General features: G+C 70.6%; 99 protein-coding genes, 2 pseudogenes and 1 riboswitch (2 of these 102 cut by a window edge). Of the genes and pseudogenes, 31 read left to right on the top strand and 70 right to left on the bottom strand.

Annotation, left to right across the window (positions count from 1 at the left end; translation table 11 throughout):
- The 4 genes from AB0N02_RS22865 to AB0N02_RS22880 form a co-directional block, all read right to left on the bottom strand.
- Positions 1-329, bottom strand: partial view of a cytochrome c oxidase assembly protein gene (locus AB0N02_RS22865; protein WP_363950207.1) — the 5' end (the start) only. The gene continues 1,648 nt to the left of window position 1, outside the view; only the first 329 of its 1,977 coding nucleotides appear in the window; the start codon lies at positions 327-329; its stop codon lies off the left edge, out of view.
- A 71-nt stretch (positions 330-400) separates the two neighbouring features.
- A complete protein-coding gene (locus tag AB0N02_RS22870; protein WP_363949867.1) occupies positions 401-1,006 on the bottom strand; it encodes a copper resistance CopC family protein in 606 nt (201 codons plus the stop codon).
- A gap of 336 nt (positions 1,007-1,342) precedes the next feature.
- Entirely contained in the window at positions 1,343-2,635 is a 1,293-nt protein-coding gene (locus tag AB0N02_RS22875; protein ID WP_363949870.1) for a helix-turn-helix transcriptional regulator, read from the bottom strand.
- Positions 2,636-2,873: 238 nt separating this feature from the next.
- Entirely contained in the window at positions 2,874-3,176 is a 303-nt protein-coding gene (locus tag AB0N02_RS22880; RefSeq protein ID WP_363949873.1) for a helix-turn-helix domain-containing protein, read from the bottom strand.
- A 450-nt stretch (positions 3,177-3,626) separates the two neighbouring features.
- Between AB0N02_RS22880 and AB0N02_RS22885 the strand changes: the two genes are divergently transcribed.
- Complete coding sequence (locus tag AB0N02_RS22885) at positions 3,627-5,852, top strand: molybdopterin cofactor-binding domain-containing protein (protein ID WP_363949876.1); 2,226 nt, start codon at positions 3,627-3,629, stop codon at positions 5,850-5,852.
- Between the two features lie 214 nt (positions 5,853-6,066).
- Positions 6,067-7,443 (top strand): NCS2 family permease, encoded by a 1,377-nt coding sequence (locus AB0N02_RS22890; RefSeq protein ID WP_363949879.1) that lies wholly within the window; start codon positions 6,067-6,069, stop codon positions 7,441-7,443.
- An 18-nt stretch (positions 7,444-7,461) separates the two neighbouring features.
- Here AB0N02_RS22890 and AB0N02_RS22895 read toward each other — a convergent pair whose 3' ends face one another.
- Entirely contained in the window at positions 7,462-8,595 is a 1,134-nt protein-coding gene (locus AB0N02_RS22895; RefSeq protein WP_363949882.1) for an excalibur calcium-binding domain-containing protein, read from the bottom strand.
- 214 nt (positions 8,596-8,809) lie between these two features.
- Here AB0N02_RS22895 and ald point away from each other — a divergent pair, with 214 nt between their 5' ends.
- Positions 8,810-9,925, top strand: coding sequence for an alanine dehydrogenase (gene ald / locus AB0N02_RS22900; protein WP_363949885.1), 1,116 nt, complete (start codon positions 8,810-8,812; stop codon positions 9,923-9,925).
- A 147-nt stretch (positions 9,926-10,072) separates the two neighbouring features.
- On the opposite strand, the gene AB0N02_RS22905 is transcribed toward ald, so the two are convergent.
- Positions 10,073-10,771 (bottom strand): DUF3105 domain-containing protein, encoded by a 699-nt coding sequence (locus AB0N02_RS22905; protein WP_363949888.1) that lies wholly within the window; start codon positions 10,769-10,771, stop codon positions 10,073-10,075.
- A 122-nt stretch (positions 10,772-10,893) separates the two neighbouring features.
- Here AB0N02_RS22905 and AB0N02_RS22910 point away from each other — a divergent pair, with 122 nt between their 5' ends.
- On the top strand, positions 10,894-11,541 hold the full coding sequence (locus AB0N02_RS22910) for a DUF305 domain-containing protein (protein ID WP_363949891.1): 648 nt from the start codon (positions 10,894-10,896) through the stop codon (positions 11,539-11,541).
- 152 nt (positions 11,542-11,693) lie between these two features.
- The gene (locus AB0N02_RS22915; RefSeq protein WP_363949894.1) at positions 11,694-11,993 is read left to right on the top strand and encodes a DUF3467 domain-containing protein; all 300 of its coding nucleotides are present in this window, start codon (positions 11,694-11,696) and stop codon (positions 11,991-11,993) included.
- Positions 11,994-12,028: 35 nt separating this feature from the next.
- Here AB0N02_RS22915 and trpS read toward each other — a convergent pair whose 3' ends face one another.
- The 8 genes from trpS to AB0N02_RS22955 all read right to left on the bottom strand — a co-directional run bounded on the left by trpS (position 12,029) and on the right by AB0N02_RS22955 (position 20,436).
- A complete protein-coding gene (trpS, locus tag AB0N02_RS22920; protein WP_363949897.1) occupies positions 12,029-12,994 on the bottom strand; it encodes a tryptophan--tRNA ligase in 966 nt (321 codons plus the stop codon).
- Positions 12,995-13,143: 149 nt separating this feature from the next.
- A complete protein-coding gene (locus tag AB0N02_RS22925; protein WP_363949900.1) occupies positions 13,144-14,208 on the bottom strand; it encodes a low specificity L-threonine aldolase in 1,065 nt (354 codons plus the stop codon).
- A 105-nt stretch (positions 14,209-14,313) separates the two neighbouring features.
- On the bottom strand, positions 14,314-14,955 hold the full coding sequence (locus AB0N02_RS22930; RefSeq protein ID WP_363949903.1) for an SDR family NAD(P)-dependent oxidoreductase: 642 nt from the start codon (positions 14,953-14,955) through the stop codon (positions 14,314-14,316).
- Positions 14,952-17,021 carry a DUF6421 family protein gene (locus tag AB0N02_RS22935; protein WP_363949905.1) on the bottom strand — a complete coding sequence of 690 codons (2,070 nt, stop codon included), beginning with the start codon at positions 17,019-17,021 and terminating at the stop codon, positions 14,952-14,954. The genes AB0N02_RS22930 and AB0N02_RS22935 overlap by 4 nt, the downstream gene beginning before the upstream one ends.
- A gap of 193 nt (positions 17,022-17,214) precedes the next feature.
- The gene (locus AB0N02_RS22940; RefSeq protein ID WP_363949908.1) at positions 17,215-17,982 is read right to left on the bottom strand and encodes a sulfite exporter TauE/SafE family protein; all 768 of its coding nucleotides are present in this window, start codon (positions 17,980-17,982) and stop codon (positions 17,215-17,217) included.
- On the bottom strand, positions 17,979-18,542 hold the full coding sequence (locus AB0N02_RS22945; RefSeq protein ID WP_363949911.1) for a rhodanese-like domain-containing protein: 564 nt from the start codon (positions 18,540-18,542) through the stop codon (positions 17,979-17,981). Before AB0N02_RS22945 ends, AB0N02_RS22940 begins: the two co-directional genes overlap by 4 nt.
- A 134-nt stretch (positions 18,543-18,676) precedes the next feature.
- Complete coding sequence (locus AB0N02_RS22950) at positions 18,677-20,002, bottom strand: MBL fold metallo-hydrolase (RefSeq protein WP_363949914.1); 1,326 nt, start codon at positions 20,000-20,002, stop codon at positions 18,677-18,679.
- 164 nt (positions 20,003-20,166) lie between these two features.
- Complete coding sequence (locus AB0N02_RS22955) at positions 20,167-20,436, bottom strand: metal-sensitive transcriptional regulator (RefSeq protein WP_363949916.1); 270 nt, start codon at positions 20,434-20,436, stop codon at positions 20,167-20,169.
- Between the two features lie 368 nt (positions 20,437-20,804).
- On the opposite strand from AB0N02_RS22955, the gene AB0N02_RS22960 reads away from it, so the two are divergent.
- Positions 20,805-21,491 (top strand): TIR domain-containing protein, encoded by a 687-nt coding sequence (locus tag AB0N02_RS22960; protein ID WP_363949918.1) that lies wholly within the window; start codon positions 20,805-20,807, stop codon positions 21,489-21,491.
- 2 nt (positions 21,492-21,493) lie between these two features.
- Here the strand turns inward: AB0N02_RS22960 and AB0N02_RS22965 are convergent, their stop codons facing one another.
- The 4 genes and pseudogenes from AB0N02_RS22965 to AB0N02_RS22980 all read right to left on the bottom strand — a co-directional run bounded on the left by AB0N02_RS22965 (position 21,494) and on the right by AB0N02_RS22980 (position 25,856).
- Positions 21,494-22,453: a LysR family transcriptional regulator gene (locus AB0N02_RS22965; RefSeq protein ID WP_363949921.1), complete on the bottom strand. Its 960-nt coding sequence runs from the start codon at positions 22,451-22,453 to the stop codon at positions 21,494-21,496.
- A gap of 664 nt (positions 22,454-23,117) precedes the next feature.
- Positions 23,118-23,533 (bottom strand): annotated as a pseudogene (locus AB0N02_RS22970) (YciI family protein).
- Positions 23,534-23,943: 410 nt separating this feature from the next.
- Entirely contained in the window at positions 23,944-24,627 is a 684-nt protein-coding gene (locus tag AB0N02_RS22975) for a response regulator transcription factor (protein WP_363949923.1), read from the bottom strand.
- Positions 24,624-25,856: a sensor histidine kinase gene (locus tag AB0N02_RS22980; protein WP_363949926.1), complete on the bottom strand. Its 1,233-nt coding sequence runs from the start codon at positions 25,854-25,856 to the stop codon at positions 24,624-24,626. Before AB0N02_RS22980 ends, AB0N02_RS22975 begins: the two co-directional genes overlap by 4 nt.
- A 167-nt stretch (positions 25,857-26,023) precedes the next feature.
- Here AB0N02_RS22980 and AB0N02_RS22985 point away from each other — a divergent pair, with 167 nt between their 5' ends.
- The gene (locus tag AB0N02_RS22985; protein ID WP_363949929.1) at positions 26,024-27,505 is read left to right on the top strand and encodes a S41 family peptidase; all 1,482 of its coding nucleotides are present in this window, start codon (positions 26,024-26,026) and stop codon (positions 27,503-27,505) included.
- Positions 27,506-27,661: 156 nt separating this feature from the next.
- Here the strand turns inward: AB0N02_RS22985 and AB0N02_RS22990 are convergent, their stop codons facing one another.
- The 4 genes from AB0N02_RS22990 to AB0N02_RS23005 form a co-directional block, all read right to left on the bottom strand.
- Positions 27,662-27,964, bottom strand: coding sequence for a hypothetical protein (locus tag AB0N02_RS22990; RefSeq protein ID WP_363949931.1), 303 nt, complete (start codon positions 27,962-27,964; stop codon positions 27,662-27,664).
- 390 nt (positions 27,965-28,354) lie between these two features.
- A complete protein-coding gene (locus tag AB0N02_RS22995) occupies positions 28,355-28,558 on the bottom strand; it encodes a DUF397 domain-containing protein (protein WP_363949933.1) in 204 nt (67 codons plus the stop codon).
- Positions 28,559-28,637: 79 nt separating this feature from the next.
- Positions 28,638-28,841, bottom strand: a complete 204-nt coding sequence (locus tag AB0N02_RS23000) for a DUF397 domain-containing protein (RefSeq protein WP_363949936.1) — start codon at positions 28,839-28,841, stop codon at positions 28,638-28,640.
- The gene (locus tag AB0N02_RS23005; protein ID WP_363949939.1) at positions 28,826-29,659 is read right to left on the bottom strand and encodes a helix-turn-helix transcriptional regulator; all 834 of its coding nucleotides are present in this window, start codon (positions 29,657-29,659) and stop codon (positions 28,826-28,828) included. Before AB0N02_RS23005 ends, AB0N02_RS23000 begins: the two co-directional genes overlap by 16 nt.
- Positions 29,660-29,806: 147 nt before the next feature.
- Between AB0N02_RS23005 and AB0N02_RS23010 the strand changes: the two genes are divergently transcribed.
- The 4 genes from AB0N02_RS23010 (at position 29,807) to AB0N02_RS23025 (ending at position 34,036) form a co-directional block, all read left to right on the top strand.
- Complete coding sequence (locus AB0N02_RS23010) at positions 29,807-30,262, top strand: ATP-binding protein (RefSeq protein ID WP_363949942.1); 456 nt, start codon at positions 29,807-29,809, stop codon at positions 30,260-30,262.
- Positions 30,263-30,848: 586 nt separating this feature from the next.
- Positions 30,849-31,814, top strand: a complete 966-nt coding sequence (locus AB0N02_RS23015; protein ID WP_363949945.1) for a class I SAM-dependent methyltransferase — start codon at positions 30,849-30,851, stop codon at positions 31,812-31,814.
- Between the two features lie 53 nt (positions 31,815-31,867).
- Positions 31,868-32,515 (top strand): helix-turn-helix domain-containing protein, encoded by a 648-nt coding sequence (locus tag AB0N02_RS23020; protein ID WP_363949948.1) that lies wholly within the window; start codon positions 31,868-31,870, stop codon positions 32,513-32,515.
- Positions 32,516-32,911: 396 nt separating this feature from the next.
- Positions 32,912-34,036, top strand: coding sequence for a right-handed parallel beta-helix repeat-containing protein (locus tag AB0N02_RS23025; RefSeq protein ID WP_363949951.1), 1,125 nt, complete (start codon positions 32,912-32,914; stop codon positions 34,034-34,036).
- A 227-nt stretch (positions 34,037-34,263) separates the two neighbouring features.
- On the opposite strand, the gene AB0N02_RS23030 is transcribed toward AB0N02_RS23025, so the two are convergent.
- The 7 genes from AB0N02_RS23030 to AB0N02_RS23060 form a co-directional block, all read right to left on the bottom strand.
- A complete protein-coding gene (locus tag AB0N02_RS23030) occupies positions 34,264-34,596 on the bottom strand; it encodes a hypothetical protein (RefSeq protein WP_363949954.1) in 333 nt (110 codons plus the stop codon).
- A 303-nt stretch (positions 34,597-34,899) separates the two neighbouring features.
- On the bottom strand, positions 34,900-35,259 hold the full coding sequence (locus AB0N02_RS23035) for a DUF6086 family protein (protein ID WP_363949957.1): 360 nt from the start codon (positions 35,257-35,259) through the stop codon (positions 34,900-34,902).
- Between the two features lie 832 nt (positions 35,260-36,091).
- A complete protein-coding gene (locus AB0N02_RS23040) occupies positions 36,092-36,535 on the bottom strand; it encodes a CPCC family cysteine-rich protein (protein ID WP_363949960.1) in 444 nt (147 codons plus the stop codon).
- On the bottom strand, positions 36,489-46,445 hold the full coding sequence (locus AB0N02_RS23045) for a DNRLRE domain-containing protein (RefSeq protein WP_363949963.1): 9,957 nt from the start codon (positions 46,443-46,445) through the stop codon (positions 36,489-36,491). The genes AB0N02_RS23040 and AB0N02_RS23045 overlap by 47 nt, the downstream gene beginning before the upstream one ends.
- 885 nt (positions 46,446-47,330) lie before the next feature.
- The gene (locus tag AB0N02_RS23050) at positions 47,331-48,110 is read right to left on the bottom strand and encodes a hypothetical protein (protein ID WP_363949966.1); all 780 of its coding nucleotides are present in this window, start codon (positions 48,108-48,110) and stop codon (positions 47,331-47,333) included.
- Positions 48,097-49,725 carry a VWA domain-containing protein gene (locus AB0N02_RS23055; RefSeq protein ID WP_363949969.1) on the bottom strand — a complete coding sequence of 543 codons (1,629 nt, stop codon included), beginning with the start codon at positions 49,723-49,725 and terminating at the stop codon, positions 48,097-48,099. Before AB0N02_RS23055 ends, AB0N02_RS23050 begins: the two co-directional genes overlap by 14 nt.
- Positions 49,713-50,924, bottom strand: a complete 1,212-nt coding sequence (locus AB0N02_RS23060; RefSeq protein ID WP_363949972.1) for a hypothetical protein — start codon at positions 50,922-50,924, stop codon at positions 49,713-49,715. The genes AB0N02_RS23055 and AB0N02_RS23060 overlap by 13 nt, the downstream gene beginning before the upstream one ends.
- A gap of 487 nt (positions 50,925-51,411) precedes the next feature.
- Here AB0N02_RS23060 and AB0N02_RS23065 point away from each other — a divergent pair, with 487 nt between their 5' ends.
- The gene (locus AB0N02_RS23065; protein WP_363949975.1) at positions 51,412-52,113 is read left to right on the top strand and encodes a hypothetical protein; all 702 of its coding nucleotides are present in this window, start codon (positions 51,412-51,414) and stop codon (positions 52,111-52,113) included.
- Positions 52,114-52,255: 142 nt separating this feature from the next.
- Here AB0N02_RS23065 and AB0N02_RS23070 read toward each other — a convergent pair whose 3' ends face one another.
- From AB0N02_RS23070 to AB0N02_RS23115, 10 genes are all read right to left on the bottom strand, one after another.
- Positions 52,256-52,918 carry a response regulator transcription factor gene (locus AB0N02_RS23070; protein WP_363949977.1) on the bottom strand — a complete coding sequence of 221 codons (663 nt, stop codon included), beginning with the start codon at positions 52,916-52,918 and terminating at the stop codon, positions 52,256-52,258.
- Positions 52,919-52,972: 54 nt separating this feature from the next.
- Positions 52,973-54,232 carry a sensor histidine kinase gene (locus tag AB0N02_RS23075; RefSeq protein WP_363949980.1) on the bottom strand — a complete coding sequence of 420 codons (1,260 nt, stop codon included), beginning with the start codon at positions 54,230-54,232 and terminating at the stop codon, positions 52,973-52,975.
- A 79-nt stretch (positions 54,233-54,311) separates the two neighbouring features.
- The gene (locus AB0N02_RS23080) at positions 54,312-55,904 is read right to left on the bottom strand and encodes a serine/threonine-protein kinase (RefSeq protein ID WP_363949983.1); all 1,593 of its coding nucleotides are present in this window, start codon (positions 55,902-55,904) and stop codon (positions 54,312-54,314) included.
- Positions 55,904-57,616 (bottom strand): zinc ribbon domain-containing protein, encoded by a 1,713-nt coding sequence (locus tag AB0N02_RS23085; protein WP_363949985.1) that lies wholly within the window; start codon positions 57,614-57,616, stop codon positions 55,904-55,906. Before AB0N02_RS23085 ends, AB0N02_RS23080 begins: the two co-directional genes overlap by 1 nt.
- A 309-nt stretch (positions 57,617-57,925) precedes the next feature.
- The gene (locus AB0N02_RS23090; RefSeq protein ID WP_363949988.1) at positions 57,926-58,522 is read right to left on the bottom strand and encodes a Uma2 family endonuclease; all 597 of its coding nucleotides are present in this window, start codon (positions 58,520-58,522) and stop codon (positions 57,926-57,928) included.
- A gap of 62 nt (positions 58,523-58,584) precedes the next feature.
- Positions 58,585-59,238 (bottom strand): adenosylcobinamide amidohydrolase, encoded by a 654-nt coding sequence (locus AB0N02_RS23095; RefSeq protein WP_363950210.1) that lies wholly within the window; start codon positions 59,236-59,238, stop codon positions 58,585-58,587.
- 50 nt (positions 59,239-59,288) lie between these two features.
- Positions 59,289-60,068: an ABC transporter ATP-binding protein gene (locus AB0N02_RS23100; RefSeq protein ID WP_363949991.1), complete on the bottom strand. Its 780-nt coding sequence runs from the start codon at positions 60,066-60,068 to the stop codon at positions 59,289-59,291.
- Complete coding sequence (locus tag AB0N02_RS23105) at positions 60,065-61,030, bottom strand: iron ABC transporter permease (RefSeq protein ID WP_363950213.1); 966 nt, start codon at positions 61,028-61,030, stop codon at positions 60,065-60,067. The genes AB0N02_RS23100 and AB0N02_RS23105 overlap by 4 nt, the downstream gene beginning before the upstream one ends.
- A 183-nt stretch (positions 61,031-61,213) precedes the next feature.
- Complete coding sequence (locus AB0N02_RS23110) at positions 61,214-62,194, bottom strand: ABC transporter substrate-binding protein (RefSeq protein WP_363949994.1); 981 nt, start codon at positions 62,192-62,194, stop codon at positions 61,214-61,216.
- A gap of 45 nt (positions 62,195-62,239) precedes the next feature.
- A riboswitch (adenosylcobalamin (AdoCbl) riboswitch) is annotated at positions 62,240-62,380 on the bottom strand.
- A gap of 143 nt (positions 62,381-62,523) precedes the next feature.
- Positions 62,524-63,375, bottom strand: coding sequence for a Gfo/Idh/MocA family oxidoreductase (locus AB0N02_RS23115; protein ID WP_363949996.1), 852 nt, complete (start codon positions 63,373-63,375; stop codon positions 62,524-62,526).
- Between the two features lie 173 nt (positions 63,376-63,548).
- Between AB0N02_RS23115 and AB0N02_RS23120 the strand changes: the two genes are divergently transcribed.
- Positions 63,549-64,130 carry a histidine phosphatase family protein gene (locus tag AB0N02_RS23120; protein WP_363949999.1) on the top strand — a complete coding sequence of 194 codons (582 nt, stop codon included), beginning with the start codon at positions 63,549-63,551 and terminating at the stop codon, positions 64,128-64,130.
- A 108-nt stretch (positions 64,131-64,238) separates the two neighbouring features.
- Here the strand turns inward: AB0N02_RS23120 and AB0N02_RS23125 are convergent, their stop codons facing one another.
- The 3 genes from AB0N02_RS23125 to AB0N02_RS23135 form a co-directional block, all read right to left on the bottom strand.
- Positions 64,239-64,508 (bottom strand): hypothetical protein, encoded by a 270-nt coding sequence (locus tag AB0N02_RS23125; RefSeq protein WP_363950002.1) that lies wholly within the window; start codon positions 64,506-64,508, stop codon positions 64,239-64,241.
- Between the two features lie 112 nt (positions 64,509-64,620).
- Positions 64,621-64,857 (bottom strand): DUF397 domain-containing protein, encoded by a 237-nt coding sequence (locus AB0N02_RS23130; protein ID WP_271218725.1) that lies wholly within the window; start codon positions 64,855-64,857, stop codon positions 64,621-64,623.
- On the bottom strand, positions 64,858-65,679 hold the full coding sequence (locus tag AB0N02_RS23135) for a helix-turn-helix transcriptional regulator (RefSeq protein ID WP_363950005.1): 822 nt from the start codon (positions 65,677-65,679) through the stop codon (positions 64,858-64,860). It lies immediately after the preceding gene.
- 225 nt (positions 65,680-65,904) lie between these two features.
- On the opposite strand from AB0N02_RS23135, the gene AB0N02_RS23140 reads away from it, so the two are divergent.
- Together AB0N02_RS23140 and AB0N02_RS23145 are read left to right on the top strand one after the other, a co-directional pair.
- Positions 65,905-66,420, top strand: a complete 516-nt coding sequence (locus AB0N02_RS23140) for an ATP-binding protein (protein ID WP_363950216.1) — start codon at positions 65,905-65,907, stop codon at positions 66,418-66,420.
- 420 nt (positions 66,421-66,840) lie between these two features.
- Positions 66,841-69,231 (top strand): helicase-associated domain-containing protein, encoded by a 2,391-nt coding sequence (locus tag AB0N02_RS23145; protein ID WP_363950008.1) that lies wholly within the window; start codon positions 66,841-66,843, stop codon positions 69,229-69,231.
- Positions 69,232-69,539: 308 nt separating this feature from the next.
- Here the strand turns inward: AB0N02_RS23145 and AB0N02_RS23150 are convergent, their stop codons facing one another.
- The 3 genes from AB0N02_RS23150 to AB0N02_RS23160 form a co-directional block, all read right to left on the bottom strand.
- The gene (locus tag AB0N02_RS23150) at positions 69,540-72,071 is read right to left on the bottom strand and encodes a penicillin acylase family protein (RefSeq protein ID WP_363950011.1); all 2,532 of its coding nucleotides are present in this window, start codon (positions 72,069-72,071) and stop codon (positions 69,540-69,542) included.
- Positions 72,072-72,311: 240 nt separating this feature from the next.
- Positions 72,312-73,619: an ArgE/DapE family deacylase gene (locus tag AB0N02_RS23155; protein ID WP_363950014.1), complete on the bottom strand. Its 1,308-nt coding sequence runs from the start codon at positions 73,617-73,619 to the stop codon at positions 72,312-72,314.
- A 4-nt stretch (positions 73,620-73,623) separates the two neighbouring features.
- Positions 73,624-75,279, bottom strand: coding sequence for a DUF885 domain-containing protein (locus AB0N02_RS23160; protein ID WP_363950016.1), 1,656 nt, complete (start codon positions 75,277-75,279; stop codon positions 73,624-73,626).
- Between the two features lie 209 nt (positions 75,280-75,488).
- Here AB0N02_RS23160 and AB0N02_RS23165 point away from each other — a divergent pair, with 209 nt between their 5' ends.
- Positions 75,489-75,809 carry a co-chaperone GroES gene (locus AB0N02_RS23165; RefSeq protein ID WP_363950018.1) on the top strand — a complete coding sequence of 107 codons (321 nt, stop codon included), beginning with the start codon at positions 75,489-75,491 and terminating at the stop codon, positions 75,807-75,809.
- 220 nt (positions 75,810-76,029) lie between these two features.
- Here AB0N02_RS23165 and AB0N02_RS23170 read toward each other — a convergent pair whose 3' ends face one another.
- The 4 genes from AB0N02_RS23170 to AB0N02_RS23185 form a co-directional block, all read right to left on the bottom strand.
- Complete coding sequence (locus tag AB0N02_RS23170) at positions 76,030-76,983, bottom strand: hypothetical protein (protein WP_363950020.1); 954 nt, start codon at positions 76,981-76,983, stop codon at positions 76,030-76,032.
- A 287-nt stretch (positions 76,984-77,270) separates the two neighbouring features.
- Positions 77,271-77,642 (bottom strand): hypothetical protein, encoded by a 372-nt coding sequence (locus AB0N02_RS23175; protein ID WP_363950022.1) that lies wholly within the window; start codon positions 77,640-77,642, stop codon positions 77,271-77,273.
- 116 nt (positions 77,643-77,758) lie between these two features.
- Positions 77,759-78,238, bottom strand: coding sequence for a TIGR02611 family protein (locus tag AB0N02_RS23180; RefSeq protein WP_363950024.1), 480 nt, complete (start codon positions 78,236-78,238; stop codon positions 77,759-77,761).
- Between the two features lie 254 nt (positions 78,239-78,492).
- Positions 78,493-78,933 carry a transposase gene (locus tag AB0N02_RS23185; protein ID WP_363950026.1) on the bottom strand — a complete coding sequence of 147 codons (441 nt, stop codon included), beginning with the start codon at positions 78,931-78,933 and terminating at the stop codon, positions 78,493-78,495.
- Between the two features lie 275 nt (positions 78,934-79,208).
- Between AB0N02_RS23185 and AB0N02_RS23190 the strand changes: the two genes are divergently transcribed.
- Positions 79,209-80,129, top strand: a complete 921-nt coding sequence (locus tag AB0N02_RS23190; RefSeq protein ID WP_363950028.1) for an aryldialkylphosphatase — start codon at positions 79,209-79,211, stop codon at positions 80,127-80,129.
- Positions 80,130-80,132: 3 nt separating this feature from the next.
- Complete coding sequence (locus AB0N02_RS23195) at positions 80,133-81,011, top strand: sugar phosphate isomerase/epimerase (protein WP_363950030.1); 879 nt, start codon at positions 80,133-80,135, stop codon at positions 81,009-81,011.
- Positions 81,012-81,149: 138 nt separating this feature from the next.
- Here AB0N02_RS23195 and soxR read toward each other — a convergent pair whose 3' ends face one another.
- Positions 81,150-81,644 (bottom strand): redox-sensitive transcriptional activator SoxR, encoded by a 495-nt coding sequence (soxR, locus tag AB0N02_RS23200; protein ID WP_363950218.1) that lies wholly within the window; start codon positions 81,642-81,644, stop codon positions 81,150-81,152.
- 63 nt (positions 81,645-81,707) lie between these two features.
- On the opposite strand from soxR, the gene AB0N02_RS23205 reads away from it, so the two are divergent.
- Both AB0N02_RS23205 and AB0N02_RS23210 read left to right on the top strand, forming a co-directional pair.
- On the top strand, positions 81,708-82,106 hold the full coding sequence (locus tag AB0N02_RS23205; protein ID WP_363950032.1) for a PPOX class F420-dependent oxidoreductase: 399 nt from the start codon (positions 81,708-81,710) through the stop codon (positions 82,104-82,106).
- A gap of 245 nt (positions 82,107-82,351) precedes the next feature.
- Entirely contained in the window at positions 82,352-83,056 is a 705-nt protein-coding gene (locus AB0N02_RS23210) for an ATP-binding protein (RefSeq protein ID WP_363950034.1), read from the top strand.
- A 109-nt stretch (positions 83,057-83,165) separates the two neighbouring features.
- Here AB0N02_RS23210 and AB0N02_RS23215 read toward each other — a convergent pair whose 3' ends face one another.
- Positions 83,166-83,393, bottom strand: a complete 228-nt coding sequence (locus tag AB0N02_RS23215; RefSeq protein ID WP_363950037.1) for a DUF6158 family protein — start codon at positions 83,391-83,393, stop codon at positions 83,166-83,168.
- A 144-nt stretch (positions 83,394-83,537) separates the two neighbouring features.
- Here AB0N02_RS23215 and AB0N02_RS23220 point away from each other — a divergent pair, with 144 nt between their 5' ends.
- The 3 genes from AB0N02_RS23220 (at position 83,538) to AB0N02_RS23230 (ending at position 86,885) form a co-directional block, all read left to right on the top strand.
- Positions 83,538-84,497 carry a LysR family transcriptional regulator gene (locus AB0N02_RS23220; RefSeq protein WP_363950040.1) on the top strand — a complete coding sequence of 320 codons (960 nt, stop codon included), beginning with the start codon at positions 83,538-83,540 and terminating at the stop codon, positions 84,495-84,497.
- A 340-nt stretch (positions 84,498-84,837) separates the two neighbouring features.
- On the top strand, positions 84,838-86,295 hold the full coding sequence (locus AB0N02_RS23225) for a hypothetical protein (protein WP_363950042.1): 1,458 nt from the start codon (positions 84,838-84,840) through the stop codon (positions 86,293-86,295).
- A gap of 89 nt (positions 86,296-86,384) precedes the next feature.
- On the top strand, positions 86,385-86,885 hold the full coding sequence (locus tag AB0N02_RS23230) for a GNAT family N-acetyltransferase (RefSeq protein ID WP_363950044.1): 501 nt from the start codon (positions 86,385-86,387) through the stop codon (positions 86,883-86,885).
- Between the two features lie 23 nt (positions 86,886-86,908).
- On the opposite strand, the pseudogene AB0N02_RS23235 reads toward AB0N02_RS23230, so the two are convergent.
- The 3 genes and pseudogenes from AB0N02_RS23235 to AB0N02_RS23245 all read right to left on the bottom strand — a co-directional run.
- Positions 86,909-87,028 (bottom strand): annotated as a pseudogene (locus tag AB0N02_RS23235) (beta-ketoacyl synthase N-terminal-like domain-containing protein); the annotation flags it as partial.
- Between the two features lie 210 nt (positions 87,029-87,238).
- Positions 87,239-88,606, bottom strand: coding sequence for a PfkB family carbohydrate kinase (locus AB0N02_RS23240; protein WP_363950047.1), 1,368 nt, complete (start codon positions 88,604-88,606; stop codon positions 87,239-87,241).
- A gap of 462 nt (positions 88,607-89,068) precedes the next feature.
- Positions 89,069-89,737: an AIM24 family protein gene (locus tag AB0N02_RS23245; RefSeq protein ID WP_363950049.1), complete on the bottom strand. Its 669-nt coding sequence runs from the start codon at positions 89,735-89,737 to the stop codon at positions 89,069-89,071.
- Positions 89,738-89,956: 219 nt separating this feature from the next.
- Here AB0N02_RS23245 and AB0N02_RS23250 point away from each other — a divergent pair, with 219 nt between their 5' ends.
- Both AB0N02_RS23250 and AB0N02_RS23255 read left to right on the top strand, forming a co-directional pair.
- A complete protein-coding gene (locus tag AB0N02_RS23250) occupies positions 89,957-90,904 on the top strand; it encodes an endonuclease/exonuclease/phosphatase family protein (protein WP_363950051.1) in 948 nt (315 codons plus the stop codon).
- Between the two features lie 187 nt (positions 90,905-91,091).
- On the top strand, positions 91,092-91,469 hold the full coding sequence (locus tag AB0N02_RS23255; RefSeq protein WP_363950053.1) for a hypothetical protein: 378 nt from the start codon (positions 91,092-91,094) through the stop codon (positions 91,467-91,469).
- Between the two features lie 200 nt (positions 91,470-91,669).
- On the opposite strand, the gene AB0N02_RS23260 is transcribed toward AB0N02_RS23255, so the two are convergent.
- On the bottom strand, positions 91,670-92,044 hold the full coding sequence (locus AB0N02_RS23260; protein ID WP_363950056.1) for a hypothetical protein: 375 nt from the start codon (positions 92,042-92,044) through the stop codon (positions 91,670-91,672).
- A 673-nt stretch (positions 92,045-92,717) separates the two neighbouring features.
- Here AB0N02_RS23260 and AB0N02_RS23265 point away from each other — a divergent pair.
- Together AB0N02_RS23265 and AB0N02_RS23270 are read left to right on the top strand one after the other, a co-directional pair.
- Positions 92,718-93,410: a dihydrofolate reductase family protein gene (locus AB0N02_RS23265; RefSeq protein ID WP_363950058.1), complete on the top strand. Its 693-nt coding sequence runs from the start codon at positions 92,718-92,720 to the stop codon at positions 93,408-93,410.
- A gap of 98 nt (positions 93,411-93,508) precedes the next feature.
- Complete coding sequence (locus AB0N02_RS23270; protein ID WP_363950061.1) at positions 93,509-93,985, top strand: deaminase; 477 nt, start codon at positions 93,509-93,511, stop codon at positions 93,983-93,985.
- A 115-nt stretch (positions 93,986-94,100) separates the two neighbouring features.
- Here the strand turns inward: AB0N02_RS23270 and AB0N02_RS23275 are convergent, their stop codons facing one another.
- Positions 94,101-94,880 (bottom strand): TetR family transcriptional regulator C-terminal domain-containing protein, encoded by a 780-nt coding sequence (locus AB0N02_RS23275; RefSeq protein ID WP_363950063.1) that lies wholly within the window; start codon positions 94,878-94,880, stop codon positions 94,101-94,103.
- A gap of 105 nt (positions 94,881-94,985) precedes the next feature.
- On the opposite strand from AB0N02_RS23275, the gene speB reads away from it, so the two are divergent.
- Positions 94,986-96,002: an agmatinase gene (gene speB, locus AB0N02_RS23280; protein WP_363950066.1), complete on the top strand. Its 1,017-nt coding sequence runs from the start codon at positions 94,986-94,988 to the stop codon at positions 96,000-96,002.
- A gap of 11 nt (positions 96,003-96,013) precedes the next feature.
- Here speB and nhaA read toward each other — a convergent pair whose 3' ends face one another.
- The gene (gene nhaA, locus AB0N02_RS23285) at positions 96,014-97,903 is read right to left on the bottom strand and encodes a Na+/H+ antiporter NhaA (RefSeq protein WP_363950069.1); all 1,890 of its coding nucleotides are present in this window, start codon (positions 97,901-97,903) and stop codon (positions 96,014-96,016) included.
- Between the two features lie 135 nt (positions 97,904-98,038).
- Between nhaA and AB0N02_RS23290 the strand changes: the two genes are divergently transcribed.
- Positions 98,039-99,223: a thiolase family protein gene (locus AB0N02_RS23290; RefSeq protein ID WP_363950072.1), complete on the top strand. Its 1,185-nt coding sequence runs from the start codon at positions 98,039-98,041 to the stop codon at positions 99,221-99,223.
- Between the two features lie 28 nt (positions 99,224-99,251).
- Here AB0N02_RS23290 and AB0N02_RS23295 read toward each other — a convergent pair whose 3' ends face one another.
- From AB0N02_RS23295 to AB0N02_RS23305, 3 genes are all read right to left on the bottom strand, one after another.
- The gene (locus tag AB0N02_RS23295; RefSeq protein ID WP_363950074.1) at positions 99,252-99,968 is read right to left on the bottom strand and encodes a maleylpyruvate isomerase family mycothiol-dependent enzyme; all 717 of its coding nucleotides are present in this window, start codon (positions 99,966-99,968) and stop codon (positions 99,252-99,254) included.
- Positions 99,969-100,205: 237 nt separating this feature from the next.
- A complete protein-coding gene (locus tag AB0N02_RS23300; RefSeq protein ID WP_363950076.1) occupies positions 100,206-100,904 on the bottom strand; it encodes a TetR/AcrR family transcriptional regulator in 699 nt (232 codons plus the stop codon).
- Positions 100,905-100,952: 48 nt separating this feature from the next.
- Positions 100,953-101,579: an NAD(P)H-dependent oxidoreductase gene (locus AB0N02_RS23305; protein WP_363950079.1), complete on the bottom strand. Its 627-nt coding sequence runs from the start codon at positions 101,577-101,579 to the stop codon at positions 100,953-100,955.
- 446 nt (positions 101,580-102,025) lie between these two features.
- On the opposite strand from AB0N02_RS23305, the gene AB0N02_RS23310 reads away from it, so the two are divergent.
- On the top strand, positions 102,026-103,255 hold the full coding sequence (locus tag AB0N02_RS23310; protein WP_363950081.1) for an acyl-CoA dehydrogenase family protein: 1,230 nt from the start codon (positions 102,026-102,028) through the stop codon (positions 103,253-103,255).
- A 100-nt stretch (positions 103,256-103,355) separates the two neighbouring features.
- Positions 103,356-103,982: a cupin domain-containing protein gene (locus tag AB0N02_RS23315; RefSeq protein ID WP_363950083.1), complete on the top strand. Its 627-nt coding sequence runs from the start codon at positions 103,356-103,358 to the stop codon at positions 103,980-103,982.
- Between the two features lie 116 nt (positions 103,983-104,098).
- Here the strand turns inward: AB0N02_RS23315 and AB0N02_RS23320 are convergent, their stop codons facing one another.
- The 10 genes from AB0N02_RS23320 to AB0N02_RS23365 all read right to left on the bottom strand — a co-directional run.
- Positions 104,099-104,953, bottom strand: coding sequence for a tryptophan 2,3-dioxygenase family protein (locus AB0N02_RS23320; protein ID WP_363950084.1), 855 nt, complete (start codon positions 104,951-104,953; stop codon positions 104,099-104,101).
- Positions 104,954-105,188: 235 nt separating this feature from the next.
- Entirely contained in the window at positions 105,189-106,211 is a 1,023-nt protein-coding gene (locus AB0N02_RS23325) for an LLM class flavin-dependent oxidoreductase (protein WP_363950086.1), read from the bottom strand.
- Between the two features lie 10 nt (positions 106,212-106,221).
- The gene (locus AB0N02_RS23330; RefSeq protein ID WP_363950089.1) at positions 106,222-106,605 is read right to left on the bottom strand and encodes a TIGR04076 family protein; all 384 of its coding nucleotides are present in this window, start codon (positions 106,603-106,605) and stop codon (positions 106,222-106,224) included.
- A 14-nt stretch (positions 106,606-106,619) separates the two neighbouring features.
- Positions 106,620-107,033, bottom strand: coding sequence for a DUF4440 domain-containing protein (locus AB0N02_RS23335; RefSeq protein ID WP_363950091.1), 414 nt, complete (start codon positions 107,031-107,033; stop codon positions 106,620-106,622).
- Positions 107,026-108,264 (bottom strand): amidohydrolase family protein, encoded by a 1,239-nt coding sequence (locus AB0N02_RS23340; protein ID WP_363950094.1) that lies wholly within the window; start codon positions 108,262-108,264, stop codon positions 107,026-107,028. The genes AB0N02_RS23335 and AB0N02_RS23340 overlap by 8 nt, the downstream gene beginning before the upstream one ends.
- Complete coding sequence (locus AB0N02_RS23345; RefSeq protein ID WP_363950097.1) at positions 108,261-109,964, bottom strand: hydantoinase B/oxoprolinase family protein; 1,704 nt, start codon at positions 109,962-109,964, stop codon at positions 108,261-108,263. The genes AB0N02_RS23340 and AB0N02_RS23345 overlap by 4 nt, the downstream gene beginning before the upstream one ends.
- Positions 109,961-112,015 carry a hydantoinase/oxoprolinase family protein gene (locus tag AB0N02_RS23350; protein WP_363950100.1) on the bottom strand — a complete coding sequence of 685 codons (2,055 nt, stop codon included), beginning with the start codon at positions 112,013-112,015 and terminating at the stop codon, positions 109,961-109,963. Before AB0N02_RS23350 ends, AB0N02_RS23345 begins: the two co-directional genes overlap by 4 nt.
- An 8-nt stretch (positions 112,016-112,023) precedes the next feature.
- Complete coding sequence (locus AB0N02_RS23355; protein ID WP_363950102.1) at positions 112,024-114,159, bottom strand: ABC transporter ATP-binding protein; 2,136 nt, start codon at positions 114,157-114,159, stop codon at positions 112,024-112,026.
- 6 nt (positions 114,160-114,165) lie between these two features.
- The gene (locus tag AB0N02_RS23360; RefSeq protein WP_363950105.1) at positions 114,166-115,017 is read right to left on the bottom strand and encodes an ABC transporter permease; all 852 of its coding nucleotides are present in this window, start codon (positions 115,015-115,017) and stop codon (positions 114,166-114,168) included.
- Positions 115,017-115,343 carry the 3' portion of an ABC transporter permease gene (locus AB0N02_RS23365; protein WP_363950108.1) on the bottom strand. 684 nt of this gene lie beyond the right edge of the window, so only the last 327 of its 1,011 coding nucleotides appear in the window; its start codon lies off the right edge, out of view; the stop codon is at positions 115,017-115,019. Before AB0N02_RS23365 ends, AB0N02_RS23360 begins: the two co-directional genes overlap by 1 nt.

A 115,343-nucleotide genomic window follows, 5' to 3' on the forward strand; every position in this document is an offset into this window, starting at 1 on the left:
AGGGCGTCGGAGAGGCTGAAGACCATCGTCGCGGCCGCGGCGACGGCCCAGGCGAGCGCGAGCCACGAGGCGGCCTTGACGTAGGCGAGCGCGGGCCTGCCCAGCAGGCCCTTGTCACTGGGCAGGAAGACGGTGGCGGCCAGCAGCGCGCCCACGGTGAGCACACCCGTCGCGTTCATCGCCAGCTTCGCCAGGGGCAGGCCCCAGCGGGTGAAGTCGCCCTCGTCCGGCAGTCCCGGGATGACGCGCGCGCTCGTGGCGCCTCCGGCGATCATGGCGATCACCAGGGCCACGACCGCCGCGGCGGCGGCCGCGAGCACGACCCGCACCGCCCCGCCGGTCCCCTCGGGCCCGATCCGCCTGGCCTCCTGCCCGGCCCGCGCCGGGCGTCCCTGCGCGCTCACGGCCGCTTCTTGTTTCGCAGGCTGAAGAACAGCCCGATGCCGACACCGGTCAGGCCACCGATGACGAGCCACGCCCAGCCGGGAACACCGCCGGACGACTCCGGCTCACCGGAGGTCCGGGCTGCGGGAGACGGGCTGAGCGAGGCGGCCGCCGTCGCGGGAGGCGTCGGCTCCGCCGCGGGGGCCGCGCTCTGCGACGGGGACGCCGAGGCGGTCTCCGAGGGCGTGGGCTTGGCCGCTCCGGTCAGGGTGAAGGGGATCTCCCCCTCGATCGGGTGGCCGTCGGAGGAGGCCACCCGGTAGGCGATGACGTATTCGCCCGGCGGAAGATCGCCCTTGAGCCTCTGGGTCACCACCGGGCCGTCGACGACCGGCTTACCGTCCTGGTAGGCGGTGCCGTCCGAGGTGTGCACGACGACGGCCGGGAAACTGACCGTGGCGGTGAAGGTCAGCTTCACCTTGTCGAGGCTCTCGACCTTGGCCCCCTTGGCGGGGTCGCTGCTTTTCAGCGAGTCATGGGCCAGCGCGGGCGCGGCGAAGGCCGTGCCGAGGACGAGAGCGGCGAGAAGCGCGAGAACTGCCGCGACAGGGGAAGTCTTCATGGCACCGTCCAGGCTACCCAGGCCGTCACGCGGTCCCTACCTCCCTGTCCCCGTCACGCCCGCGAACACGCCCGGCGCGCTTGGACCAATGTGCCCGATGTTGAGATATCGTGCCCGATCCCGCGGGGGATCTCATCTCCCTACGTGCTCACTCCCCGATCTCTCCGTGTTCACTCGCGGCTCACCCGCGGGACGCCCGTCCCGGCTCCGTTCCCGTCCCCGGTCCCCGCCCCCGTCCGCGGGGCACCCGTGCCCGCCGCCCCACGCGCGGGGGCCACGCGGTCCGTTCCGGATCCCGCGTGGCCCCCGCGTGCGCCGATGTCCTCGCGCGGCGTCCTACAACCCCACGCAGGCCAGTGCGCGCTTGTAGGCGTCCACGCTGCGGCCGGGCTCATCGATACGTTCCAGAACCCGCGCGGCCGTGAGCCACGCGTGGGCGGTGTAGCGGGTCGCCGGCAGCTGCTCCAGCGCCTCGGCCGCCGCCTCCAGCTCGTGCAGGGCCCGCTCCTGGCCGTGCAGCTCGGCGGCGGTCTGGCCGTGCAGCAGACGCGCCTCCATCTGCAGCGGCCTGGGCATCCCGTCGAGCATGTCGCAGACGGCCTTGACGTGCTCCCCGGCCCGCTGGGGGTTGGCGAGCAGCAGCTCGGCGCGGGCGAGGTTCATCGCGCAGCGCATCTTGTCCATCGGGTTGGAGGAGCTCTCCGACAGCTCCTTCTCGACCTTCGTCAGCAGCTCGCGCCAGACGCCCGCCTGCATGGGCCGGACGTTCAGCATGACCTGGGCGTAGTCGTTGCGGAGGCGGGCCAGTCTGCGGGGGTCGCCGTACTCGGACTGGATGGCCAGGGCCCGCTCGACGTGCCCGACCGCCTCGTCTCCGCGGCCGCTCTCGACCGCGACGATGGCCGCGCCCCAGTGCGCCAGCGTGAGGGCCTGCGGGGTGCCCAGAACCTCTGCCGCCGCGAGCACCTCGGCGGAGAACTGGCGGGCCCGCAGCAGGTCGCCGCGCTCGACGTAGGCGGCCAGCAGCTGGCCGCCCAGCCTCATCAGGCCGTCGGTCCAGGCCGGGCGCACCGCTCCGCCGAGGATCTGCTCGACGACGTTCACCGCCTGGGCCAGGTCTCCCTGCTCGCGGTAGCAGCGCGACAGCGCGACGGCGACGGCGACGTGGCGTTCGGGGGCGACGGTGACGGGGTCGTTCTGGCGCAGGCCGTTCAGCAGGGCGATCGCGCCCTCCAGGTCGCCGCAGGCCTCGGTCGCCAGGGCCAGGCCGTACTCGGCGTCCTGCTTGAGCTGGGGCAGGCCGGCCAGTCCGCTGTCGGCGAGAAGCTCGGCGTAGCGGGTGCGCGCCTCGCTGACCTCGCCGTTCTCCATGGCGAGCCAGGCGTAGCCGAGGCCGAGCTCGATCTCCTGCATCTGCTCGGCGGTCACACCGTTGATCAGATAGGTGAGGGAGCAGTCGAGCTTCTCGGCCAGTAGCTCAAGGACGGCGGGCGTGGGAGTACGCTTGCCACTCTCGATGAGAGACACATAACTGTCGGATAGTTCCGGATGGGCGAGTTGCGCCTGGGAAAGACCACGCTGACGACGGACGGTCTTGATGCGTTGCCCCACCAAGTCTTGACCAGCCACGTTACCCCTTGAAAGATATCGTTCGAGCAGCAGAACCCACGACAGGAGCCTCCCCCGTGCGCCGACGCCTCGCTTTGTCTGCCCTCGCCGTCCTATTTACGGCCACATTTGCAGCCACGAGCAATGCTACGACCGCCAGTGCTGATTCGTCTGCCCCCTCACAGAGCACCAGTCAGTATTCTTTGCAGCTGAACATCCAGAACAGGACCGGTTGGGGCTACCCCGACTAGTGGACCGGTCAGTCCGCCTGTAAAGCGAGAAACAGGTCGACACGGTCCGCCGTCGTGGAGAGATCCCGCCCGGTTGGTTCCTCCACCCGGCGGATACGGTAGCGGACCGTGTTGACGTGCACATGCAGGCGTTCCAAGCCCACGCGGTCGAGGAACACCCCGAGTGTCCGCACCGGCTCCGACCGGTGCCACCGGTCGTAGGCGAGCGGCGGATCGAGGATCCGCGCCGCGGACGACCGCCGCACGTCGTCCGGGAAGGCCGCCGGCAGACGCCGGGCATGACCGGCCTCCTCCGGACCGCCCCGGATCACCGCGGATCATCGCGGAGCCGCTCAGCGCGGCCCTCACCCCGATCGAGACCCGAATTCCGGGCAGGCCCGCCGCCGGCGCCCGCGCACCCGCTCACAGCGTCTCTGCAAGCTCACCCGCCGCCCCGTCCAGGGGCACCGGCGCCACCGCCCCGCCCTCGGCGACCGCTCCCCCGCCCGTCTCCGCCGCCGATCCCGGGCCGGATCCGGCCCTCGTCCCCGTGGCCGCACCCGCCAAACCTGTCCCTTCCGCGCCCATCTCGGCGATCACCGCAATGGTCCGGGGGCGCGGCGACTCCTCCGGGATCCGGCCGCCGAACGCCGCCGGATCCGGCCCCCGGCCCCCGCCCGGCCGCCGGACGGTCACACTCACCGCGGAGTGCCGCCAAAGGCCCGATCCCGACTTTCGCCGCGTTCCCCATTTCCTGCTCCGACCTGGGCTGATGTACTGCTGTGGTGAGCGGTGTCGAGATCCGTCGGGAGCAGCGGGCGCCGGGGACGGGCGTCGGCGGGAGCGCGCCGCGTCCCGACGGGACGCTGAAGGTGACGGGCGAGTTCGCCTACTCCTCCGACCTGTACCTTTCGGACATGATCTGGGGGGTGACGCTGCGCAGCCCGCATCCGTCGGCCTGGATCCGCTCGGTCGACATCGGGCCCGCGCTGGCGATGCCGGGCGTGCTGGCGGTGCTCACCCACGAGGACGTGCCGGGTGAGAGGTTCTACGGTCTCGAGCGCAGGGACCAGCCGGTACTGGCCGTCGACCAGGTCCGCTACCAGGGGGAGCCGGTGGCGCTGGTCGCCGCCGACCATCCCGAGTCCGCCAGGCGGGCCGCCGCGGCGATCGTGGTGGACTACGAGGTGCGCGAGGCGGTCGTCGACCCGCGCAGGGCGGCCTTCGACCCCTCGTGCCCGGCCGTCCACCCCGGCGGCAACGTGGTCCGGCACCAGCCGGTCCGGGTCGGCTCCGACTTCGAGGCCCCCGTGGTCGTCACGGGCGAGTACGAGGTCGGCATGCAGGACCAGGCCTTCCTCGGTCCCGAGTCCGGCCTGGCCGTACCCGCCGAGGACGGCGGGGTCGACCTGTTCGTCGCCACCCAGTGGCTGCACGTCGACCGCGACCAGATCGCGCCGTGCCTGGGCCTGGCGCCCGAGCGGGTACGGCTGACGCTGGCCGGGGTCGGCGGCGCCTTCGGCGCGCGGGAGGACCTGTCCATGCAGATCCACGCCTGCATGCTGGCGCTGCGCACCGGCCGTCCCGTGAAGATCGTCTACAACCGCGAGGAGTCGTTCTTCGGCCACGTGCACCGGCATCCGGCCCGGATGCGTTACGAGCACGGCGCCACCGCCGACGGCAGGCTGCTCTACGTCAGGGCGGAGATCCTGCTCGACGGCGGCGCCTACTGCTCCTCCTCCCCCGCGGTGGTCGGCAACGCCGCCTCGCTCGGGGTCGGGCCGTACGAGGTGGCCAACGTCCATCTCGACGCCTACGGCGTCTACACCAACAACCCGCCCTGCGGCGCCATGCGCGGTTTCGGGGCGGTACAGGCCTGTTACGCCTACGAGTCGCAGATGGACCGGCTCGCCGAGGCGTGCGGCATCTCCCCGGTCGAGGTCCGCGTCCGCAACGCGGTCTCCCAGGGCTCCAGGCTGGCCACCGGGCAGGTCGTCGACTCCCCCGCGCCGCTGGCCGGCATGCTCCGCGAGCTGGCCGCGTGGCCGCTGCCCGGCGCCCCGGAGGCGGGGCCGCCGAACATGCCGGGCGGCGTCTCCCAGGCCACCAGGGGCGAGGGCGTACGGCGCGGCGTCGGCTACGGCGTCGGGATCAAGAACATCTGTTTCTCCGAGGGCTTCGACGACCACTCGACCGCCAGGGTGCGGGTCGAGCTGCTCGGCGGCGAGCCGCACGTCCTGGTGCACACGGCGGCGGCCGAGGTGGGCCAGGGGCTGGTGACGATCCAGGAGCAGATCGCCAGGACCGAGCTGGGCATCGACCGGGTGACGGTCGCGCAGGCGGACACTGCGGTCGGCTCGGCGGGGTCCTCGTCGGCCTCCCGTCAGTCCTACGTCACCGGCGGCGCGGTCAAGGCGGCCTGCGAGGCCGTGCGGGAACGGCTGGAGACGCTCAGGAGCGGCGGGCTCTCCCTGGTGGAAGCGCTGGAGTCGGCGGGAGCGGTCGAGGAGACCAGGAGGTACCGGCACCGGCCGACCTTCCCGATGGACCCGGTCACCGGGCAGGGCGACTCGCACACGCAGCTCGCGTTGTGCGTGCACCGCGCCGTGGTCGACGTGGACGTGGAGCTGGGCCTGGTCAAGGTGGTCGAGCTGGCCGCCGTACAGGACGTGGGCAGGGCGCTGAACCCGGTGGCCCTGGAGGGGCAGATCCACGGCGGCTCCGCGCAGGGGCTGGGGCTGGCGCTGATGGAGGAGATCCAGGTCTCCGGCGGGCGGGTGCTCAACCCGTCCTTCACCGACTACCTGATCCCCACCATCCTCGACATGCCGCCCGTGCGCGTGTCGATCCTGGAGAACCCCGATCCGCACGCCCCCTACGGGCTGCGCGGCGCGGGCGAGCCCCCCACGCTGTCCTCGACCCCGGCGGTGGCGGCGGCCGTACGGGCCGCCACCGGCCTGCCGCTGTGCCGCGTGCCCATCCGGCCCCACGACATCGCCCTGCCCTGACCTTGTCCTCTACCTCTGCCCCTACCCCGTTCCGGCCCTGGCCCTGGCCCTGCCCCGCTTCGGCCCTGGCCCGGCCCTGGTCCGGCCCTCGATACCGCCCGCGACACCGCCCGTAACACCGGCGGTGGCGGCGATGCCGGCGGCGTCGGCCCCGCCCATGAGATCGCACTGAGGGGGTAGGAACCGATCATCCCAGGCGGGCGAGGGGAGTGTCATGGACCGGTTCTTCCAGCTGTCGGAGCGGGGGTCGACGGTCGGCCGCGAGGTCAGAGGCGGGATCACCACCTTCATGGCCATGGCCTACATCATCCTGCTCAACCCGATCATCCTGGGCGGGGCCACCGACGTCACCGGCGCGAAGCTGTCGATCCCGCAGCTGACCACGGCGACCGTTCTCGCGGCCGCGGTGAGCACGCTGCTGATGGGGGTGGTCGGCAACGCGCCGTTCGGCCTCGCGGCGGGGCTGGGGCTCAACGCGGTGGTCGCCTACCAGGCCGCGCCGCACATGACCTGGGCGCAGGCGATGGGACTGGTCGTGCTGGAGGGCCTGGTGATCGTGGTGCTGGCGGTCTCCGGGCTGCGCCGGCTCATCATGAACTCCATCCCGCTCGCCCTGAAACACGCGATCAGCGTGGGCATCGGGATGTTCATCGCGCTGATCGGGCTGGTCGACGCCGGGTTCGTCGCCAAGGGGACGGGGACTCCGGTGCAGCTGGGCCAGACCGGGCACCTGACGGGCTGGCCGGTCGCGCTGTTCTGCTTCGGCCTGCTGCTGGTGATCGTGCTCTACGTGCGCAGGACCCTGGGCGCGATCCTGATCGGCATCGTGGTGACCGCCGCCCTGGCGATCCTGGTCAACTCGATCGCCGTGATCGACCCGGCGAGCTGGGGCGTGGTGGTGCCCCGGGTGCCCGAGGGGGTGATCGCGGCGCCGGACTTCGGACTGGTCGGCCAGGTGGACCTGTTCGGCGGTTTCTCCCGCGCCGGGGTGGTGACCGCCACGGTCGTGCTGTTCACGCTGGTGCTGTCGGGGTTCTTCGACGCGATGGGCACGATCATCGGGGTGAGCGACGAGGCCGGCCTGGTGGACGCCGAGGGCCGGGTGCCCCGGCTGGGGGCCATCCTGACCGTCGACGGCGTGGCCGGGGCGGTCGGCGGCCTCTCCAGCGCCTCGGCCAACACGGTGTTCGTCGAGTCGGCCGCCGGGGTCGGCGAGGGCGCGAGAACCGGCCTGGCGGCCCTGGTGACCGGCGCCCTGTTCGTGCTGAGCCTGTTCTTCACCCCGCTCGCCTCGGTCGTCCCCGCCGCCGCCGCGGCCCCCGCGCTGATCCTGGTGGGCGCGCTGATGATGACCCAGGCCAGGAACATCCCCTGGGAGGACGTGACGCTGGCCATCCCGGCGTTCCTCACGATCGCCCTGATGCCCTTCACCTACAGCATCACCAACGGCGTCGGCGCGGGCGTGATCTCCTACACGGTCGTCCAGGCGGCGGTCGGCCGGGTCCGGCGGATCCCGTGGCTGCTGTGGATCGTCACCGCGGTCTTCACGGCCTACTTCGCGATCGAGGCCGTCCAGAGCCTGTTCCGCTGAGCCCCGGCCGCCGGGGCACTACAGGTCGTCGGAGTCGCAGGCCACGCCGTCCTTGTCCTTGTCGACGTACCACCTGTACTCCTCGTGGCTCTCCCTGAAGTACGGCCCGCCGTACCCCGCCTTGATCGCCGCCTCGCAGCTCGGGTAGCGGGGGTCGGTCCGGTGTTCGGCGGCCCCGGTGGGGGCGGAGGACGAGGTGATCGCGGCCTGGGCGCCGGTGGGAACCGGGTTGGGGGACGGGTTGGTCGCCGGGGCGAACGTGGGCGTGGTCTGCTGGAACTGGGGGGTCGTCGGAGTCACGGTGCCCGCCGGGTTCCCGGGGGTGCCGACGACTCCCGGCGTCCCGGTGTCCCCGGGGAGCGCGCTGCCTCCCGGGGTCGCGACGCCGCCCGGGGTTCCGACCCCCGTGGGGGCGCCGGTGCCCGGTGTGGCTCCCGTGCCCAGCAACCGGGCGACCATGGCGTCCGCCTGTTCCTTGGTGAAGGAGCCCGCGATGCTCAGGCTGTCCTCGGTGATCACCTGGGCGACCCGCGGGGCCGCGACCACCTTGTCCTCCACGACGATGGCGATCTGCTGGGTGACCGTCTCCTGGGTCAGGTCGTTGATCTGGTCGCGGAACGCGGGCGCGAACGCGATCCGCACCGAGTAGGCGCCGCCCCGCTCCTGGATCGCCTCGATCCTCCGCACGGCGTCCACGCTGACCCCGGCGGCGAGCGTGTAGCAGACCTGCCCCAGGTCGTCGGGCCTTGAGTCCGGATCGGCGCACGGCGCGGGCTGCGTGCTCGTCACCGGCGCGAAGTGGATGGGGACGGAGAGGCGCCGGGGAGGGGTGGCGCCGAGCGGCATGTCGGGGTTGCGGGTCATGAGCACCGCGAGGGTGCCGAGCACCCCGGCGGTCAGCACGACGACGACCAGGGCCGCGATCAGGGTGATCGTGGTGCCCCTGCTCGCCCGGAGGGGCTCCGGCGCGGGGCCCCGCTGCCCGGGAGGACCGTCGTGACGTCCGGCGCCGCCCGGCCCCCGGGGGGCGCCGTGGGGTCCCGTCCGGGGATCCGGCGGCCGCGGACGACCGCTGTCACGGCCTGGTGGAGGTCCCTGCGGCACCGGTGGGTCACCCGGTCCGCCCGGACCCGCGCCCATCCCCATCGTCATGTCCCCGTATCCTCGCGTCGGCTCGCGACGAGCCTACCGATCACTCAAAGGACCCGGTAACCGGACAGTCAAGTCAGCTCGCTGAAAGATGACAACCGGCATCAACTGACAGCCTGTTATCAAGCGCAACCGACTCCTTTCATCTTGCGCGTAGTGCCCTCTTTCCGGGGAACGCAAAGTGAAGATGACACAGGTGCACATATCTGGAGGAGCCGTGAAGATCGCAGTTCCCCGCGAGGTCAAGAACCACGAGTACCGCGTGGCCCTCACCCCAGCCGGAGCCCAGGAGTTCGTCCGGCACGGTCATCAGGTGTTCATCGAGAAGGACGCGGGAGTGGGATCCTCGATCCCCGATTCCGACTTCGAGGGCGTGGGCGCCACCATCCTCGATTCCGCCGACGACGTGTGGGCCGAGGGCGACCTGGTCCTGAAGGTCAAGGAACCGGTCTCCGAGGAGTACCACCGGATGCGCAAGGGGCAGGTGCTCTTCACCTATCTGCACCTGGCCGCGTCCGAGGCGTGTACCCGCGCCATGCTCGAGTCCGGCGTCACGGGCATCGCCTACGAGACCGTACAGAACGCGAACGGCTCCCTGCCGCTGCTCGCCCCGATGTCCGAGGTCGCCGGACGACTCGCCCCGCAGGTGGGGGCCTACCACCTGATGCGGCCGGAGGGCGGGCGCGGGGTGCTCATGGGCGGGGTCTCGGGCGTGCACGCGGCCAACGTGGTCGTGATCGGCGCCGGGGTCTCGGGCATGAACGCCGCGGTCATCGCGCTGGGCATGCAGGCCGAGGTCATCCTGCTGGACAAGAACATCGACAGGCTCCGCCAGGCCGACATGATCTACCAGGGGCACTGCCAGACGGTCGCGTCGAACAGCTACGAGGTCGAGCGCGCGGTCCTCAGCGCCGACCTGGTCATCGGCGCCGTCCTGGTGCCGGGGGCGAAGGCCCCCACGCTGGTCAGCAACGAACTGGTCTCGCGGATGAGGCCGGGCTCGGTCCTGGTGGACATCTCCATCGACCAGGGCGGCTGCTTCGAGGACTCCCGGCCGACCACGCACGCCGACCCGACCTACCGGGTGCACGACTCGATCTTCTACTGCGTGGCCAACATGCCGGGCGCCGTCCCGCACACCTCGACCTACGCGCTGACCAACGTCACCCTGCCCTACGCCCTGTCGATCGCCGACCTGGGCTGGCGCGAGGCGCTGCGCGCCGACCCCGTGCTGGCCCCCGGCCTGAACACGCACGAGGGGCACCTGACCAACCGGCCCGTCGCCGAGGCTCACGGACTCGAGGCGATCTCCCTGGGACAGGCGCTGTCCTGACCCGCGGTCTCCGGAGCCCTCAAGGCTCCGGGGCCCCTGACGGGGGTACGGCTCCCGCGACGCGGAAGCCGTACCGTGGACCGCCGAGACGCCTCCGTATCAGTCGAGACGCCTCCGTATCAGGAGCACGGCAGCAGGAGGACCGCGTCAGGAGGACGGCTTCGCGCTCGGCGACCCGGTCATCCCGGCGGGCTGGGACGCGCCCGGGCTCGGGGAGGCCGTCGGGATCGGGGCCTCGGCGGTCGTGCTGTTCACGCCGCCGCTGCAGGACGCGCCGAACTCGGGGGTCTCGGTGCTGTTGTTCCTGTACTTGGCGACGTACTTGGGCAGCCGCGGATCGTTGGCGCTGTCCAGCTTGAGCTGCTTGTTCCAGGAACTGGCCACGACCTTGGCGGGCAGCCCGGGGTAGGGGCTCAGGAGCATGTACTCCTTGGCGGCCAGTTCCTTGAGCGTGGCCACCTGGTCCTTGGGCAGGTCAGGCTGGTAGGTGATCCACACGGCGCCGTGCTCCATCGAGTGGACGGCGTTCTCGTTGTTGATCGGCTGGTCGTAGATGCCGCAGTTCTGCCAGGCCGGGTTGTGCTCCCCGCCCACCGGCGGGTTCTCCTTGTAGCTCACCTTGGTCTGGACGTGCTGGCTGCCGGGGTACTTGGCGCTCACGACACCGTCCAGCGAGGTCGCCGCCCGCTGGTTGACGAGGTAGAAGCCGACCAACCCGACGAGCAGAACCACGACGACACCGCCGCCGCCCCACATCAGGAACGCCGCCCGGCGTTCCTTGCGCTTCTGCTCCGCACGCACCCGGGCGAGATTCTCTCGCCTCGCCTGCGTCTTTTCCTTCGACATCGACCCTCCAGCCGGCAACCAACTCCGGGTCAGACTATGCCCTAACGGGGTGTGTGGAGAATAAAGGAATCACAATGCGTGATACAGCGACGATTCGCCACAGTGGGTACTCTGGGCAAGCGATGGAAACCCCCGCTGAAAACACCCAGGCCCCCGGGCGCCGTACGGCGCTCACCGTACTGCTGGCCTGCCTGGCCGCGGCGGCCGTGCTGCTGCTGACCCTCGGAAGGACGTCGGCGCCGACCGACGCCTCGGCGGAGGCCGGGTTCGCCCGCGACATGTCGGTTCACCACGCCCAGGCCGTCGAGATGTCCTTCGTCATCAGGGACGGCAGCAAGGACGAGGCGGTCCGGCGGCTCGCCTACGACATCATCGTCACCCAGACCGCCCAGCGCGGGATGTTCAGCGGATGGTTGCAGCAGTGGGGGCTCGAACAGTCGACCGAGCGTCCGGCGATGGCGTGGATGGCCGGTCACGGCCACGGCGTAACGGCGGCCGCGTCCGGCACGATGCCCGGTATGGCCAGCGACGAAGAGCTCAAGAGGCTCGGCGAGGCCACGGGCAGGGACCAAGAGATCCTCTTCCTCCAGCTCATGATCCGCCACCACGAGGGCGGCGTCCAGATGAGCCAGGGGCTGCTGAAACTGTCGGACCGCGATGAGGTGACCACCATGGCGCGGCACATCGTCGATGGTCAGACAGGAGAGATCAAGCTGATGACCGACATGCTGGCGCAGCGCGGTGCCAAGCCGCTGCCCTCCATCCTGTAACAGCTTTTAGACTTTCATAACTCGACTTTGACGACCTTTTGATGATTCACCCTTTAACGGCGTCCGCCGCGACGGCGTCGGCGCGTCCCCGCGCCGCCGGTCCCAGGGCTGGGGCGGCATGGAGCCGATCTGGCTGGAGGAGATAAAACAGAATGGTGAACGACGAACCGGAGAACCGCCTGGAGGTGAGCATCTCCGCCGAGGTCGAAGCCGGGCAGTACGCCAACTTCGCGTCGGTGTGGCACACCCAGGATGGCTTCGTCCTGGACTTCGCAGTGATCACCAGACCGCCCCAGCTCGCCAACGACCCCTCGTCGGGCCAGCACTTCGTCAGCGTGCCGACGAGAATCGTCAGCCGGATCCGCATCCCGCCGAGCCAGGTGTTCGAGCTCATGAAGGCCCTCGAACAGCAGCTCACCGCCTACGAGAACGAGACGGGCCAGAAATCCTGACCCGCCCCGTTCCCCCCTGACGGCCCGTCAGGCGTTCAGAGCACGCCGATGGCCCTGCGTGCCGAATCCATCAGTTCCACCGTGCGCCCCGAGGCCCGGACCGCCCCGGCCTCAAGGACCCTCTCCAGCTCGGCGGGGTCGGCCGACAACTCGGCGTGGCGTTCCTGGATGGGACGCAGCGTCTCCACCACGGCCTCGGCGGTCTCGCGCTTGAGCGCGCCGTAGGTCTGGTGGCCGAGCGACCCGATCGGCCGCCCCGAGCAGACCGCGAGCAGGGTGAGCAGGTTGGAGACGCCGGGCTTGTCCTCGGGGTCGTAGCGGACCTCGGTGCCGGAGTCGGTGACCGCGCGCATGACCTTCCGGCGAACCTCGGCGGGCGGGTCGAGCAGATAGATCGTTCCAGCGGCCGAGCCGTCGGACTTGCCCATCTTGGATTCGGGCGTGGTCAGGTCCATGATCTTGGCTGCGTTCTGCGGATGGACGGCCTCCGGCACGACGAAGACCTCGCCGTAGAGGCGGTTGAACCTCTGCGCCAGGTCCCTGGTCAGCTCGACGTGCTGGCGCTGGTCGTCCCCGACGGGCACGAGGTCCGCCCGGTGCAGCAGGATGTCGGCGGCCATCAGGGCCGGGTAGGTGAGCAGCGACAGGCGCACCTCCTCCTGGTTCGCCGACTTCTCCTTGAACTGGATCATCCGCCGCATCTCGCCGAAGTAGGCGGTGCTCTCCAGCAGGTAGGCCAGCTCGGTGTGCGCGGGCACCCGGGACTGGACGTAGAGCAGCGACCGGTCCAGGCCGCAGGCGAGCAACAGGGTCGCCGCCTCCCGGGTGCGGGCGCGCAGCCGTTCGGGATCGTGTTTGACGGTCAGGGCGTGCAGGTCGGCGACCGCGTAGACGCAGTCGGCCTCGTCCTGGAGCCGTACGGCGGGCATGATCGCGCCGAGCAGGTTGCCGAGTGTCAGATGCCCGGTCGGCTTGAACCCCGAAAAGACACGCTTGGTCATGGCCGCTCCTCGCTGGAAGGGACCGCCGCGCACCGGGGGTGTACACAACGAGAAACGGCCGCCGGGTCGGGCGGCCGTCCGGTCAAGCGGTCAGGGTCGGCCGACGGGGCCGCCGAGGGCGGCCCACCACAGACCCGGACTGCACATGTTCACATATGTGAGCGTATCTCCTCCGCCACCGCGGCGGCAAAGACATCCACATCGGCCTCCGTCGTGTCGAAGGCGGTCATCCACCGCACCTCGCCGACGGCCTCGTTCCAGGTGTAGAAGCGGAACCGCTTCTGCAGGCGCTCGGTCACCTCCGCGGGCAGCCGCGCGAAGACCGCGTTCGCCTCCACCGGCCGCGGCACCTCGACCCCGGGGATCTCCCGTACGGCGTCGGCCAGCCTGCGGGCCATGGCGTTGGCGTTGCGGGCGTTGCGCAACCACAGGTCACCGGCGAGCAGCGCCTCGAACTGCACCGAGACGAACCTCATCTTGGAGGCGAGCTGCATGGAGGTCTTGCGCAGGTAGCGCAGGCCGCGGACGGCGTCGGGGTTGAGCACCACGACCGCCTCGCCGAACATCAGCCCGGCCTTGGTGCCGCCGAAGGACAGCACGTCGACCCCCGCGTCCGTGGTGAACGCGCGCAGCGGCACGTCCAGCGCGGCGGCGGCGTTGGTGGCGCGGGCGCCGTCGAGGTGGACGAGCATGCCCAGCCGGTGGGCGTGGTCGCAGATCGCCCCGATCTCCTCCGGCGTGTAGAGCGTGCCCAGCTCGGTGCTCTGCGTGATCGAGACGACCCTGGGCTGGGCGCGGTGCTCGTCGCCGAAGCCCCACGCCTGCGTGTCGACCAGCTCGGGGGTGAGCTTGCCGTCCGGGGTGGCGACGGTGAGCAGCTTGATCCCTGCGGACCGTTCGGGGGCGCCGCCCTCGTCGGTGTGGATGTGCGCCGACTCCGCGCAGACGACCGCCTCCCAGGGCGCGGTCATCGCGCGGAGCGCGACCACGTTGGCGCCGGTGCCGTTGAACATCGGCCAGGCCTCGGCCGCCGGGCCGAAGTGCCTTCTGAAGACCTCCTGCAGCGCCTCGGTGTAGACGTCGTCGCCGTAGGCGGTCTGGTGTCCCTCGTTGGCCAGGGCGATCGCCTGGAGGATCTCCGGGTGGACCCCGGCGTAGTTGTCGCTGGCGAAACCCTTGACCAGCGGGTCGTGCCTGCGAATCGCGTCCGTCACTTCTTCCCCTCAGCGGGACGGCCGGCGCTCGGTGCCGGGCCGTCTCCGTCGTACTCGTTCACCGCGCCCGCGGGCGGGATCGTCCCACCCGCGGGCGCGGTCGTCTCAGTCGCGGACCAGGACGATCCTGTCGCCGTTCACGTCGGTCTCCCACAGGGCGTCGATCGCCTCGGCGAGGTCGTCGACGTCGGTGAACCCCGGGAAGCTCCGCTCCGGGTTCGCATCCCGCATGGCCTGGTTCACCAGGGCCTTGACGACCAGGATGTTCGCCGTGGAGCCGGTGCCCTCCAGCGCGTCGGCGAAGGCCAGGGTCCAGGCCTCCGCGGCGGCCTTGGCGGTGCCGTAGGCCGCGTTGCCCTGGGTCGGGCGCTCTGCGGCCGTGGCGGAGACGATGGCGAAGCGGCCGCGCTCGCTCGCCTTGAGCAGCGGCTCGAAGGCGAGCGTGACGTGCTGCAGGGTGCGGATCAGCAGGTCGTGCAGCAGATCCCAGTCCTCGAGCCTGGTCTCGGCGAAGGTCTTCGACCCGCGCCAGCCGCCCACCAGGTGCGCGATGCCGTCCACCCTGCCGTGCTCGGCCTCGATGTCGGCCGCGAGCCGTTTGACGGCGTCGAAGTCGAGCAGGTCGACCGGGAGGGTCCCGTCCGCGCCGGACCTGTCGACGCCGATGACGGTGTGCCCCTTGTCTGCGAAGCGGCGTACGACGGCCTGGCCTGCGGGACCGGCCGCGCCGGCAACAAGGATGATCATGCTCGGATCCCCTTCGTGGACTCGACGACATCGCCGAGCTTACGGCGCAGGGCCTCGTAGAACATGCTCAGGGGGAACTCGTCGGACAGCACCGCGTCCACCACCGCCTTGGGGAACCCCTCGACCGGCAGCGCCTCGACGCCGCGGTTCCAGACGGAGGCGGGGTGCGGCTCCACGTAGGCGGCGACGAGCTCGTGGGCGGCCAGCCAGTGGGCGAGCTTGGAACGGTCGATCCCGTCGCGGTAGAGCTTCTCCACCTCGCCGCGCAGGTCGGCGACGCCGTCGGCGAGCCTGGCCCAGTCGACGCTCAGCCGGTTGTCCGTCCAGCGGACGATGTCGTTGCGGTGCAGGTAGGCGAAGAGCAGCTGCCCGCCGAGGCCGTCGTAGTTGCGGACCCGGTCACCGGTGATCGGGAAGCGGAACAGGCGGTCGAACAGGATCGCGATCTGGACGTAGCGGGCGTGCGGGACGCCCTCCCGCTCCAGCTTCACGGCCTCGCCGAACGCGGTCAGGTCGCAGCGGAGCTCCTCCAGGGAGTACAGCCAGTACGGCATGCGCTGCTTGATCATGAACGGGTCGAACGGCAGGTCGCCGTGGCTGTGGGTGCGGTCGTGGATCAGATCCCAGAGCACGAAGGTGTCCTGGGCCAGCTCCTGCGACTCGATCAGCCGGGCCGCGTCCGGCGGCAGCGCCAGCTTGAGCGTGGCCGCGGCGGCCCCGCTGACCGCCCTGAAGCGCGCGGCCTCGCGGTCGCAGAAGATGCCGCCCCAGGTGAAGCTCGCCGGGGTCTCGCGCACCGCGACGGTCTCGGGGAACAGCACCGCGGAGTTGGTGTCGTAACCGGAGGTGAAGTCCTCGAAGGCGATCGGCACGAAGAGCGGGTTGTCGTAGCGCTCCCGCTCCAGTTCCGCCAGCCACTCGGGCCAGACCGTGCGGATCCACACGGCCTCGATGTAGCGGAAGGTGGTGCCGTTCTGGGTGTACATCGGGAAGACGACCAGGTGCTCGAGGCCGTCGACCCGCTGGGTGTCGGGGTGGAAGGCGTTGAGGGAGTCGAGGAAGTCGGGGACGCCCAGGCCCTGCTCGACCCACTTGCGGAAGTCTGCGACCACCGCGGCGAGGTAGGCCTCGTCGTGGGGGAAGCGGGGGGCGAGCCGTACGACGTGGTCGACGATCTCGGCGATCAGCTCGACCGCCCGGTCACGGTCGCCCTCGACGGAGCCGTCCTTGGCCTGCAGCGGCCTGAGCGCCTCCACGGCGTCCTTGAGGCCCCGGAAGGCCTCGCGGGCCCCGGACTCCCCGGCGGCCGCGGCCTGGACGGGGACGCGTGCGGCCCAGGTGACCAGGTTGCCCCAGAGCGCGGCGTGGTCGTAGTCGCCGATCGAGTCGTCGCCGAACAGGTCGGAGTCGGCGACGACCACGACCCTGCCCTCGCCGTGCCGTACGGCCAGCGCCAGCGGCGCGCCCGCCGGATCGGCGGTCGGGGACGTCCGGAACAGCACGGTCGCGTGCTCGGGACCGGTGAGGACGCCCGCCCGGTAGAAGCACGCCCGGCGGGCCCCGGCCAGCGGGTCCTCCCCCGCGCTCTCGCCGGGGACGCCCAGGATCCAGGAGGCCACGCCGTTGTGGGAGTTCCTGGGGTCCTGCACGGTGGTGTGCCCGACGCCGACGCCGAAGCGGTCGAGCAGCTCGGCCAGGTTGCTGCCGTACTTCTCCTGCTCGCACTCGGCGAGCACGACCAGCCCGCCGCCTGCGGCGACGTACTCCTCGATCGCGTCGAGCTCCTCGACGGGCAGGACGGGGCTGCCCAGGCCCGTGGTCCGCTCCCAGCGGTCGGCGGAGGGGTGCGCGATGACGAAGACGTCCTGCGCGGCGAGGAGGGCCGGGGTGATCGGCCCCTCGGTGTGCGCGGCCACGGTGTGCCCGAGGCGGCGCAGCAGGTCCGCGGCGCGGACGTAGCCGTTGTCGTCGGGATGGCCCGGATTCATCGTTTCGGCCACGTCCCTGCGGATGGTCCATGACTCACTGTGTGCCTCGTCGAAGAGCACCCGTGGGAACGCTCGCACGATAAATCCTCCCTCAGATGTGACCTAATGACGGAAAATATACACAAACCACCGGAATATTGACACATCCCTTACGTCAGGACTCATCTGGAGCAACCCGGACCGGACTCCCCACACAGGGCCATGTCGATCACGCTGTGCGATCACGCCGCGCGGACCGGTGTCCGAAACAAGGCGTGGATCGGCCCTCGGGTCAGACGAAGGCTCCGGCCGCGACCACCGGGACCAGGGCCAGGACGGTCCAGGCGAAGGAGCGGCGCACGCGGTCCGCGGGCAGCCTCCCGGCGAACCTGCCCGCGACGAGGGAGGTGAGCAGCGCGCCGGCGGCGAAGGTCAGCGTGATCCCGTAGTCCAGGTCGGCGCCCCCCGCGTGCCCGGCGAACCCGGCGATCGAGTTGATCAGGATGACGACCAGCGAGGTCGCCACGGCCTCCGTCGCGGGCAGGCCGAGCAGCAGCGTGAGCGCCGGAACGACGGCGAAGCCACCGCCGACGCCGAACACACCGGTCAGCAGCCCGACACCGGCCCCGGCCGCCAGGGCACGCGGCAGGCAGTGGCGGTGGTCGATCCGCCCCGTCGTGGTCCGGCACGCTCCACCGCCGGTCTCCCCGCCCCGGATCATGCGTACCGCCACGACGGCCATGACGACCGCGAAACCGGGCAGTAGCAGCCGGTCGGGAAGCCCGCGGCCGAGCGCCGCCCCGGCGAGGGCCGCGGGCACGCCGCCCGCGGCGAACACGGCGGCGACCGGCCAGCGCACCTGCCCGCCGCCGACGCGGGGAACCAGCGCCCCCGCGCTGGAGATCGCGACCACCACCAGCGAGGTCGGGATGGCCACGGCCATCGGCTGGCCGGCGCCGTACACCAGGACCGGAACGGCCAGCACCGAACCGCCCGCGCCGAGAAGCCCGAGGGTGAGGCCGACGACCACCCCGCCGAGAAGTGTCAGTGCCAGGCTCATCGCGGACAGGCCCGGCCCGGTGCGCCCGCCCCGCCGGAGCCGCGGTTGTACGGCAGGCGGGCCAGGAGCATGCCCATCATGCAGTTGTCGCTGAGCCCGGCGTAGGTCAGTCCCGCGCCGACGAACCCGGTCAGCAGCAGCGCCCAGGGCAGCCAGAGGCTCGCCACGACGGAGACCAGGACCAGCAGCCCGGCCGCCAGCCGGACCTGCCGCTCCAGGCTCCAGCGCCGCCTGCCCCGGACGACCGGGGCGGCCGAGGCGATCCAGGAGTTCATCCCGCCGTCCAGGACGGCCGCCCGCCGCAGTCCCGCGGAGGTCAGCTTCGCCTGGGCGGTACGGGCCCGGCCGCCCGACTGGCAGACGATCACGATCGCGACGGACGCGTCCTCGGCGAGCAGGGACATGCGTTCGTCGAGCCGGTCCAGCGGGAGGTTGACCGCGCCGTCGATGTGCGCGGTCTCGAACTCGGCGGGGGTGCGCACGTCCAGCAGCAGCACGCCGGGGTCGGTGGCGGCCAGGGCGCGGGCGGAGGTGACGTCGATGGTGGACGAGAGGATCAAGGAAGTTCTCCGTTTCGATGGTGTGCGCGGAACCGGCTTCGGCGGTGCGCGCGGAGCCGACCGGCACCGGTCAGCCGGTCGGCTACTCGGTCGGCCGGTTGCCCGGTCGGCCGGTTGCTCGGTCGGCCGGTTGGTCAGGGGACCGGGAGGGCGGCGGCCACGTCGTGTGCTCCGGCGCCGGTCAGCACCACGGGCAGATAACCCTCGCGGGCCAGGATCGTCGCGGCGATCGAGGCGCGACGGCCCGAGCCGCAGACGACCAGCACCGGGCGGTCGCGGTCGAGCTCGGCGGGGATCCCCTCGGTGACCAGGTCGGGCAGGAAACGCTCGACCGCGCCGGGCAACGGCCGGGCGCGCCGCTCGGCGGGCATCCGGACGTCGAGCACCTGGGCGCCGGGCAGCCGGGCCAGGAAACCGTCCAGGTCGAGCACCTCGAACCGGGCGGTCCCGGCGTCCCCGAGGTCGCGGACGACGCCCCGGACGTCGTCCAGGCCGATTCTGGCGAGCTGCGTGACCGCCTCGGCCACGTCCTGTCCCGGCTGGGCGACCAGCGCGATCGGCTCGCCGTACGGCAGCAGCCAGCCCGCCCAGCTGCCGAAGTCGTCCCCGAGCTCGATGCCGGTCGAACCGGGCAGGAACCCGGCGGCCTGCTCCCGCCCGGGCCTGATGTCGACCACGTGGACGCCGTCGCCCGGCTCCTCCGGACCGATCTCGGGCAGGTCGTTCTCCGGCTGCGCGGGAACGCCGAGGAGGTTGGCCGGGCCCATGTGGGCGTAGAAGGCGGGGATCGGCATCGGGTCGGCCAGCAGTTCGTCGGCGAACGCCTCGACGCCCGGAAGGGCGAGCAGCGGGTTGGACACCAGCTCGTCGCCGATCGTCGAGGTGTAGCGGCCCGCGCCGCTGACCCCGCAGAACGAGCCCTCGCCGTGGGTCGGGTAGAGGCCGACGTCGCGGGGCAGGCCCGCCAGGCGGTGCAGCGAGCCGTACTGGAGTCTGGCCAGCGTCCGGGCGCGCTTGGGGCCGAGCAGGTCGGGACGGCCTGCGGAGGTGACGAGCAGGCTGCCGCCGGAGAAGACGGCGAGCGGCTCTCCGTCGACCAGGACCAGGTAGCTGGTGTGCTCGGGGGTGTGGCCCGGGGTGTGGATCGGGCGGATGGTCAGGCCGTCCGTGCCGGGGATGTCCTCCAGGTGGAAGGCGGGCGTGTGCGGGTAGGCGGCGGCGGAGGCGGCGGGCAGCACCAGTTCGGCACCGGTGCGCAGCGCGGCCTGCTCTGCGCCGGACACGTAGTCGTTGTGCAGGTGGGTCTCCAGCACGAACCGCAGCTCGACGTCCCGCTCCGCGGCGGCGTCCAGGAAACGGCCGACGTCGCGCTGAGGGTCGACGAGCACGCCCTTGCCCTCGTGGGTGAGCAGGTAGGTCTGGTCTCCCAGGCCGGGGGTCCGGAAGGGGATGATCTCCACGACTTCACTCCTCTCTCAAGTACCCCGGGGGGTATACAGCGAATACAAAATACCCCGGGGGGTATATTCGGGACACGGATGACCCGTTCCGGAGAACGGGCACCGCTCAGATCAGTTTCAGATCGGGGACGGTTCAGATCGGGGACGGTTAGGTCGGGGGCGGCTCAGGCCAGGGCGAGGAAGAGCTTCTCCAGCTCGTCGAGCTCCATCGGGGGCTCCTCACCCCGCTGCTGGGCGGCCTGGCAGTGACGCAGCCCGGTGGCCACCAGCTTGAACCCCGCCCGGTCGAGCGCCTTGGAGACCGCCGCCAGCTGGGTGAGCACCTTGACACAGTCCTCTCCCGCCTCGATCATCGCGATCACCCCGGCGAGCTGGCCGTTGGCCCTGCGGAGCCTGGCGAGGGCGTCGCCCGCCAGTGTCTGGTCCATCTGCATGCGCCTGTCTCCCTTCAGATGTCCTCACCATACCCTCGGGGGTACTCCGAAGACGCCTTCACCATACCCCAGGGGGTACCTGAACTGGCAAGTCGCTCTTGCCGGCCACTTCTGAGCCGTCCTGTCCGGTCGAGTTCCTCCCCGGCACACGCGATCCGGGCGCGTACGGCGAGGACGCCGCGGATCCAGGCGCGTACGGCGAGGACGTCGCGGATCCGCCCGCCCTCCCCCACGGGATCTCCACGATCCCGGAACCGGCGTGTTCCCACCCGGCCCCACCCATTCCCACCTGTTCCCACCCGCGGGGACAGCCGACCGTTTGGTGAGGTTCGCGAGCATGGAAACGGCTCGCGTCATAGCCTGATCGCATGGACGTCGCGAACCTGGCGGTCGCCGTGATCAGCGCCGTCGCGGGCGTCGCCGGTGCCTATTTCGCCTGGATCCCCGTGCGCAGGCTGCTTTCGGACAGGCGCGCCCCCCGCCCGCAGGTCTCCCCCACGCCACCCCTCCCCGCACCGGCCTCCCCTACGCCCGTCTCCCCTACGCCCACCTCCCCCACCTCCGTCTCCCGCCCACCGGCCTCCGGCACGCCGTCTCCCGGAGACGGGGCCTCCGGAGACGACCCGGCGGCGACGGCCTACGACGTGTTCGTCTCCTACTCCCACGACGACGCCGATCTGGTCACGGAGCTGGCGGGACGGCTGGAACGCCGGGGCGTCCGGGTCGCCTACGACAGGGTGCTCGTCCGTCCCGGCTCGATCGTTCTCCACGAGATCGAGCGGGCGATCCGCGACTCGGCGCACGGGCTGCTCGTCTTCAGCCCCGCCTCGATGGCCAGCGGCCCGGTGATGAACGAGTACTACGCGCTGCTGCGGAAGTCGGTGTACGGCGGACGGCTGCTCATCCCCGTCCTCGCCGCGGACGTCCGGGACGAGGAGTTGCCGGAGTTCGTGAGGATCCGTTTCTGCAGCGACCTGCGCGGCGCCTCGGACACGGTCTTCGACCGGCGGGTGGAGGAGATCGCGGAGGCCGTCAGGAGAGCGGCGTCACCGTGACGTCACAGCCGCTTCAGCGGCCCGTGCTTCTCCAGCCAGCTGCGGTAGGCGGGAGCGCGCTGTGACTCCGTCCAGTAGGTGGCGGTGAGGGCGCGGACCAGGTTGTCGGCGTGCGCGGTGATCGGGCCGGGAGCGGTCCATCCGATGAGGTGACGGAAACGCAGCGGGGAGTCGACCAGCGGACGGATGGCGATGCCCTCGCGGGCCGGCGCCGTCGCCTGGAACAGGCTGACGCAGCGGCCCTCGGCGACCAGGTCGACCCCGACCTCCAGGTTGACCCCGTAGGCCACGCGCGGGGTGAAGCCGTGCCTGGCGCAGGTGCTCCAGAAGTACTCGCGCGGCCCCGACTCCAGCGGGGCGGGCAGGGCCCAGTCCTCCTCCGCGAGATCGCGTAACTCGATCTCCTCCCGCTGGGCCAGCGGGTGGTTCGACGGCAGTCCGACGAAGAGCGGCTCGACCGCGATGGCGGTGTACACCGCGCCCGGCGGCGGGGAGAGCCTGTGGTCCGGATAGTCGTCGAGGGTCGCCAGCTCGATCCGCTCGGACTCCAGCAGGCGCGGCAGCGTGTCGATCGTCTGCTCGGTGAGCAGCCTGATCTCCGCACCGGGGAGCAACTGGCGGAGAGTCCTGGCCAGATAGATCCTCAGCCGGGTGGGGGCGCAGCCCACGCGTATCGGCGGGAGCTCTCCCGGCGGGGGCGCGTAGCGTTTGGCGGTCCGTTCCAGCTCGTCGACGGCGGAGACCAGGGAGCGGGAGCGGATCAGCAGCCACGCGCCCAGCTTGGTCGGGCGGGCACCGTCCGGGCCGCGGTCGAAGAGCGGATCGCCGAACATCTGCTCGATGCGGCGCAGCTGAGCGGTGAGCGCGGGCTGGGACATCTTCAACGTCGTAGCCGCCCGGGAGATGCTCCCGCTGTCCGCGATCGCGCACAGCACCCTCAGATGACGAACCTGGAGATCCACGTAACGAGGGTAAAAGCAAAGAAGCTTTCCAGTAAGGCCTAATCGCCAAAGCATGCGGGACGCGTCTCGCAACGTGCCACCTTTGTCGGGTATACGCCATTAAATCCCTAACGAAGACGGACGGCGCTTCCCGCCCTTCCTCGGGCACCGCCTCTCCGTGGGGCCGTACGGCGAGCGGCGGACCGCCCTCCGGGCCGATGCGGGCGAACACGGACGCCCCAAGCGACAGAGGGTTTCGGTCGCGCCTTTCCCTGGACGCCCTTTCCCATCACACACCCGGCCCAGGAGCCCCCTGGATATTCACCCCGACATGCCGGGGCAGCCACCCGATTTGGCGACTCTCCGTTTGAGCCCGAACGAAGAGTTCGGGAATGATTGGAGAGACATGTCACCCAATAGCGGCGCTCCCGAATATCGACGAGCGGAGAGGCGCGGACGATTCCCCGCGCCGCGCACCCGGCGGGCCGCGCCCCTGGCCGCGGCGACGCTCGCGCTGGGCGGTACGGGGATCGCGCCGGGAAGCGCGGCCGCGACACCAGCGCCTCGGCCACCGCCTCCTCGGCCGCGTCCTCGGCCGGCCCGAAACCGCCGATGAACCGGGGCAGCGTGACGACGAGCCGCGCCGGCTCGATCCGCCAGACGGTCTCGGCATCGGCCGTACCCGTCAGACCTGGCCGTTGCCCCCGCGCCCGGCCCGGTCCTTGATGATCACTTGTCGACCTGCGGGACCTCGTCGCTCCCGGGCACCCGCCGGACCTCGATCTTGGACCCGGGGGCCGCCGGGACCCGCTTGGCCCACTCGACCGCCTCCTGTTTCGAGGCGACGTCGAGCAGGAAGAAGCCCCCGAACAGTTCCTTGGTCTCGCCGTACGGCCCGTCCGTGACCACCGGGACCTCGCCGCTGAAGTCGACCACGACGCCCTGGCCCGGATCGTCCAGCCCTTCCGCCGCGAGGAGAACGCCGGCCTTGACCGTCTCCTCGATGAACCGGTGGGTCGTGGCCATCATCTCGTCGATGTCGGCCATCATGGCCGCGTTCGACTCGTCGGTGCCCCGCATGATCAGCAGGTACTTCGGCATCGCGTTCTCCTCATCCGGCGGGGCCGCCTCTCGGCCCTCGCACCCATACGTCGAACGAGCGGCCCGCGGATCGACACGGCCCCGGAGAAATCTCTCACCGCGACGCAGCCGAGGTGGGGGGAGTTCGGGGTATGAGGTTCCGACCCGCGCCTTGCCCCTTTTTCGGCTTACTTGGTCTGCCCCCGTCTACAGTCGAAACCCCGGCTTCCACGACACCTTCGTCAGCGCAGGTCAGACGGCACTCCGCCGAAAATCTCCTCATTGCCACCGGGACTCCTTTCCGGCTTTCCGGCGTTTCCCGCAGCGTCTTTCCCGCAGATGTGACCGGATTCCGTCACGCGTGGTTTCCCGCTCCCGGTCACCGTACGGTTCTCCGGTGAACGGTCACCGTACGGTTCCCCCGTGGGCGATCACCGGGAGGGAAGGTCGGAGCGGGGCACGACGAGGCCGCTCTCGTAGGCGAAGACGATCGCCTGGGCGCGGTCTCGCAGATCGAGTTTGGCCAGGATGCGGCCGATGTGCGTCTTGACGGTCTGCTCGGCGACGACGAGGGCCGCGGCGATCTCGGTGTTGGACAGGCCGCGGGCGACGTGGAGAAGCACCTCGGACTCTCGCTCGGTCAGCGACTGCACCCGGGGGGCGGCGCCGGGCAGCGCGGGCCTGCACCGGGCGATCTCCTCGATGAGGCGCCGGGTCACCGAGGGGGCGAGCAGGGCGTCCCCGGCCGCCACCACCCGCACCGCCGAGACCAGGTCCGCGGGCGGCGCCTCCTTCAGCAGGAACCCGCCGGCACCCGCGCGCAGCGCCTCGTACACGTAGTCGTCCAGGTCGAAGGTGGTGAGCATCAGCACACGCGGCCTGTACTCCCCGCCGGGCGGCGCCAGGAGCAGCCGGGCCGCCCGCAGGCCGTCCATCCCGGGCATACGGACGTCCATGAGGACGACGTCGGGCCGCAGCCGCCTCGTCTCGGCCACCGCCCGCTCGCCGTCGGCCGCGTCACCGACGACCTCGATGTCCTGTTCGGCGGCCAGCAGGGCGCCGAAGCCCGCCCGGACCATCGCGTGGTCGTCGGCGATGAGCACCCGGATCGTCACGCGTCCTCCTCCTCGTGCTCTGCCCGCACCAGGGGCAGCGTCAGCTCGACCCGGAACCCGCCCCGTGGCGTCGGCCCGGTCAGCAGGACGCCGCCCACCGTGGCGGCCCGTTCCCGCATCCCGGCCAGTCCGTGACCGGTGCCCGCGGGCTCGGCGAGCGCGTGCCCCACGCCCGCGGGCGGCGCGTTCTCCACCACGACCCGCAACCCGGTCCCGTTCCCGGTGACCGCCACGGCCGTGGCGGCGCCCGGCGCGTGCCGGATCACGTTGCTGAGCGCCTCCTGCACGATCCGGTAGACCGGTAGCTCGATCCCCGGCTGCACGTGCGCGGGCAGGCCCGTCACCGTCAGCTCGACGGGGGTTCCGGCCCGCCTGGCGCTCTCCACCAGCGCGCCCACCTGGTCGAGGCCCGGCAGCGGGGCGCGCTGCGGCATCGCGTCGTCGCTGCGCAGCACGCCCAGCAGGCGCCGCATCTCGGCCAGTGACTGCCGGGCCGCCGCCCCGATGGAGTCGAACTCTCGCTCGACGTCGGCGGGCACCACGCCGAGCCTGCGCGCCGCGCTGGAGGCCTGTACGGCGATCACCGACATGTGGTGCGCCACCACGTCGTGCATCTCCCTGGCGATTCTGGTCCGTTCCTCCAGCAGCTCGCGCCGGGCCCGCTCGGCCGCGCCGACCTGTTCCTGCTCGGCGACACGCGCCTGGGCCAGGCGGCGCCAGCGCAGGTTGTCGCCGACGATCAGCGGCACCGGCACGACGGCCGCCACGAGCTGCAGCACCACGGCCGGGTTCGTGGACGACACGGGCACCACGGACACGTCCACCAGGGCGCCGAGGAGGGACAGTGCCCAGACGGCCGCCAGCATCCATCGCGGCCGGTGCTGCGCCAGCACGAACAGCACGATCAGATAGGCGACCACGGGCATCGGAAGCCACGGCCACGGGTTGTTCGCCGACGGCGGCGAGACCAGCGGTGGCGTGACCAGCATCCCGATGTAGATCATCAGCCAGGCGGTCACCGGCCGGTGCCCGCAGATCGTCACCGGAGCCGCGCAGGCCGCTGCGAGCAGCACCGTCAGCTCGACCGGAGCGTCGTAGACGGTGGCGAGCATCCCCACGTTCATCGCGAACATGAAGCAGGCGATCACCCAGGGCGCGACGGCCCGTACCCTCGCGAACCGGAGCGTGGGCAGGACCGCGGTTCCGGCCGGGGCGAAGGCACGCGACATGCGATCACAGTAGCCCTTGACCTCCGCGAAGAACTCCGTCCCGCAGCCGACCTCAGGCCTCCCACCTGGGTATGACATGCGGGCCGGGTGGCTCGAAGGTATGACGGGCCTGGACGGCACCGTGGTGTGACGTGCCCCGCCGGGGTCGCCGCCTAGCGTCGGACCCCGTGAACGACAACAGGAACCCCGTGAACGACGACGGGAACACGGAGCGCGGAAGAAGGACGTCCCGGCGGCTGGCCGCCGTACTGGCCGCGCTGGGCATCGCCGTAGCGGGACAGGTCGCGGCACCGGCCGCCGACGCCGCCTCGGCGGGGCGGGAGCCGCTGGGCGGGATCTGGCGGGCCGACGGTTACGGCACGATCTTCAGCATCGGCCAGGGACGGCTCACCACCTTCGACACGACGGCGATCAGCTGCCTGCAGGGAGTGCTTTCGGCGAAACAGACGGCGGGGACGCGCGACTCGGCGTCCTTCACGGCGCAGGAAGGCGGCCGACGGATCACCGTCCAGACACGGGGGCCCGGCCGGGCGCGGCTACGGTATCCGGGAAGCGTCGGCGCCATCGAGCTGCGGAGGCTGCCCGGCCTGCCCGGGGCCTGTTCCACTCCCACGCCCGGTGATCCGGTGAAGGTGTTCGACGTCTTCTGGACGACCTTCGCCGAAAACTATCCGTTCTTCGCCACCAAGGGCGTCGACTGGCGAGCCGTCCGGGACCGGTACCGATCCAAGATCGGTTCGAGCACCGGGGACGAGGAGCTGTTCGCCGTGCTGCACGACATCCTCAAGGAACTCGGCGACGCGCACACCGCCCTCCTCGCGGGCGACAGGCAGTTCGCCAGGCCGTTGCGTCCGGGCACCAGGCAGCTGGACGGAATACCGGCCTTCATGGCCTTCAACAAACGGGTCCAGGAGTTCGTCGAGAGGAACGACACCCACAAGCCCCTGAAACAGTGGGGACGGGGCGTGATCGGGTACGCCGACCTCCCGGACGGGCTGGGCTACCTGCGACTGGGCGCGTTCGACGGCTACGCCGACGGTGGCTTCGAGCCCAATGCGGCCGAGCTGGACCGGGCGCTCGACGAGATCTTCACCTCGTCCCGCACCTCGGGTCCCGACCGGCTGCGCGGCCTCATCCTCGACATCCGGATCAACCTGGGCGGCTACGACGCGCTCGGCCTGCGGCTCGCCTCCAGGCTCACCGGCAGGCCGTACCCGGCCTACGCCAAGCAGGCCCGCAACACCCCGGACGACCCGCCCGGGTTCACCCGCCCCCTGCCGGTGCCGGTACGGCCGGCGACCGCGCCGGTGTACACAGGCCCCGTCGCCATGCTCACCAGCAGCCTGACCATCAGCGCGGGCGAGACCTTCACCCAGGCCATGATGGGACGGACGCCCCGGCCTGAGCGGATCGGGGAGAACACCCAGGGAGCCTTCTCCGACTTCCTGTGGCGGAAGCTGCCCAACGGGTGGAGCTTCGCGCTGCCCAACGAGCGTTTCCTGACCCGGGACGGGACCTCCTTCGACGTGACCGGTATCCCGCCGCACCTGTCCGTTCCCGGCGTTCTCAGCGACGAGGAACTGAACGGCGACCATGACGCCGCCTTCGCCAAGGCCCTCTCCTATCTGGCGAACCAGCGGCGACGGTAGTCGTGGAGTCACCTCCACGCCTGGGAACGGGGCGGCCGTGAGATGCGGTACCGGCGGTCACGGTTGTGCGGACACTTCGGGGGCGGGAAGTCTTCGCCGCTGATGGGGCGGACACGGTCGGCGGTCTCCTCCCGAACGTGTCCCGGCCCCGCCCTTTCAGTCTTCGCCGCGATAGACGCGCAACTCACGACGCGCCCGGTGACGGTCGCGACGGCGTTCTTCCCGGAGGAAGTGGTGTCGCTCCAGGAAGCAGCCTCTGCTGCGGTGCCCGAACCAGTAACCGGCGGGGACGCCCCAGTGACAGCCGTCCATGCGGCGGTTCGAAGGTTCGCTGTCGGCGGTGATCTCGTCCGGCAGCGTGCACACCCCGAACCGGTGGTCATGCACGGGCAGGCAGGTCACCATCGGCGCGTCGGCCATCTGCACCCACCAGGGCCGGGTCTTGTCGGTCTTGCTCATACGGTCACCTTTCGGCTCCGCGACGCCCCGGGCTGGGGCCGTCACAAGACCGGATGCACCGCGATCACCTCCGACTTCACGCACGACATATCCGACACATCAGGGCCGAAAACGACATCACCCTTCAGACAAACCGATTCCGACGCTACCCCCAGCCGCAGGAGCGCGCGTCGCACACAACTACCTCGCGGCCGACGACACGTGTCCTGTCCCACTGGACTTGAGGTACGGACAACCAGGCGCCGATCCGTTGTCATCTCCGAGATGACAGCCCTCCCCGGACATGATCCCGCTGCCGACGAGGTGAGCTCACGACCGGAGCCAACCATGCCGAGAACAGCGGAAGTGTCCGAGGCGGGCACTGATGATCTCCGAGATACGGGAGACGGCCTAGACCAAATCGTCGGTGCGTACCCAGCGGGTGAAGGCCGCCCACTCACCGGCCGTGAACACCAACGCCGGACCCGACCGATCCTTACTGTCCCGAACCCCCACCCGACCACCGGACAGCTGAGCGACTTCTACGCAGTTGCCACCATTGCCCCCGGAGAAGGAGGACTTCACCCACACCGCCTCGCTCAGTTCCCGATCCATCGACACCTCATCCCTCAGATCAGTGCCAGCGATGCCTACTGAGAAGCACCTCGGCTCGAATCACCGCTTATTCGATGGTCTAGATCGAGTCGTCGGTGCGTACCCAGCGGGTGAAGGCCGCCCACTCACCGGCGGTGAACACCAACGCCGGACCCGACCGATCCTTACTGTCCCGAACTCCGACCCGCCCCCCGGACAGCCGAGCGACCTCCACACATTCGCCGCCATTGGCTCCGGAGAACGGGGACTTCACCCACACGGCCTCGTTTAGTTCCCGGTCCATCGACCCCTCATCTCTTCGATCAGCTCAAGTGATGCACTTTGCGGAAGAGCTTCAGCCCTAATCGCCTCATAATCGGTCACGATGTTGGCCACGTCTCCAGGCCGGTCGGAAACCTGGCCTTGACCGGCCGACTCCACGTAGACCGTGTTGATCAACCCTTTGGTCTGCGCGATGAAAAACCCTCCCAGAAGACCCGTCGTGCTCGCAGCCTTGAAAGGAAGAACCTGGATCGTGACACAGGGGCGCTGGGCCACTTCTAGAAGGTAATCGAGCTGAGCCGCCATGATCGACCTGCTACCGATAAGGCGCCCCAAAACGCCCTCATCCAGGATCGTCCACAGCATAGGAGGATCATCTCTCTCCAGAATCCGCTGGCGCTCTAGCCTCGCAGCCACGTTTTTCTCAATCCACTCCATCGAAGCCCGAGGGGCGCCATTGAGGATTGATCGAGCGTAATCCGCCGTCTGGAGCAGACCTGGCACGACGAGCGGCTGCCAGGTACGAAGGGTGTCGGCCTCTTGCTCGATCTCTACCCACGGCCGGAACCAGGCCGGGAGCTGGGCGGAGACGTTGTCCATCATCTCCTTGATCCGGATGAGCGCCCCCTCCACCCCGAGGGCCTTGTCGCATCTCCTGACGAAGTCGTCGGTCGGCCGCCTGCGCCCGGTTTCGGCCATGGAGATGGTTCCCAGGGCGAAGCCGGTACGCCTGGCCAGCGCCCCCTGGCTGAGACCGGCCTCCTGGCGGTAGCGGCGCAGCTCGTAACCGAAGAAGGCGATCGGCGACGTGGTGGGGTCGAGTTCCTTGGCGTGGGGCATGGGGGGGCACCTCGGTTTCACAGGGCGGTTTCACAGGAACCGCTGAACAAAGCCGTGTTCGTTCGACTACTCACTGTATCCGAGCAATGCGATGCTGCACAGGCATATCGAAAACTCAACGGCCTGGGGCAGGTGAACGTGGATCGTGTGGTCGATTTCTGGCGGAAGGACATGGACGGCGGATCGGAGATTCTCGGTGAGGCTTATCTGAAACTCGACCCGGCGTCGGCCGCGAAAGCGCGCTCCCACATACGCGTTTGGCTGGGATCCGATCATCCGGAATACGAGAATGCCAGGCTGGCAACCTCCGAATTGGTGACCAACGCGGTTCTGCACGCTTTCCTGAGGGGACCCGACGCCCTGATACTGCTCACACTCACCCGGCGGGCGGGACTTCTCTACGTGGAGGTCACGGATCCGGGCGGCGGCTTCTGGGACCCGTACGCACTCCCGGCCATGCCCGACGACGAGGAGGGCGGTCGCGGCCTGGCCATTGTGGGAGAGGTCTCCCGGGGACGATGGGGAGTCCGCGACCGCGGCAGGCGGGGCCGTACCGTGTGGTGCGCCCTCGGCGGCGACCCGGATCCGGCGGAGCGACCATGAGAGTGATCGTGACTGTCACCCGCGAGGGGGGCAGGATCCGTACCCCGGGGCAGGAGGGCGTGCTGTTCGGCTTCGACGCCTGGGAGGCGTTCCTCCACCGGGCCAAGAAAGGCCGGTTCGACCTGCCTCCACCATCGAAAGTCCCCGAGCGAAAGACGCCCGGTCTGGCGACCGGAACCGCTCACCGGGTCACGCGCCGCCGATCGGCGCCGACCGGGTCCATGCCACCACTCGCCGCACCGGCGCCCTGGAATGCCCCCAGCACAGGGCGGAAGCGAGCACAGCGCGGAAACGAACGTAGCGCGGAAGCGAAGTAGCGCGGAACGAGCACGGCACGGAAGCGAGCACGGCACGGAAGCGAACGTAGCGGAGCGAGCACAGCGCGGAGCGAGCACAGCGGAGAAGCAGGGCGGCCACCCGCCACACCGACGACACGATCCGCCGTATCAGTGGCGCGACCCGCCGTACTGACGACGCGACTCACCGCACCAACGCGCCGGCCCCTTCCCACCTCCTGTTGACACTCTCTCCGTCATCGCCTCATTATGAACAAGCATTCATGAACGATCGTTCATAACGATGCGCCGTGACCGTACGGAACTCCGAGGCGGCGAGGCCGCTCCGGCACCCGAAGACCGTTCGCAGGGAGAACACGATGCACACCGTCGTCAACACCGAGCAGGCCGAGGCGTGGAACGGCTACGAGGGCAACCACTGGGCCGACCATCAGGACCGCTACGACATGGTCAACAACGCGTTCAACGCCCCGCTGCTCGACGCGGCGGCCGTCGGCGAGCGGGACCGGGTGCTGGACGTCGGCTGCGGCAACGGGCAGGTGACCCGGCTGGCCGCCAGGCGGGCGCGACTCGGTCACGCCTTCGGGATCGACCTGTCCGCGCCCATGCTCCGGCGTGCGCGTGCCAGCGCGGCCGAGGAGGGGCTCACCAATGTGACCTTCGAACGTGGAGACGCCCAGATCTATCCCTTCCCCGGCGGCGACCCCGACGATCTCCCGGACGGCTCCTCCGGAGACCTCTCCGGCTCCGGGGGCTTCGACGTGGCCGTCAGCCGGTTCGGGATCATGTTCTTCTCCGACCCCGTCGCCGCCTTCGCCAACATCGGCCGCGCGCTGCGCCCCGGCGGGCGCCTGGCCATGCTGTCCATGCGGAGCCTTCACGGCCACGACTTGGCCCCCGTCTTCACCGCCATGGCTCGGCACCTCCCGGCGAGACCGGCATCGACCGAACCCGGCCGCCCGGGGCCCGAGTCGCTGGCCGACCCCGCCCGCATCCACGAGGTGCTCACCGGCGCGGGCTTCGAGAACGTCGCCTCGACGGCCGTCGACGCGCCCCAGGTGTGGGGCAAGAACACCGAGGAGGCGGCGGCGTTCCTGGGCGCCTGGGGACCCGTCCGGTTCATGCTCGGCCAGGTCGACGAGGCCGCCGCCGCCCGAGCCCTCGACGCGCTCACCGAGGCGATGCGGCCGTTCGAGGAGGCGGACGCCGTACGGCTGCGCGGCGCCGCCTGGCTGATCACCGCGACCCGCTCCTGACCTCCCGCGCCCACCAGGGCGGTCGCTCGGCCGAGGTCAATAGGATGCGATGGATGTCACCGAGAAAAGCGGCCGCCCTGCGTGACGGCGTCGACGGCCTGAGCCTGCGCGAGCACCTGATCGCCTCCGCCGAGCGTCTCATCGCCCGGCGGGGCACGGCCGGGCTCACCGTCCGTGACATCGCCCGTGAGGCCCGGGTCGCCGACGGCGTGCTGTACAACCACTTCGAGGGCAAGGAGGAGCTTCTCGCCCTCGCCCTGCACGCCCACGTCCGGACCGTCGAACGCGAGCTGGGCGAACTGCCCGCCAGACCGGGCGAGGGCACCGTCGCCGAGAACCTCCGGGCCTCCATCGCCTACGGCCTGGCCCTGCACGTCGCCTTCCTGCCCGCCTTCGCAGGCCTGCTCCCCCAGCCCGAGGTCCTCGCCCGCTTCGCCGCCCTGCCCAATCCCCTCGGGGGCGGCCGGGGACTGCCGAAGCTTCTCTCCGACTACCTGTACGCCGAACGGGACCTCGGCCGGCTGTCCCCCGACGCCGATCCCGAGGCCGCCGCCACGATGATCGTCGGCGTCTGCCACGAACTGGTCCTGCCCCGCCTGCTCCAGGGCGCGCCCCCGGACGCGATCGAGGCGTCACCCGGCCGCATCGACGCCCTGGTCGCCACCATCATGAACGGCATCGCCCCGGCCGCGACCGCTTGAGACCCGGCGCCACTCTTCCGGGAGCCCTGCCCGGTCTCCCGGAAAGCCGCCCGCCGCACAGGCGGTCAAGTGTTCCCGCCAGGAATACAAGCACCAGCCGATCTCTGTTTTCGATTCGTCTCTTCGAGAAGGGTTCGCCGATCTGAAATCGGCGGACCCAATCCGGCCATCCACACTTTCCGGACCATCCGTTTCCGGGCGTTCCACGTCAGCGTTTATTTACCGCGACCGCCGGACAACTACCGGAACGGTCTCCTTCACGGAACCCGCAGGCCGATTTACTGACTTTTCCGGTAATCGGTTTACGTACATCCTGGACGACGATCACTCTCATCGGACGACACTTCTTGACGTCTTTAAAAAACCCGAAAGATGGACCGTAAAGTCAGGAGAGAAATGACCGGAAAACACGCGGGAAAGGCAGGGCGGCAACGCCTGCGCATGGTCGCGGGAGTCCTCGCGCTCGTCCTGCCGGCCGCGCCGCTGTCAGCCCTACCGGCCGGGGCGAGCACGGTGAACTGCGGTGACGTGCTGACATCCAGCGTCGCGCTGACCGCCGATCTGGACTGTCCCGTCACCGGCCCGCAGACCGTGACGGTCAACGCGGCGAACATAACCATCGATCTCGCGGGCCACACCTTGACGGCCGACCTGGTGAACGACACCTTCCCAGGGGTGACCGTGAAGGACGGACGGCTTTCAAGTCTCAGCACCGACCACAACGCCACCGTCACACTCTCCAACGTACGGACCGCGTCCGTATCGATCAAAAACCTGGCGACGGTGATCGCCAACGGGACACCGGACACCTGCGAAATAGGTACCGTCCGCGTCAACGTGGGTCGCCTGACGGTGGACAACTGCACCCTGCACCGCGGCAACTTCTACCGGGCGCTGCCGATTGTGAGGTCGAGCGTGGTGAGCGACGGCTCACTGAGTTTCACCGACAGCAACGACGGCCTGTTCACGGAAAACATCTTCGACAACGCCCCCGTGTCGGTGGGATGGGAGTCGGTCGACTTCACCTTCCGCGACAACGTCTTCAAGAACGCCGACAAGGCCCTAAACATATACGGCATATCGAGGGGGCCGTGGTCCTCCGGCACGGTCGAGAACAACGAGTTCGTCGACAACTCCATCGGCCTGCACGCCGCCCCGTACTTCGACAGGCTGACCGTGCGGAACAACACCTTCACCCGCAACAGGACGGTCGGCCTGTACATCGACAACCAGACGACGCCCCGGCAGTCCTACCCGGTCTCCGACAACGTCTTCAACGACAACGGGCAGGCTCCCAGCGGAGCCACCGACCGGTGGCACAACCCCCTCCGAGGTGGCCTGCACGTGGCGAACAACAGCGGAGCGGACGGCCCGCCTTACTTTCCCCGGATCACCCTGACCCGCAACACCGGTTCCGGCAACGCGAACTACCTCATCTGGGCACCACGGGCACAGGTGATCGACGGAGGCGGAAACCAGGGCCCCTGCAAGCCGGGCGACACCCCCCTGACCTGCTTCTGAGCCCCCTCCTGCCGCCCCGAGATCCTCCTCTTCCCAAAGGCCCCCGTACAAACCGCCGGAGCCCACCCTCCGGCGGTGACCCCCGCGAGATCACAGCCCCGGCATCGACATCCTCAGCGCGGACGAGCCCGATATGGATCCCGTCAAGACCGGCTTGATCCGTCACGTCTCACCCGTTCCAGGGGCACCCGGCCCGTGGATGTGTCTTCATGACACGGGGACGGCCGTCAGGAGGCAAACCACGACTGTGAGGGCACGTTCAGCGACGATCTCACCTCGTCGGCGCGGCTCCAGAGCAGCTCGGGCGTCCACCGGGGCGGCGCGGCCCTCTCGACGAAATACGCCTCCCACGAGGAGGTGGTGTCCGGCAGGCGGCTGTCCAGCACCAGGCCGAGAGACTCCGGATCGGTGACGGCACACCAGAGAACGGCCGACGCCAGCCGATCGACCTCCGCACGGCCAAGACCGTCCAGATCGAACTCGAACACGTCGACCCCGGAGGACGATCTGACCGTCAGAACCGTGTCGACGTCCTCGTTCAGCCACAGCTTGACACTCAACGGACGGCTGCCTCCCAGGCCCTCACGGGCCACCTCCACCGTCGCCTCTGTCCGTCCCTCATCCGTCAGCAAGGTCACGGCTCCCGTGGAAGGATTCACAAGACGCACACCGAGCTCGTCGAGCTTTCCCATGAAACGCTCTGCCAAGCTCCCCCTCGAGGGGAGACGAAACTACAGAAGCTCCCCGCGCATCACAACCTCCTCCAACAAACACGACGACGTCCCGGCGCCTTTCGGTGACACCGATGACGTGCACGCCACGGAGCAGGCCGCAGCTTCAGCCTCGGTCGATGACCGCTCCCGTCAGGCCAGCATGCTCTTCCCCATCAAGCACGCCCTGTCGAGAAACTCCCGCTCTTCCGCGCTGCTCGCGGTCAGGGCCCCTCCAGACCGCTCAAGCATCACCGCCGAGGCAGAAAGAACTCCACCCATCAGGTCCCGGTAGACCACATGCGACGACACGAAGTACTCCTCGAACATTCGCCTCGTCAGGGACTCGAAGACTTCGACGTCGATTTCGCATATGTCACCGGAGACCTCGACCACACCGGTCGGAAGACCAAGGAGATCGGATGTCGAACGTCGTAAGGAGAGATAAACTTTGCCGACACGAAGCGCGGGGCTCCACACAGTCTCTTCCCCAGCGTCGAAGATGTAGCTCATCCTCGCTCCAACCGCATGTCCACTCCGGAGTGATTTCCAAGGTCACTGATGGCCTTCTCCGCCGCCCCGCGAAAGCTGTCACCGAACGATACGTCGAAGCCGAAGGGAGCGCTGGTATATGTCGCAAGCTCCGGCCGATATCCCAGATGAACGGCATCTTTCGGGCTGGGATCTCCCGAAAACCGACACGGAACCCCGCCAGGTCCAAGCGGAGACTCCGGCATTCCGGTCGTCCTTTCAGCACCACCGAAGGCGGAGAGTGTTGCGAAGACGTCACAGAATGTCAGTTCACGTCCCGAGCCGCCGCCCTTGAAAGGTGCAATGCCACCTCATCCAGTCTGCTGAGGCTACCTCTTATCATATTCGCTCCCCCGTGATCGAAGGGCGCCGCCCCTCCTCCAGAATCTCTCGGACGGCTCCGCGCAAGGCGACAACCAACTCTTCCAGGCTCACCACACTTCTCGCCTTCTTCACGGACTTCTCATCCACCTCGCTCAGCGCGATCACGGTGACGTCGCCGCCCCCGCCTCTTGAACACCTCTTCCGGCGGGAAAACCGCACTTTTCAGCTTCAATTGAAATGAATCACTAAAAAGAAATAAACCCAGATGGTTCTACCCTCTTGGCCAACCCACCGAAAGCGCCCCCATCTTGGCGACTCTCACATCAACAGCGAGGGCAAGCTCACCCCCTGAGCGTTTCTACGAGATGAATAAAACGCACCCTTCTTCACCACACATATAATAGTTAATCTTGCCCGAAATCTCCACCAAAAAGACTTCTTCGCTCTCTGATCAGAAAGCACACTCGCGCCAGGATTGCCGCCCACAACTTCAGTGCGAGAAAGGCCTATTAAGCCAGAAACTATCGCTCCACCAGTAGAGCACCGTTCTATCTTTAGGCCATGGAGACCAAGACTCAAAAGTCGGCTCGAACCGATCACGGTCTACCTCTATCGGCCTCCAGTTTCCACCTCTTTCTTCCCCCGGCTTGGGTTCACGCACGCATTCGCGGAAGCGCCTAGCGCTCGCCGCAAATTCATTGTAGTTAATCTGCGCCTGAACAAGAGAGGTCTGATTGGCCCCCTCACCATAGAATGGCCATCTTAACTGGAGAATATCGTCCTCCCAAAAACATATCGGGCAGATCATGTGCGAACCCGGCGGATCTTCGAATACTCGATATCCACAACAGGGACAAGGAAATTTATTCACAATCACAAGTGCACCCTCAAGGTCGAATGCCTGGCATTTTCTCGTACGCCTCCAATCCTCCATCAAGATGATAAAAGGTAACGATTCCCCTGTCGCTCTTCATGCCATACTCCCCCGTCTTCGGGTCAAAATAACGCCAAACATCATCTGCGGCATCATACTTTCTCAGAATCCCCTTACGGCCACCGTCACAATCACACATTAAATCTTTCGCAGCTTCAGAGTATTCAATCTCAGAATCATACCCCATCTCTCGGCCATGTTTTTCGTAATGATTAAATAGATTTCCCTTGCTTGTCCATTCATCGCAGTTGTGAACCAGAACGTCAACGGCGCCGGCAGCCACATGATAAGTATGAATATCACTGACCGTCAGGTTATAAACACGCTGATTTGACGTTCTCCATCTAGCGACGGCGGTTACCCGAACGCGTGCACCGGCACTCGTCTGCACCCATGTTCCAGGGTGGAGTTTAGCCGCATTCTCCCATCTATGGAGATTTGGAACCCAGAAAGGATGGTTATCCGTTGAGATAACAAGACCGTTTTCATGGCCATGATCGCCATCGGTGTCGACAGTGATCTGGACCAGATTCTTCTCCCCTTGGCCGACGATCAGCGCAACAACAGGCTCCGCCTCGGTTTCACCCGTCTCAGGGTCGGTAGCAATGACCTTGTCCCCGGCCTTGACCTGTTCGATGGGTTTATGAGAACCATCAGCCATCAGGACCAGCGTTCCGGAAACGAAGCTGTTGCCGCTGGCCTTACAGGCCGCTGCGGCTGTCTTCCCCGCTTTGGCGAGATCCTTCTCCGCCTTGGCCAGTGCCTTCTTGGCGGTGGTCAGGCGGCCTTTCGCCTCGAACCAGCCCTTCAGCGCCGCTATGGCCTTACTTCCGATCCTCCACAGCGCCTTGGCCTTCTCCGCGAGTTTGGCCCATTTCCACGGCGCGCCGTACTTGGTGGCGAGCTTGCCGACTATTCCGCCGATGGCCGAGCTCAGGAGGTTGATGGCGGTCTCGGTGCAGGCCCCCACGTTGCCGGTGGTGAAGCACTCAAGTCCCGCGGTGATGCCGAGCTCGTCAGCGATGATCTTGACGAGTTCCCTGCCCGCGGCCAGCAGCGCATTGACGAAGCGGTTGCTGTCGGCCTCGGCCCCCTCGACCTGGTTGGCCGCGGCCCTCTTGTTCGCCTCCAGGCACTTCTTGGACTTCTTGTTGACGGCGCAGGGGTCGGGGCCGTCACCGTCCGGGTTCAGGGGTGGGTTGAGGCCGGTGGGGTCGGACAGGCCGACGGGGTTGTTGAAGGCGTAGCTGTAGGGGTTGGCCCACTGGGGAGTTTCGAGGTTGAGCAGGGGGTCGGTGGAGATGAACCTGCCGATCGTGGGGTCGTAGTAGCGGGCCGACAGATACGTCAGGTCGGTGGAGGCGTCCTCGGTCTTGCCGAGGAAGCCCCGGTCGGTGAAGGGCAGGTCGTCAGCACCACGGCGCTGCCCGAAGGGCAGGTAGCGTTCCCGGCTGACCTGGCCGGTGGCGTCGTTGACGGCCAGTTGCTCGGAGCCGTGCAGGCCCGAGGCCAGCCAGGTGACGCCACCCCCTCCGATCCGCATGGCGACGGTGGCGCCGTCGACGGTCGCGTAGTAGCGGGTGCCCTTGACCTGCCCGCCGGACAGCTCCAGCTCCATGGATCCCAGGTAGAGCGTGGTCTTGCCGCCGGGATCGCGACGGATGAGGCGTTCGCCTTCGGCGTCGTAGACCATCGAGGTGTCCTGGCCGTCGATGGTCGCCTTCTCCAGCTGGCCCAGCTCGTTCCAGGTGAAGACACCCTGCTTGCCGGCGACGGTGCGGCCGGTCATCTGTCCGGCGTCGTCGTAGGTGTAGGTATCGCTGGTGCCGTTCGGGCGGTCGATGGCGGTGACCGCGTTCGGCCGGGCACCGGAGGCGGGGTAACGGTAGGTGGAGGTCTGTCCCGCGTCGGTCAGCGTGGTGAGGTTGCCGACCGCGTCGTAGGTGTAGGACTGCTTGTAGGGATCGATGCCCAGGTTGTCGGCGCCGGCCGTACCGCTTCCGCAGGCCGAGGCGGTGGTGGTCCAGGCGGCCGACAGGCGGTGCAGGCCGTCGTAGGTGAAGCATTCGGACTGGCCGGAGGTCTGACCCGGTACGGCGGAGGCCGCGTCGAGAACCCGGGTGATCTCGCCGGAGATGTCGTAGGTGTAGCGGTCGTCCTGGGCGAGCTGTGGTGTGGTGGTGTCGGCCTTGGCCGTGGTGGTGATCCGGTTGAGCCAGCCGGTCCGCTGGTCCCAGTCGAGGGCGCGTTTGACCTGCCCGTTGGCACCGTAGGAGCGCTCGGTCATCCGGCCGGTGGCCGACCAGGCGGTGTCCTTGACGTAGGTGAAGCCACCACCCAGGTCGGAGGTGAGCCCCTTGGCGTAGCCGAGGTCGGTGAAGGTGGAGGTCACCTTCTCCGCGGGGAGACCACCGGCGGCGGGCATGCCGGCCTCGGACAGGACGCCCATGGCGTTGTATCCGGCCGTGAAGGTGTAGTCCCCCGCCAGGGCGCCCTCGGAGGCCGGGACGGAGAGGGTGGAGCCGGTGGGACGGCCCAGCCGGTCGTAGCCGGTGACGGTGTCGGTGTAGGCGTTGCCGCCGGCGTAGCGGGTGGCGGAGGTGAGCTGCCCCTTGGACAGGGTGTCGTAGACCCAGCCGGTCAGCTTGGTTCCGGTGCCCGCCTCCCCGGCCCACTGGGCGGTCTGCCTGCCGAGGTCGTCGTAGGTGTAGGAGACCTTCTGGCCCTTGCCGTTCTTGGTCCAGGCCAGCAGGCCGGTACCGTCGTACTTCAGCTCGGTGTCGCCGGAGTCGGGATCGTGCGAGGCGATGCGGCGGTCGAGCAGGTCGTAGGTGAAGGTCCGTTCCTTGGCGGCGGCGTCGACGACCTTGGTCAGGCGGCCGTCGAGGTCGAAGGTGTAGCCGGTGTCGTGGTGGGTGGTGGCGTCCGCCCACTCCTCGACCTTGGTGACCTGGTCGGCGACGTCGATGTGGGCGACCGTCTTGCCACCGGTCGGCGGCTGCACCTCGGTACGGTCCCCGAAGTACTTCGTCACGGTGCGCCGCAGCTCGGCCGAGCCGCTGTAGGCGACCTGCGCCACGGCGCGGCCCAGCGTGTCGTAGGTCGGGACGCCCCACTGCGGCACGTCGGTGACGCGCGGGTTGAGCAGGGCGGAGCCGGGCGCGCCGGGACTGTGGAACTGTCCGGTGGACACCGTGGGAAGGCCGCGGCCGTCGTAGGTGGCGGCGGTCACGATCCGGCCGCCCGCGGGCGAGTCGGCCTGCCGCTCGCGGTCCCGGCCCCAGCCGTCGACGAAGGTGTAGTCGGTCAGCCAGGCGGCTGAGGAGCCGGTCCCCTCCCTGCGCCTGCTGATCGAGGTCCTGGCCGCCGAGGTGGGCTGGTGCACTCCACCGTCGTAGGGAATGGTGTAGGTGACCTTCGCCGCGGGCGTGCCGGTCTCGCTTCTGGGTTCCTCCGGCGTCCAGAGCTGGAGCGTACGGCCGAGCTGGTCGTAGTCGATGTTGACGTCGTTGCCGTCCGCGTCGCGGATCCCCACGACCTGGCCGTGCAGGTGGGAGGTCCATGAGGTGACCGCGTGCCCCAGCGGGTTGGTGACCTTCACACCGCCGGTGGGCCAGCCGACGGCCGGGGTGTAGACGGTGGTGGAGACCTTGTCCGCGGGATCGGTGACCGAGACGGGACGGCCGTAGCCGTCGTAGGTGCTCTTGGTCGTCAGGTAGTCGGTGGCGCTGCTGTAGGCGCGGCTCTCCGTCGGGTTGCCGACGGTCACCGTACCCGCGGTGGGTGAGGTGGCGCCGTCGTACATGACGACGGTCTTCTCCAGCAGGGCGCCCGCCGCGCAGTCGTCACCGGCGTGGCGCTCGCCGCCCACGGAGTAGTTGAGCATCCACCTGGCCGTGTTGCGGGCGTAGGTGGTGGAGGTGCAGGTGTTGTCGTCGGCCTTGCCGCGCTCACCGTAGTCGTTGATCTTGGTGGGCAGGCCGTCGGCGTTGTAGGTCGTCTTGCTCTCGGCGTAGCGGAAGCCGCTGGATGTCTTCTCCCGGGTGACCTGACGGACCTGGTTCACCCGCGAGGGGTCGTAGCTCTGCGGGCCGTCGCCGGTGACCACGTGCTCGTACTCGTAGCGGGTTCCGGACAGCTCCTCGTAGTTCCATCCGCCGTTCGGGGTGGGCAGGGTGTCGACGAGGGTCACGACAAGGCGAGGCTTGACGCCCGAGCTCTCCGAGGACGGGAACGTCATGACGTTGTTCTCGCGGGGGTTCAGCCACTCCTGGCTGGAGACCTGCACGCCGTAGTTGGACACCCCGTCGGCCCACTGCTGGGCGACGGAGGTCAGCGACCAGCTCATGGGGGCGTTCGGCCTGCACTCGCTGACCGCGTCGTTCCACAGGGTCGTGCCGGGACGGTTGGTCCACGTCATCTGTCCGGCGTGCCAGTTCTCCGTGACACGCGCCAGGTACGTCTTGGGATAGCCGGTGTTGCACCGGGTCTCGCCATTGCGCATCTCCAGGCGGGCGTCGAGCACCTGGCGTCCACGTAGCGCGGAGACGTCGAACTTGAGATAGGCCCGGTTGTAGTTGGTCACGTCCTTGCCGCCGACACTCATGAACTGGCCGCCGAGCGTCAAGGTGTCCTCGTCGGGCATGTCGAAGGGGTTCAACGCCGAGTCAAGGGTGGTGTCGTTCGTCGGGGCGAGCGTGAGCGTGACCTCGTTGCTGTCACCGGGACCCGGTGTGGAAACCGGCATGGGCGTGCAGGGACCGAGATGGCGCCACAGCGAGCTGCTGTCCGGCTCCTCGTAGCCCTCCCAGCTCTCCGGATCGGCGTCACGTACAGCCTCGTAGCCCTGCTCGTCCCAGACGACCCGGTCCCCCGCGGAATAGATCCGGCCGACCACCCACTCGGGGGCCGCGCAGGGCACACCACTGGGAGCGGGGGTGGGAGTGGCCGTCGGTGTGGCCGTCGGTGTGGCCGTGGGGGTCACGGTCGGGGTAACGGTCGGGGTGGGGCTCGCTGTCGTCGTGGGGGTGACCGTGGGAGTGGGCGTCACGGTCTGAGTGGGCGACGGTGTCACGGTCGAAGTCGGGGTGGGAGAGGCGGTGGGGGTGACCGTGGGCGTGGGGGTCACGGTCGGGGTGGGCGTCGGGGTGGAGGGGGTGGCGACGGTGACGGTCAGCGTGGGGGCCTGGCCGGACGCGGTCGAACGGGACGAGGCGAAGTAGCGCTCGTCGACGATCCCGCTCTCCGGATGCCCGGCCAGCTGAATGCCCTGGTTGGCCGTACCGCTCGCCCATGCCTGGACGATGTTCTTGACCGTCCAGGTCATCGAGCCCACCGTCGAGCAGGAGCCGGAACCGTCCGCCAGCACCGCGTTCTGGTCGGTGGTGCCCGGCTCGGTGCCGAAGGCGAGGGATCCCGGAGTCCAGGTGCCGGTGACGCGCCGGGCGCGGATGCCCTGTGACGCCGTGCTGCAGCCGTAGCCGTCGACCGCGTTGAGCGTCAGTTTGGCGTCCAGTACGGTCCGGCCCGCCAGCGCGGCGGCGTCGAACTTCAGGTACGTGCGGGAGAGAGCGACCTCTTCGCCGTCCATGAAGTCGTAGGTGCCCGCGGCCAGCCACTGGTCATCCCCGCCGCCGAACTCCCAGTTGTCCACCGAGGCGTCGGCCGTCAGGGGAAGCTGCAGGGTCTGCGTGCCGCCACCGGTCGAGGTGGGGGTCGGAGTCGCGGTGGACGTCGGAGTAGGGGTGGGGGTCGGGTTCGTTCCGCCCGTGTAGCTGATCGTCAGCTTGGGCGGTACGCCGCCGGAGCGGGTCGAGGAGTGGAAGTTCGCGATGTAGTCCGGCAGCGTCTTGGGAAGCTCGTCGTCCAGCAGGAGCAGCAGCCCATGGCCGGGGGCACCGCCGGCCCAGGCCTGGGCGATCGTGGTGACGTCCCAGGTCCAGGTGGCACCGGAGGTGCAGCTCTGGTTGAGGGCGTAGCCGGTCCATGTGCTGCCGGGCTGGTTGCTCCAGTCGGTACCGGGGTTGCTGGGATTGTTGACGTCGAGCGGTGTCCAGGGGCCGGTCACCCGCTTGACGGCGATCTGCGGCGTGCTCGCACAGGCGGAGGCGTAGTCGTTCTTGAGCTGCAGCGAGGCCGAGGAGACCGTGGCGCCGTTGAGGAAGGAGGTGTCGAATCCCAGGTAGGAGCGATAGAGACGCTTGACTCCCGTGCCGGTGGACATGACGAGTCGGCCGGTCTTCAGGGTTGCCGCGGTGGAGTAGACGGCGTTGTCGTCGTCGATCGAGGTCTCGGCGGTCACGCCGCGGGTGGTCGTCGGATCGACCGTGACCGGGTAGACCGTCGCGGGATCGGCCAGGAACGCGGGGTCGGGTTTGATGACCAGCGTGTCGCCGGCGATCTCGGTGGAGATCTTGCCCAGCCGCCCCGGTGTCGTCTGCTCCGCGGCGAGGTCGGGCTGCGCCGTTCCCTCCCTGGCCGCCGCGTCAGGGTTCGCGGGCTTGGCCGGGTCGGGCTTGGCGACGGGCTGCGGCTGGGAGTCCCACATGGCCGGTGCGGGTGCGGTGGCGGCGACCCTGCCGTGCCCGTCGGTGAGCCGCAGGCCACCGGAGGCGTCCTTGGTCAGCTTGAGACCCTTTGTCTCGACCGCGACGCGGTACTCCACCGGCCCTGACGGGCGTTCGCGCAAGACCACGTCGTAACGGAACCCGGTGGGCAGTGCGGTCACCACCAGGTCGGCTCCGGTTCCCGCCGCGTCGGCGAAGGTGGCGACGTTGCCGGACACCGTCGGTCTGGGCAGGGAGGTCGGCCAGCGCAGCCCGAGGGAGCCTCCGATGCGGTGGGTCATCGTGACGAAGGCGCCCTGCCCGCCCGTCGAGATCCCCACGTCGGCCGCTGCCGCCTTGGGGCGTAGCACGCCGTCCTGCTCGACCAGGGTGGTGTCGACGGGAACCCACGTGTTGTCGCGCCTCACGCGTACGGGACCGGGTGACAGCTCGGCGGTGAAGGTGAGGCCGTCGGGCTGGGCGTAGGTGATCGCCTTCTCCGTGGTGAGCGCGCTCACCTCGACGGGGGTGCCCGTACGGCGCGCCTCCGCGAGAGCGGTCTGGCTGTCCCGGATGGGGGGATCCGGTGCGGATGTCGGTGAAGCAACCGGGGCCTGTGAAGGAGCGGGTTGCTCAGGCGGCGCCGGCGGGGTGGTGGGTTGGACGAGGGCCGTCGGCCGGGCGACGGCACCGGTCACGGCGTGAACCGCCGAGGTGGCGGGCTTGGAGAGCGCCACCGGTTGAACCGCCCGGGTGACGGGCCCGGTGAGCACCGCGGTGGAGGAACCCGATCTCGTCGCGGGCGGCTGGGCGGCCGCGCTCACCAGGGTCGCGGCCTTGATCAGCCGTTCGGACGGCGCGACCGTCGCCGCCTTGACCGTACGGCGCGGCGCGAGCGAGGTGGAGCCGCCGGAGCCGCCCTGGGTGGCGGTGCGGCGCCAGGTGCGCTCCTCGAGCACCTGCCCGGCCAGCCACCGGGAGTCCTGGTAGACGTTGCCCTCGAAGTCGGTGACCGTCCTGGGGCTGACGTCCTCGTGCATGCCGCGGAAGAAGGTGGTCGACTTGACCGAGTATCCCTCAGGGTCGGTTCCCGACCCCTTGACGGTCCGTACGGTCCCGTACCCCCGGTAGTCGTTCCAGGTGATCTCGTCCAGGTCGTCGGTGAGGTAGTTGCGTTCGAGGTCCCAGGCGGGCTTGCCCTGGTACTCGTAGGAAGTGATCACCGCGGGTGAGTTCGCGACCGTGTCGCGTTCGGCCACGCGTGTGACCATGAACTTCGGATGCACGGCCATCATCGGCCTGCGTGCCAGCTCACCGTACGGGCCGCCGGTGCGCGCCCACCCCCAGTACTGGAACTGCGGGAAGCAGTCGAACCCGGCGTCCTGCCACGTGCGGGTGCGCAGGCCGCTCGTCGGACAGGGATTGGGCTGGCCGTATGTCACCTCCACCTGGCCGCCCAGGCCGTTGTGCACTCGCACGAGGCGGGGCGGAGCGACCAGGAAGGACCGTTCGACGGCGTCGGGGGCATTGGCCGGCAGGCTCCCGCTGTAGAACTCGGTGCGGTACGCGAACGGCTTGGCCGCGTCGAACTCGACCGGAGGCAGCCGGATCTCCCCCGGACCCGCCAGACCGACGGGGCGGATGTAGTCCAGCCACATCGCCGGATCGTTCGTGCCCGAGACGCTCCAGTCCCCCTTGGTCAGGTACAGCTGGCGCAGTTGCAGCTTCGAGACGTCCTCCCAGGCTGCCTGGGCGTTGGGCCTGGCGTAGGTGACGATCGAGTCCAGCCTCTTGGACAGGAAGAACACCGGTGATCCCGGCAGGCACGCGTTGCTGCCCGTGGAGCAGTCGAGGTCCGCGGGAACGTCCCAGTAGGTCGTGCAGACCATGTCGTAGCATTCGCTCTTCCACGACCCGGCCGAGGTGGAGGTCGGCGTCGGGCTGGGCGGGGCCTCGGCGCACGGGTCGGCGACCGGGTTGGCCAGCGGGTCGTCGACCGCCATGCCCTCGGCGCAGCGCCGTACCGAGTTGAACACCGTCTTGGCGGTCGCGACGCTGCCGGAGACGTTGACACTGGCGCCCCACTGAACCTGGTTCAGGTAGCCGCCCCGGTCGTACTCGACCGCGACGTTGCACGGCACGTAGGCGCCGCCACTCCAGCAGGTCTTGTACTCCTTGACGTACTGGTTGGTCTCACGGGTCCAGGAGTAGTCGGTGACGTTGCCCCTGGCGTCCGTCACCCGGTCGAGGTTCCAGCGCCACACACCCGTGCAGGACGGCACGGGCTCGGGCTCGGCGGGCACATAGCCCGCAGGCGGGTCGAGCGGCCACCCGCCGGACGGGGGTGTGGGATACGAGTTGTGGCAGGGCTCCCCGGGATCGTCGCCGATGAAGGGGATCTGCCAGCGCGAGTCCCGCTGCGAGCCGAAGGTGTGCACCTGACCGTCCTGGGTGGTGATCTCCCAGGACGAGCCGGTACCGCCCGCGCCGTCGTCGCCGATCAGCCGGATCCGCCAGCCGAAGTCGGTCTCGGTTCGCCATTCGCCGCTCGAGCGGTCTTTGACCAGCCGGGAGGACTTGCCGTCCAGTGACAGTACGAGCTCGGAGCTGCTCGCGTCGGAGGTCGCGCTGTCGCGGTCGTTCTCGTCGGGCGACTCCCAGCACTGGTGGCCGCTGTCCTTCTGGTACGGATGTTTGGAGGCCTTGGGCAGCACGTCGGTCGAGCAGGGGCGATAGCGGCGCTCGACGAATCCGGTCCCCGCGACGTCCCAGCCGAGGCCCACCCAGCCGGACTGGGAGTTGGAGATCTGTGTCATCCCGTCGACCGTGGACGAGTCGTAGGCCAGGGACAGTCCGGGTCCGCCGCCCGAGACGGACGGCGGCTCGGGCAGCGGGTAGGAGTAGCTGAACGATCCCGACGACAGTCCCGTCTGCCAGGTCCCCGTGGGTTTGAGGTCGGTGGCCTCGAAGTTGCCCGCCGTACCGGAGGCGGCCGAGACTCCCGACGACATCAGCAGGTACACCGACCCGTTCTGAGCCGTGCCCGCGGTGCCGGACGGTGCGGAGGCGTCGACCTGTGCGACGACCTTCCCGTTCTCGGCATCGTTGACGAACGGCACCTCCCGGGGACGCAGCGAGCACTCCTGCCCCGCGGGAAGCCGCCCTCCCACCGCGCACGCCGGAAGCCGTACGGCCCGCAACCGGGAGCCGAAACCCGCGCCCTGGATGTCACGGAATCCCGAGTAGTCGAAGGTCATCCACACCGGCCCCGGCTTCGGACCGCCGTCGGTCCGGGTGACCGTCGCGGCGATGCCCACGCCGCCCAGCCGTCTGGCGATGTCGGGTCCCAGCGCGTCGACCCGCACCTTGGAAACCGGAGGCACCGGGTCGGCGGACGGTGCCGGATTGGATGTCGGTCCCTCCTTCGACGCCTTTGACTTCTTTTCCGGATCGGCGTCTCCAGGGGTGCGCGGTTTGGCGGATCCGGTGAATATAACGCCCTTACCATCGGGGTAAAGGTTGACCGGAGCGACCGATATCGAGAGGCCGTTCGCCGTGACCGGCCGAGTGCTGGAGAGCGTAATCTCCGCTTTTCCGGGATTCGGCCACACCGGGGCGGAAATCGCGGGCGTGTTCAGCTTGTCCTCGGGGCCGTCGACATGGGCCACCGGTCGAATCCGACGCCCGTCGACCGACTTTTCGGCCGCGGAACCGCCTGGTCGAGCGACGGGATCGGTGAACTCCGTCAGCACGATCGCTCCGGAGGCCGTCATGACGACGGCCAACCCCGCGATCAACCATGTCCGCGCACGCGAAAAAGCCATCTACAGATCCCCCGAGAGAATGCGAAACGCGCGGCGCGGAGGTGCCGCATCCGCCATAAAGAAGAAATAAATCAAACCTGACAGATCATCCTCACCGGACCACGACAAATCAAGATCACTTTTGTCACACCGTCGGCACGGACGGTAGCCGGATCGGGAAATCTCAACTTCTCTTTGAGAAGTCGCTGATCACCCACTCGTCCGGGAGCATCACCCCGGAAAAGCATGGGAGAAAATGCGGCCCTGTCGTCATGGTGACGTTTCCGGGTAACTCTCCGTTTTCGGCCGCGCCTTGTCCGGTTCGTGCACCCCGCCCGGCCGGGGACGGCTCGGCGAGCCACGGGGGCGGAGCGGCGCGTTCACGTGGGTAACGGCGGCAGGGCGGTACGGCTGTCGTGGGAGAGGTGGTCGTGAGCGAGGTAGGGGTCAGCGGAAGATGGCTATGGGTTGGATGCCCAGGCTGAGGGTTTCGGGGTTCCAGCCGTCTACCTTGCCGAGGCAGCGGGCGTGGAACGACCGGTCGAAGCTGGACTTCCCGCGCAGGTCGTCGGTGACGCAGGTGATCCGGACGTGCGGTCCGCTCTGGCCCGGCTCGGTCTTTCCGTAGGAGACCAGGAAGACGGTTCCCTCCGGCGTCTCGTCGATCTTCTGGAAGCGGCCCTTCACCCAGAGGAAGTCGTCGAGGTCGCTCAGGCGGACGGCGCGGGAGTGCTCGCCGTCCTCCGTGCGGGCAAGTGCCTTGGTCACCGCGAGGTTCGGGGTGATGTGACCGCTCTGGAGGTCCGCGTAGACGATCCTGTCGTGTTTCTCCAGAACGTCCATGATGGTGCGGATCACCGTGATCGGCGAGGCCTCCTCGATGTAGGAGCGGTAGAACTCGTCGCTGACGCCCCGGCCGCCCTTCGCCTTCGAGCCGGGGAGCACCGTGCTGAGACTCCAGTCTCCGCTGTTCGTGACCTTTCTCTCCACGTCCTGCCTGAGGGCCGCGCCGAAGCTGCTGATCTGGTACAGGTCCATCACGGACTGCTCGTGCAGGTAGATGCACACGCCGACGACCCCGTGCCCGCCGGTGGAGTATCGGCGGCGCTCACGCCGGTAGGCGACGATCAGATGGCCGGCCGCGCCGAGGAACCCGGCGAGGGTCACTCCCCAGACGAGCATCCACGGCCACCAGACGCTCCACCAGAAGCTGTCAACGACACCCACGGATCTCCTTGAACGCATCCAGAAGGGACGAGCGGGATGTGGCGTCGACCGCGCGCCCGCCGGTGGCCGTCGCGACGCGGCTCAGCTCGGAGAGGGAGGCGTCGCCGAAGCGGATGGCGTAGGCGTGCACGGAGGAGGGGCGCCTCCGCCGCAGGAACGCTCCGGCGTCGACGCCCGCGTTGTTCTCCCCGTCGGTCATCAGCACGATGGAGACCCGGCGACGCGGGTCGTCTGTGACCAGTTCCGCCGCCCTGCGGTAGGCGTGGTCGAGGGCGGACCAGATCGCGGTGCTGTTGTCGAAGCCACCGCCGGCGACGAAGGCGTGCAGGTCGTTCATGCTCCCGTCCTGGCCGACGGTGAAACTCCGCTCCCCGAGGACGTGGCCGCCGAACCGGATGACGGTGGCCACCTCGCCCCGGTGGAAACGGACGAACTTCCCGGTCGATGAGTCGTCCGCGCCGCCGAGCCCGGCGAAGGCGGCTCTCAGGGCGGCTATCCGGGGCCCTTTCATCGAGGTGGAGAAGTCGAGGACGAACAACACGTGGTCCGGCGTCCCGTCCCCCGGGGCGTCGTAGTTGTCCAGGAGCTTGTCGACGACCTTCTTCTGGTCCGGGAAGTACAGCGCGTTGCCCACCGGGGTGTTCAGCCGCGGATCACGGGGCACCTCGGGGTCAAGGGGACGGCGCAGGGTCCGCTCCATGATCCTGCGCTGGACCGGCGCGCTCTTCAGCCAGCTCACGACCTTGTCGTAGGCATCGCGTTTGTCCGGGTTGAGCAGCAGTATGGGGTAGTCCGACATCACGATGCCGTCCTGCGGATAGACGATCTCCAGCGGTTCCCTCAGCCGTCCGCTCGCGTTGAGGGACAGCAGCGCCGATTCGTGGCCGATCAGCCCGTCGGCGCCGTCCTGGGCCGCGACGAACTTCTCGACCAGCTCGCCGGAGGTCGGGGCGGTCAGCGTCTGGCCGGAGAAGAAGCCCCGGAGCCGGTCGCAGGAGACGTCCTGGAGACGCAGAACGCCGCCCGTGCCCGCGGCGGCGGTCGCCACCCCGACCAGGGCGGCGAGTCCCTCGCCGTCCGTCCTGGGGTCGGCCATGCCGAAACGGACCAGTCCCCGTGCCGCGCCGTCGGCGATGTCCGCCCACGAGAGACGGGAGGTGCCGGCGGCCCTGCGCAGCCGTTCGGCCGTGGCCCTTCTCAGGCCGATGACCACCGGCGAGAACATGGTCTCGGTGCTGAGCGGCTGCTCGCCCTCGAAGCCGGACGCCTTCAGCTTCAGCCGGAGATAGCGGTCGGAGGACAGCCAGGCCACATCGTGCCGGTAGTACCCCGGGTTCAGGGCGTCGTTGGCCTGTACGGTGCCCCGGTAGTCCATCTCCAGCTCGACGCCCGTCTCCCGGCGCAGATCTCCCAGCAGGGGCCGTATGTCGGCCAGGTCGGAGCTCGCCAGCACGCTCAACCTCGTCGGGGTGGGCTCACCGGCGCTGCAGGCGGCGGTCGTGCCGAGCAGCAGCCCGCAGACGACGGCGGCCAGTCGCCGCGGGAGCCGATGCCCCGCCGTCTTCGGCACCCGCCGACGACCTGTCGCCTCCGGCGCCCGCGTCACTTCTCGCACCCACCGATGATCTTGATCATCCTTTCCAGGTCCTCCACCCGCGGCAGGAGGGTTCTGGTGTTGTCCGCCCCCGTGGCCGGGACGGGAAGGTGTCGCGTGGTGAGCAGCTTCGCCAGTTCCTCGCCGGGTGGCGCGCCCGGGCTGTCCAGCAGGCGGTAGCCGAGTTCCGCCTCCCGCCTGCGCATCTCGGGGTCCCGCGTGATCAGCTCGCCGAGCCGGTCGCCCTTGTCGTTGAGTGAGATCAGCTCCGGCTGTGTCACGAAATGGGGCGACGGATAGAGCAGGACCCGCTCCAGATCCGGTCTGCCCAGCCGGGCCTGCCGGTCGAGCTGGTAGGTGAGGTACTGGTGCTCGTACACGACGGCGAGGGGGGTTATCCCCATCCCCTCGGGCGCGATGTAAGGGGTGAAGATCTCCTTGGGGGCCGTCAGTCCCAGATTCGTCAGAAGGGGTTTGATCTTTTTCGCCAGCGCCTCCGCCTCCTGACCGTTCTCCACCGCGTTCTCCCCGTTCTCGACGAAGGCGACCAGCCCCATGTACGTTCCGGCCGAATTGGTCTCGCACATGTTCGAGATATGCGTGAGGACGTTGTTCCCGTTCGGGGCGCCGTGTTTCTTTATGCCGACGTCGTCCCAGCTCCTCCGCTCCCGGACCAGGGCGAGGAATTTCTTCATGTCGATGTTGTAGTAGAGCTGGTCACCGGTTTTCCGCTGGGGCTTGACGATCCCGTTGTCGAACAGGGTCAGGGCGTACTGGCGGAAGGTCGCGATGACGATGGGGCTGACGAACGGGTGGTACACCGTGGCGTAGAGGTTCGCCGCCCGCCGTCTCGCCATGATGAGCTCCGCCGCGGGCTGTCCGGAGGGGAAGACGAAGTCGTACTGGTTGATTTCGTTCACGGCTATCTCGCGGGAGGACGACACGGTGCTGTGCACGCGAAGGTGGTGCCGCATGAGGATCCTCTGGATCTCTTCGTCCCTGAAGAGGTCTCCCTTCGAGCCGAAGTCCCCTTCGAGGGTGACGATGGGGCGGAACGGCAGCAGGAGATTGTCCCCGCGGATCAATGCGGCCAGCCCGAAAACCGGCACCAGGAGCAGCGGAATGAAGTAACGAAGAAAACGCCCCCTGAGGAGGGAGGACATGGGACCGGCAAGAACGGTCAGTTGCGGCTCTTCGACCGCAGGGCTCTCGATGGTCAAGGATTCTCCCGGCAGGCAGTTCCACAACCCGAGCGAGGGTTGCTCAGGGTACCAGCCTTACGCGCCGACGAATAGTGCTTTATCGGTACTGCGAGCGTAATAGAAGTAGAACTATCCACACAGTTGCCATGAAGCACGACCCGGCTCCGGACCAGACTTCCAACTTCCATTAATAACGGCTTTTTTCGTGTTTCATCGGAGTAAATGCTGATGAGGGGAACCGTGTTACCCCACCGGACGGACCGCGGGTCCGTCACGAGACGGAAAGAATTGGCTTTCTCGTTAACGGGGACTTTCGCCGAGCTTTACGGCATCGGAACGGAAGGGGTTCGCCTCGTCCGGCGGCGACGGGACGGTGAACGCGCGGCCGGCCGAGTTATCCGCCAGGCGGACGGCGGGTCCGTCGTGGGAGGGACGACCGGCCGGGGGTCGGCGGCCTACCGTCCTCGCAGTACCTCCGCACAGTAAGACACAACTAGGAAATCTCATGTTCAAGGAATCAGCGGACTTCAGGCGTATCGCCTCCGGCACATTGCTGATCGTCGCTCCCCTCCTCCAGGCCGTCGCCGTCATCCTCGACCCGGGCACCTGGGGCGACGACCGGGAGGCCGTCAGCTACGGCGACAACCCCGCGCTGGCCCAGATCCAGTCGGCCATGTACCACTGGGCCTACCTGCTCATGGCCCTGGCGGCCATCGGCCTGCTGCACGTGATGCGCCGCCGCGCCGTGGTCTTCGGGCACATCGTCGGCCCGCTCACCGCGCTCGGCTACATCAACCTGTCGGGCATGCTCATGACCGACCCCGTGGAGTGGTGGCTGGGGCAGCGCAACACCCCCGAGCAGGCCGCCAAGATCCTCGACGAGATGCTGAACCTGCCCGGCGTCGTCTTCGGCTTCCAGATGCCCTGGCTCTTCTTCGCCATCTTCGGGCTGCCGATCCTGCTGGTCGGCGTCTGGCGGGCCGGTTTCGCGCACTGGTGGGTGCCGCTCGTCGTGGCGATCGGTTACGCGACGTCCCTGGCGATCCCGTACGGCCCGATCACGGTCGTGCTGTGGGCCTGCCCCGCGATCGCGCTGGGCTCGCTCGGCGTCAAGATGCTGCGGATGAGCCGCGAGGAGTGGGTGTCCTACTATCCGGCGGCCGCCGGCCTGAACGCTCCCGGTTCGTACGCGAACACCACGGCATGAGTCCCGCTCCGGCCCCGGGAGGGTTCCTCCCGGGGAGGACCCGTTACCCCGCGAGGGGGATGGCGGGTCCTCCCCGGGGTGGACGTCCCGGGGGGAGACGGAAGCCTACGATCTACCGCACGGCCGCTCCCGCGAGGGCCCCCTACCCGACCGACGCCCCCGGCCGTACCACGCCCGACTCGTACGCGAAGACCACCGCCTGAGCCCGATCACGCAGATGAAGCTTCATGAGTACCCGAGCCACATGGGTCTTGACCGTTGCCTCGCCGACGAACAGCTCGCCGGCGATCTCGGCGTTGGTCAGGCCACGGGCCAGGAAACGCAGCACCTCCAGCTCACGCGGGGTGAGCTCGGCCAGCTGCGGCGGAGGCGCGGGCTCGTGGCGGCCGGCGAAGGAGGCGATGACGCGGGTGGTGACGGCCGGGTCGAGCAGGGCGTCGCCGCCGACGACCACGCGGATGGCCTCGACGAGCTGCTCGGGCGGCGAGACCTTGAGCAGGAACCCGCTGGTCCCGGCGCGGAGCGCGGCGTAGAGGTTCTCGTCGGTGTCGAAGGTGGTCAGCATGACGACCTTCGGCGGGTCGGGCCAGTCGAGAAGCTGCCTGGCCGCGGTGAGGCCGTCCATGCGCGGCATGGAGATGTCCATCAGCACGATGTCGGGCCGCGTACGGCGGGCCACCGCGACGGCCTCGACGCCGTCGGGGGCCTCCCCCACGACCTCCATGCCGGGCTCGCTCTCCACGACGAGCTTCAGCCCGGCGCGGACCATCGCCTGGTCGTCGGCGATCACGATGCGAATGCTCATCTCTCCCCCTCCTCCGGCCGCTCGCCGGTCTCACAGATCTGCCAGGTCGTCAGCTCATTTGATCCGCTCATCGGCGAACACCTCCTGGTGGGAGATCGGCAGGGACGCGTGGACGCGGAAACCGCCCTCGGGGCGAGGACCCGCCTCGAACCCGCCGCCGAAGAGCGCGGCGCGCTCACGCATGCCGACGAGGCCGTTGCCCGTCGACAGCTCGGACGGGGCGCCGCCGCCGCCGTCCAGAACCTCCAGCTCCACGCGGTCGGCGTGGTAGGTGATCGTGATCCGGATGTCGGACTCGCTCGCGTGCTTGACCGCGTTGGTGAGGGCCTCCTGCGCGATGCGGTAGGCCGACAGGTCCAGGCCGGGCGGGAGCCGTACCGGCTCGCCGACGACGTCGAGGGTGATCCGCAGCCCGGAGGAGACGAGCGTGCTCACCGTTCCGGGCAGCAGGTCGAGGCCCGGCTGCGGGATGGCCTCGTCGAGCGGCATGCGCAGCGCGCCGAGCATGACGCGCAGTTCGTCGACCGCCTCGCGGCCCATCCGCTCGATGCCGAGCAGCATCTCCTCGTTCCCCCCGCCCACACGGCGGAGCACCCCGGCCTGCATGACCATCATGCTGACGCTGTGCGCGACCACGTCGTGCAGCTCGCGGGCGATGCGGGTCCGTTCCTGTGCGACCGCCTCGGCGGCCTGGCGTTCCCTGTCGCGTTCCAGCTGCATGGCGTGGGCGGCCAGCCGGTGGGCCCGGACCGCGTAGGCGTGCACGGCGAGGCCGGTGAGGTAGGCGGCGCCGAAGACGACGGTGAGGAAGATGACCTCGTCGAAGGGGAGCCAGCGGTGGTCGACGGCGCCCGAGTCGAAGACCAGGACGCCGGTCACGGCCCACGCGAGGCCCGGTTTGAGGGGCAGTTCGGCGCCGACCGTGTGGAAGACGATGAGCAGGGACGCGAGCTGCCAGGTCTGGCAGGTCTCGTAACCCTGCCGGTGCCACATGTACTGGGCGAGGATCATCAGGATGAAGACCGCGACCGGCGCCTTGCGCCGGAACCACACCAGCACACCGGTGACGAGCGCCTGACCGACCCACCACAGCTCGGGGGTCTCGGTCGCGCCGTAGTCGGTGGCGACGGTGAAGGCCTCCAGCGTGCCGAGGCCGATGACCGCGAGGCCGATCACGAGGTCGGCCTTCGGCACCGTGCGCGGGTGCCGGACGAGCGAGGCCGGGCGGAGGTAGCGGAGGGCCGACGCCGCGCGGGGACGCCGGGTGGAGGGCACGGTGCGAGGATGCCGGGCGAGGGGAGAGGGAACCGCCATGCGGGGAGACTAAACCCTCGTGTCCTTTATTCATACGGGACAAAACACCCAGACAAGTGGCTTACAAGTGGGTCGCAAGTCAGGACGTCTGGAATGCCACGCTCCGCACGAACCTGTTGGCCAGTGTGCTGTCACATGTGCCCGGCGCGCAGAAATAGATCATAAGAGCGGGTTCGCCGGGCCGTTCGACCGCCCATCCCGTGAAGTCCAGTTTGCCGCCGCGCTGCGGATCGGTGATCGACCCCTCGATCCGTACGGCGGCCTGCCCGCCCACCCGCACCTGGACCACCTCGGAGAAGACGTTGACCGTGCCCGGCAGCGAGGACTGCAGGGTCTCCTGCAACTGCTGGGCCCCGCTCCGGGGGTCGAGGGTCGCGAGGGTCTGCGCGTAGAGACCGGTGGCCTTCTCGGGGGTGTTCTTGATGATCTCGTTCACGTTCGCCCAGTCGGCGGTGACCGGCGTGCCGAACAGCGCGTCGAACTCCTCCGCCTTGGGCGACGTCACCACGAACACGTCGGCGTGCGCCCGCAGGACCCAGCCTCCGGGGTGCTCGAAGGCGACCGGCACGGCGGACGAGCCCGCGTAGGGCACCCACGCGTCACCGCCCCGCAGGAGCGTGGCGAGGAGCGCGACCAGCGCGACGACGGCCGCGATCGCCACGCCCGCGCCGATGAGGATGCGCGAGGCCCCCGGCCTGGACCCGCCCTTCTTCCCGGCCTTTCCGGTCTTCCCGGTCTTCCCCTCGCTCTTCGCCTTCGGGGCGTCCTGGGAGGACCGCGTCGACGGGGCGGACTGGGCGCCCTGGGAGAGGTGGTAGGACTGGCCGCTGATCGCGTCGCGCAGTTCGGCGACGAACCGCGTGCAGGTCTCGTAGCGCTGCTCGGGCGCCTTGGCCAGCGCCCGCGCCATGACGCCGTCGACCTCGAGCGGAAGCTCGGGCCTGAGCGTGGTGAGCGGCGTGGGCGCCTCGGCCAGGTGCGCCCACAGCAGCGCGATCTCGTTGTCGCGCTGGAACGGCAGCCGCCCGGCGAGCGCCTCGTAGACCACGCAGGCCAGGCCGTACTGGTCGCAGCGGCCGTCGATGCGCTCCTTGTTGATCTGCTCGGGCGACATGTAGCGCGGGGTGCCGATGAACTGGTCGGTCTGGGTCAGCCCGGAGATCGAGGTGCGGTGCTTGGTGATGCCGAAGTCGGTGAGGTAGGCGTGGTCGCCCTCGGTGTGGCCCGCGATCAGGATGTTGGCGGGCTTGACGTCGCGGTGGATCAGGTCGTGCGCGTGCGCGGTGTCCAGCGCGGCGGCCACCTGGGCGAAGATCCGGCTGACCTGGCTGACCTGCATCGGCCCCCGGTCGTAGAACAGGCGGCGCAGGTCGGGGCCGTCGACGTAGCGCATCGCGATGTAGAGCGTCCCGTCCTCGGCGGAGTCGGCCTCGTAGATCGGGATGATGTTGGGGTGGTCGATGCTCGCGACCGTCCGCGACTCCAGGACGAAGCGCTGGCGGAAGCGGTCGTCCTCGCCGAGCAGCGGGTTGAGGATCTTCAACGCGACCCGGCGGTTCAGCCGGGGGTCGACGGCGAGGTAGACCACGGCCATGCCGCCCTTGCCGATGAGGTCCTCGATGTAGTAGCCGGCCACCTCCTGGCCGATCAGAGCTCTGTCGTTCACTGCCATCACGTCTCGGAGGGGTGGCCACAGTAGCCGCAGAAACGATGCGCGGGGCCCAGCCGCATTCCGCAGGCGGTGCAGTACTTCTGGACGACGGCGTCCGCTGGCCTGGCCCCGCTCTCCCACGCCGCCGGAGCGACCCCGGCCTCACGCGCGCCCGTGGTGACCCCGGTCTCACGCAGGCCCGGGACGGTCCCGCCGTCCCGTGCCCCCGGAGCGGTCCCGCCGTCCCGGACGGCCGGTTCGGCGCCGGGGTCCCGCGCGACCAGCACGGGCCGGCCCGGCGAGGTGGACGAGGAGGTCACCCTGGGCAGCGCGGGGAAGGAACGGCCGACCACCACCGTGGGATCGGCCGGCCCGTCGAGCGGCAGCGCCGCGGGAGGCGGCCCGGAGAGCGGGCCTGGAGCCTCGGAACGGTTCCGCTCCCCGGAGCGGTCCGGCTCGGGCTCCTCCTCGGGGGCGTCGTCCTCGGCGGCGTCCCTCCTCCTCCACAGCAGGAACGCTCCAGCCAGCACGGCCAGCACCAGCAGGGCGCCACCGGCGACGAAGGGCCACAGCGGAAGCCCGGCACCGCCGCCGCTCGCGGCGTCCGCCTTCTTCGCCCCCTCGTCCTCTGCGGTGCCGCGCTTCTGCTGGGCGGTCCTCAGGTGCGCGGCCGCCACGGTGTGCCCGGGATAGAGGTCGAGGACCCGCTGGAAGGCGGGGACCGCGTCGCCGTAGTAGTGGGTGTGGAAGCGGGTCAGCGCCTGCTCGAAGGCGGCGTCGATCGGACCGCGCCTGGGCACGACCTTGGCCTCGGCCAGCGCCTTGGTGACCTCCCGGATCCCGATCATCCGGCCGTCCTTGCCGCCGCCGACCAGCAGCCCGACGACCTCGCCCTTCTTGTCCTCGATCACCGGGCCGCCGAGCAGGCCCCTGTCGACCAGCGCGCCCACCTTCTGCGGTTCGTCGACCTTGTTCTCCGGGTCTCCGAACCCGCGTCCGTTCTCGCCCGCGCCCCCGCCCTTCAGGTGGGCGATCTCCACGGTCTCCGGCAGGTTCACCGCGGGCCGTCCGGTGAACCCGGCGACCTCGACCGGCGAGACCTCCTTGCCGGGCACCTGGGCGGCGAGCGGCGCCGTCGGCAGCCCGGCGCTGCCGTCGGCACGCCCGACGGGCATCAGCACGGCGGGGCTGTCGGGCCGGTCCCCGGAGCGGACGATCTCGGCCTTGAACCCCTCCTTGTCCGGCGGGGAGATGTTGGGGAAGACGCGGATCTCGGTGGTGACGTCGACGATGCAGGTGGCGGTCGGCTGCTTGGGCGGGTAGCACTCCTGCAGGTGGTGGTTGAGCAGGTGGTCCTTGAGCGTGTGCCGCTCGAAGTCGTCGGGGATCTTGACCTTGTGGTGCTCGGCGAAGATCTTGTTGGCGGCGTACACCGCGATGTCCTTGTCGTTCTTGACCACCCGGGTGAGGGTGACGACGCCGCCCTCGGGGTTGACGACGGTCCCGCTGCCGCTGCCGATCGGCACCTCGTAGCTGCGTTCCACGTGAACCAGCTCGCCGATGTGGTCCAGCAGGGTGATGTCGACCCGCGCCGTGGCCTCGACCCTGACGACCGCGGGGGTCACCAGGTCGGTGATTCCGCTGGGATGCTCGTGGGCGAGGGCAGGGGTCGTCGCGGCGGTCGCCAGAGTGAGACCGCCGAGGAGCGCCAGAGCCAAGCCGAACCGCCGCATCGCCACTCCATGTGGGGGGATTAGGACAAGCGTGGCAACCGTATTGCAGAAGTCAATAGCGGTGCATGCAGACAAGCGCTTGGTAAGGAAACAAGTCCCACTTGATGAGTGAATACGATGGAAAACCCGGTGGACAGAGCGGTCGCGACACGAGGATCAACCGACAAAACGAACATATCGGACAGCTCGTGAATTCCACCGGACGGGCCCCGCACCGGGGTCTCGTCACCCTCTCCGGCCATTCCGGCCGTACGTTCCGCCGACGGAAGTCGCGCGATACGGCCCCGGCCGCGCGGCCCCGCGCCCCGGTCAACCGCGGGGGCGGATCAGCACGGCGGGATCGAAGCTCACCTCGAACGGGGCGAGCAGGCCAGCCACCCTGCCCGCCTCGTGCTTGCCCACCGGTTTGTAGTCGTCTCCCACCAGTTCGTGGACGTGCAGGCAGGGGCCGCCGGACAGCTCGACCCGCCAGTACAGCTCGATTCCCGCCTCCGCGTACGCCGACCGCTTCATGTGCCGGTCGCGCATCCGGGTGGCGGGACTGACGACCTCGACCGCCATCAGGACGTCGTCCGGCGTGAACATCAGCTCCGTCTCCGCGACGGCCTCCGTGTGCACCACGACGAGATCGGGGATGAAGAAGTCGTGGGGGCCTACCCGGAGGTTCACCTCCGGAAGCGGTTCGAACTCCGGCGGCGCGGCGTCTTCGAGAATCCTCAGAAGACGGGCGATCGCACGCTGATGCAGGGGGGTCGGAGAGGGACTCACCAGTAGGCTCCCAGTGAAGAGCTCGTAGCGGTTCCCGTCGTCGGGGAACTCGAGCAGGTCGTCGACGGTGAACGGCGGCTCTCCTGGAAGAACCGTCCGCCTGGTCGTCGGCCCTGCCGTCGGCTCTTTCGTCGCCATCGCGGTCACCCACCCAGTATCGGGAGTCTCGCCTCCGTCCACATGCTACTTCCCGCAATTCCCTAACTTGAAGTAGTCGAGGCATCACGGTTCGCCCACTCGTGGGCGCCTCGCCGTACGGCGTCGTGGACCGCGCGGGCGATGCGCGCGCCCCACGTCGAGCGGGGGCCGCCGAACAGCTCGCGCGGTCCCTCCTCCCGCACGGCCACGCACACCGCGTCCGAGGCGGTGCCCGTACAGGGGAACCCCTCCTCGATCAGCGCCTGGGACTTGGCCTCGGTCACCGTCATGACGGCGTTGACCAGGGCCGCGTCGGTCATCGCGACCGGGAGCGTGACGACGATGTTGATCGTGCCGGGCAGATACACGGGGGCCAGCTCGGGGTCGGGGACGCCGTCGGGGGCCGCGGCCCAGGTGGGGACGCGCAGGCCCACGGTCGCCACCGCCTCCGCTCCCCCGTCGGACGCCCGGGTGAAGCGGTCGACCGCGGCCGCCGTCAGCATGCCGACGCCGGGTCCGGGCGGGGCCATCTCCAGCAGGTGCTCCACCGGGTCCATCCGCGAGTAGCCGCCGGGCACCTGGGCGTTGAGCACCCACCCGACGGGGCCGATGCCGCCGCCGACCATCGCCGAGGAGATCGCCCGCCGGCCGGGGCCGAACTCCCACAGCAGCGAGGCCAGCCTGGCCCCGTCCTCCTCGCGGTGGCTCAGCGTCATCGCCCGCCGGCGGGAAAGATCGTCCCGGCTCTCGTCACGGCGGTTCGGCTTCAGGTACAAGGGCGCTCCAGGTGGACCTCGGGTCTGCCGCCCGCGCCGGTCACGACGCGGACGCGGGCGTCGAAATGCTCCGCGATCAGTTTCTCGGTGAGCACGTCGGCCGGCACGCCGGACGCCGCCGCCCCGCCGCCCGCGACGAGCATCATCGAGTCGGCGTACTGCCCCGCGAGGCTCAGGTCGTGCAGGGTCGTGACGACGGTCAGCCCGTCGGCCAGCCGGAGCCGGTCGACGAGCTCCAGGACCTGCTGCTGGTGCCCCAGATCCAGGGCGGTGGTCGGCTCGTCGAGCAGGAGCACCGGGGCCTGCTGCGTCAGCGCCCTGGCCAGCACGACCCGCTGGCGCTCACCGCCCGACAGGTGACCGAGCAGACGGGAGGCGAACGAGGACAGGCCGAGCCGTTCCAGCACCGAGGCGGTCACCTCCCGATCCCGGCGGCTCTCGCGGCCCAGATGGGAGATGTACGGCGTGCGGCCCAGCAGGGTGTAGTCGAAGACGGTCATGTCGGCGGGAAGCACCGGGGACTGCGGGGCGTAGGCGAGCAGACGGGCCCGCTCCCTGGGCTTGAGCGCGCGCACCGGCGTGCCGTCGACGAGCACCTCCCCCGAGTACGGGAGCACCCCGGCCAGCGCCTTGAGCAGGGTGGACTTGCCCGCGCCGTTGGCCCCGATCACGGCGAGCCAGTCGCCGCCGCCCACCGCGAGCCCGACGCCCGACAGCACGGTCCGCGTCCCGCGGACGACGGTGAGGTCCCTCACCTCGACGCGGCTCACGTGTCCACCCGCCTGGTCAGGCGCAGCACGGCCACGAAGAACGGCGCGCCGACGAAGGCGGTGACCACCCCGATGGGCAGCTCCGCCGGGGCGATCACGGTGCGGGCGATCAGGTCGGCCAGGACCAGGAAGGCGGCACCGCCGACCAGCGAGAGCGGGAGCACGACGCGGTAGGACCCCCCGGCCAGGCGGCGGACCACGTGCGGGACCACGATGCCGACGAAGCCGATCAGCCCGCTGACCGCGACGGCCGAGGCGGTCGCCAGGGAGGCGGCCAGCAGCACGACGAGCCGGACCCGGGCGACGTCGACGCCGAGACCCGCCGCCTCGTCGTCGCCGACCGACAGGACGTCCAGCAGCCTGCCGTACAGCAGCATGACCACCACCGAGACCAGGGCGTACGGCACGACCAGCCTGACCTGCTCCCAGCCACCGCCGACGTTGCCCAGGATCCAGCCGTAGACCCGCTGGAGTTCCTCCACGTTGAGCTGTTGCAGGAAGGTCTGGATCGCGGTGAGGAAGGAGGTGACGGCCACGCCCGCGAGGACCAGCGTGGCTGTGCCGCCGCGCAGGCCCGCGACGTTGCCCAGCGCGTAGGCGAGCAGCACGCCGCCGATGGCCCCGGCGAACGCGGCGACCGGGATGAGGAGCGTGTTGCCGTCGCCCCTGGCGAACACGATCGCCGCCGTGGTCGCCAGCCCCGCTCCCGCGGCGGCGCCCAGCAGGTAGGGGTCGGCCAGCGGGTTGCGGAACACCCCCTGGTATCCGGCGCCCGCGCAGGCCAGCAGGCCGCCGACGATCGCGGCGAGCAGGACCCTGGGCAGCCGGAGCTCGAACAGCAGCCCCTTCTCGACCGGTGCCAGTCCCGAGTCGACCGAGACGAAGGGCAGCCAGTCGAGCAGTTGCAGCGCCACCTTCTGCGGCTCGATGCCCGCCGCGCCGATCAGCAGGGCCGCGAACATGCTCGCCAGCAGGACGCAGGAGGCCGCGACCGCCACCGGCGGGCGGAGCCCGGTCGCCCGCGGCGGACGGAACCCGGCCGCCCGGGGCTCGGCGCCACCGCCGGGCGGGGGTGACGGGTCACCCCCGGGCCGAGGTGCCGGATCGCCACCGAGCGAGGCCTCGGGGCGGGAGAGGTCGGTCACTTAGCTGGTCGCGGCTTTCTTGACGGCGGCGCCGACCTGCTCGGCGAGGTCGGCGACCCGGGGCCCCCAGCGGGAGGCGATGTCGTCGTCGAGGAGGACGACCTGGTCGTTCTTGATCGCGGAGAGGCCGGACCAGCCGGGACGTTTGGCCAGGGTCTCCTTCGACTGGCCGCAGCACTTGGTGTCGGCCAGGAAGACGAGGTCCGGGTCGGCCTTGGCGACGAACTCGGCCGACAGCTTGGGATAGCCGCCCGCCGCCTCGGGGGCCTTGTCGGCGATGTTGGTCAGGCCGAACAGGCCGTAGACCTGGCCGATGAAGGTGGTGGACGTGACCGAGTAGGGGGTGCTGTCCAGCTCGTGGTAGTAGGTGAGCTTCTTGTCCCGGGGCGCGGCGGCGGCCAGCGTCTCGATCCGCTCCTTCATGCCGGTGACCACCTCATCGGCCTTGGCCTGGTTGCCGGTGGCCGCGCCGAGGTCGGCGATCTGGTCGTAGGCGTCGTCGAACTTGGTCGCGGCGGGTTCGAGCAGCACCGGCACGCCGAGCGTGCCCAGCTTGGCGACGACGCCGTCGATGTCGTTGGCGAGCACGATCAGGTCGGGCTTCTGGGCGACGATCGCCTCGACGTTCGGCTTGAAGCCGGACAGGCTGCTCTTGGGCGCCTCCGCCGGGTAGTTGGACTGGTCGTCGACCGCGACGACCTGGGCGCCCGCGCCGACGGCGAAGAGGCTCTCGGTGGCGGTCGGTGACAGCGAGACGATCCGTTCGGGCCTCTTCGGGACGACGACGGGACCGTTGCCCGCCTGCACCGTGACGGGGAAGCCCGCGGCCCCTGTGGATCCCGGGGATCCTGCCGTGGACGCCGAGGAGGGCGCCGGCGACGTCGCGGTCGCGTCCTGGGGGGCGGTGGAACTCTGACCGCATCCGGCCAGGGTCAGCACACCGAGCAGCACGCCGATGAGGGCGGGAGGTACGGGCCTCACGCGGGGGTCCTTTCGGTCATCGGAACAGAGAGACCCGTGAAGGGACGGGGTCACCCTTTCCACGAGGGTCGACGACGTCGGCACGGCGGAAGGCGACCTGGCTCGATCCTGAGGATCATGACAGTTGCGGGACAGCGCCGGACTCACACCGGACTTCGCTACGCGCCGTGCGTCGGATAAACGTTATCAATCCCCCCTGAGCAGCCCACGTCAAGGTTTGGACACGGGGCCTTCACCCCGCGTCACGGGCCTTTCCGCCCGGTGCCCGTACCTCCGGAGGGGCGTGGGAAGCCGCGGGGGCGGGGCGGGGGTTCGTGAAGGTGGAGGTGTCAGCCGAGGTGTCGTTCGGCCGCGGCGATGATCTCCTGCAGGCGCAGGCCGTGCGCGGCGTCGAGGGGGTGGCCGCCGCCGTGCTCGACGGTCTCGGCGAACTCGGCGAGCATCACGGCGAAGACGTCGGAGCCGAGCCGGTCGCCCTCGAGGCGCTGGTGGCCGAGACGGCCGTAGATGTCCACGTGGGAGGGCGGTGTCTCACCGGGCACGCTCATGCACAGCGAGGCCTCGCTGATCGCGCCCGTCTCGTGTTCCAGCAGCAGGCCGACCCATCCCCTCGGGTTACCGTGGGCGCGTACGCCGACGACACGGCCGAGCGCGGCGTCCAGCATGTCGATCATGTGCGGGCCGACGTCGAGGATCGCGCCGTGCTCCAGCCGCCACGGGGAAGTGAAGTCGCCCAGCAGGGCCCCGGAGACGTTGGCCGCGTGACCGCCGAACGGTTCGAGGGCCGAGACCCTGGCCAGGAACGCCCTGGTCGCCTCCGAGTATCGCCAGGTGAGAACCATCTGGGAGGGCACGCCCGCCTCGGCGACCGCGCCGGCCAGCCGCCGGGCCCCGTCCAGGTCGGCGGCGAGCGGTTTCTCCAGCAGCAGCGCCTTGCCCGCCTTGGCGGCGAGCACGCCGAGCTCGGCCTGTACGGCGGGCGGCACCGAGAACGCGACCGCCTCGCAGTTGTCGAACAGCTCCTCGACGCGCTTGAAGACCGGGACGCCGAATCTGGCGGCGGCCTCGGGGCGCCGGGCCCACACGCCCACCAGGCGCGTGTCCGGTCCGGCGGCCAGCATCGGCGCGTGCACCATCTCCGCCCACGGCCCCGCGCCCACCAAACCCACGGATATCGTCACCGCCCCAGCTTCTCACGCCTCCGTCACCCGATCGCGCGCTCGGGCCGTACCCGGACCGCGCCCCGGGCACGGCGTTCCGGAGCCCTTCGCGGGGAGCGGCGCGCGAGGACGTGGAGGGAACCCGTGAGGCATCGGCCGGGCGGCGCGGGCCGTACCGGCATGATGGGTTCCCTATGGACGAGATGATTCTGCTGCGGCACGGCGAGACCGAGTGGAGCAGGGACGGGCGCCACACCGGGCGTACCGATCTGCGGCTGACCGGCAGGGGCGAGGACCAGGCGCGGGCTCTCGCGCCGCTGGTCAAGGGCAGGTCCTTCGGCCTGACCCTGGTCAGCCCCGCCCGGCGGGCCCGCCGTACGGCCGAGCTCGCCGGGCTGGACGCCTACGAGGTCGACCCGGACCTGTGGGAGTGGGACTACGGCGGCTACGAGGGCATCACGACCCCGGAGATCCGGCGGACGCGTCCCGGCTGGCACCTGTGGCGTGACGGAGTCATCCCAGGTGACGCCGAGCATCCCGGCGAGAGAGCGGAGGAGGTCGCCGCGCGCGCCGACCGGGTGATCGCCAGGGCTCGCGCCGCCGACGGCGAAGTCGTCGCGGTCGCCCACGGTCACTTCCTGCGGGTGCTGTGCGCCCGGTGGCTCGGCCTGCCTCCGCAGGACGGCCGTCTCTTCCGCCTGGACACCGGCACCTACTCCCGGCTGGGCTTCGAACACGGTGAGCCGGTCGTGCTCACCTGGAACGCTCCCGCCTGAGGGCGCGTGCCGCCCGGCCGGGTGTCCGGCGCGGAAGCGGGCGCCCGGTCCGGGACCGAGCCGGGCCCGGAGTCCGGATCCGGGTCCCGGGGATCGGGACCGGATCGTTCAGACGGCTGTGACGCCGGGTCGTGGACCGCGGCCCGTCAGCCACTCGAGGACCCCTCGGTGACCGCGGCGGGCTTCCTCGAAGTGGTTCCACCGCCAGTAACGGGGCTGGTCGCGTACTCCGGTGACCCATGTGCGGTAGGACACCGGAGTGGTCGCACCGTCGCCTGTGGCCTGTGAGGCGACGCCATATGTGCGGATCACAACGCGACCGCCCGGTGCGAACAGCACGTCGTCGGCCACGGGATACAGGGTCATCTGGTCGAACACGGCTTGGGCCCCCATTCGCTGGCTGACCCAAACTCTTCCCTGCCGACCCGCTCCCCGAGTTACGTCACCGGCGCGCGGAGGTTAACCAGGCGCGCCTGATGTAAAAACGGCGTTACACCGTAAGGCTGTCGAACTCCCCGTCCTTCACCCCGAGCACCAGCGCGCGGATCTCGTCGCGGGTGTAAATCAGTGCCGGCCCCCCGGGAAAACGGGAGTTCCGGACCGCGATACTGCCATCGGGCAGTTCGGCCAGCTCGACGCAGTTGCCCGTCGAGTTGCTGTGACGACTCTTACGCCAACTCGCCCCGGCCAGGTCCGTGGCGGGCATGCCGTTGTAGGTGTGCTTCATTTAGATCTCTCTGAGAAGGTCGCCGAGGATCTCGGCGGTGCCCCCAGGCGTGGTGCTTTCCACGCACAGCTGCTCCATGGCCGTGAGGTATGGATCGATGTCCTCACGCTTGTCCAGGTAGAGGGCACCCCAGAGCTGCTCGACATAAACGACGTCCGACAGGTCGGACTCGGGAAACCGCAAGATGCTGAACGCACCACCCTCGGCTGCGTGCATACCGAACCGGAAGGGCATCACCTGGATGGTGATGTTAGGCAGCGCGGCCACCTCCAGCAGGTGCTGGAGCTGCTCGCGCATGATCTCCCGTCCTCCGATCGGGCGCTTCAGGGCCGCCTCGTCGATGACCGCCCACAGGCGTGGGCCGTTCTTCTTCGTCAGACGCTCCTGACGTTGCATGCGCATGTGCACGCGACGATCGATGTCCGCCTCCGGCACGTCCGGGTAGCCCAACCGGATCACGGTGCGCGCGTAGGCGGCCGTCTGCAGCAGGCCGGGAACGAACTGCACCTCATAGGTGCGGATCACGTTCGCCGCCTCCTCCAGCCCCACGTAGGTGGTGAACCAGTTCGGCAGGAGATCGCCGTACTTGTGCCACCAGCCGGGGGTGTTCGCCTCGCGGACCATCTCCAGCAGGCCGCGCCGTTCTGCGTCATCGAGCACGCCGTACAGGGTGAGCAGATCTTCCACGTCCCGTGTCTTGAAACCGACACGGCCCAGCTCCATCCGGCTGATCTTGGACTCCGAGGCGCGGATGTGGAATCCGGCCACCTCACGCGGTAGTCCCTTCTCCTCACGCAACCGGCGCAGGCTTGCGCCGAGCATGATGCGCCGAACGGTGGAACCGGTACCGGGCGGGTCCATGGACACGTGGCTGCTCCTCGCTCGCTTTCCTGATCGACAGTCTGTCACTTCGCGGCACAAGATTCCCCAGCCGCGGACAAGATCCCCTTTCTGTCTCGATTGCCGAATTCAGGGGTAACCGTAGCGGTTGCACACACCTTATGCACGTGCATTCGCTCTTGCACCTGCACGGGAGTTTGCACCATGATGATCGCTGTGCAGTCCGCCCAAACCGCGCTCTCCCGAACCTCCTGGACGGCGCTCGACTGGTGGCCCCCCGTCGGCTGGTGGCCCGACGCGGCCCGTGATCTCCTCTCCGGATCCACGGCCATGGCCAGCGCCACATTCGTGCTTCCCCCGCAGGCCGAGTCGGTCCACTCCGCCCGCAGCTTCGCGACGGGGACGCTCATCGGCTGGAAGCTCAGCGAGTTGACCGAGAACATGGAGCTCGTCGTCTCGGAACTGGCTACCAACGCCTTCAGACACGGCCTGCGACTGGCCGAGTCACGCGCCAAGGAGCCGATCAGGCTGTCCCTGCTGCGCCGGGGTGGCATGGTCGCCTGCGCGTTGAACGACCCGGGATCGGGCTTCCCCGCGCTGCGCGATCCGTCACCCCTGGACATCGGCGGGCTCGGACTGCACATCGTCGAGTCGCTGAGCCTGCGCTGGGGCTGGGCGCCCCTGGCCCCCTACGGAAAGATCGTCTGGGCGATCCTCCGGTAGCCTCCCCCGGCTTCCCGGCCCGCCAGCGGCCTCCCCGGTCCTCCGGCCGCCCCTGCGCTCCACGGCGGTGCCGGTGTCCGTGCGACGGCCCGCCCCCGGTCCCGTCCCGCCGACGGCCCGTCTCCGGCTGCGACGTCCCCGTGACGCGCCGCCGCGCGGACGCGGGCACCGCCGCGCGGACGCACGGCCACAGATCCTCCCCGGAAGGCGCCGCCTCTTCCCCTCATATGGCGCCGATCGGTCACCGGGGCCGCCACGTACCCCCGCGGGCGGCCCCGGGACCGGTCAAACCCCGGAGAACATCACCGGAACCGGTAGCATTCTGCGCGGTGCATCCCGTCAGAGATGCCCTCTGCATTACCGTGGATGTTTATGGCTCACGGAGAGTCCCCGCGCGAGATTCCTGCAGAGAGCTGCGAGATGGACGATCACCTGCTCGGCTGGTTGAAAACCCTCGACGAAGAACGCCTCACCCGGGTTCTGGCCAACAGACCGGACGCCATCGCCCCGCCGTGGCCGCGCCGCCTGGACACCCTGGCACAGCGCCTGGGCAACGGGTTCGCGGTGATATCGGTCATGCGCGGCCTTCCGCTGCCCGCGTTGGAGATCGCGCAGGCCGCGCTGGCCCTGGGCGACCGGATCGACATCGAGGCGCTGGCCCGGTTCATGGGCGTGCCCGAGGCCGAGGTGGCCCCCTGGATCGGCCTGCTGTTCGACCACGCCCTGGCCTGGCCCGACGACGAGGGGCTCATCCGGATCTCCGGCGGCGTCGCCCGCTGGTGGACGGCTCCGTGCGGGCTCGGCGAGCCGCTCCCCCACTACCTGAACTCCTGGACCGTCAGCGCCGACGCCCTGCGCGCCCTCGCCAGGACACTCGGCCTTCCGCACGGCCCCAAACGTCACACGATCACCAAGGCCACCGAGATGCTCTCCGATCCCGGGCGGCTGGCCGCCATGCTCGACCGGGCCCCGAAGGGGACGAGGCGGCTGCTCGAGGAGTTCGCCTGGGACGGCCCGGTCCGCGACGTCGACGGCGGCCGGTTCGTGCTGCCCGGGTCCCCCGAGAAGTGGGCCGGCGATCGCGGGCTGCTCTTCCGGCCGAACTGGAACACCGCCGAGATGCCCCGGGAGGTGGCGCTCGCGCTGCGCGGCCCCGACTACCACCCGCCGTTCACCCCGCACCCGCCCGACCTGGCGACCGTCCCGGTGGATCCCGAGGCCGTCGACCACCTGATGACGCTGGCCGCCCCGCACGTGGTCGAGCGCTGCGCCGCGATGCTGGAGAACACCGCCAAGATCCCGCTGCCGCTGCTGAAGGCGGGCGGGGTGGGCGTGCGCGAGGTGCGCAGGCTGGCCAGGGACACCGGGTGCGACGAGGACGAGGCCCGGCTGTTGCTGGAGATCTGCGCGGTGGCCCGGCTGCTGGCCTGGGACGACTCGGCGGGCGGGCTGGTGCCGACCGAGAAGTTCGACCGCTGGCGGCTGGACGACGCGGCGGCCAGGCTGCGGGTGCTGCTGTCGGCGTGGTGGCGGATGGAACGCTCGTCGCTGCGCAGGACCGACGGCAAGTACGGCACGGTGCTCGGCGACGATCCGGCCGGGGCCATGGTCGCCCGGGCCAGACGGGCGGTGCTCGGCGTGCTGGCGCGCCTGCCCGCCAGCACGGCGTGCGCCGACCCGGACGGGCTGATCGGGTCCGCCCACTGGCACGCCCCGCTGCTCGACCAGCCGCTTCTGGCCGAGTGCGCCCCGGCCGTGCTGGAGGAGGGCCGGATGCTCGGGCTGGTCGCCTACGACACGATCACCGACCTGGGCCGCGCCCTCGCCGCCCTGGAGACCGCCGGGGACGAGAACGACGACTCCACGCCGGTCGTGGAGAACGACCCGGTGCTGGTCGAGTGCTCGACCCGGGCGCTGGCCAGCGTACGGCGGAGCGCGCTGTTCGGCGCCGACCTCACCGCGGTGGTGACCGGCCCGCCCTCGGCCGAGCTGGCCGGGCTCCTCGACCGGGCCGCCGACCGCGAGTCCAGGGGCGCCGCCTCGGTGTGGCGGTTCAGCCCGGTGAGCGTGCGCAGGGCGATGGACACGGGCTGCACCGCGGACGACCTGCTGGCCGAACTCGCCGAGGTGGGCACGGTGCCGCAGCCGCTGGAGTACCTCGTGCGCGACGTCGCCAGACGGCACGGCGAGGTCACCGTGACCACGGTCGCCTGCATCGTGCAGGCCTCCGATCCGACGCTGCTGGCCGAGATCGCCGGGCACCGGCGCCTGGCCAGGCTGGGCCTGCGGCTGCTCGCCCCGACCGTGCTCGCCAGTGCCCTCCCCGCGGACAAGACCCTCGCCGCGCTCAGGGAGAACGGCTACGCCCCGGTTCCCGTCGAGGACACCGGGGAGATCACCGTCCGCCGCGCCCGGATCGAGGAGCCCCAGAACGGGCGGCTGATCCTGCTGCCGGGCGGTCGCGTGGCCGAGTTCGAGCAGCCGCCGTATCCGCTGTTCGAGGCGCCGCCCGACCCGCGCGAGCACGCCCAGCGGCTGCTCTCCACGGAAGGCGGCTCCCAGCAGAACGGCAGGACGTGGGCGGTGATCGGCCGGATGGCCTCCCGGCTGCCGACCGCCCAGCAGTCGCTGCTCGGGTTCGTGGTCGACCGGGGCGTGCGGGCGGCGATCACGCTGACCGACGGCCTGACCGCGACCATCAGCCACGGCGAGCTGCGCAGCGGCGTGCTCGACGCCTGGTGCGAGGAGGCGGGAGACTACCTGGAGTTCCCGCTGGCCGACATCGTCGAGGTCAGAGGGGCCTACGTCTGACCTCACCGCCGGAAGGTCGACCGGCCACGCACCGCCCACCCGCGCCGCTCAGGCCGCACCACCGCTCGCCGTACCGGCGCCGGAGGGATCGCGGACACGATGAAGGACATCCGCCCCCGGACACAGGGGGTGACAGTACAGCCGGACCCGGACCGGTCCCAGGATCGGCATCTACCCCCGGACACAGGGGGTGACATCCGGAGAGGTTCCGGGCGACCGGCCTCTGCCCGGGAAACGGGCAGGGGCAGGGGCGGTGACATCCGGGGAGGTTCCGGGAGGACCGATACCGGTCCCCCGGCGCGGAGGTATCAGGGGGTCAGGGTGAGGGTGTCGGCGGCGTTCTCCCTGACGGCCGTCTCGGTGAAACGCATCGGGGTGGTCCGGCCGTTCGCCCAGAGCTCGGACTGGTCGTTGTAGTTGGTGTGGAAGGCGTGGCCGGAGGCGCCGGTCAGGTTGATCCATCGCGAGCGGTCGAGGTCGGCCAGGTCCACGATCATCCGCATCGACGGCACCCAGTTCACCTCGTAGCCCTGGGTGGCGTCCCAGCCGGTGGCGTTCACGGCGTCCTTGCCGCCCGCCGTGCGCAGCGGGCCGCGGTTGAACAGCCATTCGATCGGCGCTATGCCGCTGGTGCCGAAGGTCTCGTGGGTGAGTTCCAGGGTGTGCAGGTCTCCCCACTTCCAGTCCTTCGGGGAGTCGCCCAGCAGCTTCCGCAGCTCGGCGTCCGCGTCGGCCATGGCGGCCTTCAGCATGTCGTCGCGGCGCTCGGTCCGGTCCGCGGTCCGCACGTCGTCCCAGAAGGGGTCGTCCGGCCGTTCCAGGAGGGATCTGACGACCTCGTACCAGCGGTCGCCGCCACCGGGCCTGGTGGCACCGGTCAGCTCGTCCTCGAAGGTGCGCCCGAGCAGGTGCCGCCAGACCGCGTTGAAGTACGCGGCGCCGGCCGAGTCGCGGCCCTGGCCGTAGTCCCAGTCCTTGAGCGTGTCGTTGGGCGCCCCGACGCGGAGCAGGTGCGGGACGAGCACCGGGGCGAAGCCGTTGCGGTCGTCCATCTGGATCGCGCCCATGGTCTCCGCGGTGATCTTTCCCTTGCCGATCTCCTCGTCGATCCGGTCGGCGATGCGCTGGGAGCGGTAGCCGTAGGACCAGTCGGAGGTCAGGAACAGGTCCTTGACCGGCCGCATGACGGCGTTGTTGGCGGTGACGATGTAGCCCTGGGGCGGGTTGTAGGCGTAGGGGAGCTTGTCGAAGGGGACGAACCCCATCCATTCGTGCTTGCCGGTCCAGCCGGGCGCGGGCCAGCGGCCGTCGCCCTCGGCGCGCACCGGGATCCTGCCGGGCGCCTGGTAGCCGATGTTGCCGTCCACGTCGGCGTAGATCAGGTTCTGCGCCGGGGCCTCGAAGGACGACGCGGCCTCGCGGAACTGCTCGAAGTTCTCCGCCCGGTTGAGCAGCAGGATGGCGTCCGCCGTGCGGCCGGGGTCGAGCGCGGTCCAGCGGAGCGCGACCTCGATCCCGTCGGCCTTCTCCCCCAGGTTCGCCGTGGCCCCCGGTACGGCCTCGCGCGCGTCACCGAGCACGCCGGAGACGATCGGGCCGTGCGGGGTGGCGCGGATCCTCAGCTCGACGGGCTCGCCGCCCGCCACCTTGATCCGTTCGATGCGCACCTCCATCGGCCTCCACTCGCCCGCGATCTCGACGCTGTCGCCCCTCGTCCGCTCCAGGTAGAGGTCGGTGACGTCGGGGCCGAGGTTGGTGAAGCCCCAGGCGATCCTGGCGTTGTGACCGATCATCACGCCGGGCAGCCCGGCGAAGGTGTAGCCGGTCACGTCGTAGGGGCAGGCCGCGCTCCTGGTACGGCAGTGCAGCCCGGCCTGGTACCAGATCGACGGCATCCGGGGCCCGAGGTGCGGGTCGTTGGCGAGCAGCGGCTTGCCGGTGGCGGTGTGGGCGCCGCCGATCACCCACGAGTTGGAGCCGATCCCCGCGAAGTCGCCCCCCTTGGTGCCGAACGGGGACGGCGCCGCGTCCACGAGGCCGGCGACCCGGGCGAGCGCGGCCGTCACCCCCGCCCCCGCCCCCGGCGTCGCGCCCGCGGCGGGCAGTCGTCCGGGCGCGACGGGCCCGGACAGGATGGGCCGGTTGCGGTCGAAGGGGTAGTCGGGGAAGAGCTGCCCGACCCGATCGGCCGGGATCCTGGAGGCGATGAGCGCCCTGTCCAGCTCGTCGCCCATGTTGGAGCGCAGGTCCCAGGCCATCGCCTTGAGCCAGGCGAGGGAGTCGGCGGGGCTCCAGGGTTCGGGCTCGTAGTCCCCGTTGGTGAGCTTGAGCACGCCGTACTCCAGGCTCCGCTCGGCGAAGCCGTCGTGCTGGGCCATCCAGGCGTTGACCCCGGCGGCGTAGTCCTCCAGGGCCTGCTGTGTCTCGGGCTTGATCACGGAGAGCTCGGCCTCGGCGGTGCGCCGCCAGCCGAGCGTGCGGACGACCTTGTCGACGCCGAGGGTCGAGGAGCCGAAGAGCTCGGAGAGGCGGCCCGCGGTGGTCTTGCGGCGGAAGTCCATCTCCCAGAAGCGGTCCTGGGCGTGCACGTAGCCCTGCGCCTTGAGCAGGTCGGCGGGGGTGTCGGCGTAGATCTGCGGGACGCCCTCGGCGTCCCGGTAGACGGTCACGGCCGCGTTCAGGCCGGGGAGCGCGATCTGTCCGGCGAGCTGGGGGAAGGAGCGCGTGACCGTCCAGGTCGCGGCTCCGGCGAGCAGGGTCGCCAGGATGACGACAGCGGTGAGGATTCTGGCCGTCCAGCGGAGCGGACGCGACAGACGGGCAAATGGCGCAATCCTCACAAAATCACCTTTCATCGCACAAGTGACGCGCCATCAAGTGTGAGACGTACTCGTGTGACTTCGGTTACTTACAGGTAGCTTTTCGGACTCGACACTCATTCGCCCCAGCTCCCGAGTGACTCCAGCCGCCGTTCGCCCCGCCCCCACCCCTCCGGTCCCGGCTCCGCCCGGCCTCGGGCTGGCCCCCGGGAAGGGGCGTCCCGGTCGGCCGGCGTCCGCGGAGGCGCGGTCCGGGACCGCTCAGCCCCGGACCCCGCAGCGCCGTACGGCCAGCAGCGCGAGCACCCGGCTGACCCGGCGCACCTCCCGCAGCTCGACCCGCTCTCGCGGGGCGTGGGCCAGGCGCACGTCACCGGGCCCGTAGTGCAGGGCCGGGACGCCGCCCGCGGCGTACAGGCGCAGGTCGCTGCCGTACGGCGCGGCCGTCTCGGCGGGACGGCTCCCGGTCACGTCGGCCACCGCGGAGGCGACCTGGCCGAGCAGCTCGTGCCCGGCCGGCAGCCGCCCGCTCGCGAACTGCCCGCCGGGCCAGGTGACCGCAGGGGGATGCTCCCGCAGCCACGGATGGTCCAGCCCGGCGACCACCGTCTCCAGGGCGCGGCGGGCCTCGGCCGGATCCTCGTCCAGGAGCACGCCGAGCCTGCCCTCCGCGACGAGCAGGTCGGGCACGCTGCTGGCCCAGTCGCCCGCGCGGACCGTGCCGATCTCGATCGGGTACGGCAGCGGGTTGCCCGCGAAGATCGGGTCGGGGTCGCGGTTGCGGTCGGCCTCCAGGCGCCTGATCGCCTCGAAGACCGGCCAGAAGACCTCCAGCGCGTTGACGCCCTCGTAGCGGGTCGCGCCGTGGGCCGCACGCCCCTCGACCTCGATCCGGAACGTCAGCGCGCCCGCCGTCGCGGCGATGATCGCCCCGCCGGTCGGCTCGGTGATCACCGCCGCCTCGCCCCGGTGGCCGCGGGCCAGGGTGGCGAAGGCCCCCAGGCCGCCGTCCTCCTCCCCCGCGACGCAGTGCACGGCCAGCGGCCGGGCGAGCCGTACGCCGGACCTGCGCAGCGCGGCGGCGACGGCGAGGTTCGCCGCGAGCCCGGCCTTCATGTCGCAGGCCCCCCTGCCGTGCAGGACGTCGCCGACGATCCCGGCGCCGAAGGGGTCCGCCCCCTCCCACCTGGCCGGGTCGCCGATGGGCACCACGTCCACGTGCCCCTGCAGGACGAGCGCGGGCTCGCCCTCGCCCCCGGTGACGCCGACCACGCCGTAGGCCTCGGTGCGCGGGGCCTCCGTTCCGGGGAATCCGGGGGCGGCGGCGAGCGCGTCGAGGTCGAGCCTCCACAGGTCGACGTCCAGTCCCGCCTCGGCCAGCAGCCGTCCGCAGCGGTGCTGCAGCTCCGACTCGGCGGCGGTGCCGGTCACGCTCGGCACCCGCACCAGCTCGGCCAGCAGGGCGACCGTCTCGGCGTCGTCCAAGGCGTTCAGCACCCTCGCCTCGGCGTCGGACACGCCATCGGGGGCGCCACCGGCCGGCACGCCGCCGGACCCGCTCTCGGCCATGCCTCTAGCCCTCCCCGAAGCCCTCCAGGGCGACCTTTCGGGCCAGTCCCAGGGGAAGACCCCCGGAGCCCGCCAGGGTGTCGTGGAAGGCGCGCAGGTCGCCGCGGCCCGCGGCCAGGTAGTCGTCGCGGATGCGGTCGATCTCCAGGGCGCCGGTGAGGTAGGAGGGCGCCTGGGTCGGCCACGCGCAGTAGCGGTCGACCTCGCCCTTGGACGTCCCGGGGGTGAGCGAGGACCTGGTGGTCATGAACTCCTCGGCCTCCTCCACGCTCATGTCGCCGCAGTGCAGCGAGGTGTCCACGATGATGCGGGCGGCCCGGAAGAGACGGAAGTCCAGGTGGGCGAGCTCCTGGGCGGGGGTGGTGAAGTAGCCCTGCTCCCGCATGACCTTCTCGACGTACAGGCCCCAGCCCTCGACGAAGTACGGCGTGCGGAACAGCTTGCGGACCCGGCGCGGGTTGTCGGCCATCCACGACAGGTGCCAGTGGTGGCCGGGGTATGCCTCGTGGACGGCGATGGAGGGCATCTGCGCCCTGGCGTTGGTGCGCAGCCGCTGGCGCACCTGCTCCTCGGTGAAGGAGTCGGGGGTGAACGGCACGAAGAAGTGCCCGACCCTGGAGGTGGACAGCGGCGGGGGCTGCATGTAGGACGCCACGGCCAGGATGGGCCGCTGGAACTCCGGCGACGGCACCACGCGGCACTCCTCGCCCTCGGCGAACGTCACCAGGCCCCGCTCGCGCACGAACCTCCTGGCCCGCTCGGTCTCGGCCTCGTACTCGGCCCGCATGTCCTCAAGGGTCGGCGCGTGGTCGTCCTGGAGCGCGGTGACGGCCGCGTGCCAGTCGTCGGAGCCGCCGGGCAGCCGCAGGGCGACCTCGCGCATCTGCGCGTCGAGCTCGTCGTAGGCCGCCTGGCCGCGCTTGAGAAGCTCGTCGGCGCCGTAGCCCAGCATCTCCCGCTCGCGCAGCAGCGTGGAGTAGAGCTCCTCGCCCATCCGCCAGGTGCCCGTGGCCCGGAACCCCTCGAGGAAGGCGACCAGGTCGTCGAAGGCGTCCGCCGCGGGCTCGGCCGCCGCGGCGAGGCGGGCGCGCAGCCGTTCGTCGCCGACCTGCCCGGGAACGGTCTCGGTGAGGAAGCGCCGCGCGGTCCGCGCCTGGCCCAGTCCCCGCTCGACCAGCAACGTCGCCGCCAGGGCCGGGTCCAGGTTCGTACGGCAGGCCGCCAGCACGTCCGGCACCTCGGCCAGCCGCGCGACGGCAGCCTCGACCAGCTCCGCCTCGGGGGACAGCCGCTGCAGGAACGGGCTGAACATCGAGGCGAAGATCGCTCCCACGTAGACGGAGGGGTCGCGCCGCCAGGTCGGCCAGGCCTCGTAGGCCAGGGCGCCCCGCAGCGTGGACATGACGAGCCCGCGGTCGATCTCGTCGTCGAAGTCCTCGGCGGTCTCCGCCTCTTCGGGGCCCCCGTCGCGCCTCCGGTCCTCCACAGCCTGGAAACGCTCCAGCCAGCGCCGCGACTCCCGCTCCCGGCCGAGGATGCCCTCCTCGGTGAAGTCACCGAGAGTCCGGTCATAGCCCTCCGCTCCCGCGAGGGTGGCCTGGATGGGGTTGACCTCCAGATGCCAGCCGAGGAAGTCGTTCACAAGCTCAGAAGACGTCATAACGGGAAATCCTACTTTCCTTACCACATGTAAGATCAATGCCCTCGTGGGCCCCGATGACGTCGGCGCAGGCCGGGTGCCGGCCCGGATGACGGCCCGCGACGGGAGGTCGGCGGATCCGCGGACTCCCGCCCTCCGTCGTCCCGTTCTCCCGGGGCCGGGTCGCGGCATCAGACGGCGCGGTGCCGCCGTTCCCATAAGCTTCTACTGTGGGTGACCCGAAATTCGAGATCCAGATGCTCCACGACCGCGTCATGGTCAAGGTCGAGCAGGAGTCCGAGGAACGGCGCAGCACCGCGGGCATCGTCATCCCCGCCACGGTGAAGATGGCCAACCGGCTCGTCTGGGGTGAGGTCTGCGGCGCCGGTGCGAACGTCCGGGCCGTCAAGGTGGGCGACAAGGTCCTGTTCAATCCCGAGGAGCAGTACGAGGTCGAGGTCCACGGCCAGGTCTACCTCGTCATGCGCGAACGCGACCTGCACGCCATCGCCACACCGCAGACCGACAACGGCACCGGCCTGTACCTCTGACCCCCGGCCTCCCCCGACGACCGGCCGCCCCGGGCGGCCGGTCGTTCTGCGCGGTCGACTTCCCTGAGTGATCAACCGTCCTGAGTGATCGGCGGGCCGCCCGGCGGGCCGGGCGGCCGTGGTCTTCGGGGCGGGCGGGCGGTGACACCGGGTGATGCCGGGTCACATCGGGCGCCCATGGTGATCTCGGGCGACGCCGGAGGACCCGCCCCTCGGCCGATCAGCTTCGGGTGTAGCTGAGATAGATCTTCTTGTTCCAGTCGTCGGCGGAGATCTCGGCCAGGACCCGTAGCGGCCTGCCCTGGACGTCGACCAGCACGGCACGGTAGGCGTTCGAGGCGGGGATGACGGCGATGAAGCTCCGCTCGTCCCACCAGCCCAGCAGGGCCGTAGGCCGTACGGTCTTCACCTTGACCGAGAGCTTGCCGGAGACGCGGTCCCAGACGCAGACGTACTCGGCGTAGCTTGCCGGGCACCAGGTCATCATCCCGCGCCCCGAGGGCGAGAAGGCGTCCTCGCCCCCGGCCGGCGACCCGGTCTTCGCCAGGGTCCGCCTGATCGCGCCGTCCTGGCCGTAGAAACGGGTACCGCCCTGATACTCCGCCACCAGCTGGGCGTTGTCGGGCGTCCACCGGAACCTGGCGCCCGCGTCCACCCCGGGCACGGTCACCGTACGGGCGGTCTTCGCCACCGCGTCGACGATCACGAACCCGGTGGTCGCCCAGCCGCCGCTCTCCGACTTCCGCTGGGCGGTCAGCACCACCTTGCGGCCGTCACGGGACCAGTGCGCGAAGTGGGCGACGAGCGGCTTCTGGACGGTCTGGACCTTGTACGCCTTCTCCGCGGCCAGGTCGGCCAGGAGCACCGAGTCGTGACCGGCGTTGTAGGAGGTGGGAATCGCCAGCGCCTTGGCGCCTCCCGGTGCCACCGTGATCTCCTGGTATCCGCTCTGTTTGGCGAACGTGCCGCCCCTGCGGAGATATGCCAGGTTGTCGAGGGTGTAGGAGGACACCGTGAGAGGGTCTCCGGCGTTCTCCTGAACGGTCACCCGGGTACCGGGCAAGGTGGCGTCGGCGGGCAGGGCGGCATGGGCGGCGGGCTGGGCCAGCAGGATCACCGAGATCGCGGTGACAGCAGAGCCCAGCAGGCGGTAAATCCCAGGAGTCACAGGCACGGCCGCAGCCTAGGGCGGGAGTTCCTCATGGTTTGTGATCTATACCGAATCGGTTGGCCTGACAAGGGCACCCGGATACGGCGACCGCCCGCCCGGTCCTCCGCAGGACCCGGCGGGCGGCGCCCGAAGATGACCGAGAGCGGGCCGGGCGGGGTCGGCCGTCGCCGTTCCCGCCCAGCCCGCCGGACCGTCCGGACCGCCCTCGGAGGATCTCGGCCGGGAAACGCCCGCCTCGGGCCCGGCCGGAGATCACCGGCCCGGAAGGACCGGCCGGAGGACGACCGGGGCTAGAAGTATCCGGCGCCCGCGACCGAGACCGGGGCGTCTCCGACGTTCTTCAGCCTGAACCGGACGCAGGACGGGGCCTGGGAGTCGCTGGCCGCGACGTAGGCGGAGTGGTCGTTGGCGGGGATGGCCACCTTACCGATGGGCCGGCCGTGACAGTTGACGACCTTCACCTCCGTGGGCTCGGTGTTGCTCTCCAGCTTGACCAGCACGTTGCCCTTGTAGGGAGTCGTGGGGGTGAGCTGGGGGCTGAGGAACGCCGCGTCGCCGGGGTTCACCGTCGCGCTCAGGTTCACGCTGTCGGCGTGGGCCGTACCGGCCATGACGACCACTCCGGCGGCGACCAGGGCGACCAGCGAGGACAGGGTGCGCATCGAGCGTCACTCTCCTTCAAGTGTCCGTGGGGATGAGACGCAGAGGACACTACGGAGGGTCACGTATTGGAATGTTTACGTGACCGTCGGCTCCGGGCAAAGGATCCGCGGGGGCGTCAGCGGGCCATGAACGCGCGGGCCTCGGCGATCAGGTCGAAGTGGAGGCCGAGTTTGAGGCCGTAGTAGACGATCAGCAGGGCGGTCGCCGCGGCGGCGAGGACCACCAGGCCCTTGACCACCCAGTTCTGACGCCCGAGCCAGGCGGTCCACTCCCCCAGCGTCCGCTTGCCGAACTCCAGGAGACGGTGGGCCCAGTGGAACTCGGTGGCCAGTACGGCCAGGCCCGCGAAGACGACCAGCCAGCCGGGCCCCGGGAAGGGAATCATGATGAGGCCGACGACGATCAGCACGGCGCCGATGACACCGATGACGATCTTGAGGGTGAGACGGCCGGTACGGGTCGACCTGACGCCGTCGAGCCAGCCGTGAATACCCGACCGCCGCGCCGCCTCGTCCTTCAGGACGTCGGCGTCACCGGTCTCCGCACGGTGTCCGGGCTGCTCCTGAATGCTCCGTCCCCCTCCTGAGATGGCCACGCGCCCCTCCGGCCTGTCACATTTGTCTGAGAATGCTTAACAATAAAGCCGCGCACGCCGCCTGCGGTCATTGTCAGACATGTAACGCGCCGACAGGCTCACGACACGCAGGAGGGCGCGGCCGGGCCGGGCGCCACGAACGCCTGAGGAATCCACGGCCAATCCACGGCCGGAGGGGCCGGGAACGGAGGGGCCGGTTCACCGCGGCCCTCGGACTCGGAGCGCGAGGCCGGCAGGTCCCGCGCTCTCCGCGGTCACCAGTTGGCGACCTCGAACATCTTCCCCGGCCGGATGTCCCTGGGCGGGGCCGGACGGGTGATGACGGGGCGGATGTCCCTGGGCGGAGTGGGACGGGTGACGGCCGGGCGGTGGACGCGGTTGACCGCGGGATCGGTGCAGACGGCCCGCTCCGGCCCCGTGGTCTCGTCGCGGCCGGTCAGCAGCGCCTCCAGGATCGCGTCCCAGGTGCCGTCCAGCGACCAGCGGCGATGCCGGTTGTAGACCGTCTTCCAGTTGCCGTAGTCCTTCGGCAGAGACCGCCAGGAACAGGCGGCCCGGTTACGGAAGAACACCCCGTTGATCACCGCGCGGTGATCGGCCCCCTGGTGCCCCCGCCGACGATGCGCGGGCAGCAGGGGTGCCAGCTTCACCCACTCGTCCTCGGTCAGGTCATCACGCTTCAACCGGTAGTCCACGTCCTCATGATGTACACCATCGACACCGAAAGATCTATATAGAACCTTTAAAAGATCTTTAAGAGCCTTAAGGTATAGGCCGCCGCCGACCGTGAGGAAAGCCACGACGCCCCAGATGAGACCGCCGCAAGGACGTGGGAGCGCGGCACACAAGGGGCTGGGGACACACGCGCGGGGCGGGATCGGCAATGACTCCCCCTCCCGCCCGACAATCCCAAGGTAAAACCCTGAGGATTTGGGTGATTTTAGACTCAAAAGTGGGTTAATGTCCGTTCATGTCTGAGGCCCCTCTTGTCAAGACCGTCAGCATCAGGACCGTCAACGGTCCCTGCGCCGCCTCCGCCATCGGCGGGACGGTCCTGCCCCGTGAGCGCCTGCGCAACGACCTCCGCTGGGCGGTCGGCGTCTCCTCCGACCCGCACCGCTGGCTGGACGAGGAGGAGGCGGTCTCCGTGGAGCTGCGCGAGCTGCGCCGGTCCGACGGGCTCGGCCTGGTGGTCGAGCTCAGCTGCATCGGCGCGGGCCGCGACGCCGCCACCCTGTCCAGGGTCTCGGCGTGCAGCCGGGTGGCCGTGGTGGCGGGGACCGGGTTCTTCTCCGCCCCGTTCGCCCCCTCCTGGGCTCTGGAGGCCGACGTGGACGCGCTCACCCGCTACCTGCTGACCGAGATCAACGACGGTCTGGACGGCACCGGCTCCCGCCCCGGCGTCATCGGTGAGATCGGCGTCTGGGGCGAGGAGCCGATCCCCGCGGAGGAGCGCTGGGCGACCGCCGCCGTCAGGGCCTCCCTGCTGTCGGACCTGCCGGTCGCCGTCCACCAGCGCGGCGGGCTGGCCCTGATGGAGATCCTGCTCTCCCAGGGGCTGCCCGCCCACCGGATCAGCGTCGCCGACGCGGGAACCGACCCCGTGACCGCGCGCAAGATCGTCGAGTCGGGCGGCTACGTCTCCCTCACCTCCCTCGGCCCCGACCGGCTGCGCGACGCGCTGGACCTCGTCGAGGCCGGATACGCCGATCGGCTGCTGCTCAGCAGCGGCCTGTCCAAGGTCTCCGAGATCGAGAGGTACGGCGGCGCCGGCTACAGCCACCTGTTCCGTACCTTCCTGCCCAGGCTGCGCGAGGCGGGAATCGACGAGGGCACCATCCGCGTGATCACCCACGACAACCCCATCCGCTGGCTGACCTGCGTGGAGTAGGCCGTGTCGATCAAGGTCGCGAACGCGCCCGTCAACTTCGGGGTCAACCGGGCCTGCGGCGCCGCGCCGGACCCTGACGCCCTGCTCGACGCACTGGCCGAGGCCGGATACGAGGGGATCGACTCCGGCCCGATCGGCTATCTGGGCACCGCCGACGGACTGCGGGAGCGGCTGGCCAGGACCGGAATGGGCCTGGCGGGCGGCCAGGTCGACCTGCGCTACGACGACGAGGACGCCTTCGCCGCCGGCCTGGCCGGGCTCTACACGGCGCTGGCGGTGTTCGCGAGCGTGCCGGTCACCGACGGGCGGTTCGCTCCCCGCCTGACCCTCGCCTGCCCTCCCCACCCGAGGAGGTACGCGCGGGGCGTCGCCCCCGGCCTGCCGGGCGAGGCCTGGGTGGAGTTCGCCGCCCGGATCCAGGAGGCGGCCGACCGCTGCCGGGACCGCGGCCTGGAGCCCGTCTTCCACCACCATCTGGGCACGCTCGTGGAGACCCCGGAGGAGGTGGAGCGGCTGCTCGACCTCACCGACGTCTCGCTCTGCCTGGACACCGGCCACCTCTGGCTGGCGGGCGGCGATCCGGTGACCGCGCTGCGGCGCTGGGGCGACCGGATCGGGCAGGTCCACCTCAAGGACGCCAGCAGGCGGGCATGTGACCGGGTGCGGGTCGCGGGCGGCGACCTGTCCGCGGTGATCGCGGGCGACGCCTTCCCCCCGCTCGGGGCCGGGGAGGTCGACCTGGCGGGCGTGCTGCGCGAACTGCGCGGCTACGAGGGCTGGCTGGTCGTCGAGCAGGACACCCCCGGCCCCTGCCAGGACATCGGGCGCGTCCTGGCCGACCAGCGCGCCAACCGGATCTGGCTGAACGCCCACGGCCTCTGAACACCCACGGCCTCTGAACATTCACGGCCTCTGAACACCCACGGCCCTGAGCACCCGCCGCCCGCCGAACACCTCTGGACGCCCGCCGTACCGGCGCCCGGACGGTCACGGGCACGGTGAGGGCGAGCGGTGGCCGTCCTAGGCGCGGGAGGTCTTGTCTCCGGTGTCCGAGCAGGCGGCGCCCGCGCAGAGGGCGGGCTCGCGCGGCGGGATCATCAGGCGCGAGCCCGGCCCCCTGGCCGCCGCCACGTCGTCGGGGTTGGCGAGCGCGCAGCGGTCCAGGGACAGGCAGCCGCAGCCGATGCAGTCGGTGAGACCGTCACGCAGCCGCTGGAGCTGCTTGATGCGGTCGTCCAGCTCGCTCTGCCAGGTCGCGGAGAGCCTCGCCCAGTCCTCACGGGTCGGGGTGCGCTCGTCCGGCAGCTCGGCCAGCGCCTCCTGGATCGTCTTGAGCGGGATCCCGACCCGCTGCGAGACCCGGATGAAGGCGATCCTGCGCAGCGTGTCACGGCTGAAGCGGCGCTGGTTGCCCGCCGTACGGCGGCTGCGGATCAGGCCCCTGGCCTCGTAGAAGTGCAGGGCGGAGACGGCGACCCCGCTGCGCGCGGCGAGCTGACCGACGGTGAGCTCCATGTCCCTGTACACGACTCACTCCCCCGTTGACCTCGACCATGATTGAGGTTACATGCTGGAAGCATGACCTTCACGCAGGCAGAGCTCGAATACCTCACCGGTCAGACCCTGGGGCGCCTGGCCACCGTCGGCTCCGACGGCGTGCCGCAGAACAACCCCGTCGCCTTCTCCGTCGATCCGGCGGCCGGCACGATCGACATCTACGGCCTGGCGATGGGCAAGACCAAGAAGTTCCGCAACGTCCGGGAGAACGGCAGGGTGGCGTTCGTCGTGGACGACATCGCCTCCCGCACCCCCTGGAAGGTCAGGGGGGTGGAGATCCGCGGGACGGCCGAGGCCGTCGAGGACGAGGATCCGCCCGCGGCGTACCTGAGCCGGGAGGTCATCCGCATCCGTCCCCGCCGGATCATCTCCTGGGGTCTCGACGCGGACCAGGAGGGGATGCGGGGCCGCGACGTCTGACGTCGGGAGGTTGAGGTCTTACACCGGCTCCGCAGGCGTCTCACCTCTCCGCCGGCCCGGCGGCGAGGGTGGAGCCGATCGTGCGGGTGGCGGCTTGGTCATCGCCGCCACCGAACACATCGCCGAATCCCGCGGCGTCGCGCCGCGTTTCCTCCCGGCCCTGAAGAACCGGGTTTCCACGCTTAAGGAGTTTCGATGACGACGAGGACACCGGCGCCCGGCGCCGAGGCCGCGGCCGGGATCCGGTGGGGCTGAGGACCGCGGGAGGGGGCGGCCGGCCGGCGCCGCTGTGGGTGGTCAGCGGGCCGCCGGGATCCGGCAAGTCGACCGTGGCCGCCGCCCTGCTCGCCCGGCTCGACCCGGTGCCCGCGCTGCTCGACAAGGACACCGTCTACGGCGGGTTCGTCGAGGCGACGCTGCGGGCGCACGGACGGGACGGGGGCGAGCGCGAGGGCCCCTGGTACGACGAGCACGTCAAGCGTTACGAGTACGCCGGGCTGACCGGGCTCGCCAGGGAGATCCGCTCCCACGGCTGCCCGGTGATGCTCGACGGGCCCTTCACCTCCCAGGTGCACGACGCCGCGCTCTGGACGCGCTGGGTCGCCGATCTCGGCGGGCCTCCGGTACGGCTGGTCTGGGTCAGGTCCGACGGCCCGACCCTGCGCGCCCGGCTGCTGGAGCGGGGGCTCGCCAGAGACGCGGGAAAGCTGGCCCGCTTCGAGGAGTATCTCCGGGCGATCCGGGTGGACGAGCCGCCCGTCGTGCCGTACTTGGAGATCGACAACCGGCTCGGGGCGCCCCCTCCCGGCGAGGGGATCTCGATCGCGTGGAACGCGTGGGACGCCTGGAGGGCGGGGGATGCCTCCGTACCCGGCCCCTCCGGCCGAAAGGGGCCCTCCGTGTCTCCCAGGCGGCCTCCCGGCCGATCCGGCGCCCCCGAGGGCTCCTAGCGCCCGGACGCCGGGCGCCTCCGGCTCACGACCGTGCCCCGCGAGCCGCCCGCGGACTTCCCGCGGGGGCGCCGGTGAGTCCCGGGCCACCGGTCCGGCGGGGATTCGATCACCCCTGGCGTCGCCGCGCGCCGTCGCGCAGCCGTTCGGGGTCGACGTCTCGCTCGGGATGACGGCGGAGATATTCCTGTTCGAGTTCCTCGGTGCGCGTGGTGTGGTTGGCGAGCGCCTCCGCGGAGCCGTGCAGGAGCGCCTCGGTCCGGGTCGCGTGCAGATGCCGCAGCTCACGGAGCAGATCTTCCTCGGCGAGATCCCTCGGATCGATTCCCATCGTCATACGGAGGCGCCTACCCCCTCACGGCTTCACATCACCTCTTCGCATTCCTCACTTCTGTCGCATTGGAACGCTTTCACGAAAGGAAGTCAGATTTCGTGACACGTTTGCATTGCGGCCATAACGTCTTAGCCTTACCTTCCCGGTATGGATCTCGAGCTCCGACACCTCAGGATCGTGCGCGCGGTCGCCGAGGCCGGGAGCGTCACCAAAGCGGCCAGCCACCTCGGGCTGGCCCAGCCCGCGCTGACCGCGCAGCTCAAGCGGATTGAGCGAGTGCTCGGGGGAGCTCTTTTCGAACGCGACCACAACGGCGCGCGGCCGACACCTCTCGGGGAACTGGTGTTGTCCAGGGCGATGGTGCTGCTGCCCGCCGCCCGGGAACTCCAGGAGGAGGCGGTCCGGTTCGCCAACGCCAACGGCGACATTCCCCGCTACCGGCTGGGCGCCACCAACGGGCCCATCCTGGGCGGGCTGGTCGACCGGCTCGCCACGGCGTGGCCGTCGACACCGGTGAGCACCTACACCTCCTGGTCGGCCAAGGAACTGACAACCATGGTCATGCTGGGCAGGATCGATTTCGCGCTCATCGGCGCCTGCGGGGAGAGCGCTCCGCCGGTCGAGGGACCGGTGGTGTGGCTGACCGTGGGGATGGACCCGGTTTTCGTCCTGCTCAACGAGGATCATCCTCTTGTGAACCGTAAGGAGGTGACACTCGCAGAACTGTCCGGCGAAAGCTGGGCGGTGACCCCCGGCGACAGCTGCTTCGGCGACTGCTTCGCCACGGCGTGCGCCCGCGCGGGCTTCACGCCGCAGACCATCTACGAGACCGACGTGGCGACGTGCATGCACCTGGCCAAGGTCGGCCGGGCCGCCGTACTGTGCCAGGCGACCTTCCAGCCCACGTCGGGCGTGGCGATGGTACCGCTCGCAGATGCGCCACTGCGGTGGCGGCAACTGCTCGGCTGGCATCCGGAGGGACCGGGCGCCAGGGCCGCGGCCTCGGTCATCGAGCACGCGAAGGCCGCTCACGCCGACGCGGTACGGCGCAGCTCGCGCTACGCCGCCTGGCTGGCCGACAACCCGCGTTTCGGCACCTCTCCATAACCTCACACGGACCGACCGCCCGGCGACCCACCGGGCGGGACGTCCGGCGATCCGCACCGACGAGGCGCCCTGCGATCCACTGGGCGGAACGTCAGGCGATCCGGTGGGCCAGGCGCCCGGGGGAAACCCCCGTGCGGGCGCGGCACACCGTGAACGACTACGGGGGCCGCCGTTCCCTTCCCCGGGGAGCGGCGGCGTCGTCGTGTCCGGGCCCGGGAACCGGGTACGGCCCCGCGGACGCCGTACCCGGGAAGCGGCCCGGGACGGGAAACGGCCCGGAAGCGGCCTGGGGCGGCACTGGGCGGCACGGCCACGGTCGCGGGTCGAGAACAATGGACAGATGAGCGAGCTTCTGACGCTGAGCGAAGGCGCGGTGCTGACGCACCTCGTCACCCGGGCGGAGCTGACGGCCGGTGCACTGACGGCCGTCGACGACCTGCGGTTGTGGGCCCGGCTCGCCGACGGCGAGGGGATACCTCTGGCCGGGGGCGGCCTGGTGCGCACCGTGGTCGAGGCGGGCGAGCCGAGCCTGGTCGGCCCCGACGGCTGGCTGGCCGGGGTGCGGCCGGAGGAAATGATCGCGCTGCGCCTGCGCGAGGGCAGGCTGGAGCTGTCGACCACGGCGCTGGCGGACTTCCCCGCCGAGCGCGCGATCCGGGTGACCGAGGAGTTCGCCGGGCAGGCGCTGGAGACGTTGCGCGCCTTCGCCGAGGGACTCGAGCCGAAACCCGGGGTCCCGATCGACGTCGTGGTCCTGGAACTGCTGATGAAGGCCCCCGAGACCTTCGCCGACCCGTTGCCCCCGCTGGCCCCGCTGCTGCGCGGGGCCTCGCTGGAGGTGCGGGGCGGCCGGGTCGGCGTCGTCGGGGCGCCGTGGGACCCCGAGTCGGTCGCCGGTCTGGCCTCGCTGGACATCATCAGGCTGGCCCTGGTCCGCAGCGCGCTGCGCACCTACGAGGACGGCGCCGACCTGTCCAAGGCGATCACCTACCTGTCCCGCTCCGAGGCGGTGCTCGCGAGGATCGCCGACGAGGTGGAGCGCGAGCCGCTCGCCCCCGGCCTGCTCGCGGCGCTCCCCCGCACCGAGCCCGCCGCGCTGCTGCTGATCGCCAGGTCCGCCGAGGGCGAGGGGCGGTCCTTCGAGGCGGCCGGGATCCTCGCCGAGGCGCTCACCCTGTCTCCGGGCATGGCCGTCGCGGAGCGGGACGCGGCCGAGTACGCCGCCTGCCGTACCAACGCGGGCGACCCGCTGCCCGTCCGGGCGGCGCACCTGTTCCGGCAGTTGCTCGTCTACGTCCACCGCCCGGCCCGTCGCCGCCTGATCGACGACCTCGTCGCCCTGAGCATCCGGGTGGCCGAACCCGCCCTGGCCGACCTGGCGCTCTTCGAGAACGACGTCGTGGGCGAGTTCCTCGCCGCACGGAGCGAATGGCTGCGTGACGACGAGGTGCGGCTGCTGGAGTCGTGGCGCCGGACGCCCCTGCGCCTGTGGAGGGTCCTCGGCGTCGCCGGAGACGAGATCACCCTGCGCGAGGCGGGGCACGACGGCCACGAGCCGGTCACGCTCACCGACGAGTTGCTGCCGGGCCAGGCCAGGGCGGGTGATCTGATGCTGACCAGGCTGCTGGACGACGGGAGCGGCCCGCACGTGTTCGGCCATCCGTTCAAGGTGGATCCGGCGCGTGAGGACGAGATGCTCGGCCTGCTCGCCGACCCCGTCGACCCCTACGCGGTGGCGGCCTTCTTCAGGCGCGCCGCCCGCCCCGCGCCGCATCGGCCGCCGCACGACGGGCGTTGACCGCCGATCCCGTGGAAGGCGCGCCGGAAAGCGGGAGCGGGCGGGAGACAGGGGACATCGGCGCACGGGCGTGGAACACTGGTCCGGCCATGCGGATCGAAGCGATCACGACCCCCCGTCTCACGCTCGAACCCCTCGCGGTCGAGCACGCGGCCGAGATGGCCGAGGCCCTCGGTGACCCCGCGCTCCACGAGTTCGTCGGCGGCTCCCCCGCGACGGCGGAGGAACTGCGCGCCCGCTACGCCCGCATGATCGCCGGGCCTCCGCCCGGGGGCGACGACGCCTGGCTCAACTGGGTGGTCCGGCTGGAGCGCGCGGCCGGTCACCTCCAGGCCACCGTGACCTCCGGCCGGGCCACCCTGGCTTGGGTCGTCGGCACCCCCTGGCAGGGGAGGGGAATCGCGACCGAGGCCGCGCGCGCCGCCGTGGCGTGGCTCGGCGAACGCGGCGTGACCGCGTTCGCCGCCATGATCCACCCCGGCCACACCGCCTCGTCGGCGGTGGCCCGCCACCTGGGGCTCGTGCCCACCGCCGAGCGGGTGGACGGCGAGGTCGTCTGGAGATCCCCGCGGGGACCCGCCGCGACGTGATCCGGCCGGGCGGCGGCAGGCGGTTCCTCCGCTATCAGAGAGATGCCGGAGCGCCCCTCCAGCATGCCGGCCCAGGTGGAGACGGCGTCCCCGCCCAGCGGCGTGGTGGCGCCGAGCCCGGTGACCGAAGCGCCCGCCTTCATCCCCGCGTTCATGAACGACTCCCTTTCATCCCTTTCGGCCCCGAAGACGTGGTATCCGCGGCGCCCGGCACCACGCTGCCGGACAGGCGACCCGATCAACGAAAATGCCGCGGAAGATTTGTGGAGTATGTCGCGATCATGGCCGGCTTCCGGCTCCGGCCGCCGGGAACCGCGGAGCCGTCGGCCTGGAACCCGGTTCCGCCGCGGAGCTCAGCCACCGGACATGATCGCGCCGGCGGCCGCGATCAGGTTGGTCGTGGACCGTCCGGACACCCGGGGCAGGATCACGGTCTTCCCGCCGATCATGCGCACGGTCTCGGTCTCCGGCAGGTCGATCGCCGCGTAGTCCCCGCCCTTGACCCACAGGCAGGGCCGCAGTCGCGCGATCACCTCGGCGGGGGTGCTCTCCTCGAAGACCGTGACGGCGTCCACGCACTCCAGCGCGCGGAGCACCTCGACCCGGTCCTGCTCCCCGACCATGGGACGGCCCGGCCCCTTGAGGCGCCGCACCGACTCGTCGGAGTTGACGCAGACGACCAGCGCGTCACCCAGCGCCCTGGCCCGGCGCAGCAGGCTGACGTGCCCGGCGTGCAACAGGTCGAAGCAGCCTCCGGTGGCGATGAGCCTGCCCCCGGACGCGCGGACCGCCTCGGCGACCTCCAGCGCCGTGCGCGGCCGGTTCCCCAGGGGAGACGCGGGCAGCCTGACCGCCGCCGCTCCCCCGTTCCCCACGAAGCGGACCGCCTCCCCGACTCCGCAGACGACCGCCTCCTCCACGGTGGCGCCGCCGCTCAGCGCCAGCGCGGCGGCTCCGGCGAACCGGTCGCCGACGCCGCAGGCGTCCTGGCCCGTCGCGTGGACCGGCGGCGGCACCCGTACGGACCGTCCCTCCCGCCGCGCGAGCACGGCCCCCCGCGTGCCCAGCGTGACGGCCACCGCCTTCACCCGCAGTGCGCGCACGAGATGACGGGCCGCCTCGTCGGACGACACGTACGGCCTGCCGCCCAGCAACCGGGCCTCGGACTCGTCCGGCGTGACCAGCGCGCAGCCGGGCGGCGGCACGGGGCCCTTCGGGTGCGGGTCCCAGACCAGCGGCGCGGGCGGTTCCCGCAGGGCACCGCCGAGCACCTCGGCGACTCCGAGACCGTAGTCGGAGACCAGGACCGCGCCCGCGCCACGCAGAAGCGCGGCGATCCGGCGGGCCCTGTCGTCCTCCACGACCCGCCCGGCCCGCCCGTCCCCGGTGTCGATCCGCAAAAGGGTCTGACCGCGAGCGCGCACCCGGGTCTTGGTCGCCGTGGTGCCCGTCAAGGGCAGCCTGACCACCTCGACCCGCCCCGAGAGCAGTCCCAGCAGACACCGGCTCGCCTCGTCGTCGCCGACGGCGGTGACCAGGACCACCTCGGCGCCGGCCTGGGCCGCGAGCACCGCCGCGAGCCCCGCTCCCCCGGGCCTGCGGTGCTCACGCCCGCTCGCCACGACGGGGACGGGGGCGTCGGGGCACAGACGTTCGGCCTCGCCCTCGACGTCCACGTCGAGCAGGGTGTCCCCGACCACGACGATCGGCCCGGCGCCCATCAGGGGAACTCCTCGGCGGCGTCGCGAAACGTCAGGGGCTCCGGCGGCGACACCGCCGGATCATGAAAGATCGCGTCCATCCCGAGAAAACCCATGGATTCGCCCCTCGTGCGTAATCGGATAACTACCGAACGGAGCGGGGGGCGAAACAGCGGGTGAGGGAAAAGCCCGGCAACAGAGTCGAACATCATCGAATACGACGTCGCGGGCCCCGGCGTCCCGCGCCCGGACAGGACACCGCCGAAGGCCGGGAAACCCGGCGCCGCACCCGTGGAACCGGCGCCGCGCCGGTCGGGAACCGGAAAACGGGGCCGTGTGACCGACACCGCACCGATCGAGGAAGCGGAAAGCAGGCCCGTGGAGACCGGTGCATCGCCGGCCGGAACCGGGAAACCGCTCGTGGGGCCGGCGCCGCGCCGGTCGGAGAGGCGGAAGCCGGGCCGCTCGGCGCGCTACGGCCGATCAGCCGTTGGTCTGCGGGACGATCGGCCCCTCACTGGCCTGGACCAGCACGAAGCCCTGTCCCTGGAAGGCGAGCTGGGCGGCCTCGCCGCTGCCGCGCCCGATGAGCGCCCCGGCCTTGAAGGTGCGGTTGACGCCGACCCGCAGACCGGCGCTCCAGCACACCGCGGCCTGGCTGTCGGCGAAGGTGGGCATGCGGGCGGCGTCGAGCAGCACCGGCGCGCCGTGCGCGGTGACGGCCACCCAGCCGGTGCCCTGCACGGTGGTGTTGAACAGGCCCCCGGTGGCGATGCCCGCGCCCTGCACACGCTGGATGTCCCAGGTGAGCTGCGGGTCGAAGGCCAGCAGGTTGCGCCCGTTGACGGTGATCGCCTCGTTCTCCAGATAGAACAGGTGCACGTCGTCGGCGTTGTCGGCGAGGAAGAGCATGCCCTGCCCGCGGACCCGCATCAGCGGCGCCCCCTCACCGGTGACCATCTTCTTCAGGAGCCGCCCGACGCCGCCGGATCCCTCGTAGTCGAAGTCCATCTGCCCCTGGAAGGCGACCATCGATCCCTGCCTCGCCAGCACCTCTCCGTTCAGCTGCACCCGCAGCATCTTGGAGTTCTGCAGGACGAAGTGGCCGGGAAGCCCGCCCTGGTCCAGGTTCCCGAAGAACGCGCTGCGCACGAAAGCCGCCCCTAAACATTGTCCGATGTACAGCAGATGTGACGATCGGGACAGCCGAGGAGTTCCGCCTTGAAGTGCGCCTTTCCCTGCTCTCCCCGTCCCGCTCACCGCCCTCGCCCTCCCGATCCCTCCTGATCTCTCCTGATCTCTCCTGATCTCTCCGGATAACGCCGGAAATCTTCACATGATCTGCACAGAGGCCCGCTACGCTGGCATTTCATGATCAAATCGACGTGGGTGAGTGCGCTGGTCTGGTCGGTGCTCGCGCCGTTCACGGCGTGGGCGGCGCTCCGGACCACCACCTGGATCCCGGTGTGGCAGTGGATCGCACTGGTGGCGTTCACCCCCTACGTGGCGGCGGCCTCGGCGGTACCGCTGCTCCTCGCGCTGGGACTGCGCCGCTGGGCGGCCGCCGCCGTCGCGCTCGTCACGAGTGCGACGCTGGTGGCGGCCGTACTCCCCAGGTTCCTCGCCGACGGCGACCCGCCGGACGGCGGCCTGCGGCTGCGGGTGCTCGCCTCGAACCTGGCGGTGGGAGCGGGTGACACCGCCTCCCTGATGACGCTGGTGCGCACGCTCTCCCCCGACGTGCTCACGCTGCAGGAACTCACCCCCGAGGCGCTGCGGCGCCTGGACGCCGCCGGGCTGCGCACGCTCATGCCGTACGTCGTCGACCGCTCGAAGGGCGGGGTGTCGGGCTCGGGTGTCTACTCCAGGTATCCGCTGTCGGAGGACCCGCTGATCGAACTGGGCAACTTCCGGCAGGCGCGGGCCGTGCTCGAACACCCGAGTGGCCGGAAGATCGAGATCGTCTCCGTGCACCCGTGCGCGCCGAGATACGACTACAAGGCGCGGTGCTGGGCCGACGGGCTGAACGCGCTGCCGAGGGGAGGCGACCGGCTGCGGGTGCTCGCGGGCGACTTCAACGCCACCCTCGACCACCCACCGGTCCGCGCCCTGCTGGACAGCGGTTACCGTGACGCCGCAGACGTCACCGGGCAGGGCCTGATCCCGACCTGGCCGCAGCGGGGGTGGGAACCCGTCCCCGGCGTGACGATCGACCACGTGCTCGCCGACTCGCGGATGGCCGTCGTCTCCTTCGGCGTGCACGCCCTGCCCGGCACCGACCACCGCCCGGTCTTCGCCGAGCTCACCCTGCCCAGCTAAGGAATCAATCACGATATTTCGTGATTTTTCCCTTGTTCTCTCCGCCTCTCCGCCGAGCGCCCGGGTGAACCCGCGCCGTACGGCCCACGTGATGCCCCCATCTCCTATCGACAGGACCAGAATCACGATTAATGATCGTTACTAATGGCGGCTGCCACCGGGGCAGCGCCTCGCACAAGGAGATGACGTGACCGCCGAGATCGCCGGCTGGCTGTTCCGCACCATCGAGCACGAAGTAGCCGGAGCGGAGGCCCTCGCCGCGGAGACCGACCTCGTCACCGTTCTCGGCGAGAAAACCCTCGGCCCCGGGGGCGGCCAGAGGTTCATCGACCACATCCGGTCCAACAGCGAGGCCAAGATCAGAATCGTCGAGATGTTCACCGGCAACCGCGCCGTCCTCGACGAGCTCGAGGAACGCATCCGCGAGGGGAAGGGGTTGACGCCCGCCGACGCCCACGCGCTGGCCGTCGCCGCCATCCGGGACGAGGTGCTGTCGCAGGCGATCGCCGAGACCGCGTACGGCTACCGCTTCCGTCCCGGCTGGAAGGAGGAGTGGCGCCCCTGACCTCCGCCGCCCCACCGCCGCCCCACCGCCGGGCAGGAGGCGGGTCCGGAGAGCTCCGCCCGTTCTCCTCCTGCCCCTCGCGTCTCCCCCGCGGGGCTCGCCGTACCGGCGGCGCGGAGCCGCTCAGGCGCCCGCCGGGCGCCTCATCCGCGCCTCACGGGCACGGCGAGGGCGCAGGCGAGGACACAAGGGCCGGCGCGTCAGGTGAAGGCGTAGCACTCGACCTCGGCACGCCGGTACGTCAGCCCCTTCTGGACCGAGTCCCTCACGCACTGGCGCTCCGCCGGGGTGAGCTGGAGCTTGCCGCACACGGAGACCCCGGCGTACGAACGGCAGTCCAGGTTCGGGTTCTCCTCCGGCCCCACCCGGTAGTTCTCCTTGACCGTCGAGCGGCAGGCGGCACGACGCTGTGCGGTGTTGGCGTATCCGCACTGGTCGAGGAGCGTTTGGTACTGCGACTCGCTCACCGGGATCTTCTTACTTCCCCCGGACTTCGTCTGCGCCATGGTTCCGGTGGCGACGAGCCCGACTGTGGTGATCATGAGTAGCGCCACGACGGCGATGATGCGTTTCATGACGGCCCCCTTGAACAGCCCCCTGCACCCACAGTATCCGGCCGATGGCAAAGAACATTCCGGGGCGGGGACCCCGTTCACCCGCCCACCTGCGGCTCCGCCCCGCGGACGCTCCCGTTGTTCCCGGCGCGGGCCAGGCTCGTGGTCCGGATGCCGCCGCCGCGCAGGCGGGGCCAGGTGAGGGCAATCTCCCGCGACTCAAAGGAAACGGTCCAGACAAAAAGACCGAGGGCCACGTTTGAGCAACTCACCTGTCCGAGAAAGGCGAGGAGGTGGCGCCAGACCGCCCACATCAGACCCGTCATGAGAAACGACGGAACGGGACGACCGGCGAACACGCGAGTCTTCCCAGCTCAGGAAGGCCCGAACGACGGGAGCGGATGGGCGGACAGGCCTTTCCTTCTCGATGTCACGAACGCCTTCCCCTTTCTCCAAGACTTCCAACAAACGCCTCGTAAACGTTTTTCATCGACGTTTTTCATGAACCGTTCTCGCGGACGCCTCATAAGGGCGTCCGACGGGCACGCCGACACCGGGTCCGGACGGCGCGGGCGGCGGAGCCCGGGGCGGGCCGTCACGGTCCCCGGGCGGGAGCATAGGGTTCGGGAACGTGAGGTCACGGGTTCGGGAGCGTGGGGGCACGTGACCGTCCGGCGGAGGGGGGAGGCGGAGCATGGGCGAGCGTCCCTATGTACTGCTCAGCTGTGCGATGTCCGTCGACGGATACATCGACGACGGTGCCCCGGAGCGGCTCCTGCTCTCCAACGAGGAGGACTTCGACCGGGTCGACGCGGTACGGGCCGGCTGTGACGCGATCCTGGTCGGAGCCGCCACCGTCCGCCGTGACGATCCCCGGCTCCTGGTCAGGTCCCCGGAGCGGCGGCGGGAACGCCTCGCGCGGGGCCTGCCGCCCAATCCGGTCAAGGTGACGCTGAGCGCGACCGGGAACCTCGACCCCGCGAGCCGTTTCTTCACCGCCGGGGAGGCGGAGAAGATCGTTTACGCCGCGTCGCCCACGGTGGGCAAGCTCGCCGCGGTCCTGGAGGGGATCTCCTCGGTGGTCGACGCGGGAGACCCCCTCGACCTCGGCCGCGTTCTGGCCGACCTGGCCGGGCGGGGGGTGCGCAGGCTGATGGTCGAGGGCGGCGGCTCGGTCCACACCGAGTTCCTCCGCCGGGACCTGGCCGACGAGCTGCAGCTCGTCGTGGCGCCGTTCTTCGTCGGGGACCCCGCCGCACCGCGCTTCGTCCACGACGGCCTCCTCCCGTACGACTCCCGCAGGCGCATGGAACTGGCGGAGGTCCGGCGGATCGGCGACGTCGTCCTTCTCCGCTACCTGCTGCCCCGCGAGCACCCGCCATCCTGAGAACGCCCACCGCCCCGAAAGCACCCACCGCGCCGGAACCGTACCGGAGGAAACCGGTGGTCTCCCCTCCGCCCGAGGGCAGGTCCCAAGGAGTCTCGATGAACGACCACGACTGGCTGCGGCTCGCCTGTGACCTGGCCCGGCTCTGCCCGCCGTCCCGGACCGCCTTCTCGGTGGGCGCCGTGGTGGTCGCCGCGGACGGGGAGGAGATCGCCCGCGGATACTCCCGGGAGACCGATCCGCACGTGCACGCCGAGGAGTCCGCGCTCGCCAAGATCACCCCCGGCGACCCCCGGCTGCCGGGCGCCACGATCTACAGCAGCCTGGAGCCCTGCAGCCGCCGCCGGTCCCGTCCGCGTCCCTGCAGCGGGCTGATCGTGGACAGCGGCGTCCGGCGGGTCGTGATGGCCTGGCGGGAGCCCCTGCTCTTCGTCGACTGCCACGGCGCCGAGGAGCTCGCCGCGGCGGGCGTCACCGTGGTGGAGCTCCCGGAGCTGGCGGGGGCCGCCAGGGAGCCGAACGCGCACCTGCTGCCCCTCCCCCCGGGTCCGCGCGACGAGGGCGCGAGGCCGTAGCCGCGCGTGATGCCGGCGACTGTCCGCGTTCTCCAGAATGACGGGTCATGCGAGGCCGGCGCCGCCTCCGTTGGGCGAGGTCTTCGCCGAGGCCGCCTCTCGCGAAACCCCTCTTTCAAGATCTCCCCGTGTCGGCCGGCGTGCCCGCCGGTGGCGCGGGAGTGCGCGGCGCGCGTCGGCGGCGGGAAGCGGCACGGTCGGGCCGGGTGTGGGGCGGCGGGGTTTCCGGGGCGGGAAGGGGTTGGAAGGGGAGTTCGCCGCGGTAGCCGACGGCGAGGGTGAGTTGGTGTGCGGCCAGACGGCGGGCGTCGGTGAGAGTGAGTCCGCCCGGGTCGCTGAGGAGCCGGCTCGTCATGCCGTCGAGGAGCGCCGTGGCGATGGTGGCGACGTCGCCGGGATCGCAGTCACGGAAGTCGCCGGTGCGCAGCCCGTCCTCGACGGCGGCGACGAACGGGGCCCGGACGCGGCGGCGCAGCTCGGCGAGGGCGGCGGTGAGTTCCGCGGATCCGGTGGAGCGGCTCTCCAGTTCGGTCCACAGACGGCATTCGAGGACGTCGTCACGGGTGAGCGGCAGCCCGAAGTCGATCAGGTCGGCGAGGCGCTCGGCCGGGCTGTCGCGGCGGGAGCTGTGGGTGCGGCGTTCCAGGCGGGCTTCGGCGCGGGTGAGGGAGTGCGCGAGCGCGTCGGTCAGCAGCCGGTCGCGGACGGCGAAGTGGTAGTGCACCAGTGCGGTGGACACTCCCGCGCGGGCGGCGATGTCGGCGATGCGCACGCCGTCGAAGCCGTCCCGGGCGATGAGTTCGACGGCGGCTTGGAGGATGCCCTCCCGGCCGCCGCGTGTGCCTGTGGCCGCGGGCTCGTCCACGTCGGGCGCGGTGCCGCTGGTTGCGCTCACGGCTTCGATCCTTTCACAGCCCTTGCCCACACCCGGCCCCTGACTTTAAAGTCAGTCCATCCTTCCTGACTTTAACATCAGGATCTTGCTCGAGGAGAAGCACTCATGAGCCGCTATGGAACGATGTTCGGCCCCGACATCACGTTTCTCGGAGTCGATCCCTGCGCGCTCGACGACCCCGCCACCTACCGGGGCGCCGACGTGGTGATCGTCGGTGCCCCGTTCGACGGAGGCGTGAGCCACCGGCCGGGCACCCGGTTCGGCCCGTCGGCGATGCGGTCGACCGACTACAACCCCCATGACGGGTCACGCCCTTCGCTGGCGATGCGCGTGGACGCGCTGCGGGATCTGCGGGTGCTGGACGCCGGAGACGTGGAGACGTTCGCCGGCGACATCGAGGGCAGCATCGCCGCGATCGAGGAGGCCGTGGCGACGATCGCCGGCTCGGGCGCGATCCCGATCGTGCTGGGCGGCGACCACACCATCGCGCTGCCGGACATCACAGGCGTCGCCCGGCACCACGGAATGGGCCGGATCTCGGTCATCCACTTCGACGCCCACGCCGACACCGGGCACATCGAGTTCGGCCACCTGCACGGCCACGGACAGCCGATGCGCCGCCTGCTGGAGTCCGGCGCCGTCCGCGGGGACCGGTTCCTGCAGATGGGCCTGCGCGGCTACTGGCCGGACCCGGAGACGCTGGACTGGATGGCCGACCAGCGCATGCGCTCGTACGAGATGAGTGAGATCGTCACCCGCGGCCTGCAGGAGTGCGTGGACGAGGCCATGGGCATCGCGCTCGACGACTGCGACGGAGTGTTCCTGTCCGTGGACGTCGACGTGGTCGATCCGGGCATGGCCCCGGGCACCGGCACCCCCGAGCCCGGCGGACTGACCTCCCGGCAGCTGCTGGACACCGTACGCCGCCTGGCGTTCGAACTACCCGTCGTCGGCATGGACGTCGTCGAGGTCTCACCTCCGTACGACCACGCGGACATCACCGCGCTCCTCGGCAACCGCATCGTGCTCGAAGCCCTGTCGGGCATCGCGGCACGCCGCCGCGGCGACGCCTGGCAGCCGGCCCGGCCGCTGCTCGAGGGACGCGGCACCGCGCCCCGCTGAGCGGGAGGGGGCTAAGACCTGATCGTGGCCATGGCGCGGGCGAGCCGTACCGCGGAGGAGAGCGTCTCGATGTCGTAGGCGCCGTGGTGCCGGCGCCCGTTGAGGAAGAACGTCGGGGTGCCCGAGACGCCGCTCAGGTCGGCGGACTCGACGTCCTCGGCGACCCGGGCGGCGCCCGTGTGCTCCAGCAGGTCGCGGTGGAAGCGCTCGGCGTCGAGGCCGAGCTCCTCGGCGTACCGGAGCAGGTCGGGGGGCCGGAGGTCGTTCTGGCGCTCCAGCAGCAGGTCGTGCATCGGCCAGAAGGCGTCCTGGGCTGCGGCGGCCTCGGCCGCCTCTGCGGCCAGCTGCGCGCGCGGGTGGACGTCGTTGAGCGGCAGGTGCCGCCAGACGTAGCGGACGTCGCCGAAGCCGGCGAGCAGGTCGCGGACGACGGGCTCCGCCTGGCCGCAGTAGGGACACTCGAAGTCGCCGTACTCGACCATCGTCACGGGCGCCTCGCACGGCCCCCGCACGTGGTCGCGGCGCGAGTCCACCGGCGCGGACAGGTCGACGATGCTCTCGGCGGTGCCCAGCAGCGCGCGGATCCGCAGCGGCGGGGGAAACAGCGCCGTCGCGCGGGAGAGCACCCACGTCAGGGCCGACGCGCAGACCGCCGCGCCGAGCACGCCGATCTTGGCCTCCTCCAGCCGCGTGCCGTGGAAGGCGATCGTCGCCACGAGCAGGGACACGGTGAAGCCGATGCCGGCGATCGCGCCGCCGCCCAGGACGGCGGCCCAGCCGACCGGCGGGCGCAGGCGTCCGCCGCTGAGCCGGGTGACGAGCCACGCGGTGCCCGCGATCCCGGCCGGTTTGCCCAGCAGGTAGGCGAACAGGACGCCGAGGGTGATCGGTGAGGTGAGGGCGCGGCCGAGGAGGGCCCCGTCGATCTCGATTCCGGCGTTGCAGAGCGCGAACAGCGGGACGACCACGTAGCTGGTCCACGGGTGGTAGAGCCGCTGCAGCCGCTCGTTCGGCGAGATCGCCGCCGCGAGCCCGGCGCGGACCGAGCGTTCGAGCTCCGGCGTCGGCTGTTCGCGGAACAGCCGGAACAGGCCGCTCGCGCGTTCCAGGTCGGTGCGCGCCGCCGGGTAGGCGTAGGTCAGCAGCCCCATCGCCAGGCCGACGACGAGCGGGTCGACGCCCGACTCGAAGAGCGCGACCCACGCCACCACGCCCAGCAGCACGTACACCGGCCCGCGGTGCACCCCGAGGGCGCGCACGAGCAGGACGAGGGCGAAGGCGCCGAGCGCGACCAGGATCGGGACCGGCACGACGTCGCCGCTGTAGACGGTCACGATCACCGCAAGCGCGACGATGTCGTCGACGACGGTCACGGTCAGGATGAAGACCCGCAGGCGGTCCGGGAAGCGCGACCCGACGAGGGCGAGCATCCCCAGCGCGAACGCCGTGTCCGTCGACATCGCCGCGCCCCAGCCGTACGCGGAGGGAAGTCCGGCGTTCACCGCGAGATAGATCCCCACGGGGACGACCATCCCGCCGACCCCGGCGAGCACCGGCAGCGCCGCCCGCCGTCGCTCGCGCAGCTCGCCCATGTCGAACTCGCGGCGGGCCTCAAGGCCGACGACGAAGAAGTAGAACGTCATCAGCCCGCTGTTGACCCAGCCGCGCAGGTCCTGCGACAGGGCCGTGTTTCCGGCGCTGACCCCCAGCGGCGTCCGCCAGAAGGCCTCGTAGGACGACGGGGCGATGTTCGCCCAGGCGAGCGCGGCGAGTGCCGCGGCCAGCAGGACCGCGGCGCTGCCGGTCTCGGTGCGCAGGAAGTCGCGCAGCGGCGTCCGGAAGGTCCTCCCCCAAGTCGTTCGACCGGAAAAGGATGATCTGGGTTCTTGCGATCCCGTCATCCGGTAATTCTTCCCCTACCTGTCGCGACGCACCGGCCCAGGAGGGCTGTTCGGCCGCCGTCCTCCCGGGTTACAGTGAGTCCGATTTTCAAACTAACTCGACACTCCGCGAAGCCACCGCACGAAGGAGACGCCATGCGCGACGCCGTCATCGTGGAAGCCGTACGCACCCCCATGGGAAAGGGCAAGCCCGGCGGCGCGCTGGCCTCGGTCCATCCGGTCGACCTGCTCGCCCGGACCCTCGACGCCCTCGTACGGCGCAGCGGCGTCGACCCCGTCCTCGTCGACGACGTGATCGGCGGCTGCGTCGACCAGGTCGGCGAGCAGGCCATGAACACCACCCGCTACGCCTGGCTGTCGGCCGGCTTTCCGGAGTCCGTGCCCGCGACCACGGTCGACCGGCAGTGCGGGTCCTCCCAGCAGGCCGTGCACTTCGCCGCGCAGGGCGTCGTCTCCGGGGCCTACGACCTCGTCGTGGCCTGCGGGGTCGAGTCCATGAGCCGGGTGCCGATGTGGTCGAACGTCCCGCCGGGCGCCGACCCGTTCGGCCCGGGCATCGCCGCGCGCTACCCCGAGGGGCTCGTCCCGCAGGGCGTCAGCGCCGAGCTCATCGCCGCCAAATGGTCGATCGGCCGCGAGCAGATGGACCTGTTCGCCACCGCCTCGCATCGGCGTGCCGCCGCCGCGCACGCGGCGGGACTGTTCGCCGCCGAGATCGTCCCGGTGCGGACGGAGGCCGGGGAGGTCGTCTCCGACGAGGCCGTACGGCCCGGCACCACCCCCGAGGTGCTCGCCGGACTGCGCCCCTCCTTCGCCGATCCCGGCGTCGCCGAGCGCTTCCCGCAGATCGACTGGTCGGTCACCGCGGGCAACAGCAGTCCCCTCAGCGACGGGGCGTCCGCCGTGCTGATCGCCTCGGGTGAGACCGCGGCCCGGCTCGGGCTGCGCCCCCTGGCCCGGCTGCACAGTTTCGCCGTCACCGGCTCCGACCCGCTGCTCATGCTGACCGGCGTCATCCCGGCCACCGAGAAGGTGCTGCGCCGTGCCGGGCTCCGCCTCGACGACATCGACCTGTTCGAGGTCAACGAGGCGTTCGCGAGCGTCGTCCTCGCCTGGCAGCAGGAGACCGGCGCCGACCCGGCCAGGGTCAACGTCAACGGCGGCGCCATCGCGCTGGGGCACCCGCTCGGCGCCAGCGGTACCCGCCTGATGACCACCCTGGTGCACGCCATGGGCGAGCGCGGCGCCCGCTACGGGCTGCAGACCATGTGCGAGGCGGGCGGCCTGGCCAACGCCACCGTCCTGGAGTCCCTGCGCTGAGGTCCGCCCCTCCGTCCCGGGCGGGGCCTCAGGCCAGGCAGCGCAGGGCGGCCCTGATCCCGCGGTCCAGCGGGTAGTCGTTGGGCAGCCGCCCCACGCTCGCCTCGACGAACACCGGAACCGGCAGCTGGACGCTCATGTCGTGGACGTGCACCCAGATGCTGTCGGCGGTCGGCTCGGCCTGGGCGTGCGAGCCCTGCTCGTCGAGCACGAACATCGCGACCCTGGCCCGCCACCAGTCCCGTTCGTCGGCCTCGTCCTCCGAGACGGGGGCTCCCACGTCGTCGGCGTGGGTGGCGTACTCGGAGTCGTAGTGGAAGGTCTGCGCCCCCACCGGGTACGGCCCGGCCAGCGTCTGCAACCGGCCGTCGCGGCCGAGCGCGCGCATGCGCCGTCGTGTCTCGCCGTTCGCCTCCCGCCACTCCTGGAGCACCTGCTCGACGGGCAGGTCCCGGCGCCGTCGCACGCACCAGTCGTTGAAGGCGTTGAAGCCGTTCTCGACGCCCTCGCGCTCGAGCATCGCGGAGAAGCCGTCGAGGTCGTCGTCGAGGCAGGCGTGGTTGTACAGCTCCTCCCCCGCGAGATGTCCCAGGACGTCGCGCACGGACCAGCCTGCGGCGCGGGAGGGGCGGTTCCAGCCCTCGGCGTCGAGCCGGGAGAAGTGACGGTCCAGGCGTTCCGCCTCGGTGTCGAAGATGTCGAAAGGGTCGAGATCCGCCAGGGGATCCTTCGATGATGAGGTCATGCCATGGGCGGTACCCCCGTGGACAGGGCCGTAGACCCGGCGCGGAACGGCGGGCCCGCCCTGCTGGGAGGCCCTCCGGAGACCGTCGGACCACAGCCGGGACACCACCGGAACACCGTCGGGACACCACCGGAACACCGCCGCGACATCGCCGGATCGCGGCCGGACCACCGCCGGGGCGCCGCTGGACCACGGCCGGGGCGCCGCCGGGCGACCGGCGGGGCGAGGCGTGGGCGCTCAGCGGGACGAGGTGAGGTATGCCAGGCAGGCCCGGGAGAGCTCGTCCCGCAGCTGCTCCACCGACCTCGGCACGCCCTGCCCGGCACCCAGGCCGTGCGCGGTGAGGAAGCCTCCGAGGGACATGTGGAAGACCGTCAGCAGGGCCGTCTCGGGATCCTCGTGGCGGATCTCGTCCCGGTGGCGGAGCGCCGCCTCCCGGAACGAGGCGGAGAGCCGCTCGCGGGAGCGGAGCTTGCGCGCCTTGAGCGGCTCGTCGTCGGCCGAGTGCTCGGCGAGGGGGTGCAGGGCCTGGCAGGCGACGTGCTCGGACAGGCAGGCGACGAACGCGCGCACCGCGTCGGCGAGGGCGGGGCCCGGATCGCGCAGCCGTTCGGCGAGGTCCTCCTCCAGGTCGGTGAGCACCATGTCCCTGACCGCCCGCATCAGGCCCTGTTTGCCGTCGAAGCGGCCGTAGATCCCGCCGATGGAGATCCCCGAGGCCTCGGAGACCGCGGCCATGGTGAACCCGTCGATGCCCTCTCGCGCGAGGACGGCTTTGGCGGCGTCGAGGATCTGCATGGCGGAGCGGCGGCTGCGGTGCTGCTGGGGCCGTTCGAGGAGGCCCTCGTGCAGGCCGGGCAGCCAGGCGCCCCCCGGGTGACCCGTGTGGCCTTCGTGGCCGCCTTCCTCTCGGACGGTCGCGGGACCTCCCGACATGTCAATCCCCTCCGCCCGATGTGGAAATGCGAGGGTCGTCAGCAATCCTCAGAGGATTCCCAACACGGTATCAGGATCCGAAGCCGCGTTCTGTTGTGCGCCGCGCACCCCGCGAGGCCGGGGGAACCGGCCTGAGCCGCAGACCTCCATACCCACCGTACGCAGCTGGGACAGCACGCGCTCGTCCGGACTCCGGCCGGGTCCCAGGCCGGACTCGGCGGCGTTGATGGCGGCCCCCAGCGGGGTCGGCCAGCCTCGCAGCGCGTGCACGATGGTCCGCAGGGCCTGCAGCGTCGTGACGGCCGCCTGCCAGCCGTGCGCCGTGCTGACGCACCCGACCGCCCGGCCCGTGAGGTACGGCCGCGCGTCGTCCCGGAGCTCCTCGGCGTAGTCAAGGGCGTTCTTGACCAGGCCGGAGACCGATCCGTGGTACCCCGGAGAGGAGAGGATCACGCCGTCGGCCGCGCGCAGCGCCTCGACGAGGCGCAGGCCGGAGGCTCCCGCGGGCCGGTCCGGGTCGTACATGGGCAGTTCGGCGAGATACGCCGCGCCGAACAGCTCCGTGCGGGCACCCGCCGCCCCGGCGGCTTCGAGCGCGATGCGGAGCGCGGTCTCGCTGGAGGAGGAGGCGCGGAGCGTGCCCCCGACCCCGACGACGAAGGGCTGCATCTTCATCTTCTCCTCGCTCCGGGAGGGCTCCGGAAGAGCTCCGGCGCTCGCCGGAGGGACGCGGCCGAGCCGTACGGCGGGGCCGGCGGCCGGTGAACGTTCCCCTTAATCCGAATCCATATTCTTCTTCGAGTATCGGACGTCCCCTCACGACCGTCAAGGCCGTCCCGCGCCGTACGAGCCGGTTCCGCGGGCCCCGCCCCGGAACCCGCAGATCTTGACGCCGAATCCGAATACGGATTTTACTTATCTCGCCACGTCTGGGCGCTCTCATACGACAGCCCTCGCGGGACGCCCCCCGGACGCCCGGAAGGGGACCCGCCGGACGGCGCGGCCCGAGCCGGTGGACGACGTCCCGGCTCCATGTCAGGAACAGACCGGAGATCCGGATCCGAACGCCCGTCGGCGTTCGGCGGCAGGAACCGCGGAACAACCGCAGGACAGGAGAGGTCATGGCTGTTCAGGATCATGGAACCCCCAGGGGAACGGCCGGGACGGACGGCGGTGAGCCCGGACGGCGGATCGCCGAACTCGGCCGCCGCGCGGCGGCCCTGCGCAGGGAACTGCCCACCAGTGCCGCCGAGGTGGACGCGGAGAACACCGACACGACGTTCGGGATGCGGCGGCTGTGGGAGGAGGGCATGTTCGCCTTCTGCCTTCCCTTCCGGTTCGGCGGGGTGAACGACGCCAACCCCGGGCTGCACACCGAGGCCTTCGCGAAGATCATCCTCGACATCATGGCGGGCGACTCCTCGACCGGTATGAACTTCGTGGTCCAGGCGCTCTCGACGATGGAGATCTTCCACCCGGACAACACGCTGCCGGAGACCACGAAGGAGGAGATCGCCCGCCTGGTCCGCGACGAGGGCGTCAGGATCTGCGCCTCCAACTCGGCCGCGGGGACACCGGGCCCCGTGCTGGCCCGGCGCGCCGAGGGCGGGATCGTCGTCAACGGCACCAAGACGTTCAACAGCAACAGCGGCGGGGGCGGCTGGGCCAACGTCGGCCTCACGCTGGAGGGCAGGCAGGGGCGCTACAACGCGCTGATCCCCCTCGATCATCCCAACGTGACCATGAAGCACGACTGGGACGTGATGGGCCAGCGGGGCACCCACAGCCAGACCATCGTCTACGACGAGGTGTTCGTCCCGGACGGCTACCACTTCACCGGCAACGGGACTCCGCCGCTCTACCTGCCGTACGTGTTCCTCCTGCACGCGACGATCATGCTCGGACCGGGTCTCGGCGCCTTCGACGCGAGCCTGGACTACCTCAGGAAGCTGGACCGCCCGAGCTTCCCCGAGTTCGGCAGCGCCACGGAGGACGTCCTCCTGCGCCGCCGCATCGGCCAGGCGGCGGTCGACCTGGAGTCCGCCCGCGCGTTCCTCATGCAGTGCGCGCGCAAGATCGAGGAGCACGACCCCGAGGGGGACGTCACCGAGCTGTTCGTCGAGGCGTTCGCCGTCAAGGTCGCCTGCATCCGGGCGGCGCTCGCCGTCACCCAGGAGATCTTCGACCTCACGGGCGCGCGCAGTACGGCCAACAAGTACAGGTTCGACCGCTTCTGGCGGAACGCCCGCACGTTCGCCACCCACGACCCGACGGACGCCAAGGAGGTCTGGATCGGCGACTGGTACCTCAGCGGCAAGGAGCCGCCGATGGCGGCGATGCTCAGAATCTGAGACGACCCCGCAATCCCCTGGCGAACGCGGGACTCCTGCTGTGAAATATGTTTAGCTGGAGCGAACAAAGCGGCGTGCCGCTCGACGTGGGAGGAGCTCGGTGGGCACAGCGGAGCAGCAGGACAGCGCGGGAGCCGATCTCCACGACGGCGTCGGCGCCCGCATACGACATTTCCGCAAGGAGCGCGGCCTGACCCTGCGCGGCCTGGCCACCGAGTCCGGCCTGTCGATCGGGTTCCTGTCCCAGGTCGAGCGGAACATCTCCTCCATCAGCCTGACCGCGCTGAACGGCGTGGCGGCGGCGCTCGACCGGAGCGTGTCGGAGTTCTTCAGCGACCCGCCGCCCGAGGAGGAGCCGGACAGGCGCGCCCCGGCTCCGCCGCCGCCGACCCACTTCACCCTCACCCGCTCCGCGACCGCGGCCACCGAGTACATCTCGGGGCAGCAGACCTACCGCATGCTCTCGGCCCGCGGCCCGAACCTCGTCCTCGAACCGCTGCTGGTGCACATCGCCCCCGGTGGCAGGCGCGAGGACTCCTACGGGCATGCGGGTGAGGAGTTCGCCTTCGTGCTGGAGGGCGAGCTGCTCTACGAGGTCGACGGCGTCGAGCACCGCCTGTACCCGGGCGACAGCGTGCACCTGAGGTCGGTCGTGCCGCACAGCATGTACAACGACACCGACCGGGTCACCACGGTCGTCTCGGTGGTGACCCCCCGCCTCTTCTGACCCCCGGCTCCTCGGTCCCTCCCGTTCCCCCACCCCGCCGGCCACTGGGCGGGGCCGTGAACCGCGAACCGCCCGGTTTCGGCCGGGAATCCCGGTCCTTTCGGGCCGGGAGGATGTCAGATCAACGTCCTGGCCGACCACAGCTCGGGGAAGACCTCGCGGCGCAGGCTGCGCTCGAGCCAGCTGAGCCCGCTGGACCCGCCGGATCCGGGCTTGGCCCCCATGGACCTGCGCACCGCCATGAGGTGGCGGTAGCGCCAGTCGGAGAAACGCTCGGACAGGTCGGTGAGGGCCTCGCCGAGACTCCACAGCTCGTCGCCGGGCCCCTGCTCGGTGTAGATCCCGACCCAGGCCGCCTCGACCTGCGGGCTGGGGACGTACTCGGCGGCCGGGTCCTTCTGCGGGGGGATCTCGAAGCCCCTCCTGGCCAGCAGGGACAGCACGCTGTCGTACAGGCTCGGCCTGCCGAGCGCGTCGAGGAGCTCCCCGTGGACCTTCGGGCTGCGCCGGTGCGGGCGGATCATCGCCTCCGACTTGTTGCCCAGCAGGAACTCCAGGTGCCGGTACATCGCCGACTGGAACCCCGACGCCTCACCCAGGTCGTCGCGGAAGGAGTTGAACTGGGTGGGCGTCAGCCAGCTGAGCCCCGCCCAGGCCGCGTTGAGCGCGTCGAAGTGGCGCACGCTGCGGCCGATCACCGCGATCGCCCCGGTCACGTCGTCGTCGTCCAGCAGCCGCTGGGCCAGCGTCCACTCCGAGCGGATCAGCCCGAAGTAGAGCTCCATGACCTGGCTGGTCACCAGGAAGGCCAGCTCCTCGGGAGCGTCGGTGACCGGGCGCAGGAGATCGTGCAGGACCGCGGTGCCGACGTACTCCTCGTACGGGGTGCCGGTCTCGAACTCCAGGGTGGGCAGGCCGCGGTTGGCGGCGGCGCGGTCGGCGCGCTCCCGGCCTCCGACCCGCCCGGCCACCGCGCTCCCCGCGCTCCCCGCGCTCCCTGTGCTCCTCGTGCCCCCTGTGCCCCCTGTGCTCCTCGTGCCCCGCGTACGCCTTGTCGTCATGACGCCTCCTTCGTTCAGTTCCATGTTCACGCCCACGGAACTTTTCTGAAATCAGGAGTGCGGGGCCATTCGGTCCTCTCACTTTCGATACGGAAGGTTCTCGACGAACCGGGCTTTGGGGTGACGGAGCGTCACCCCGTCCCGTTCATCGAGCCACGGCGCGTGCGGAACGGTCGAGCAGCGGGAGCACCGCGGTGCCCAGCAGCTCCACGCCGCCGTCGTCGGTGAGGCCGTGCGGCGTGCCGAACTCCACGCGCCGCACTCCCGCGTCGATGAGCGCCTGCGCCTGCGCGGCGACCTGCTCGGGATCGCCGGAGAAGGCGAACAGGTCGAGCAGGTCGTCGGGGATCAGCCGCCCCGCCTCCTCGTGCCGCCCGGCGTCGACCAGTTCCTTGACCCGGGCCAGCAGGTCGGCCGGGATCTCCACGGTCGGGTCGAGGTCGGCGACGACCGCGAGGTACATGGCGACCTCGGTACGGGCCTTGGCCCTGGCCGCGGCGCCGTCGACGTCGACGACGGTCACCGCGCCCAGCACCACGCCGATCTCCCCGGGGTCACGTCCCGCCTCGGCCGCGCCCCGCGCGACCCGCTCGCGGATCACCGGGACCATGGCGGGATTGGCGCTGCCGCCCACCTTGATCTCGTCGGCGATCCGCCCGGCCAGCGCCGCGCCCTGCGGCCCCCACGCGCCGAGCAGCAGCGGCGGGCGCGGCCTGTGCACGGCGTAGCGCAGCACGGTGCCGGGGGCGAGGCGGAACATCTTCCCCTCGAACCCGCCGGGATCGCCCGCCAGCAGCCGGTAGACCACCTCGGCCGCCTCGGCCAGCGCGGTCAGCGGCCGGGGCTGGTCGATGCCGACCGACCCGAGCCAGGTTCCCCGGGCCAGGCCCAGGTAGGCCCTGCCGTGCGAGGCCAGGTCCAGGGCCGCGAGCTGCCCGGCGATCTCGTACGGCGCCGCCGAGTAGGGGTTGAGGCAGGCCGCGCCGAGCCGTACCCGCTCGGTGGCCGCCGCCATCTCCAGCAGCGGGAAGATGGGCGGCTGGTACATCAGGTCGCCGAACACGCTCAGCACGTCGAAGCCGTGCTCCTCGGCGCGGCGCGCGAGCCTGGCGTAGTCGCCCGCCCGCTTGTCGCTCTGCAGGCCGAGGCCTATCTCGGCAACGCTCATCGGGGCTCCCTCAGGTCAGGTCGGCGGAGTTCATCCGGCGGCGGCGGGTCCGCTCGACCCGCATCACCAGCCGCTCCTCGGGGTCGGGGCAGACGAACAGCGAGTCCTGCGCCAGCCAGTCACCCGCGGCGAGGTCACGCTGCTTGGCCGCCAGGAAGGGCAGGACCGAGGCGAGCGCGTACACGCAGAAGTGCTTGCCGTCCGGCAGCCGCAGGTGCGCGCTGTTCTCCAGCTCGAAGCAGTCGCCGACCGCCATCCCGCAGACGGATCTGCCCTCGATGCGGTCGACCACGACCCGCAGGTCGTACAGCTCCATGTCGCCGTCTTCCACGCTGTCCGCCGCTGTGCTCTCCACAGCGCCTTCCACGGTGGCCTCCGCGGTGGGGTCTTCCACGGTGACGTCTCCTCTCAGTGGCCGAGCAGTTCGGAGTGGTGGTGGACGATGCGCCACGCGCCGTCCGTCCGCCGCAGCACGTCGGTCACCCGGCTGTGCTCGGCGGGGCCGCCGGGCGGCTCGGCGACGAGCACGTAGCGGGCGACGCCGGTGTCCCCCCACACGTCGATCCGCTTGTCCCGCGCGCTCAGCCCGTCGAGGGCGGGGCGGCCGGAGCGGTCGCGCTTCTCACGATAGGCGTCCAGCTCGGCGCGGGTGCGCAGCGGGCCCGGCAGGTGGGTCTCCCAGGTGGTGACCTCGGCGTGCAGGTGACTGTCGAAGCGCTCCTGGTCCACCGCCAGGAACGCGTCGTACATGTCGTCGATGCCCGCCGAGATCGCCTCGACGTCGGCGACGTTTCCGGCGGTGGCGGTCGCGGTCTCAGACATGGTTCGCCTTTCCGGCCCGGTCGTCGCGGACGACCCGGCCTCCCTTCATCACCCAGCGGATCGTGCGGAAGGCCGAGGTGTCGGCCAGCGGGTCGGCGTCCATGGCGACGAGGTCGGCGTACCGCCCCGCCTCGACGGTGCCGATGTCCCCGTCCGCGTCGAGCCAGCGCGCCGGACCGAGGGTGCCCGCGTAGAGCGCGCGGGCCGGGCCGAGGCCGCCCTCGGACATGTACTCCAGTTCCCGCACCGTCGCGCTGGTCCCCTGGAAGTCCCAGAACGGCGGCATGTCGCTGCCCAGCAGCACCTCGACGCCCGCCTCCAGGGCCATGGCGTAGCTCTCCAGGTGCCGGGGGCCGGCGCCGAGGGAGCGGCACTGCATCCACTCCGGCACGCCGAGCTCGTCGAAGAACTCCTTGCAGCGGGTGACCAGCAGGGTCGGCACCAGGGCGGTGCCGCGCTCGGCCATCCTCGCCACGACCTCGGGGGTGAGCTGGTAGCCGTGCTCGACGCAGTCGAGGCCGAGTTCGACGGCCTCGGCGATCACCGGGGCCGGGCCCGCGTGCGCGGTGACCTTGCGCCCCCAGGCGTGCGCGGTGGCGAGCACCGCGGCCATCTCGTCGGCGAACAGCTGCCGGGTGTCGATGCGCTCGTGCTCGCCCGCGATGCCGCCGGAGATCATCACCTTGATGAGGTCGGCGCCCGCCTTGATCTGGGCGCGGACACCGCGCCGGAAACCGTCGACGCCGTCGCACTCCAGGGTGTCGGATCCCTCGTGGCCGTGGCCGCCGGTGCAGACCAGCGCCCGCCCGGCGGTGAAGACGCGCGGTCCCGGCACCCGGCCCGCCTCGATCGCGCGGCGCAGCGCGAAGTCGGCGTGGTCCTTCTCCGCGACGCACCGCACGGTGGTGACGCCGCAGTTCAGGGTACGGCGGGCGCCGTCGGCCATGTAGAGGGCCAGCTCGTGGGCGTTGAGCCCCTTGACGCCCTCGCCGCCCTGGCCCGGAAGCGACAGCGACAGGTGGGTGTGCATGTTGACCAGGCCCGGGGTGACGTAGGCGCCTCCCAGGTCCACCTCGGTGGCTCCCTCGGCCTGCCGCAGCACCTCCTCGCGGGGCCCGGCGAGCGTGATCCGCTCGCCCCGCACCAGCACGGCCGCGTCGGCGATCGGCTCCACGCCGTTGACGACCCGGCCGTCGGCCACCGTGCAGTTGACGATGACGACGTCGCTCATCGCCCGTCCTCCAGTCCGTAGATCTCCCGGGCGGCGGCCGGGGAGACGTATCCCTCGGCGACGTCGCGCCGTACCAGTTCGGGGTCGCGTTCGCGCGGGTCACCGTGCCCGCCGCCGCCCGCGGTGAGCAGCGTCACCCGGTCGCCGACCTCGACGACGGTCCGCTTGGTGCTGACCCGCCGCTCACGGTCGGTGCCGGGGAAGACGATCACCTGGTTGGGGTCGGGCTCCAGGCCGCCCTCCAGCGCCCACGGCTTCGACTTCGTCTTCTTGATCACCGACAGGAACTCTCCCGGCGTCACGAACCTAATGTCGCGCCGCAGTCCGACGCCACCGCGGAAACGTCCGGCGCCGCCGGAGTCCTCGCGCATCTCCATCCGCTCGAAGAACATCCCGGTCCGCGCCTCCAGCACCTCGATCGGGGTGATCCGCCCCGTGCTGCCCGAGACGTGGGTGGCGGCGTTCATCCCGTCGTGGGAGGGGGTCGCTCCCCAGCCGACCGGGTCGTTGTTGCTGACGGCGAACATCTGGCCGGTGTCGGGGTGAATGCCGACCATCATGAACCCCGGCACGTCCCCTCCCGAGGAGGCGGGCAGCCGGTCCGGCATGCCCTGCGCCAGCGCCTTCAGGATGAGCTCGACCGCGACGATGCCGGTCCACAGGGTGAACGTCGGCTGCGGGTAGACGGCGTGGAAGAGCGTGCCGGGCTCGGCCAGCACCCGCAGGGGGACGGTCGTGCCGAAGTTGGACGGCTCGTCGGGCGACGTGAGCGACTTGAGGATGACCTTGCAGATCGCCTCGGTCGCGCCGAACGGCATGTTGATCGGGCCGCGCGTCGCGGGCGCGGACCCGGCGAAGTCCACCGTGAACGTGCCGTCCTCGACGGTGACCGTGGCCTGCATGCGCACCGGCTCGTCGCTGAGGCCGTCGTCGTCCACCCAGTCGACCGCCGTCCACGTTCCCTGCGGCAGCGCGGCGAGCGCGGCGCGGGTGCGCGCCTCGCCGTCCTCGATCATCCGCTCGACGGCGGCCTCGACGGTCGGGCGGCCGAACTTCTCCAGGATCTCCAGGAACCGGCGCTCACCGGTGCGCAACGCGGCGACCTGCGCGTTCAGGTCACCGATCACCAGGTCGGGCATCCGCGAGTTGAACCTGATCAGCTCGATGATCTCCCGGTTCGGCTCTCCCCCGGAGAACACCTTCGTCCCCGGGAAGATCATCCCCTCCTGGTGCATGTCGGTCGAGTCGAGCACGTATCCCGGGTCCTTGGCGCCCAGGTCCATCCAGTGGGCCCGCACGCACAGGAAGCCCACCAGGTCCTCGCCCTGGAAGATCGGGGAGAACAGCGTCGCGTCGTAGGCGTGGGCCGCGTTCCAGTACGGGTAGTTCAGCAGCACCACGTCGCCCGGCCGCAGGTTCTCCCTGCCGACGTACTCCACGCCCTTGCGCAGGGAGAAGTCGTTGGCGCCGAGGAAGAAGGTGAGGCCGGTGGCCTCGGCGATCAGCCGCAGGTCGGCGTCGTACATCGACATGCCGAAGTCGTGGACCTCGTAGATCACCGGGTTGAACGAGGTGCGGATCAGCGTGGCGCGCATCTCCTCCGCCGCCGCGAGCAGGTAGCTGCGGACGACCTCGGCCGTGGCCCCGTCGATGGCCCCGTCAGTGGCCCTGTCAACGGCCCCGTTCAGTCGCTCGGTCATGACGCCTCCGTCAGTTTCACCAGGAGATAGCCGTGCTCATCGACCTCGACCCGCTGCCCGGAGGGCACCACGGTGGTCGAGGTGCCCTCGTCGACGAGGGCCGGACCTTCGAAAACGTCACCGGGCTCCAGACGGGCCCGGTCGTAGACGGCGAACGACGCGATGGCGCGTGTGCCGAAGTCGTAGGCGTCGCGGTGGGACAGCAGCGCCCGCGTCACGTCGCCGTCGCCCCTGGGGCGCACCACCAGCTCGGGCCGGTCCGTACGGCCGATGCCGCGCACCCGCAGGTTGAGGATCTGCAGCCGGTTGTCCATGGCGTGGCCGTACCGCGCGGCGTGGGTCTCCTCGAACGCCCGCCTGATCGCGTCCCTGTCGAGGTCGCGACCGGTGGTGACGACGAGCGAGTGCTCCTGGCCCAGGTAGCGCAGCTCGAACTGGCGCTCCAGGACCATGTGCTCGGCGGACACCTGCTGCGCCCGGAGGGAGGCGACCGCCTCGGCCTCGACGTTCTTGAACACCGCCTCCAGCTCGTCGAGGTCGGCGTCGTCGAGGGTGGCCATCACCGTCCGGGAGAAGTCGTCGACGATGTCGGCGCTGAGCATGCCCCAGGCGGAGAAGCCGGACGGCGCGAAGGGCACGATGACCTCGCCGATGCCCATCTCCGCCGCCAGCAGCGGCGCGAGCAGCGGCCCGGCCCCGCCGAAGGCGAGCAGCGAGAAGCCCCGGGGGTCGTGTCCCCGCTCCACCGTGATCTGCCGGACCGCGCCGACCGTCTTGGCGAGCAGCACGTCGAAGACGCCCGCGGCGGCCGCCTCCGGGGTCAGCCCGAGCGGCCCGGCCACCTGCTCGTCGAGCGCCTTGCGGGCCGCCTCGGCCTGCAGGCCCATGGTCCCGGCCAGGAAGCGGTCCGGGTCCATGTAGCCGAGGACGACCGCGGCGTCGGTGACGGTCGGGCGCGTGCCGCCCCTGCCGTAGCAGACGGGGCCGGGGTCGGCGCCCGCGCTCTGCGGGCCCACCTTGAGCAGTCCCCGCTCCAGCCAGGCGATCGAGCCCCCTCCGGCCCCGATCGTCCGGATGTCGTAGGTGGGGATCAGCAGCGGGAAGTGCTCCAGCTGCGCCTCGTAGGCGGCGACCGGGGAGCCGTGCTCGATCACGCAGGCGTCCAGCGAGGTCCCGCCGATGTCGAAGGTGAGCAGGTCGCGGCGGCCGAGGGCGGCGGCGATGTGCGCGGCGCCGACGATGCCGCCCGCCGGGCCCGACAGCACGGTGTGGGTCGGGGAGGTCTTGGCCACCGCCGACGTCATGGAGCCGCCGCCGGAGCGCATGATCAGGAACCGGCCGTCGAAGCCCCGCTCGGCCAGCCCCTTCTCCAGCCGGTCGACGTACCTTTCGAAGATCGGCCGGATGTAGGCGTCGAGGACGGTCGTGCTGGTCCGCTCGTACTCGCGGTACTCCCGGACGATGTCGGTCGAGACCGAGACGGTCACCCCGGGGTAGGCCTCGCGGATGACGCGGGCGGCCTCGCGCTCGTGGGAGGGGTCCAGGAAGGAGTGCAGGAAGCAGACGGCGATGGACACCACGCCCTGCTCCTCGACCAGGACGCGGGCGGCCTCCTTCACCCCTTCGACGTCGAGTTCCTCGACGACCCGGCCGCGGTGGTCGAGCCGTCCCCTGACGCCGGCGGTGTGGCGGCGCCGTACCAGGCTCTCCGGGCGTTCGTACTGGAAGTCGTACATGTGGTCGGAGGGCACGTTGCCCCGGCCGATCAGGAAGACGTCGCGGAAGCCCTCGTTGGTGATGATCCCGGTCGGCTCGCCGCGCCGTTCCAGCACCGCGTTGAGGCCGAGGGTGGTGCCGTGGATGAAGAGCTCGACCTCGGACAGGTCGGTGCCCAGGGCGGTGACCGCGTCGAGCACTCCCTCCCAAGGTCTGGCGGGGGTCGTCGAGGCCTTCCGGAACCGCACCTCGTTGGTGCGGGTGTCGAGTTCCATCGCATCGACGAAGGTGCCGCCGATGTCGACGGCCAGTCGGATGCGCTTCGGGTCGGGCATGACGGATGTCACCTTTCGATCAGCTCGGAGATCTCGGCGGCGCGGTGGCAGGCGACCAGGCTCGCGCCGTGGGGCCGGAGCTCCTGCTCCTGTTCCCGGCATTCGTCGATGGCGAAGGGGCAGCGCGACGCGAGGGCACAGCCCTCGACGGCGCCCGCGTCCTCCAGGTTTCTGGTCAGTTCGACCTGGGGGCCGGTGAACCCGGCGCCCAGGCTGGGCGCGCTGGACAGCAGCGCCCGGGTGTAGGGGTGGCGGGGGCTGCCGAAGACCTCCTCGACGGGGCCCTCCTCCACGATCCGGCCCAGGTAGAGCACCACGATCCGGTCGCAGAACCCGCGCACCGTCGCCAGGTCGTGGGAGATGAAGACCGAGCCGCGCGAGCGGTCGCCGCTGACCTCGGCGATCACCTTCAGGATCTGGGCCTGCACGGTGACGTCGAGCGCCGAGGTCGGCTCGTCGAAGACGATGAGGTCGGGGTCGCCGACGAGCGCGCGGGCGATGCCGATCCGCTGCGCCTGGCCTCCGGACAGCTCGTGCGGGCGCCGCCGCAGGATCGACGGGTCCAGCTCCATGCGTTCGAGCGCGCGGGCGACGCGCTCGGCCACCTCCTTGGCGGGCACCCCGGCGGCGCGCAGCGGCTCCCCGATCGCGTCCTCCACGGTGCGCCGGGGGCTGAGCGAGCCGATGGGGTCCTGGAAGACCATCTGGGCCCGGGTGCGCAGCATGCGCAGCTCCCTGCCGCGCACCCGGGCGAGGTCGCGGCCCGCCACCTCGACACGGCCCCGCGCGGGCGGGACCAGGCCGAGCATCAGGCGGGCCAGGGTGCTCTTGCCGCAGCCGCTCTCCCCGACGACGCCGAGGGTCTCCCCCGCGGCGACGCTGAGGTCGATCCCGCGCAGGGCGTGGTGACCGCCGCCGAAACGGCCCCGGTAGACGACGTGCGCGTCCTCGATCCTCAGGACCGTCCCGTCCCCGTCCGGGCGCGGGCCCCCGCCGGCGGAGGCGCTCGCGGGACGCCCGTTCCCGGCGGACCCGCCCGGGGCGGCACCGTTCGGAACGGACGCCTTCACCTCGGACGCCCTCACCTCGGGCGCCTCCGCCGCGGGCGCGCCGGTCTCCGGGCGGTCCGTCTTCCGCGACGCCGTACCGGACGGATTCCGCGACGCCGTACCGGACGGGCCGGCGGCGGACTTCGAGCGGGGGTGGAAGCAGGCGACGCTCCAGTCCGGGGTGAGGTTCCCGGTCACGGGGCGTTCCGCCGTGCACGACTCGGTCGCGTGCGCGCAGCGCGGCGCGAACGGGCAGGAGGACGGCGCCTGCCGCATCAGCGGCATCGAGCCCCCGGTGACGGCCACGGGGCGCCCGTCGATGTCGGGCACCGAGCGCAGCAGCGCCCGCGTGTAGGGGTGGGCCGGCTCGCTCAGCACCCGGGCGGCGGGGCCGCTCTCGACCACCGTGCCCGCGTAGAGCACCACGACGCGGTCGCAGACCTCCGCGATCGACGCCAGGTCGTGGGAGATCAGCAGGACGCCGCGCCCCTCGGTGTCCGCGGCGCTCCTGAAGCGGGTCAGGATCTCCCGGGTGAGGGTCACGTCCAGGCCGGTGGTCGGCTCGTCCGCGATCAGCAGGCCGGGGGCGCACCCCGTGGCGAGCGAGATCATGACGCGCTGCGCCATGCCTCCGGACAGCTCGTGCGGGTAGGCCCCCAGGCGCCGTTTCGGGTCGCGGATGCCGACCGACTCGAACAGCTCGGCGGCGGTCTCCGCGGCCGTCGCCGGGGTCATGGCCCGGTGGGTGACCAGCCGGTCGACCAGCTGGCGGCCGACGGTGCGGGTCGGGCTGAGCGCGCCTCGCGGGTTCTGGAAGCAGATCGCCGCCCCCTTCCCGCGGAACGCCTCCAGCGCGGCACGGTCCATCGTCAGCACGTCCGTGCCGTCGAAGAGCACCCGGCCCGTCGCGTCCGAGCCCGCGGGCAGCAGGCCGACGATCGAGCGGGCCACCATGCTCTTGCCGCCGCCGCTCTCACCGACCAGGCCGACGACCTCGCCGGAGCCGACGCGCAGGTTCGCCCCGCTCAGCGCGGCCACCTCGCGGCCCGGTCTGCGGATCACGACGGAGAGGTCCTCGATCGAAAGGAGTGTCATCGTCCGTCACCTCCTGGTGGAGTCGGCGCGTTCCTGCAGGCCCTCGCCGAGGAGGCTGAAGCCCAGAACGCTGATGAGCAGGAAGAGGCCGGGCGGTACCGAGGTCCACCACCGGCCCGCGACGACGTCGCCGGTGCCGAGGCTGATCATCGCCCCCCATTCGGCGGTGGGGACCGGGACGCCGAGCCCCAGGAAGGACAGCCCCGCCAGGGTGAGCATCGCCCAGCCGCAGTTGAGCGGCGCGATGACGCGCACGGGCGTGAGGCTGTTGGGCAGCACGTGCCGCCAGAGCACGACCCAGGAGGAGGAGCCCGAGGTGCGGGAGGCCTCGATGAAGGGCAGTTCCCTGACCGAACGCACCTCGGCGCGGACCAGCCGGGCGTAGGCGGGCGCGTTCACCAGGGCGATGACCGCGATCAGGTTGACCGTGCCGCTGCCCAGCAGCGCGGCGACGGCCAGGGCCAGGATGAAGGTGGGGAAGGCCTGGAAGACGTCCAGCACCCGCATCAGGACGTCGTCGATCCAGCCGCCCCGGTATCCGGCGACCAGGCCGACCAGGCTGCCCGCGACGACCGCCAGGGCCACGGCCGCGACGGCGATGCCGAGGTCGAGGCGGGCGGCGTGCAGGACCCGGCTCCAGACGTCCATGCCGTTGAGGTCGGTGCCCAGGAGGTGGGCGCCGCCCGGCGCGGCGAGGGAGGCCGCGGAGTCGATCTCCTCGGGGCCCCAGGAGCTCAGCAGCGGCGCGAGCAGGGCCGCCGCGACGACCAGGATCAGCAGGGCCGAGCCGACCCTGATCAGGGACGACGCGAACCGGCCCTCCCCGCCGGTCTCCCGGACTCGTGCGGTCGCGGCCATCAGATCCTCACTCTCGGGTCGAGGATCGCGTGGACCACGTCGGCGATCAGGAAGACCACCACGTAGAACAGCGCGATGACGAGCACCGACGCCTGCACGACCGGGTAGTCCCGGAACAGCAGGCCGCGCAGCGCCCATTGGCCGAAGCCCTGCCAGGAGAAGACGTACTCGACGAGCACGGTCGAGCCGATGGCGAAGCCGAACACCAGCGCGGCCAGGGCGGGCAGCCGTACCAGGGCCGCCCGCAGGAGGTAGCCGCGCAGCAGCAGCCGCTGCTTCAGCCCGTGCGCGGCGGCGGCGGTGTAGGCCTCCGAGCCCAGCACCTC

The sequence above is a fragment of the Streptosporangium sp. NPDC051022 genome (genome assembly GCF_040683035.1).
Classification (GTDB): Bacteria; Actinomycetota; Actinomycetes; order Streptosporangiales; family Streptosporangiaceae; genus Streptosporangium.

Coding starts and splice junctions, on each gene's coding strand:
- AB0N02_RS23240 (WP_363950047.1), bottom strand. CDS start 88,606: ATGGGCGCCGGGCCGATCGTCGTGGTCGGGGACACCCTGCTCGACGTG.
- AB0N02_RS23155 (WP_363950014.1), bottom strand. CDS start 73,619: ATGGCCGAGAGCGGGTCCGGCGGCGTGCCGGCCGGTGGCGCCCCCGAT.
- AB0N02_RS23250 (WP_363950051.1), top strand. CDS start 89,957: ATGATCAAATCGACGTGGGTGAGTGCGCTGGTCTGGTCGGTGCTCGCG.
- AB0N02_RS22960 (WP_363949918.1), top strand. CDS start 20,805: ATGGACGTCGCGAACCTGGCGGTCGCCGTGATCAGCGCCGTCGCGGGC.
- AB0N02_RS23005 (WP_363949939.1), bottom strand. CDS start 29,659: ATGCCCCACGCCAAGGAACTCGACCCCACCACGTCGCCGATCGCCTTC.
- AB0N02_RS23345 (WP_363950097.1), bottom strand. CDS start 109,964: ATGACCGAGCGACTGAACGGGGCCGTTGACAGGGCCACTGACGGGGCC.
- AB0N02_RS22980 (WP_363949926.1), bottom strand. CDS start 25,856: ATGTCGCGTGCCTTCGCCCCGGCCGGAACCGCGGTCCTGCCCACGCTC.
- AB0N02_RS23085 (WP_363949985.1), bottom strand. CDS start 57,616: ATGCGGCGGTTCGGCTTGGCTCTGGCGCTCCTCGGCGGTCTCACTCTG.
- AB0N02_RS22940 (WP_363949908.1), bottom strand. CDS start 17,982: ATGAGCCTGGCACTGACACTTCTCGGCGGGGTGGTCGTCGGCCTCACC.
- trpS (WP_363949897.1), bottom strand. CDS start 12,994: ATGACCAAGCGTGTCTTTTCGGGGTTCAAGCCGACCGGGCATCTGACA.
- speB (WP_363950066.1), top strand. CDS start 94,986: ATGAGCCGCTATGGAACGATGTTCGGCCCCGACATCACGTTTCTCGGA.
- AB0N02_RS23360 (WP_363950105.1), bottom strand. CDS start 115,017: ATGGCCGCGACCGCACGAGTCCGGGAGACCGGCGGGGAGGGCCGGTTC.
- AB0N02_RS22890 (WP_363949879.1), top strand. CDS start 6,067: ATGGACCGGTTCTTCCAGCTGTCGGAGCGGGGGTCGACGGTCGGCCGC.
- AB0N02_RS23025 (WP_363949951.1), top strand. CDS start 32,912: ATGACCGGAAAACACGCGGGAAAGGCAGGGCGGCAACGCCTGCGCATG.
- AB0N02_RS22910 (WP_363949891.1), top strand. CDS start 10,894: ATGGAAACCCCCGCTGAAAACACCCAGGCCCCCGGGCGCCGTACGGCG.
- AB0N02_RS23065 (WP_363949975.1), top strand. CDS start 51,412: ATGTTCAAGGAATCAGCGGACTTCAGGCGTATCGCCTCCGGCACATTG.
- AB0N02_RS23000 (WP_363949936.1), bottom strand. CDS start 28,841: ATGGACCGGGAACTAAACGAGGCCGTGTGGGTGAAGTCCCCGTTCTCC.
- AB0N02_RS23340 (WP_363950094.1), bottom strand. CDS start 108,264: ATGAGCGACGTCGTCATCGTCAACTGCACGGTGGCCGACGGCCGGGTC.
- AB0N02_RS23105 (WP_363950213.1), bottom strand. CDS start 61,030: ATGTTCGCGGCCCTGCTGATCGGCGCGGCGGGCATCGAGCCGCAGAAG.
- AB0N02_RS23265 (WP_363950058.1), top strand. CDS start 92,718: ATGGGCGAGCGTCCCTATGTACTGCTCAGCTGTGCGATGTCCGTCGAC.
- AB0N02_RS23305 (WP_363950079.1), bottom strand. CDS start 101,579: ATGAAGATGCAGCCCTTCGTCGTCGGGGTCGGGGGCACGCTCCGCGCC.
- AB0N02_RS23140 (WP_363950216.1), top strand. CDS start 65,905: ATGATCGCTGTGCAGTCCGCCCAAACCGCGCTCTCCCGAACCTCCTGG.
- AB0N02_RS23310 (WP_363950081.1), top strand. CDS start 102,026: ATGGCTGTTCAGGATCATGGAACCCCCAGGGGAACGGCCGGGACGGAC.
- soxR (WP_363950218.1), bottom strand. CDS start 81,644: ATGGAGCTCACCGTCGGTCAGCTCGCCGCGCGCAGCGGGGTCGCCGTC.
- AB0N02_RS22990 (WP_363949931.1), bottom strand. CDS start 27,964: ATGAGCAAGACCGACAAGACCCGGCCCTGGTGGGTGCAGATGGCCGAC.
- AB0N02_RS23335 (WP_363950091.1), bottom strand. CDS start 107,033: ATGTCTGAGACCGCGACCGCCACCGCCGGAAACGTCGCCGACGTCGAG.
- AB0N02_RS23290 (WP_363950072.1), top strand. CDS start 98,039: ATGCGCGACGCCGTCATCGTGGAAGCCGTACGCACCCCCATGGGAAAG.
- AB0N02_RS23260 (WP_363950056.1), bottom strand. CDS start 92,044: ATGAAACGCATCATCGCCGTCGTGGCGCTACTCATGATCACCACAGTC.
- AB0N02_RS23295 (WP_363950074.1), bottom strand. CDS start 99,968: ATGACCTCATCATCGAAGGATCCCCTGGCGGATCTCGACCCTTTCGAC.
- AB0N02_RS23355 (WP_363950102.1), bottom strand. CDS start 114,159: ATGACACTCCTTTCGATCGAGGACCTCTCCGTCGTGATCCGCAGACCG.
- AB0N02_RS23075 (WP_363949980.1), bottom strand. CDS start 54,232: ATGGCGGTTCCCTCTCCCCTCGCCCGGCATCCTCGCACCGTGCCCTCC.
- AB0N02_RS23040 (WP_363949960.1), bottom strand. CDS start 36,535: ATGGAGGATTGGAGGCGTACGAGAAAATGCCAGGCATTCGACCTTGAG.
- nhaA (WP_363950069.1), bottom strand. CDS start 97,903: ATGACGGGATCGCAAGAACCCAGATCATCCTTTTCCGGTCGAACGACT.
- AB0N02_RS23175 (WP_363950022.1), bottom strand. CDS start 77,642: ATGCGCACCCTGTCCTCGCTGGTCGCCCTGGTCGCCGCCGGAGTGGTC.
- AB0N02_RS22905 (WP_363949888.1), bottom strand. CDS start 10,771: ATGTCGAAGGAAAAGACGCAGGCGAGGCGAGAGAATCTCGCCCGGGTG.
- AB0N02_RS23270 (WP_363950061.1), top strand. CDS start 93,509: ATGAACGACCACGACTGGCTGCGGCTCGCCTGTGACCTGGCCCGGCTC.
- AB0N02_RS23020 (WP_363949948.1), top strand. CDS start 31,868: ATGTCACCGAGAAAAGCGGCCGCCCTGCGTGACGGCGTCGACGGCCTG.
- AB0N02_RS23070 (WP_363949977.1), bottom strand. CDS start 52,918: ATGAGCATTCGCATCGTGATCGCCGACGACCAGGCGATGGTCCGCGCC.
- AB0N02_RS22995 (WP_363949933.1), bottom strand. CDS start 28,558: ATGGATCGGGAACTGAGCGAGGCGGTGTGGGTGAAGTCCTCCTTCTCC.
- AB0N02_RS23225 (WP_363950042.1), top strand. CDS start 84,838: ATGAGCGAGCTTCTGACGCTGAGCGAAGGCGCGGTGCTGACGCACCTC.
- AB0N02_RS23130 (WP_271218725.1), bottom strand. CDS start 64,857: ATGAAGCACACCTACAACGGCATGCCCGCCACGGACCTGGCCGGGGCG.
- AB0N02_RS23035 (WP_363949957.1), bottom strand. CDS start 35,259: ATGAGCTACATCTTCGACGCTGGGGAAGAGACTGTGTGGAGCCCCGCG.
- AB0N02_RS23080 (WP_363949983.1), bottom strand. CDS start 55,904: ATGGCAGTGAACGACAGAGCTCTGATCGGCCAGGAGGTGGCCGGCTAC.
- AB0N02_RS23325 (WP_363950086.1), bottom strand. CDS start 106,211: ATGAGCGTTGCCGAGATAGGCCTCGGCCTGCAGAGCGACAAGCGGGCG.
- AB0N02_RS23230 (WP_363950044.1), top strand. CDS start 86,385: ATGCGGATCGAAGCGATCACGACCCCCCGTCTCACGCTCGAACCCCTC.
- AB0N02_RS23090 (WP_363949988.1), bottom strand. CDS start 58,522: ATGGCGACGAAAGAGCCGACGGCAGGGCCGACGACCAGGCGGACGGTT.
- AB0N02_RS23300 (WP_363950076.1), bottom strand. CDS start 100,904: ATGTCGGGAGGTCCCGCGACCGTCCGAGAGGAAGGCGGCCACGAAGGC.
- AB0N02_RS23160 (WP_363950016.1), bottom strand. CDS start 75,279: ATGACGTCTTCTGAGCTTGTGAACGACTTCCTCGGCTGGCATCTGGAG.
- AB0N02_RS23220 (WP_363950040.1), top strand. CDS start 83,538: ATGGATCTCGAGCTCCGACACCTCAGGATCGTGCGCGCGGTCGCCGAG.
- AB0N02_RS22955 (WP_363949916.1), bottom strand. CDS start 20,436: ATGCAGATGGACCAGACACTGGCGGGCGACGCCCTCGCCAGGCTCCGC.
- AB0N02_RS22895 (WP_363949882.1), bottom strand. CDS start 8,595: ATGACGATGGGGATGGGCGCGGGTCCGGGCGGACCGGGTGACCCACCG.
- AB0N02_RS23205 (WP_363950032.1), top strand. CDS start 81,708: ATGACCTTCACGCAGGCAGAGCTCGAATACCTCACCGGTCAGACCCTG.
- AB0N02_RS22915 (WP_363949894.1), top strand. CDS start 11,694: ATGGTGAACGACGAACCGGAGAACCGCCTGGAGGTGAGCATCTCCGCC.
- AB0N02_RS23350 (WP_363950100.1), bottom strand. CDS start 112,015: ATGCCCGACCCGAAGCGCATCCGACTGGCCGTCGACATCGGCGGCACC.
- AB0N02_RS22870 (WP_363949867.1), bottom strand. CDS start 1,006: ATGAAGACTTCCCCTGTCGCGGCAGTTCTCGCGCTTCTCGCCGCTCTC.
- AB0N02_RS23190 (WP_363950028.1), top strand. CDS start 79,209: ATGTCTGAGGCCCCTCTTGTCAAGACCGTCAGCATCAGGACCGTCAAC.
- AB0N02_RS23145 (WP_363950008.1), top strand. CDS start 66,841: ATGGACGATCACCTGCTCGGCTGGTTGAAAACCCTCGACGAAGAACGC.
- AB0N02_RS23095 (WP_363950210.1), bottom strand. CDS start 59,238: ATGACGCTGAGCCACCGCGAGGAGGACGGGGCCAGGCTGGCCTCGCTG.
- AB0N02_RS23135 (WP_363950005.1), bottom strand. CDS start 65,679: ATGCTCGGCGCAAGCCTGCGCCGGTTGCGTGAGGAGAAGGGACTACCG.
- AB0N02_RS23215 (WP_363950037.1), bottom strand. CDS start 83,393: ATGACGATGGGAATCGATCCGAGGGATCTCGCCGAGGAAGATCTGCTC.
- AB0N02_RS22930 (WP_363949903.1), bottom strand. CDS start 14,955: ATGATCATCCTTGTTGCCGGCGCGGCCGGTCCCGCAGGCCAGGCCGTC.
- AB0N02_RS23120 (WP_363949999.1), top strand. CDS start 63,549: ATGGACGAGATGATTCTGCTGCGGCACGGCGAGACCGAGTGGAGCAGG.